Source organism: Paenibacillus sp. FSL R7-0333 (assembly GCF_038000365.1).
Classification (GTDB): Bacteria; Bacillota; Bacilli; order Paenibacillales; family Paenibacillaceae; genus Paenibacillus_AQ; species Paenibacillus_AQ silagei.
The window spans coordinates 5,188,986-5,304,328 of the sequence record NZ_JBBOBZ010000001.1; the positions used below are offsets into that span (position 1 = coordinate 5,188,986).

At 48.6% G+C, this 115,343-nt stretch carries 98 protein-coding genes, 5 tRNA genes and 2 pseudogenes (2 of these 105 cut by a window edge); 27 read left to right on the forward strand and 78 right to left on the reverse strand.

The features are described from left to right. The 23 genes from MKY86_RS21850 to MKY86_RS21960 form a co-directional block, all read right to left on the reverse strand. A protein-coding gene (locus MKY86_RS21850; protein WP_076076222.1) for a carbohydrate ABC transporter permease crosses the window boundary here: on the reverse strand, nt 1–113 show its 5' portion. The gene continues 715 nt to the left of window position 1, outside the view; the window shows 113 of its 828 coding nt (coding positions 1–113); the start codon lies at nt 111–113; its stop codon lies beyond the left edge, outside the window. After that, entirely contained in the window at nt 113–994 is an 882-nt protein-coding gene (locus MKY86_RS21855; RefSeq protein WP_036699404.1) for a carbohydrate ABC transporter permease, read from the reverse strand. Before MKY86_RS21855 ends, MKY86_RS21850 begins: the two co-directional genes overlap by 1 nt. An 84-nt stretch (nt 995–1,078) precedes the next feature. Then, nucleotides 1,079–2,443, reverse strand: coding sequence for an ABC transporter substrate-binding protein (locus MKY86_RS21860; RefSeq protein WP_340827480.1), 1,365 nt, complete (start codon nt 2,441–2,443; stop codon nt 1,079–1,081). Between the two features lie 180 nt (nt 2,444–2,623). Next, a complete protein-coding gene (locus MKY86_RS21865; protein ID WP_083684578.1) occupies nt 2,624–4,252 on the reverse strand; it encodes a response regulator in 1,629 nt (542 codons plus the stop codon). Beyond that, on the reverse strand, nt 4,206–5,918 hold the full coding sequence (locus MKY86_RS21870; protein WP_076076217.1) for a sensor histidine kinase: 1,713 nt from the start codon (nt 5,916–5,918) through the stop codon (nt 4,206–4,208). The genes MKY86_RS21865 and MKY86_RS21870 overlap by 47 nt, the downstream gene beginning before the upstream one ends. A 56-nt stretch (nt 5,919–5,974) precedes the next feature. Next, on the reverse strand, nt 5,975–7,681 hold the full coding sequence (locus tag MKY86_RS21875; protein ID WP_076076214.1) for an extracellular solute-binding protein: 1,707 nt from the start codon (nt 7,679–7,681) through the stop codon (nt 5,975–5,977). A gap of 103 nt (nt 7,682–7,784) precedes the next feature. Next, nucleotides 7,785–8,663 (reverse strand): carbohydrate ABC transporter permease, encoded by an 879-nt coding sequence (locus MKY86_RS21880; protein ID WP_036724075.1) that lies wholly within the window; start codon nt 8,661–8,663, stop codon nt 7,785–7,787. Between the two features lie 18 nt (nt 8,664–8,681). Further along, complete coding sequence (locus MKY86_RS21885) at nt 8,682–9,641, reverse strand: ABC transporter permease (RefSeq protein ID WP_076076378.1); 960 nt, start codon at nt 9,639–9,641, stop codon at nt 8,682–8,684. A 669-nt stretch (nt 9,642–10,310) separates the two neighbouring features. After that, nucleotides 10,311–14,642, reverse strand: a complete 4,332-nt coding sequence (locus tag MKY86_RS21890; protein ID WP_076076207.1) for an endo-1,4-beta-xylanase — start codon at nt 14,640–14,642, stop codon at nt 10,311–10,313. Nucleotides 14,643–15,036: 394 nt separating this feature from the next. Continuing rightward, nucleotides 15,037–17,406 carry a glycoside hydrolase family 95 protein gene (locus MKY86_RS21895; RefSeq protein WP_076076205.1) on the reverse strand — a complete coding sequence of 790 codons (2,370 nt, stop codon included), beginning with the start codon at nt 17,404–17,406 and terminating at the stop codon, nt 15,037–15,039. Between the two features lie 94 nt (nt 17,407–17,500). Beyond that, nucleotides 17,501–19,234 (reverse strand): hypothetical protein, encoded by a 1,734-nt coding sequence (locus MKY86_RS21900; protein WP_076076203.1) that lies wholly within the window; start codon nt 19,232–19,234, stop codon nt 17,501–17,503. 8 nt (nt 19,235–19,242) lie between these two features. After that, nucleotides 19,243–20,115 (reverse strand): carbohydrate ABC transporter permease, encoded by an 873-nt coding sequence (locus MKY86_RS21905; protein WP_076076200.1) that lies wholly within the window; start codon nt 20,113–20,115, stop codon nt 19,243–19,245. Between the two features lie 27 nt (nt 20,116–20,142). After that, nucleotides 20,143–21,009: an ABC transporter permease gene (locus MKY86_RS21910; protein ID WP_051493947.1), complete on the reverse strand. Its 867-nt coding sequence runs from the start codon at nt 21,007–21,009 to the stop codon at nt 20,143–20,145. Nucleotides 21,010–21,141: 132 nt separating this feature from the next. Beyond that, complete coding sequence (locus MKY86_RS21915; RefSeq protein ID WP_076076198.1) at nt 21,142–22,734, reverse strand: extracellular solute-binding protein; 1,593 nt, start codon at nt 22,732–22,734, stop codon at nt 21,142–21,144. Nucleotides 22,735–23,082: 348 nt separating this feature from the next. After that, the gene (locus MKY86_RS21920) at nt 23,083–25,329 is read right to left on the reverse strand and encodes a helix-turn-helix domain-containing protein (RefSeq protein ID WP_076076195.1); all 2,247 of its coding nucleotides are present in this window, start codon (nt 25,327–25,329) and stop codon (nt 23,083–23,085) included. 18 nt (nt 25,330–25,347) lie between these two features. Continuing rightward, nucleotides 25,348–26,529 carry an MFS transporter gene (locus MKY86_RS21925; protein WP_340827486.1) on the reverse strand — a complete coding sequence of 394 codons (1,182 nt, stop codon included), beginning with the start codon at nt 26,527–26,529 and terminating at the stop codon, nt 25,348–25,350. Nucleotides 26,530–26,560: 31 nt separating this feature from the next. Next, nucleotides 26,561–27,544 (reverse strand): ROK family protein, encoded by a 984-nt coding sequence (locus tag MKY86_RS21930; protein ID WP_076076174.1) that lies wholly within the window; start codon nt 27,542–27,544, stop codon nt 26,561–26,563. A gap of 42 nt (nt 27,545–27,586) precedes the next feature. After that, the gene (locus tag MKY86_RS21935; protein ID WP_076076171.1) at nt 27,587–28,765 is read right to left on the reverse strand and encodes an ROK family transcriptional regulator; all 1,179 of its coding nucleotides are present in this window, start codon (nt 28,763–28,765) and stop codon (nt 27,587–27,589) included. Between the two features lie 430 nt (nt 28,766–29,195). Beyond that, nucleotides 29,196–29,807: a GNAT family N-acetyltransferase gene (locus MKY86_RS21940; RefSeq protein ID WP_076076169.1), complete on the reverse strand. Its 612-nt coding sequence runs from the start codon at nt 29,805–29,807 to the stop codon at nt 29,196–29,198. A gap of 65 nt (nt 29,808–29,872) precedes the next feature. Beyond that, nucleotides 29,873–30,448, reverse strand: a complete 576-nt coding sequence (locus MKY86_RS21945) for a TetR/AcrR family transcriptional regulator (RefSeq protein WP_076076166.1) — start codon at nt 30,446–30,448, stop codon at nt 29,873–29,875. Nucleotides 30,449–30,671: 223 nt separating this feature from the next. Continuing rightward, nucleotides 30,672–31,097, reverse strand: coding sequence for a type II toxin-antitoxin system HicB family antitoxin (locus MKY86_RS21950; RefSeq protein WP_076076163.1), 426 nt, complete (start codon nt 31,095–31,097; stop codon nt 30,672–30,674). 149 nt (nt 31,098–31,246) lie between these two features. Next, nucleotides 31,247–33,193, reverse strand: a complete 1,947-nt coding sequence (locus MKY86_RS21955) for an alpha-L-arabinofuranosidase C-terminal domain-containing protein (RefSeq protein WP_076076161.1) — start codon at nt 33,191–33,193, stop codon at nt 31,247–31,249. A gap of 35 nt (nt 33,194–33,228) precedes the next feature. Then, nucleotides 33,229–34,242, reverse strand: coding sequence for a glycoside hydrolase family 5 protein (locus tag MKY86_RS21960; protein WP_076076376.1), 1,014 nt, complete (start codon nt 34,240–34,242; stop codon nt 33,229–33,231). 187 nt (nt 34,243–34,429) lie between these two features. Here MKY86_RS21960 and MKY86_RS21965 point away from each other — a divergent pair, with 187 nt between their 5' ends. Beyond that, complete coding sequence (locus MKY86_RS21965) at nt 34,430–35,224, forward strand: helix-turn-helix transcriptional regulator (protein WP_076076158.1); 795 nt, start codon at nt 34,430–34,432, stop codon at nt 35,222–35,224. A 62-nt stretch (nt 35,225–35,286) separates the two neighbouring features. On the opposite strand, the gene MKY86_RS21970 is transcribed toward MKY86_RS21965, so the two are convergent. From MKY86_RS21970 to MKY86_RS21985, 4 genes are read right to left on the reverse strand one after another with little or no spacing between them, the layout of a single operon-like run. Then, complete coding sequence (locus MKY86_RS21970) at nt 35,287–35,736, reverse strand: macro domain-containing protein (RefSeq protein WP_076076155.1); 450 nt, start codon at nt 35,734–35,736, stop codon at nt 35,287–35,289. Then, complete coding sequence (locus MKY86_RS21975; RefSeq protein WP_076076152.1) at nt 35,733–36,398, reverse strand: hypothetical protein; 666 nt, start codon at nt 36,396–36,398, stop codon at nt 35,733–35,735. Before MKY86_RS21975 ends, MKY86_RS21970 begins: the two co-directional genes overlap by 4 nt. A 48-nt stretch (nt 36,399–36,446) precedes the next feature. Beyond that, nucleotides 36,447–38,216, reverse strand: a complete 1,770-nt coding sequence (locus MKY86_RS21980) for an ABC transporter ATP-binding protein (protein WP_076076150.1) — start codon at nt 38,214–38,216, stop codon at nt 36,447–36,449. After that, nucleotides 38,209–40,020 (reverse strand): ATP-binding cassette domain-containing protein, encoded by a 1,812-nt coding sequence (locus tag MKY86_RS21985; protein ID WP_083684561.1) that lies wholly within the window; start codon nt 40,018–40,020, stop codon nt 38,209–38,211. Before MKY86_RS21985 ends, MKY86_RS21980 begins: the two co-directional genes overlap by 8 nt. A gap of 213 nt (nt 40,021–40,233) precedes the next feature. Here MKY86_RS21985 and MKY86_RS21990 point away from each other — a divergent pair, with 213 nt between their 5' ends. After that, nucleotides 40,234–40,515, forward strand: a complete 282-nt coding sequence (locus tag MKY86_RS21990; RefSeq protein WP_076076147.1) for a DUF6809 family protein — start codon at nt 40,234–40,236, stop codon at nt 40,513–40,515. Between the two features lie 652 nt (nt 40,516–41,167). Here MKY86_RS21990 and MKY86_RS21995 read toward each other — a convergent pair. After that, nucleotides 41,168–41,557 (reverse strand): hypothetical protein, encoded by a 390-nt coding sequence (locus MKY86_RS21995; RefSeq protein WP_076076141.1) that lies wholly within the window; start codon nt 41,555–41,557, stop codon nt 41,168–41,170. Nucleotides 41,558–41,709: 152 nt separating this feature from the next. On the opposite strand from MKY86_RS21995, the gene MKY86_RS22000 reads away from it, so the two are divergent. The 3 genes from MKY86_RS22000 (at nt 41,710) to MKY86_RS22010 (ending at nt 45,175) form a co-directional block, all read left to right on the forward strand. After that, nucleotides 41,710–42,471, forward strand: coding sequence for a hypothetical protein (locus MKY86_RS22000; RefSeq protein ID WP_076076139.1), 762 nt, complete (start codon nt 41,710–41,712; stop codon nt 42,469–42,471). A 338-nt stretch (nt 42,472–42,809) separates the two neighbouring features. Further along, nucleotides 42,810–44,129 carry a cohesin domain-containing protein gene (locus MKY86_RS22005; protein ID WP_143803591.1) on the forward strand — a complete coding sequence of 440 codons (1,320 nt, stop codon included), beginning with the start codon at nt 42,810–42,812 and terminating at the stop codon, nt 44,127–44,129. 149 nt (nt 44,130–44,278) lie between these two features. Further along, nucleotides 44,279–45,175 (forward strand): discoidin domain-containing protein, encoded by an 897-nt coding sequence (locus tag MKY86_RS22010; RefSeq protein WP_340827494.1) that lies wholly within the window; start codon nt 44,279–44,281, stop codon nt 45,173–45,175. 358 nt (nt 45,176–45,533) lie between these two features. Here MKY86_RS22010 and MKY86_RS22015 read toward each other — a convergent pair whose 3' ends face one another. Continuing rightward, nucleotides 45,534–45,809, reverse strand: a complete 276-nt coding sequence (locus MKY86_RS22015) for a hypothetical protein (protein WP_076076131.1) — start codon at nt 45,807–45,809, stop codon at nt 45,534–45,536. A gap of 118 nt (nt 45,810–45,927) precedes the next feature. Between MKY86_RS22015 and MKY86_RS22020 the strand changes: the two genes are divergently transcribed. After that, on the forward strand, nt 45,928–46,275 hold the full coding sequence (locus MKY86_RS22020) for a hypothetical protein (protein WP_076076128.1): 348 nt from the start codon (nt 45,928–45,930) through the stop codon (nt 46,273–46,275). Between the two features lie 183 nt (nt 46,276–46,458). Further along, complete coding sequence (locus MKY86_RS22025) at nt 46,459–47,001, forward strand: hypothetical protein (protein ID WP_076076126.1); 543 nt, start codon at nt 46,459–46,461, stop codon at nt 46,999–47,001. 103 nt (nt 47,002–47,104) lie between these two features. Here the strand turns inward: MKY86_RS22025 and MKY86_RS22030 are convergent, their stop codons facing one another. Genes MKY86_RS22030 through MKY86_RS22050 form a run of 5 tightly spaced genes read right to left on the reverse strand, consistent with a single transcriptional unit; the run spans nt 47,105 to nt 51,976 of the window. After that, entirely contained in the window at nt 47,105–49,516 is a 2,412-nt protein-coding gene (locus MKY86_RS22030) for an ABC transporter permease (RefSeq protein WP_076076123.1), read from the reverse strand. 3 nt (nt 49,517–49,519) lie between these two features. After that, on the reverse strand, nt 49,520–50,296 hold the full coding sequence (locus MKY86_RS22035; RefSeq protein WP_076076120.1) for an ABC transporter ATP-binding protein: 777 nt from the start codon (nt 50,294–50,296) through the stop codon (nt 49,520–49,522). Between the two features lie 57 nt (nt 50,297–50,353). Next, a complete protein-coding gene (locus MKY86_RS22040) occupies nt 50,354–51,112 on the reverse strand; it encodes a DUF4097 family beta strand repeat-containing protein (RefSeq protein WP_076076117.1) in 759 nt (252 codons plus the stop codon). Then, the gene (locus tag MKY86_RS22045) at nt 51,102–51,662 is read right to left on the reverse strand and encodes an HAAS signaling domain-containing protein (RefSeq protein WP_076076115.1); all 561 of its coding nucleotides are present in this window, start codon (nt 51,660–51,662) and stop codon (nt 51,102–51,104) included. Before MKY86_RS22045 ends, MKY86_RS22040 begins: the two co-directional genes overlap by 11 nt. After that, nucleotides 51,659–51,976 carry a PadR family transcriptional regulator gene (locus tag MKY86_RS22050; protein WP_076076112.1) on the reverse strand — a complete coding sequence of 106 codons (318 nt, stop codon included), beginning with the start codon at nt 51,974–51,976 and terminating at the stop codon, nt 51,659–51,661. The genes MKY86_RS22045 and MKY86_RS22050 overlap by 4 nt, the downstream gene beginning before the upstream one ends. A gap of 256 nt (nt 51,977–52,232) precedes the next feature. On the opposite strand from MKY86_RS22050, the gene MKY86_RS22055 reads away from it, so the two are divergent. From MKY86_RS22055 to MKY86_RS34195, 3 genes and pseudogenes are all read left to right on the forward strand, one after another. After that, nucleotides 52,233–52,526, forward strand: coding sequence for a phosphatidylinositol kinase (locus MKY86_RS22055; RefSeq protein WP_076076109.1), 294 nt, complete (start codon nt 52,233–52,235; stop codon nt 52,524–52,526). Nucleotides 52,527–52,622: 96 nt separating this feature from the next. Further along, complete coding sequence (locus MKY86_RS22060; protein ID WP_405115755.1) at nt 52,623–52,868, forward strand: YuzF family protein; 246 nt, start codon at nt 52,623–52,625, stop codon at nt 52,866–52,868. Between the two features lie 57 nt (nt 52,869–52,925). Continuing rightward, a pseudogene (locus MKY86_RS34195) lies at nt 52,926–53,057 on the forward strand (aldo/keto reductase); the annotation flags it as partial. Nucleotides 53,058–53,411: 354 nt separating this feature from the next. On the opposite strand, the gene MKY86_RS22070 reads toward MKY86_RS34195, so the two are convergent. The 5 genes from MKY86_RS22070 to MKY86_RS22090 are packed head-to-tail and all read right to left on the reverse strand — an operon-like array spanning nt 53,412 to nt 60,020. Further along, entirely contained in the window at nt 53,412–55,136 is a 1,725-nt protein-coding gene (locus MKY86_RS22070; RefSeq protein WP_076076103.1) for an ABC transporter ATP-binding protein, read from the reverse strand. After that, a complete protein-coding gene (locus tag MKY86_RS22075) occupies nt 55,133–55,990 on the reverse strand; it encodes an ABC transporter ATP-binding protein (RefSeq protein ID WP_076076100.1) in 858 nt (285 codons plus the stop codon). The genes MKY86_RS22070 and MKY86_RS22075 overlap by 4 nt, the downstream gene beginning before the upstream one ends. Before the next feature lie 9 nt (nt 55,991–55,999). Beyond that, complete coding sequence (locus MKY86_RS22080) at nt 56,000–57,013, reverse strand: FecCD family ABC transporter permease (RefSeq protein WP_076076098.1); 1,014 nt, start codon at nt 57,011–57,013, stop codon at nt 56,000–56,002. Next, complete coding sequence (locus MKY86_RS22085) at nt 57,010–58,035, reverse strand: FecCD family ABC transporter permease (protein ID WP_076076095.1); 1,026 nt, start codon at nt 58,033–58,035, stop codon at nt 57,010–57,012. Before MKY86_RS22085 ends, MKY86_RS22080 begins: the two co-directional genes overlap by 4 nt. 17 nt (nt 58,036–58,052) lie before the next feature. Then, a complete protein-coding gene (locus MKY86_RS22090) occupies nt 58,053–60,020 on the reverse strand; it encodes an AraC family transcriptional regulator (RefSeq protein WP_076076092.1) in 1,968 nt (655 codons plus the stop codon). 333 nt (nt 60,021–60,353) lie between these two features. On the opposite strand from MKY86_RS22090, the gene MKY86_RS22095 reads away from it, so the two are divergent. Further along, nucleotides 60,354–61,814, forward strand: coding sequence for an RICIN domain-containing protein (locus tag MKY86_RS22095; protein ID WP_076076090.1), 1,461 nt, complete (start codon nt 60,354–60,356; stop codon nt 61,812–61,814). A gap of 191 nt (nt 61,815–62,005) precedes the next feature. Here MKY86_RS22095 and MKY86_RS22100 read toward each other — a convergent pair whose 3' ends face one another. From MKY86_RS22100 to MKY86_RS22160, 12 genes are all read right to left on the reverse strand, one after another. Then, the gene (locus MKY86_RS22100; protein ID WP_076076368.1) at nt 62,006–63,160 is read right to left on the reverse strand and encodes a YbfB/YjiJ family MFS transporter; all 1,155 of its coding nucleotides are present in this window, start codon (nt 63,158–63,160) and stop codon (nt 62,006–62,008) included. Between the two features lie 350 nt (nt 63,161–63,510). Then, complete coding sequence (locus MKY86_RS22105; protein WP_076076087.1) at nt 63,511–64,479, reverse strand: helix-turn-helix transcriptional regulator; 969 nt, start codon at nt 64,477–64,479, stop codon at nt 63,511–63,513. A gap of 281 nt (nt 64,480–64,760) precedes the next feature. Further along, a complete protein-coding gene (locus MKY86_RS22110) occupies nt 64,761–67,043 on the reverse strand; it encodes a glycoside hydrolase family 3 C-terminal domain-containing protein (RefSeq protein ID WP_076076084.1) in 2,283 nt (760 codons plus the stop codon). A 26-nt stretch (nt 67,044–67,069) separates the two neighbouring features. Continuing rightward, nucleotides 67,070–68,998: a BglG family transcription antiterminator gene (locus MKY86_RS22115; protein WP_340827500.1), complete on the reverse strand. Its 1,929-nt coding sequence runs from the start codon at nt 68,996–68,998 to the stop codon at nt 67,070–67,072. Nucleotides 68,999–69,137: 139 nt separating this feature from the next. Continuing rightward, entirely contained in the window at nt 69,138–70,559 is a 1,422-nt protein-coding gene (locus MKY86_RS22120) for a 6-phospho-beta-glucosidase (protein ID WP_076076079.1), read from the reverse strand. Nucleotides 70,560–70,581: 22 nt separating this feature from the next. Next, nucleotides 70,582–70,899, reverse strand: coding sequence for a PTS sugar transporter subunit IIB (locus MKY86_RS22125; RefSeq protein ID WP_076076075.1), 318 nt, complete (start codon nt 70,897–70,899; stop codon nt 70,582–70,584). 11 nt (nt 70,900–70,910) lie between these two features. Beyond that, nucleotides 70,911–73,457, reverse strand: coding sequence for a glycoside hydrolase family 2 (locus MKY86_RS22130; RefSeq protein ID WP_076076072.1), 2,547 nt, complete (start codon nt 73,455–73,457; stop codon nt 70,911–70,913). A 41-nt stretch (nt 73,458–73,498) separates the two neighbouring features. Continuing rightward, nucleotides 73,499–74,797, reverse strand: a complete 1,299-nt coding sequence (locus MKY86_RS22135; RefSeq protein WP_076076069.1) for a PTS sugar transporter subunit IIC — start codon at nt 74,795–74,797, stop codon at nt 73,499–73,501. Between the two features lie 74 nt (nt 74,798–74,871). Beyond that, the gene (locus tag MKY86_RS22140; protein ID WP_036724220.1) at nt 74,872–75,180 is read right to left on the reverse strand and encodes a PTS lactose/cellobiose transporter subunit IIA; all 309 of its coding nucleotides are present in this window, start codon (nt 75,178–75,180) and stop codon (nt 74,872–74,874) included. 786 nt (nt 75,181–75,966) lie between these two features. After that, nucleotides 75,967–76,052: transfer RNA gene (locus MKY86_RS22150), tRNA-Leu, on the reverse strand. Nucleotides 76,053–76,243: 191 nt separating this feature from the next. Then, nucleotides 76,244–76,720 (reverse strand): WGxxGxxG family protein, encoded by a 477-nt coding sequence (locus MKY86_RS22155; RefSeq protein WP_051477936.1) that lies wholly within the window; start codon nt 76,718–76,720, stop codon nt 76,244–76,246. 75 nt (nt 76,721–76,795) lie between these two features. Beyond that, nucleotides 76,796–77,482, reverse strand: a complete 687-nt coding sequence (locus tag MKY86_RS22160) for a M15 family metallopeptidase (RefSeq protein ID WP_076076067.1) — start codon at nt 77,480–77,482, stop codon at nt 76,796–76,798. A 178-nt stretch (nt 77,483–77,660) separates the two neighbouring features. On the opposite strand from MKY86_RS22160, the gene MKY86_RS22165 reads away from it, so the two are divergent. Further along, nucleotides 77,661–77,822 (forward strand): hypothetical protein, encoded by a 162-nt coding sequence (locus tag MKY86_RS22165; protein ID WP_200869526.1) that lies wholly within the window; start codon nt 77,661–77,663, stop codon nt 77,820–77,822. Nucleotides 77,823–77,863: 41 nt separating this feature from the next. On the opposite strand, the gene MKY86_RS22170 is transcribed toward MKY86_RS22165, so the two are convergent. Then, on the reverse strand, nt 77,864–78,199 hold the full coding sequence (locus MKY86_RS22170) for a YolD-like family protein (protein WP_076076064.1): 336 nt from the start codon (nt 78,197–78,199) through the stop codon (nt 77,864–77,866). A gap of 275 nt (nt 78,200–78,474) precedes the next feature. Here MKY86_RS22170 and MKY86_RS22175 point away from each other — a divergent pair, with 275 nt between their 5' ends. Continuing rightward, nucleotides 78,475–78,900 carry a GNAT family N-acetyltransferase gene (locus MKY86_RS22175; RefSeq protein ID WP_076076061.1) on the forward strand — a complete coding sequence of 142 codons (426 nt, stop codon included), beginning with the start codon at nt 78,475–78,477 and terminating at the stop codon, nt 78,898–78,900. An 87-nt stretch (nt 78,901–78,987) separates the two neighbouring features. Here the strand turns inward: MKY86_RS22175 and MKY86_RS22180 are convergent, their stop codons facing one another. Beyond that, nucleotides 78,988–79,590 (reverse strand): hypothetical protein, encoded by a 603-nt coding sequence (locus tag MKY86_RS22180; protein WP_036724189.1) that lies wholly within the window; start codon nt 79,588–79,590, stop codon nt 78,988–78,990. Between the two features lie 201 nt (nt 79,591–79,791). On the opposite strand from MKY86_RS22180, the gene MKY86_RS22185 reads away from it, so the two are divergent. Beyond that, nucleotides 79,792–80,283, forward strand: a complete 492-nt coding sequence (locus MKY86_RS22185) for a PH domain-containing protein (RefSeq protein ID WP_076076059.1) — start codon at nt 79,792–79,794, stop codon at nt 80,281–80,283. Nucleotides 80,284–80,300: 17 nt separating this feature from the next. Here the strand turns inward: MKY86_RS22185 and MKY86_RS22190 are convergent, their stop codons facing one another. Further along, nucleotides 80,301–81,776 (reverse strand): glycosyl hydrolase, encoded by a 1,476-nt coding sequence (locus MKY86_RS22190; protein WP_076076365.1) that lies wholly within the window; start codon nt 81,774–81,776, stop codon nt 80,301–80,303. A gap of 162 nt (nt 81,777–81,938) precedes the next feature. Between MKY86_RS22190 and MKY86_RS22195 the strand changes: the two genes are divergently transcribed. Together MKY86_RS22195 and MKY86_RS22200 are read left to right on the forward strand one after the other, a co-directional pair. Further along, entirely contained in the window at nt 81,939–82,379 is a 441-nt protein-coding gene (locus MKY86_RS22195) for a NucA/NucB deoxyribonuclease domain-containing protein (protein ID WP_036724196.1), read from the forward strand. An 86-nt stretch (nt 82,380–82,465) separates the two neighbouring features. Continuing rightward, nucleotides 82,466–82,654: a hypothetical protein gene (locus tag MKY86_RS22200; protein ID WP_036724199.1), complete on the forward strand. Its 189-nt coding sequence runs from the start codon at nt 82,466–82,468 to the stop codon at nt 82,652–82,654. A 47-nt stretch (nt 82,655–82,701) separates the two neighbouring features. Here MKY86_RS22200 and MKY86_RS22205 read toward each other — a convergent pair whose 3' ends face one another. Then, nucleotides 82,702–82,857: a hypothetical protein gene (locus tag MKY86_RS22205; RefSeq protein ID WP_155991357.1), complete on the reverse strand. Its 156-nt coding sequence runs from the start codon at nt 82,855–82,857 to the stop codon at nt 82,702–82,704. Nucleotides 82,858–83,026: 169 nt separating this feature from the next. On the opposite strand from MKY86_RS22205, the gene MKY86_RS22210 reads away from it, so the two are divergent. From MKY86_RS22210 to MKY86_RS22220, 3 genes are all read left to right on the forward strand, one after another. Beyond that, a complete protein-coding gene (locus tag MKY86_RS22210; protein ID WP_076076056.1) occupies nt 83,027–83,203 on the forward strand; it encodes a YjfB family protein in 177 nt (58 codons plus the stop codon). A gap of 143 nt (nt 83,204–83,346) precedes the next feature. Next, on the forward strand, nt 83,347–83,889 hold the full coding sequence (locus MKY86_RS22215) for an ImmA/IrrE family metallo-endopeptidase (RefSeq protein ID WP_036724201.1): 543 nt from the start codon (nt 83,347–83,349) through the stop codon (nt 83,887–83,889). Nucleotides 83,890–83,981: 92 nt separating this feature from the next. Beyond that, entirely contained in the window at nt 83,982–84,146 is a 165-nt protein-coding gene (locus MKY86_RS22220) for a hypothetical protein (protein ID WP_155991360.1), read from the forward strand. Between the two features lie 10 nt (nt 84,147–84,156). On the opposite strand, the gene MKY86_RS22225 is transcribed toward MKY86_RS22220, so the two are convergent. Beyond that, nucleotides 84,157–84,960 carry an undecaprenyl-diphosphate phosphatase gene (locus MKY86_RS22225; RefSeq protein WP_076076054.1) on the reverse strand — a complete coding sequence of 268 codons (804 nt, stop codon included), beginning with the start codon at nt 84,958–84,960 and terminating at the stop codon, nt 84,157–84,159. 192 nt (nt 84,961–85,152) lie between these two features. Next, entirely contained in the window at nt 85,153–85,884 is a 732-nt protein-coding gene (locus tag MKY86_RS22230) for a collagen-like protein (protein WP_340827514.1), read from the reverse strand. Nucleotides 85,885–86,531: 647 nt separating this feature from the next. On the opposite strand from MKY86_RS22230, the gene MKY86_RS22235 reads away from it, so the two are divergent. Continuing rightward, on the forward strand, nt 86,532–86,732 hold the full coding sequence (locus tag MKY86_RS22235; RefSeq protein ID WP_076076047.1) for a DUF6199 family natural product biosynthesis protein: 201 nt from the start codon (nt 86,532–86,534) through the stop codon (nt 86,730–86,732). A 308-nt stretch (nt 86,733–87,040) separates the two neighbouring features. Then, nucleotides 87,041–87,565, forward strand: coding sequence for a hypothetical protein (locus MKY86_RS22240; RefSeq protein ID WP_076076044.1), 525 nt, complete (start codon nt 87,041–87,043; stop codon nt 87,563–87,565). 194 nt (nt 87,566–87,759) lie between these two features. Here the strand turns inward: MKY86_RS22240 and MKY86_RS22245 are convergent. The 5 genes from MKY86_RS22245 to MKY86_RS22265 form a co-directional block, all read right to left on the reverse strand. After that, a tRNA-Thr gene (locus MKY86_RS22245) sits at nt 87,760–87,836 on the reverse strand. Between the two features lie 345 nt (nt 87,837–88,181). Beyond that, nucleotides 88,182–88,247 (reverse strand) — tRNA-Met (locus MKY86_RS22250). A 565-nt stretch (nt 88,248–88,812) separates the two neighbouring features. Continuing rightward, a complete protein-coding gene (locus tag MKY86_RS22255; RefSeq protein ID WP_076076039.1) occupies nt 88,813–92,619 on the reverse strand; it encodes a S8 family serine peptidase in 3,807 nt (1,268 codons plus the stop codon). Nucleotides 92,620–92,677: 58 nt separating this feature from the next. After that, the gene (locus MKY86_RS22260; protein WP_076076036.1) at nt 92,678–93,610 is read right to left on the reverse strand and encodes a WG repeat-containing protein; all 933 of its coding nucleotides are present in this window, start codon (nt 93,608–93,610) and stop codon (nt 92,678–92,680) included. After that, nucleotides 93,607–94,512, reverse strand: a complete 906-nt coding sequence (locus MKY86_RS22265) for an HNH endonuclease signature motif containing protein (RefSeq protein ID WP_076076033.1) — start codon at nt 94,510–94,512, stop codon at nt 93,607–93,609. Before MKY86_RS22265 ends, MKY86_RS22260 begins: the two co-directional genes overlap by 4 nt. Nucleotides 94,513–94,865: 353 nt before the next feature. On the opposite strand from MKY86_RS22265, the pseudogene MKY86_RS34200 reads away from it, so the two are divergent. The 6 genes and pseudogenes from MKY86_RS34200 to MKY86_RS22290 form a co-directional block, all read left to right on the forward strand. Further along, a pseudogene (locus MKY86_RS34200) lies at nt 94,866–95,102 on the forward strand (IS1380 family transposase); the annotation flags it as partial. A gap of 782 nt (nt 95,103–95,884) precedes the next feature. Further along, nucleotides 95,885–96,022 carry a hypothetical protein gene (locus MKY86_RS22270; protein ID WP_340827518.1) on the forward strand — a complete coding sequence of 46 codons (138 nt, stop codon included), beginning with the start codon at nt 95,885–95,887 and terminating at the stop codon, nt 96,020–96,022. 282 nt (nt 96,023–96,304) lie between these two features. Continuing rightward, a complete protein-coding gene (locus tag MKY86_RS22275; protein ID WP_076076032.1) occupies nt 96,305–96,643 on the forward strand; it encodes a hypothetical protein in 339 nt (112 codons plus the stop codon). Continuing rightward, nucleotides 96,636–96,848 (forward strand): hypothetical protein, encoded by a 213-nt coding sequence (locus MKY86_RS22280; protein ID WP_076076029.1) that lies wholly within the window; start codon nt 96,636–96,638, stop codon nt 96,846–96,848. The genes MKY86_RS22275 and MKY86_RS22280 overlap by 8 nt, the downstream gene beginning before the upstream one ends. A 148-nt stretch (nt 96,849–96,996) precedes the next feature. Continuing rightward, nucleotides 96,997–97,290, forward strand: a complete 294-nt coding sequence (locus MKY86_RS22285; RefSeq protein ID WP_143803585.1) for a hypothetical protein — start codon at nt 96,997–96,999, stop codon at nt 97,288–97,290. A 65-nt stretch (nt 97,291–97,355) separates the two neighbouring features. Then, nucleotides 97,356–97,838, forward strand: coding sequence for a hypothetical protein (locus tag MKY86_RS22290; RefSeq protein ID WP_076076027.1), 483 nt, complete (start codon nt 97,356–97,358; stop codon nt 97,836–97,838). A 399-nt stretch (nt 97,839–98,237) separates the two neighbouring features. Here MKY86_RS22290 and MKY86_RS22295 read toward each other — a convergent pair. The 16 genes from MKY86_RS22295 to MKY86_RS22370 form a co-directional block, all read right to left on the reverse strand. Next, nucleotides 98,238–98,311: transfer RNA gene (locus MKY86_RS22295), tRNA-Ile, on the reverse strand. A 49-nt stretch (nt 98,312–98,360) separates the two neighbouring features. Next, nucleotides 98,361–98,434, reverse strand: a tRNA-Met gene (locus MKY86_RS22300). A gap of 85 nt (nt 98,435–98,519) precedes the next feature. Beyond that, entirely contained in the window at nt 98,520–98,684 is a 165-nt protein-coding gene (locus MKY86_RS22305; protein WP_019909365.1) for a hypothetical protein, read from the reverse strand. Nucleotides 98,685–99,348: 664 nt separating this feature from the next. After that, the gene (gene pyrE, locus MKY86_RS22310) at nt 99,349–99,990 is read right to left on the reverse strand and encodes an orotate phosphoribosyltransferase (RefSeq protein WP_076076025.1); all 642 of its coding nucleotides are present in this window, start codon (nt 99,988–99,990) and stop codon (nt 99,349–99,351) included. Continuing rightward, on the reverse strand, nt 99,987–100,703 hold the full coding sequence (pyrF, locus tag MKY86_RS22315; RefSeq protein WP_076076363.1) for an orotidine-5'-phosphate decarboxylase: 717 nt from the start codon (nt 100,701–100,703) through the stop codon (nt 99,987–99,989). Before pyrF ends, pyrE begins: the two co-directional genes overlap by 4 nt. Before the next feature lie 188 nt (nt 100,704–100,891). Then, entirely contained in the window at nt 100,892–104,113 is a 3,222-nt protein-coding gene (gene carB / locus MKY86_RS22320; protein WP_076076022.1) for a carbamoyl-phosphate synthase large subunit, read from the reverse strand. A 1-nt stretch (nt 104,114) separates the two neighbouring features. Next, nucleotides 104,115–105,296, reverse strand: a complete 1,182-nt coding sequence (gene carA, locus MKY86_RS22325; protein WP_051477942.1) for a glutamine-hydrolyzing carbamoyl-phosphate synthase small subunit — start codon at nt 105,294–105,296, stop codon at nt 104,115–104,117. A gap of 84 nt (nt 105,297–105,380) precedes the next feature. Further along, nucleotides 105,381–106,655, reverse strand: a complete 1,275-nt coding sequence (locus MKY86_RS22330) for a dihydroorotase (protein ID WP_076076019.1) — start codon at nt 106,653–106,655, stop codon at nt 105,381–105,383. A 115-nt stretch (nt 106,656–106,770) separates the two neighbouring features. Next, nucleotides 106,771–107,679 carry an aspartate carbamoyltransferase catalytic subunit gene (locus MKY86_RS22335; protein WP_076076017.1) on the reverse strand — a complete coding sequence of 303 codons (909 nt, stop codon included), beginning with the start codon at nt 107,677–107,679 and terminating at the stop codon, nt 106,771–106,773. 2 nt (nt 107,680–107,681) lie between these two features. Beyond that, the gene (gene pyrR / locus MKY86_RS22340) at nt 107,682–108,263 is read right to left on the reverse strand and encodes a bifunctional pyr operon transcriptional regulator/uracil phosphoribosyltransferase PyrR (protein ID WP_076076014.1); all 582 of its coding nucleotides are present in this window, start codon (nt 108,261–108,263) and stop codon (nt 107,682–107,684) included. A 290-nt stretch (nt 108,264–108,553) separates the two neighbouring features. Then, nucleotides 108,554–111,007, reverse strand: a complete 2,454-nt coding sequence (locus MKY86_RS22345; protein ID WP_076076011.1) for an FtsX-like permease family protein — start codon at nt 111,005–111,007, stop codon at nt 108,554–108,556. Continuing rightward, the gene (locus tag MKY86_RS22350; RefSeq protein WP_076076008.1) at nt 111,004–111,678 is read right to left on the reverse strand and encodes an ABC transporter ATP-binding protein; all 675 of its coding nucleotides are present in this window, start codon (nt 111,676–111,678) and stop codon (nt 111,004–111,006) included. The genes MKY86_RS22345 and MKY86_RS22350 overlap by 4 nt, the downstream gene beginning before the upstream one ends. Nucleotides 111,679–111,745: 67 nt before the next feature. After that, a complete protein-coding gene (locus tag MKY86_RS22355; RefSeq protein WP_076076005.1) occupies nt 111,746–113,491 on the reverse strand; it encodes an ABC transporter ATP-binding protein in 1,746 nt (581 codons plus the stop codon). Next, nucleotides 113,481–114,485 carry a S8 family serine peptidase gene (locus MKY86_RS22360; protein ID WP_076076003.1) on the reverse strand — a complete coding sequence of 335 codons (1,005 nt, stop codon included), beginning with the start codon at nt 114,483–114,485 and terminating at the stop codon, nt 113,481–113,483. Before MKY86_RS22360 ends, MKY86_RS22355 begins: the two co-directional genes overlap by 11 nt. A gap of 103 nt (nt 114,486–114,588) precedes the next feature. Next, nucleotides 114,589–114,747 (reverse strand): hypothetical protein, encoded by a 159-nt coding sequence (locus MKY86_RS22365; RefSeq protein ID WP_340827519.1) that lies wholly within the window; start codon nt 114,745–114,747, stop codon nt 114,589–114,591. Nucleotides 114,748–114,761: 14 nt separating this feature from the next. After that, nucleotides 114,762–115,343: the 3' portion of a radical SAM/SPASM domain-containing protein gene (locus MKY86_RS22370; protein ID WP_076076000.1), read on the reverse strand. 462 nt of this gene lie beyond the right edge of the window; only the last 582 of its 1,044 coding nucleotides appear in the window; the start codon falls outside the window, past its right edge; it ends in the stop codon at nt 114,762–114,764.

The window sequence follows — 115,343 nt, forward strand, 5'->3', positions numbered from 1 at the left end:
GTGGTCTTGAAGGAGTTCATAATAATCAGCAGGAACGGTGTTAAAAAGGCCAACAGCAGCAGGTACAGGAATCCTGTCCGCAGGCCCGGGAGGATACGCCGGTTAGCATTCATTAAGATTCCACCTCCAGCTTCTTCAGCAGATAGGATTGCGTCAAGGCGATAATCGCGACGACAGCGAACAGAACGACTGCCTCTGCCTGGCCGACACCGTATTGATTGGACAGGAAGGCTTTTTGCACGATATGGTAGGTGGCCAGCTCCGTTGAATTGAACGGTCCGCCCTTGGTTAACGCCAGGTTGATGTCATACGTTAAGAAGGATCGGGACAAGGAGATGAAAATACAGATGACGATCGCAGGAACCGTCAGCGGCAGGATGATTCTGCGGATCACTGAAGTCCTCCCCGCCCCGTCAATGCTCGCCGCCTCCAGCACATCATTCGGAACGCCTGTGAAGCCCGCGATATAAATGATCATCAGATACCCGACCAGCTGCCAGGCGGTCGCAATGATCAGCGCCCAGAATGCCGTCCCCGTATTCGTCAGCCATGAGGTCTGAAACAGCTCCCAGCCATATTTAGCGCCAAGGTAAGGCAGCACCTGTGAGAAAAGCGTCTGCCACAGGTATCCGAGTACAATCCCGCCGACCAGATTGGGTGTGAAGAAGCCTGTGCGCAGCCATTGCTCGCCTCTCCCGCCTCTCGTCAGGGCGAGTGCGATGAAGAAAGCGAACACATTGGCAATCACCACGGTGAAGAAGACATACTTCAGGGTGAACCACAGCTGTTGAAGGAACACCTTATCCCTGAACACCTCCAGATAATTCGTGAAGCCGATCAGGCTGCTGTCGCCTGTCCGGACATCCCAGTTCGTGAAGGTCAAATATAAGCCGACGATGAACGGTATGATCACAACGGCGGCAAAAGCGAAGATAGAGGGACCTCCGAAGACCAGAAACGTCCCCGCATTCTTCAGTGATAGCTTTTTGTTCATAGTGCTGCCCCCTTTCCTCTTAACAGGCTGAACTGGAGAATATCCCGGTTCAGCCTGTTCTTTTAGCACAAACGAAGAGATTCTCTATTTCCCTGCGTACGATTTCCAGTAATCCTGAACCTCCTGCGCCAGCCCCTGGCGGTCGATATTGCCTACCAGATACTTCTGCATCGCAGCTCCGGTCTTGGCCCAGTAATCCTGCGGCAGGTAATTGATGACACCGATGTTGATGATGTTCCCTTGCTTCACGTATTCGCTGACGGCATTGGACATGATGTTCGTGCTCTGTGCCTTGAGATCCTTATACGGCATGGACAGCCCCATATCGCTAATAATGGCCCTCTGCCCGTCCTCGCTGCTGACCATCCATTCGATGAACGATTTGGCGGCTTCCTGCTGCTCCGGCGTAGACTTTGAATCATCGATGGCGAACAGCTTAGGCTCGCTGTAGGCGACTTGCGCGTTGCCGAAATCCTCCGGGTTATTGCTCACCGGCAGCGGCAGAATACCGAAGTCGGCATCGCGGCCTTCCAGTGTTCCGATAACCGCCCAGCTCCAGTCTCCCATGAAGTAGAAGGCGGCAGCTCCCTTGGCGAAATCCGCGCTGTCGCGGTTATAATCGGCAACGAGCGGGTCACTCTTACGCGCGTTGTATTTTTTCAGCAGATCGAAGGTATCCATCAGTCCGGTGAACTGCGGATTCTCCGTCAGTTGAACCTGCCCGTTCTTCAGCTCCTCCACGAACTTCCGGTTGTCCTCCACTTTCTGCGACTGCAGGGAATAAGTCAGTCCCAGATAGTGGGCGCCAAGCGACCAGTCTGCTCCGTGAAGCATGACCGGTGCTTTGCCGGAGGCTTCGATCTTCTTGAAAATCGCTTCGAGATCATCACGGGTCTTCACCGATGCGGGATCAAAGGCACCGCCGATCCCCTCTTCTACCGCACGCTTGTTGTACAGCAGACCGTAGCCTTGGGCCGTCCAGGGAATACCCAGGAATTGTCCGTCCAGCAATGCGCCATCGATGGCTCCCGGATTGGTCAGCGCTTCATATTTCGCCTTCTCCGGCTCTAAATCCAGAAAATCATCCTTATATTGAAGTATGGTGCCTGCATCCAGATTCACGATGGTCGCCGGATTGCCGGAGGCCAGCAGGGATTGGAACTTCTCAAGCTGCGCGCCGCCGATCGGTGTAGGAATCAGTTCAATTGTCACCTGCGGATTCTGCTCATGATACTTCTTGAACAGCTCTTCGAACACGGTGTTCACTTCTGCGGAGGTATTGAAGAACGTAAGTTTGACGTCTTTGGAGGCCTGCCCTGCTTGTGTTCCCCCATTCCCCTTGTCTTCCTTGCCAGCATTGTTTGCTGAATTCCCCTTGGAGCAGCCTGCGAGTAACCCGGTGACCACCGTCAGAGCGATAGCGAAGCTTGCAGCTTTTCTCAATTTCAACTGAATTCCCCCCATACTTATAATTGTTTTGAATGCGCATACATTTCGGATGCAATTTTATGATAACCGGTTAACATATTTATGTCAATCGGTTATCATATTTAAATTTTAGCTAAAAAAAGGCCCCAGCCCAAATTGAGCCGAAGCCTGTGATATTACGGGACAAGACCACGCATCCCCCTACAATTTCCCCCGGTAATCCTGGGGCGTCATGCCGAATTGCTCCTTGAACACCTTAATGAAATACTGGCTATTTGCGTAGCCTAGCTGCTCAGAGATCTCATAGATCTTCAGCTCGGAGTTGCGGAGGCTTGCTACGGCCTGCTCCATCTTCCTATTCAGGATATACTCGCTGATGCTGATCCCGCTGACCTGCTTGAACAGTCTGGAGACATATGCCGGATGAAGCGAGACCGCGTCCGCAACGAATTGCTGGCTGGCCTCTGCCAGATTAGCAGCGATGCAGCTCTGCATATCTTTGACGATGCCCATCCGGTTATTCTGTGTATCCCGTTCGAGCTTGCCCTGCAGGTTATCCACCAGCGCCTCACCCCAGCTGACCAGTTGGGACACGGAACGGAAGAGGGTCTTATCCAGCAGCTCCCGCCCGACCAGATCGGACAGCAGGCTATGATTCTTATGGGCAATATAGTGAAAGGAGCCGAGAATCATAGTACGGATCTCCTCAATATATTCTTCGTTATACGACGGCAGGTTGTTGCTGAATTCTCTCAGCTGCTGCAGCCGTTCCTTATACCCCTGCCACTGGCCGGTCTCCAGCAGATGCATCAGTGTCGGGGAAGCATATAAGTCCTTGAGCGGCTGGACCGGCGAGCTCTTCTGCTTGTCCGTCAAGGAGATGAAATAGCCCTGGTCATTGCCCACTTGCTGTCTTAACGCCGACTGGGAATCCTCATACATGGCGCGGATATCCAGCGGGAATTCCCCCGGGTAGGACAGAATAACCGAGATTCCGCCATTCAGATATTCATTCACACTGCTGTGCAGCTGATGGGTATTATGGGTTAGCTGCTTGAGAATCTTGTCCGGGTCAACCGCCCCCGCTTCACTGCTCTTCACAATAAACACCAGGTTCTCGTAAGCATCCCGGCCATGCCACAGCTCGAAGCAAGGGCCCAGCAGCTCGCAGGCAATGTTCGTCACCGCGTATTCAAAGAGCAATTGGCTATCCAGCCCGAAGTTCGTGAAATGCTCCTCCAGACGGATCAGAATCAGGAAGACCCGGTCGTTCAGCTGAAAATCAATCTGATATCCGCTGAGCTTGTCCTTCAGCCGTTCCTGCGGATAGGATTTGCCCTGAATCAGCTCGGCCAGCAGCTTATCCTTCAGCGCCGGGAGATGCTCCCGGAAGGCCAGCATCGCCTGCTCATAAGATGCCGTCCGGTCGATTTCCTTCTTAATCGTCTTAATCGTGCTCTCCAGAGCAGCACGAAGCTTCTGGTGATCCAGCGGCTTAACAAGATACTCTGCCACCCCATACTGAAGGGCTTCCCTGGCATATTCGAACTCGGCGTAGCCGGTTAGCAGAATACACTTGATTCTCCGGTGGGTCTTCCGCACCTGCTTCACCAGCTCCAGCCCGCTCATCCCGGGCATGGCGATATCCGTAATGACTATATCAACCGGGTATTGCCCGATCATCTGTATGGCCTGGGCGCCGGAGTAGGCTTTATATACTTTTTCAATCCCGAAGTCCTGCCATGGAAAAGCAAGCTCCAGATCATCTACGACATATTGTTCATCATCTACCAGCAGAATTTGCAGAATGAGCTTCTCCCTCCTTTTCAATCCGAATCCGGTAACAGGTGCCTTCGGACAGCACGGAGTCTACGGATAACCCGGAGTCCTTGCCAAAATACAATCGCAGCCGCTGATTCACATTCCTTAGCCCCGTTCCGAGCTGTTCATTGCTGATAATATTATCCTCGATATGGCGGCGGACCGCGCCAAGCCGTTCTTCCGTCATGCCGATTCCGTTATCCTTCACGGTAATCAGAAGATACGAATCATCTTCCTCGGCGGCAACCGAGATGATGCCGGGCCTCAGGCCCGGTTCAATGCCATGCTTAATGCAGTTCTCCACGAGCGGCTGCAGAATCATCCTTGGCAACCGGTATCTGCCCGCCTCCGCCGTGACACCGAATTCGAAGGTTATCTCTCTTTTGCGCAGATGGACCATGTGTAGATAATGCTCGACGAAATCCAGTTCATCCTGGAGCGTAGAATCCAGCTGTTCAATCTTATGAATGTACCGGCAGTAGGAAGCCAGATGCAGCGTCATCGCGGTGACCGCATGATAATCTTCGATGCTTGCTTTGCTCTGAATGAAATTCAGGCAGTTATAGAGAAAATGCGGATTAATCTGCGCCTGATACTGCTTCAGCTTCGCCTCCTTCACTTCAAGCTCGCCCAGCAGAACCTGCTCGATCAGTGTCTGGGTATTCTCCGCCATCCGGTTAAAGGAATTGCCCAGCACCTTGAACTCATTGACCTGCAGATCGACGGCACGGCTGGAAAAGTCGCCCCGGTCGAACCGGTCGATCGCCTTGCGCAGCATAATCACCGGCTTCTGCACCTGACGGCGAAGAAGCAGCGTGTAGAACATAATACCCACCAGCACCACCAGTACCGCATAGAGGAACAGCCGGTTATTGCGGTTAATCGGTTCGATATACTGGCGCTTGGGATAGGCGTCTATGAAATACAAATCCAGCATGTCCGACTTCATATAGTTAATCAGATACTCTGCACGATTCTCTGTAGCGGAGATGGTCCCCCTGTTCCCGCTGATCTGGGGACTGATCGACTGTAACAGCTCCTGCGGAAATGCCGCCCTTGGCTGGATAAAGGCCCCCTCAGAGGCATCGTATAACAGCGGCATACCGGAGACATACTGCTCCATCATTTTCACCAGATTATCCAGTGAAATCCTGACTTCAATTAACAGCGAGCTGATATGACTGCGCATGATGTTGGAGTAATATCCCTTGCCTTCCTTATCCATGTGCAGCACCCAGCGGTTCCGCGCCTGCTCCGGGGGGCTGAAGGTACTGAAGGAGAAGGAGGAATCAGAGGATACCGTCTCTTTCTCATCCTCATAGTACAGAATCACTGTATTCTTCCAGGAGGTAGAGGCGGTGTTCAGGGCGAGCTTATCGATGATGGTCAGCTTCATCTCATATTTGGAATATTGATCCCCGAACTTCAGAATATAAGGATATCCACGCACAGACTGGTCCTGTGACAAAGTAATGGTATTTGTCAGCACCTGTTCAAATTGCGTGGATAGCTGGGAGGTCATGAATTCAACCTCGTACATTTTATTTTTTCTCAGCTCATTCTGAATGTCCTTCACGTTCAGCCGGTAGATGAGCCAAAACGCACCTACAATGATCAGCAGCATCAGCATCAGAACAAACGACAGCCACTGAAAGATAGACAGACGATATTTCACATTGCCCTCCTCCAAATGAAAGGACGGCCTGGGGGCCGCCCTGATTCTCCGTATCTTTACTTCGATAGAGATTGATACCATTCATTGACCTCTGTGGTCACTTTGTCGCCGCCTGTAGTTTTCCATTTCTCTACAAAGGTATCAAATTCGTCTACCGGCGCTTTGTCATAAATAATTTTGTTCAGAATTTCCTTCTCCAGCTTCTCCAGCATATCTCCACGGGAGAGCTGAGTTTCAGTAGGCGTACCTGTGAACATCTCAGGCATTACACTGTCCTTCTGATCGACGATGATTTTGGCTGCTAAGATCTGCTCAGGAATACGCTCGGACAGATTCTTCTCATACTGGTTAGCAGGCTCAGCGCCGCCAGCCAGCTTGGCCAGTGTATTCATCATCAGGTTAGGAATAATGGCTCCATCGTAAGTCAGGGTATAACGGATCGCATCCACCCAGCCGCCTGGAATCTTATCCGTATCCTGCTCTTTCAGGACGGTTCCGTCTTCAGCGATATCATAATCGTAGCCTTTGGCGAAGCCGTTCACGAAGGTTGTGCTGTCCGGGTTGGCCCAGTTATCAAACAGATAGTTCTGGTAGACGAAGAATGCGTCTTTATGCTCCATATCCTTGTTGATCAATACAGCACCGGAGGCGATCTTCGTGCCGTGTCTGCCTACCTTGCCATCCGGGCCTGCCGGAAGCGGATAAGCCTTATGCACTGCACCTGGAACGTTCTTCTGCAGATCCGGCAGCGGCCAGCCTGTCATCCAGTAAGGGCCGACAATGATACCCGATTTGCCTGCAGTGAAAGCTTCTGTTGCTTTGTTCTCATCATACAGACCGGATTCGGAGGAGATATAGCCTTCTTTCATCCATTTCTGCATCGTTGCCAGGCCTTCCTTCATCTCCGGCTGAACAGAGCCGTAAGCGAGCTGGTTGTCCGCCGTCTTGTTCCACTGGTTAGGCATGGCGCCGAACATCCCGAAGACCCATCCGGCTTCCGACATCCATGTGTTCAGGTTGTTTTTGAAGCCTACAGCCAGTCCCGTTGTATCCTTCTTGCCGTTGCCGTCAGGGTCCTGGTTCGTGAACGCATCGAGCACGGTTTCCAGCTCAGCCAGATTCGTCGGAGCCTTAAGGTTCAGCTTCTTCAGCCAATCCTCACGGATATACATAACCGGGTCATTATTATAAGCGTTTTCCAGAATCGGGATCCCCATCCGCTTGCCGTCTCTCATGTAGGGATTCCATACGGTTGGCTCTTCGGCCATCGCTTTTTTGTAGATATCGGAAGCATATTTGTCGAACAATTCGCCCGCATCGGTGAACTGGCCGCTGTCAATCAGATCAGAGATCAGGGAAGGGCTTCCACGGAAAGAGATGATGTCCGGCATTTTTTCACCTGAGGTCAGCATCAGGCGCAGCTTGGTTTCATAGGCGTTGTTCTGGTCACTTACGGTCCAGAGATACTTGATATCAATGCCCAGCGTATCCTTGGCCCATTTGGTGTGCACGTTATTCTCGATGTTCTCACCGTTCTTGAATTTCAGGCTGCTTGCGATGGGAAATACCGTTGAAATGGTTACAGGCTCTGTATATTTGCCATTCTCAAAGGGAGCCGAATACATTGCGTCTTCGCTTGCCGCCGGCTTGTTGTCCCCTTCTGCCTTCTTGTTGTCAGCATTTCCGCCGCATCCGGCCAGCAAGCTGCCCAGCATGACTGTGGATAACACTGCCGCCGCAGAGAATTTCATTTTCTTTATCATTTAATCTTGCACCCCTTTAATTAAAATTTAATCATATTAATTATATGAGTCAATCTTTTTCAGCTTCCAGCGCGTGCATCACCCCCTTTAATAGGAAGGACGGCTATTCCTTAACCGCCCCGAGGACAATTCCCTTCACGAAGAAACGCTGCAGGAATGGGTACACGATGAGGATCGGTGCCATCCCGATGAAGATCTGAGCGGCTTTGACCGTTCTTTGCGAGATATTCTCCAGATCCTCCGGCCGTACAGTCACCTTACTGAAGTCCTGCTGGACAATGACTGACTGCAGGAAGGTCGCCAGCGGATAGTTGCGGTGATCCGTCATATACAGCAGGCCGTCGAACCAGGAGTTCCAGTGACCGACAATCGTGAACAGCGACAGTGTAGCAATAGCCGGCATGGATACCGGGAGATACACGCTGAACAGTGTTCTGAAATGACCTGCGCCGTCGATGAAGGCGGCTTCTTCCATTTCTTTGGGCACGGCCCGGAAGAAGTTAAGCAGCAGAATGATATTCCATACCGAGACGGCTCCCGGCAGAATCAGCACCCATAAGGAGTTCATCAGGTGCAGCTTCTGAATCAGAATGTACATTGGCACCAGACCGCCGCTGAACAGCATGGTGAAGACCAGGAGCCAGATATACATGTTCCGGCGTCTGAACCGGGCGTTCTCTTTGGACAGCGCGTAGGCAGCCAGAATGACTACCCCCATGCTGAACAGCGTTCCCAGCACCGTGCGCTGCAGTGTCACCCAGATGGACCTGGTGAAATTCTCATTGGCTACGGTCTTGGTATAGGCATCCACTGTGAAATCTACCGGCCACAGACCCACCAGATTGGCATTGGCTGCCGATTTCCCGCTGAACGATACAGCAAGAACGTGAATCAGCGGAACAACACACATGATTGAAACTGCGATCATCAGGATATAGTTGAACACGGTGAAAATGCGGTAAGGTTTTGTTTTATGATACATGCCCTATTAGCCTCCATTCTAGAAAATACGGTAGTTAGCAAATTTATACGAAAGGCGGTAAGCTGTTACGATCAAGACAAAGCTGACAACGGATTTGAACAATCCGACCGCTGTGGAGAAGCTGAACTTACCGTCAACAATTCCTAGTCTGTAGACAAATGTATCGATGATGTCCCCTTTATCGAAGACAAGCGCGTTATACAGGTTGAAGATCTGGTCAAAACCTCCGTTAAGCACGTTCCCCAGCGCCAGTGTTCCAACAACGATGGTAATCGGCAGCATGGCCGGCATCGTAATAGACCATGTCTGCTGCCAGCGTCCTGCTCCGTCTACCTCAGCTGCTTCATAGAGTGCCGGGTTAATTCCCGCCAGGGAGGCCAGGAAGACGATAGTGTTGAAGCCGAACTCTTTCCAGACATCACTCACTACAACGACAAACCGGAACCAGTTCCCGTCACCCAGGAAGAAGATCGGCTGGATGCCGAATACACTGACCAGCACCTGGTTGATCAGGCCTCCGTCTCTGGCCAGCAGGTCGGAGAGGATACCGCCCAGGATCACCCATGAGAGGAAGTGGGGCATATAGACAATGGTTTGTACCATTTTTTTGAATGCCATCTTGCGGATCTCATTCAGCAGCAGTGCGAATAAGAAGGGAACGATCAGGTTGGCGATCATTTTCAGACCGGCAATAATCAGTGTGTTCCAGATGATCTGAACGTTCTCGGGAATACTGAACAGATATTCAAAATGCTCCAGCCCCACCCACTTGGAGGCGCTAAAGCCTAAGCCCGGCTTGTAATTCTTGAAGGCAATCGCAAGTCCTGTCATTGGAATATAGGCGAAGATCACGGTTAGGATCAAAGCCGGCAGAACCATCAGATCGAGGCTAAGGTTCTTGGTCCATTTCGATTTTTTCCGGGGCCTCCCCGCATTGACATCCAGTTTCTCGCCTTTTACGCTGGCTGGCGTAACCATGTTTTTCATGCTTCTGCTCCCCTTTGCTGGTCAACGTGTATCCGTTTACTTTGTTTATAAATTAATCATACCTAGCCGGACATGACAGATACATGATAAATACAAAGCATTGATAACAAAATGATAACTATGTTAAGAGTGGGGGCAAGGTACCGCCAAAGAAGAAACCATTACGATTAGTTGGAAAAACGTATCTTAATTTAGCCGATTTGGAGCATTTGAGGAAATTAGGTGGATTTATGCTATTTATTTTCGAGAAAATCTTCTTTTTGTTCCGGCCCTGGCGTAACAAGTGCCTTTTTTCCAACTGCTGTCCCGTTAGGTCCATTCCGCGCGCGAACAAGTGCCTAAAATCCAACTATTTCCTCATACAGTACTGGGGCAACGCGGACAATGCAGACATAACAGTCCCCTAAAGCAGACACCGCAGCCATATTACTCCCATCACAAACATCCACCCGTTCAGGCACTACTCTCCACTCATCAATGTCCAAACGCTCCAAGCGGCTCACTCTCCCTGTTGACATCCACTCGCTCCTAGCGACACCTCTATCCATCGATTGTCCTCCCACATGGTACGCTCCCTCCCATCACAAAAAGCAGCGGCCCCCCCTTACCTGGGAGAACCGCTGCTCGAATCAATGCTATAGACTTGCGGACACTACTCTACTAATTGAGACTGATTATCCGGTAGACTACCACGGCAGCCTGCTCCTTAGTCATCTGGGCCTTCGGCAGGAAGTTGCCGTTCTGCGCGCCTTGGATGACTCCGGCAGCCCGCAGCTTCTCTATTGCGCCTGAAGCTTCCGCGCTCAACTGGTTCAGATCTTTAAAGCTTTGAACAGCAGCGGAATCGTCCTTCAGTATGATCTGCTCTAGCTGGACGAGCCGGTTCAGCATGACCGCCATTTCCTGACGGCTTAGTGTAGCGTTAGGACTGTAGAGCCTATCTGCTCTACCTTTTACAATACCTAAGGCTCCTGCAATGTTAATAGCCTCGGCATATGGGGAATCCGTACTGACATCCTTGAAGCCTGGAGCGGCTGCTTCAGCCTGAAGGTCAAAAGCATCGACCAGCAGCTGGGCAAACTCCGCACGGTTCATCAATACCCCGCTCTCATAGGAAGCCTCTGCTCCCAGAGGAAGTATTCCTTTTGCAGCCAGAGCTTCAACACTCTCGGCTGCCCATTTGCTGCCCTTGTGATCGGTTAGCTTCACCGTGGCAACCGCATATTGTCCAAGCTCCTTGGTCTTGAAGGAGACATAGCCTGTAGCCGGATCATACTGACGATCCTTCACAACCACAAGCCGCCCATTCTCCAGCACCTGATATACCACAAGCTGGTGCGCCCGCTCGCCTGACTTAAGTTCATAAGGCAGCAGCAAGGTAAGCGCCGTTGCGTCAACTGCTGTAATCTTGGCTCCATGGATAGCGAGCGAGAAGTCCAGTACAGCGGCCCCATCCAGGCGGGCCTTCACCGTTGCCGGCCATCCGTCCTGCTTCGCCCGCCTCACCTGAAGCTGAAGCACATCTCCGGGCTGTACATCCTGCAATTTCAGCAGCTGCGTATTCAGGCTTAGAATCGCCCCGAAGCCGCTCTCTATTCGAATCTCCTTAATCTTAGGCTGCTCTGCCAGACTCTGAAGCGGAAGCCCCAGCAGCAGCGCTTCGGCTCCAGAGGCAGGCTTGACGGCAATCTTCAGAATGCCGCTGTCCAGTGACTGAAGCACGGCCTGACTTACTGCATCCGGCGTGAGATCCACATTCAGGATTCCCGCCTGATCCGGGGAAGTCTGAACGGTCAGCTTGCCGTCCGTGAAGTTCTCTGCCGCCGGAGCAGATGCCTTCACGGATGGTGTCGAGCTTGACGATGGATACGTAGAAGTCCCGTCTGTAGGGGTTGGCGGTGCCGCCTCAGGTGCCACAAAGGTCAAGATCCCGAAATTCGAGGTATCCCGCCACGTATCCTCTCCCCTGTCATTCCATTTACTTGTACTGCGGATGCCGTCGCCCCGGTCATCATTGATCTGTAGGTCAAGCCCGATGGAGCTTCCCACCGCCCCCTTGATCGTGCCGAAATTAATTTTGGCTTCCACACGATACCCGGTGTCCGTATGGACCACCGCGCTGGTCAATCTGTTGTCCGAGGCGCCTCCGCCAAAGGAAGCCACATTATTAATATTAATCCGGTATTGACCATCATCCCCCTCGTAATAAGGGGTTCTGTTGAAATTCTCATCAATGAAGATTTCCACGGAGTCCTGGTCCCATGGATTCGCGGCATCCGCCTTCAGTAAGGCGTCCTTCACATCAACGATCAGGTAGAGGCTGTCCTCCGTCCACATCGATCTGGCTTCTGCGGTGGTGCTGTAAGGCGCGGCAGATATTTTCACCTGAAAAGGCTTCGCCTTCTCCCACTCCGCATCCATCTGTCCGTCGATCTTCACCTGACCCTTCAGCGATTCCGCTGAATTAGGCATTGCAGAGAGTCGCAGGACTCCGTAATGGCTGGTATCAGTGTCTTGGGACCGGCTTCTGTCATTCCAGTAAGCAGGAACAGAATCCGGAACACCGGCGTCACTGACACGGATATCGAGACCCAGTTCAGCGCCAGCGGCACCCTTGACGGTTACGAGCGGAATTCTCGCTTCAATGATATAACCGCCCTCACGTTCTGTGCTGGTGAAGCTGATCCCTGCTGTCCCGGAGCCCAAACGCGGCAAGCTGATCTTGCGGTCATCCGGCTGATAAGCCGCAGTCTTGCCATTGTTCTCATCCAGGAAAAGCTCAACCTTGTCTTCCCCGTTCACACTTGCATCGGTTACGTCTGCCTGCACATACAGGTTATCGGTATCCCACAACGTATGAACCTTAGCAGTTACCGTACTGCCCTGTTCCAGTGGAATCCCTGCTGTTTTGCTCCACAGGGCTTTCCCGGCTGCGCCTGCCTGAGGCGTACCCTCAAGCGCCAAGGCTACATTGTGAATGGCCGGCAGCTTGGACGGGTCCGCCGCCCCCCAGAAAGCAGGCTTCGCCTTCAGCTGCTCATCGAACAACATGGCATGGTTGTTGTAGCTTTTCTCATCCTGCACTCCCCAGATAGAGACCGAGGAGATCGTGCCCTTGTACTTCTTGTAGAGCTCGAACAGATCATTATAGCGTTTGCCCTGCCGCGCAGCGATATCTGCAGGCAGCGGAGCAGAAGGGCTGATGCCCGAATCTACGTCCAGCTCAGTGATTTGAATGTCCAGATCAAGCTGAGAGAATTGCTGAATCGTCTTTTCAATCTCCGGTATGGATGGGGAGAACAGTCCGTGATGAGACTGGAGACCCACGCCGTCAATCAGATTCTTCGCCTTGAGCGTCTTCAGCAGCTTGTAGATATGCTCACGCTTTTCCGGTACCTCTGTGTAATAATCATTGTAATAGAGCTTCGCTTCCGGGTCCGCCGCACGGGCGAATTCAAATGCCTTCTCGATATAGTCCGGACCGATCAGGTTATACCAGGGGGACAGTCTCATCCCGTCCGGACCGCCGCCATTGTCGGCAATCGCTTCGTTCACAACATCCCAGGCATAGATTTTGCCCTTATAGCGGTGCATAACGGTCTCGATATAACTCTGTAGACGCGTAAGCAGCAGCTCTCTGCTGGCCGGCTGGCCGTCAGGACCCGTGAACATCCACTCGGCAGCATCCACATGCCACAGCAGCGCGTGTCCGCGAAGTCCCATACCGTTCGCTTCGGCAAAATTCACATATTTATCCGCCCCGTCGAACACATAAGTGCCCTCGGAAGGAGCAAGGAATTTGGGCTTCATTTCATAGGTAGCTGTAATGCTGTTGAAATGCTTCTTCAGCAGCTCCCCATAGACCCCTTCCATTTGCCAAGAATACGCAGCAGCACCAATAGCGAAATCGTTCGCATAGATGTCTTTTAGCGCAGGAATATCCTGTTCAATACTCATCTCAGGTGCAGGTTCAATCACCACATCATCTACATAAAAAGATAACGTATCCACAGTCTCCTCGGTAATATAAGGAGTCTCCACGAACAGGTTCACCTCAGACGGCTGGTCGCTGTACTGGAAATTCCCCTTCAGCAGATGCCACTGCTCCCACTGATCGGCCTTAATGCTAACCTTATCGATCGCATTCCAGCTCTCGGAGCCTGCCTTCTTATACACCGTCATTTGCAGGCTTGTGTCAACCTCCGGCTTCTCCTTCAGGCGGACATACAGCGAGAACTGATAGCTCTTACCCGGCCGCAGATGCTCCTTCACACTCAGACTCGGCCCATGGAAGCTGCGCTCTCTTCCTTCGACCAGCATACTGCGGGTTCCGGTATTAGCCGTATCCTGACTCACCGACAACGATTCCGGCCCAATCCGGTTCTTCCAGCCCTGAAGCGTTCCGTCTTCAAAATCCGTACGCAGCCCTTCCTCCCCCTCCGGGACTTCAGCCGCTGCGGCGGTAATCTTGATATCATCCACGTAGAATGCGGTTCCTGCTGCGGCTTCTGCATAAATCTCCGTGAAGCCTACCTTATCGCCTGTAATAAAAGTACCTTCCAGATACGTCCATTCATCCGACCACTGCGTTCCGTTAAATTCTGCTATAGGCTTCCAATCCTCGGCTTCACCGATTTTGGTATGTACCGTGAATTTGACCGGCGCCGGAGATTTCACCCAAGCTCCCACAGTGTAGGCTGTGTTCGGAGTCATGTGGTCCGTCAGAACCTGATTAGGCCCTTCCCAATCCTTGGTCCGTCCATCTACGTACAGACTGTAGGAGCCTCCATGATAGACCTCCTTCGTTACTGTAAGCTGTTCGTCGCCTTTCTTGGTCCAACCCTGTGCAGTGCCGTCTTCAAAGTCCGAAGCAAGAACAACTGCCGGGCCTTCCTCAGCCGCAGCATAGACTGGTGTCCGCATCGGCAGCACCGAAGCTGCCAGGACGACCAGCGCCAGCGTGAGGCTCATCATTCGTTTACGCTTGAGCATCTGTACCCTCCTAATTTCCATTTTAATTAAGCGCTTACAGAATGAATTATAGCCGATTGGAAATCGTTTACAAATAACAATTTGATAGGATTGATAACAAAATGATAAGCGGGGCGGGAAAAATTAGCCGCTACACCCGGCTCCCGCCCCCATGCGCAGCAGATGTTGCGCTGTAATCGGTTTTTCGATTACATTTGGCCCGCACGGCACCATCTGGCGCAATGTGATCGGTTTTTCGATTACATTTGGTCCGCACAGCACCATCTGGCGCAATGTATTCGGTTTTTCGCATACATCCGGCCCGCGCACCTACTCAAACAACGCAAAAACAGCACACTCCACAATCTGAAGCGTGCTGCAATTTGCATAACTATTATTCACTCCGCCTTATCTGCTAAGCATACCGTACACTAACGCGTTCCCCCGTCTGCATCTCAATACTCACCAGACCGTCCGAATCCGGCTCTACCCGTTGCCGTTCTTCTCCGCGCGTAATCTCCAGAGGGCGTTCTGCCAGCATCGAACAGATTCCCCCAAGATGAGCGGTCACCTCCGCTTGCCCGAGAACGCCAGCGCTCCAGGTCAGGTTCACCTCATAGCCGCCGCGCGCCCGCAGCCCCTTCACTGTTCCTTCGCTCCAGCTTGAAGGCAGGGCGGGCAGAAGCTCCAGAACTCCCTGGTGGGATTGCAGCAACATCTCGGCAATTCCGGCTGTAGCCGCGAAGTTCCCGTCAATCTGGAACGGCGGATGGGCGTCGAACAGGTTCGGATAGACACCGCCGCGTTCATTGTTAACGGCCTCCGGCTGAACCAGCGTCAGCAGGTTCGTGATCAGCTGCTTGGCCCGGTCACCTTGCTTGAATCTGGCCCATAGTCCGATTTTCCAGCCCAGGCTCCAGCCGGTTCCGCCGTCTCCGCGAATCTCAAGCGAGGTTCTGGCTGCTTCATACAGCTCGGGAACTAACTTCTCCGTGATCGATCTGCCCGGGTAGACCCCGACTAGATGGGAGACATGGCGGTGATGCACATCCTCATCCTCCATATCCGCTGACCATTCCTGAAGCCGGCCGCCTGCACCTACCTGCAACGGCAGCAGCCGCGCGCGGGCGGCCTCCAGCTCAGCCGCAAATTCGCCGTCCAGCTCAAGCAATCCGGCAGCAAGGCTGCAGTTCGTGAACAGCTCCGCGATCAGCGACAGATCCATGGTTGCCGCTTCGCTGACGGCATACTTCTTGCCGCCGTCTACGATTTTGTGCTCAGGAGAAGTGGACGGCGAGGTAATCAGGTACCCGTCCGGGTTCTCGATCAGCCAATCCAGGCAGAACAAGGCCGCTTCCTTCATTACCGGATACGCGGTCTCCCGCAGATAGGACAGATCGCCGCTGAAGGCATAATGCTCCCACAGATGCTGGGTGAGCCATACCCCACCCATCGCCCAGGATGCCCAGACCGGATCTCCGTCACCGTAGCCGCCAACCGGAGCCGATTGCGCCCAGAGATCGGCGTTATGATGGGCTACCCAGCCGCGTGCGCCATAGTTAATCCGGGCCGTCTCACTGCCGTTGACCGTCAGCCTCCGGGTATAGTCAATCAGCGGCTGATGCAGCTCGGACAGATTGCAGATCTCTGCCGGCCAATAATTCATCTCCGCATTGATATTCAGCGTGTAATTGCTGCTCCACGGTGCCCGGGTATCCTGATTCCAGATGCCCTGGAGGTTCGCCGGCTGTGTGCCCGGACGGGAGCTGGCAATCAGCAGATAACGGCCGTAATGGAACAGAAGCTCTACCAGCCCCGGATCATTGCTGCCGTAGGCAGCAATTCTCTGATCCGTCGGCATGCCCTCAGGGGCCAGGCTCTCTCCAAGATGCAGCTCTACCCGGTCAAACAGCTCCCGGTGGTCGTCAACATGACGGCCAAGCAGCCCGGCATAAGGCTCATTAATGATACGCTGTACCGTTTGCGCAGTCTGCTGCCGCACACCATAATCCGCCTTCACTGTGCCCGATTCCGCATCGAACGAGGTTGCCGCACTGAAGTATAGAACCGCTTCCGTTGCGCCGGTAACTTGTATGCCGTCAGCAGTAGCTTCCAGACGGCCTCCAGTCTGGACCGCAGCCAGACGGCCGTGGAACTCCAGACTCCGCGGGGACTCTCCACCGTAACGGACCGGCTGATCGACTTCGTAATAATTCGGTGCCACATATTCAGGAGCATGTCCGGTAATCGTGTAGTGCTCCCCGTCTGCTTCCGAACGGTGGCGGAGCGGACTGTCCAGCTTCGCCCGGAAGCTGAGCCGGTTCTCCTCGCTGGCCGTTAAGCGGACAATGATCACCTGGTCCGGGTGAGAGGCGAAGACCTCCCGGGTATAGCGGACACCGCCGATTACATAGGAGACGGTACCAACACCCGTGGACAAGTCCAGCTTCCGGCTATATTCCCCGTCTATGGTCTGCCCGTGCTCCATCGTAAGCAGCAGATCCCCGAACGGCAGGTAGGACTGTGCATAGGGGCCCATCATTTTTTTGCATAGCTGATCCGCTTCTTCATTCCTGCCTTCTGCAATCAGCGCCCTAACCTTAGGGAGAACCTCGCGGGCCCCCGGATTATTCCAGTCTGTCTTGTACCCGGACCACAGCGTGTCCTCATTCAGCGCCAGACGCTCCTTCTCAATGCCGCCAAAAATCATAGCCCCCAGCCGTCCGTTCCCGACTGGAAGCGCCTCCACCCAATAAGTAGCGGGGGTATTAAATGAAATATTCATTGCGCAGCTTACCTCCATACACCGTAATTTCTAATCTGGCTGAACCCTTAAGTCCTGATAAATCCTGATAACCCTTTCATTATATAGGCATCTGTCAGGAAAGACGAATCCGCAGGGTATAATCCAGCGGAGTGATGAGTGTTACGATGACTTTCTGGCAGCCTTCGGGATAGCTCATCCCCCGGATATCGGCCAGGTGATGCTCATGACAGCCCTGCTCAAGCTCCATCCAGTCCTCCCCTGCGCTATAGCGGAGTGTTCCGGCGGTCCAGAAGGAAGCCTCGCTCATCCCCGGCACCGGCGTCAGCGCGGAGCCTTCAAGTCTGCCCTCGCTGCCGAAGAGCAGGACGATCTGGGTCAGCACATCTGCCGGAGACGGCGCTGAGAAATGCAGATCCCAGCCAGCTTCCCACTCGCTTACCTTCACGCAAACACTGCTCGTCTGGTTATGGGTAAGCGGCCGCTCTCCATGAGGCAGCAGATACCACGGGCTGCAAGGCAAGCCGGTCCGGGATGGCAGCTTGTCCGCCGGAATGGTGCCGTAATACCCCTTTCCGGCTACAGACTCCAGACGATAGCCGCCCGAAATCTCCGTCAGCGTATCCATCGTAATCAGTCCAGGCTCGAAGCTTGAAGCCAGCTGAACCCCCAGCAGCCTTGCCCGGCCATGCCGCAGCGAGAACAGCGAGGAAGCCTCGGTCATCACGCTTACACTGGTCTCTCCGCTGCGCACACGGGCAACCGGAGCACCGAATTCCGTATGCTGCTTGCTGTGGCGGACAGGCCCGCCGTAGCCGTCCTGACCGATTCGGCCCATCAGCTCCTGACGATTAAACGTGCCATTGATCACCTTGCGGTAGCTGTCCGGCAATTCTCCCGGCGCGACTGAAGCCGCCTGCATCTGCGCATAGAGCAGGAACCCCAGCATAATCTGATTGGGCAGTGAACCCGGATGGATAACCGAGCGGCCTGCCAGCTCCGCGAGAGCTGCGAATTCCGGATCGCGGTCATGCTCTGCCATCAGCTGATAGCACAGATAATAGTCAGCCAGCGAGTAGACGCTGCCGAAATCCTGCCGCCCCGAATAATCAGTGACCACCTCACCATCCGGGTGTACCAGATATTTCATCATCCGCAGATTCTGGCGGACCGGCTCCAGAAGCTCTGGACGGTTCAGATCCTGCGCGGCGTAATAGAGCATAATGTCACTGACCGTATTGTAGATTCCGTTACTCCGCTCCGTCCATTCACCGTCCGGCGTAATGTCCATCCCCTCCTGAAGCCATTCCCCGGCTCTTGCCTGTAACTCCTCCAGGGCAAAAATCCGGTACAAAGACCCCAGCGCGGCAGTCAGCACCCAGCGGTGATTGGGGGTATGCACACCTCCGGTCAGCATCGCCGGAATCGTCCGCACAAGGAAGGCTCTAATCTGATCCGCCACCGGCCTCAGCGGCGGCCAGCTTTCCCGCTCGAGCAGCGTGAGGATATTGGCTAATCCGACCACCACGAACGCCGTATCCGGCGGTGAATGATAATTCGTCCAGCCCGGCGAGATCGTGCCGTCCTCATGCTGGAACCGCAGCATGAACGCCATCCCCTCATGCAGCTGCTCCAGCAGCACCGGATCCCGGTAATACCGGGACTGCGGATTCACCAGCGCAGCCGCCCATGCCGCCAGATACTGGGCCGTACCGGTGTGATTCGGCCAGGCTACGCCGCTCAGCGGATCACGCACGCCCCCGAAGTACCGGCTCTCCCGGTCACTGATCTGCAGCTCCATGGATTCCTCTGTCCATTTGTCATTAATGTCCGTTATCTTCTTGAACATCTGTCTGCTCACCCTTTCACCGCCCCGGTCATTACCCCCGAGACGAAGTATCTTTGCAGCCATGGATAGACGAGCAGAATAGGCACTGTGGCGAACATTACAGTAGCCGCCTTCAGACTCTCCGGCACAACCGTGCTGACCGCGTTCCCCTCCATTCTCATCAGATCGGATACCTGGCTGTTCTGGATCATATGATAGAGCTTCAGCTGGAGCGGATACAGCTCCGGCTTCGTGATATACATCAGCGTGTCCTGGAATCCGTTCCATCTGCCGACTGCATAGAACAGGCTTAAGGTAGCAAGCACGGGCGTGGATAACGGCAGAATGATACGGATCAGCGTCCCGAATTGGCTGCTGCCGTCGATCTCAGCGGATTCCTTGAGCGCATCAGGAATACCGGCCAGAAAAGAAATCAGGATAATCATATAGAATGGGCTGATCAGCCCGGGCAGCACCAGCGCCCAGATCGTATTCAGCAAATGCAGCTCACGTGTCAGAATATATTCTGGAATAATACCGCCGCTGAAGAACATGGTGACGACAATGAGGAACATGAAGATTTTACGGCCCTTCAGATCCTTCTTCGACAGGGCATAGCCCGCCGCAACCGTCATCATCATGCACAGCGCTGTGAACAGCACTGTCAGGAATATCGTGAAGCCCAGCGAGCGGATCATTGCGGCATCACTGAACACTTTTTTATACGCCTCAATATTGAAATCCATAGGGAACAGAGTGACTCTGCCCGAAGCAATCGGGACGGTTCCGCTGAAGGAGACCGCGAGAATATGCACGAACGGAATCAGACATGCCAGCACCGATAAGGTTAAGCAGATCACAATCCATGTATCAAACGCCTTGTTAGCTGCTCTTTCATTCATAATGTACACTCCCGATCCAAAGGTTGATTATAGGATGCTCTCGTCTGTAAGCTTCTTGGAGATATAGTTCGCCACCAGCAGGAATAGAAGTCCGACCACCGCCTGGAACAATCCAACCACCGTAGCCAGCGTATACTGCCCCGATTCCAGACCGATCCGGTACACAAAGGTACTCAGCACATCCGAGTATTCCATAACCGCAAGGTTACCGATCACGAACGGCCGCTCGAAGCCAATCGAGATCATGTTGCCCAGATTAATGATCAGCAGCGTAACAATCGTCGGCTTGATCCCCGGAATCGTAATATGCAGAATGCGCTTGATTCTTCCGGCCCCATCGACCTCCGCCGCTTCGAACAGCTCTTTATTAATGCCCGCGAGTGCCGCCAGATAGAGGATCGTCCCCCAGCCAGCACTCTGCCAGACACCGGTCAGCAGGTACGTGATCAGCCAATAATTTTTGTCAGAGAGAAAAGGAATAGCATCCAGCCCCAGGCTCGTTAACAGGTTGTTAATCATCCCGGACTGCTGGCCAAAGAGCTGATACACAATCCCGCCGATGATTACCCAGGAAATAAAATGCGGAATATACAGAATGGTTTGAGACAGCTTCTTGAACCAGACCACCTTCAGCTCAAATAGCATAATGGCAATAATCAAGGGGGCGGGAAAAGAAACGATCAAATCCAGAAAGTTCAGCATCAACGTGTTGCGTAAGGTTATATAAAAGTCCTGATTCGCAAATACCTCGCGGAATCCGTCAAGACCAATCCATTCACTGCCACCAATGCCTTTGAAGAAGTTGAAGTCCTTGAACGCAATCTGCACACCATACATTGGACCATATTTGAAAATAATAAAGAATAGGATGGGCAAGACCAGCAATGCGTACATCTGCCAATTTCTGCGGAAATAACGGGTGTATCCCACAACGATTCCTCCTCCACTGTGCCCCTGAGGCTGTAAGAGGAGCAGCCAAGACTGGCAGCCCTGCCGCTCCCCCTCCCTCACGGACCTCGAATTCAATTATTTCTGCTCGCTGTAGGCAGCCTTGCGTTCATCCAGAATGGCCTGTCCGCCGCTCGACATGTAGTCCTTCAGCATACTCTCATAGGTGACCTCGAATTCGCCAGGGGAGACCATTGTAGCTTTCACCATTAGCTGCTTGATTTTATCGCTAAGTGTCGTGCCGTATTTGCTCTCGGCCTCAATCGGACGGCTGGTGAACACCGGCTCAATCGGGTTAGTGGTGGAAATATTCAGTGATTTCGCGATGATATCCTGATACTGGGTGCGGAAGCTCTTCACAAAGGCCTCATTATTCTTCTCCTGGCTCTCAAAAATCCGTCCGTTCGCAATAATCCCGATATCCCCGCCGCCTGACAGCTTGTTCGAGGATTCGGCAGACAGATCCGGAATGGAGACCGGCACGCCGTCTTCCAGCTTGTAATGCTCGCCTTCAATCCCGTTCTGGATATATTGCAGATGACCATCTGCAGACATCCAGTCCAGATACTTCATAGCTTCCACCGCATGCTTGCTGGACTTCGGAATCATAATATACATCCCGTTCGGAGCAGATACCGGCTTGGCCGTCTTCCCCTCGCTGTTCGTGAATGGATCAATGGCGCTCAGCACAGCCTTCGGGTTATTCTTCGTCAGAACATCATAAGTACCGTCAGGGTAGAAGATCGCATCGTTATCATCGCTGAATGCGCCCACAAGCCCGTTCCCGATATTCTGTGTAAGGGTCTCTTTATTCTCATCCAGGGCAAAATCCTTGCTGATCAGCCCTTCGTTATACAGCTTGTTCATATATTGAATGGCATCCTTGAATCCGGGCAGCAGAATCGGATAGTCCCGGGAGCTCAGGTTCTGTGTAAGCTCGAAGCGCTCCTGCTCATTGACCGGCTTAATGAAGGACCAGACCAGCGAATCATACTGCGCCGCTGCAATCGTCATACCGAGAGGAATCACCTTGCCGCCGGTTTCACCCGGATCTTTGGTCTTGAAGGCGGTCAGTGTATTGTACAGCTCCTCTGAGGTAGCCGGAACAGGAAGCCCCAGCTTATCCAGCCAGTCTTGACGGATGAAGGAAGCATATTTACCTACCGTAGAGCGTTTGGCAGGAATGCTATACTGAACGCCATCGTATTGACCGTAGCGCAGAGTATCCTCGCCAAGGAACTTGGTCAGGTTCTGTCCGTGTTCTTGCAGCAGCGGAGTCAGATCCGTCAGCCCGCCTTGCTCAGCATATTTGTTGAAGGTCCCGGAGTCATAGGTGAAGACGATATCAGGAACATCGGTTCCGCTGGCCATCAGGACATTAAGCTTGGTCACTTCTTCCGAGCGGGGGATAGGGACGAATTCCACATTAATATTGTTAGCCTTTCCGAAATTCTCTTTAACATAATTGGTGAGGAAATTATCGGATGCCGTAACACCGGCCGGCGCATTGCCACGGTCAAAAATTTCGATCTTCAAGCTGCCGGCTGGTGCTGCACCGTTGCCGCTTGCCTCACTGGAATCTTTAGACGAGCATGCAGACAATACCATAGAGGACATAAGAACCGCTGAGAGACCGAGAGCCAACTTTCTTTTACCGTTATCATTTGTCATATTTCCTGTCACCTATCCCTTTCGAATTCTGATTTCAATCAGCCTGTCGTCTCTGTATGATGCTTACGGCTTGATCATGTGATGAATTATTACATCGTTTGCGGAATTCGACAATATACATGTTTCCTATTGAATTTTCATGAAAAAACCAATAAAATTGCAGCTTTTTTCATTCTGAATATACAATAATCGCAGGAATGCTTCACGAAAATTGTATCCATAAACCTAAATACCTAACTCATATATAACTAATTATGTTATGTATTTACTACCCATTACACCAAACCTCCCACAATAATCAAAAAAAGCGCAAACCCGGAATCAGCTGAAGCCGGATTTACGCAATGCTTATTCATCTTTATGGAGCTTCAATTTGCGGTAATCTCCCGGGGTCATACCCGTAATACGCTTGAAGACTCGTCCGAAGGTAATGGAATTAGCATATCCAATCTGCAGGGCAATATCCTGTATGCTCTCAGAAGTCGTCTCCAGCAGTTCCTTGGCCTTCATCAGCCGCAGCTCTGCGAGAAAGTCCACGAACTTCATATTGAATTCTTCCTTGAACAGGTAGCTGGCGTATTTCGCAGAGATCTGGAACCGTTCGCTCAGATGATTCAAGGACAGATCAGGATTAGCATAATGCTCTTCTATATAATGCTTAACCTCGGTAATCATCACCCGGTGGCTCTTCAGCTCATTGACCGACACATAGACATGGTAGGTTTCATTCAGCCAGCCGGTCAGCAGCTCCCGGATCTCTTCAAGATTGGTGCTGCCCCGGATGCGTTCCCGCAGACCGCCGCTCCATGCTGCCGCGAGCTGACGGTCCAGCGTCTCCGCTATCCCCTTAAGCTCCTGCTCCAGCGCCTGGAGCAGCACTTCCAGCAGCATATAGATCTCTTCGTCCTTCAGGCGGTCCTTGCGGAAGGAATCGAGGATTTCGTCCAGCCGGATTCGCCAGTTCTCGCCCGACATGCGGAATTCACGGACAAGCTGGGTGAAGCTTCCGAAGTATTTATAGCTCTGCAATCCGGAATCGTCCTGCTGATCCATTTGGACTGCAGCAATATCTGTTCCCAGAGCCAGCCTGTGACTCAGCACCTCAGCCGCAGCCGCGTAAGAATTCCGGATCTCCCGCCAGTCCCGGACGACCGTACCCACTCCGAAGGTCAGAGATACCCGCAGATTATCCATAATCCAGCGGTGGCAGTCTCTTGCCAGCTCCAGCATACTATCACTGTCATCCTTCACCGGCTGGAACCGGAGGCCAATAATAATCCCCAGCCGCTCCCCGCTGATCCATTCGGCCCAGGCCTGAAGCTGCTTATCTGCCATCAGATCCCCCAGTACATTGGTTAAGGCGAATTTCAGCAGGTTCTGATCCTGAGCAGGCAGCGTATGCCATTCCCTCTCCCGGTTCAGCTCGGCTGCAAATACAACGAAGGCTTCGAACTCCCTGGTGCCCTCAAAAGGGTCCAGCGTCTCCAGCCGCTCTTCCGCATCCTCCAACCGCTGCCCGCTGAGGAAATCCTGGAACAGCTCCCGGCGCTGAATGACCAGATTCTCATAACGTTCCCGCTCATAGTCGGTAGTGATCTGCACCAGCCGGTCCAGCGCATTATGCATCAGTGCCAGCTCATCGGAAGCTACGGCAGGCGCGGCATTCTGGGCCGCAGGCTGAAGTCCTTGAATCCGCACCATCAGTTGATGGATGGGCCGGTAATTCCGCCGGGTGATGTAGATGATGTACACTACGCCCAGCGCAATCGTCAGCAGCCCGAGAATGAACCAGACGTAGGAGATCACCGAGATCCAGTCGAATAAGCGCCCGGCCCGGAGTCCGCTCTCGAAGGTCCAGCCCAGATTCTTCGCCTCGACCTTCGAGAGCGTTCTGTTCTTCCCGCCGTCTGCGGCTGGAGCGGAATCATAGATCGCCGTCCCTGAGACATCCTTGATCCGCAGGAAGGACAGTTCTCCACTCGTCAAGCTGTCCACCAGACGTTCTATGCGGTACACACTCACATTAATAACAATATAGCCGTCGGAGCCCCAAGGAATCGGCAGCCTGCTGGCCAGGCTGATCACCGGCCGTAAGTCCTGAGAGTTCCTGGGTTGAACCATCCGTACAGCGCTCCACCCCTGCTGCTTATTCGCGGAGAGCTGCTGCAAATATTCCGCCTCCAGCCCCTGGCCCTGTCCCGGATTCACGTATCCGCTCTGGCCCAGTATCAGCTTGTCCTTGTTACGGTAGACATAGATCGAATCAATCAAGCTGAAGCGTTCAGATAGCCGGTTCATGCTCTGCACAATTTCATACGAGCTGCCCGCCGGTGAGTCTGTGCCGGATGGCGCATCCAGGAAGTCATTATAAGAATAGTTATTTCCGATCTCCTGCAGCACCCCCAGCTCAACATCATTCAAGGTCCGCTCCACCGTATCCGCCACATAGCTGGTGGATATGTAATTGGCCTTCTCCGTCTCGCTGCGGGACAGCTCCGTAATGACCATGAAGGCCAGGAAGATTAGAACAGTGACGACAAGCAGGAAGACAGGGAAGTATGAGAATAGCATCCGACTATACCAACTGCGCTTCATAGAGCTTCCCCCTTCTTCTTATTCGGACTGCTGCTTTTTATGTGAAATGGACTTGACTCTGTACAGCAGCAATGCGCCGAGCGCGGCGCTGACCGTACAGGAGAAATACATCAGTCCCGGGCCTCCGCTATCCAGCAGATACCCGTTCAGCAGATTCCCGGCAATGCCTCCAAGACCCACAAACACCATATTGAACAGGCTTTGTCCTGTGGCTTGCAGCTCTTTGCCCGTAATGGAGGCCACATATTCCACAGCTGCAATGTAAAAGAAACCAAAAGACATGCCATGCAGCGTCTGGACACCTATCATAACACCGGGAACAGGAATGAGCCATTGGATCGCCCAACGGAGCATGTAGACAACAGAGGCCAGCATGAGTGTTTTCTCATAGCCGTACTTCTTCAGGACTCTTGCGGCCACGAGCATTGCCGGAACACTGGTAATGGAAGCAATCATCAGGGCGATGCCTGACCACGCGAAGCTCCCGCCCGCCATCTGGAAGGTCAGGACAAAGAAGGAGTTGAAGGCCGTAAGCGTCTGGTTCACCAGAAAACAACCGGCGAGAAACAACAGAAAGACCCGGTTACCCAGCAGCTGCCTGATTCCGCTGGTGAAGGTTACATGCTGCGTCCGCCGCTCCACATTCACCGGGATGGTCATCACGAGCATAAGAGCAAGCAGGTTGAAGAGCAGGAAGGGAATCCACAGCTCGGTGACCCCCAGCCAGTTCAGATACAATCCGCCGAAGTACCCTCCCAGCGCCGTGCCGATACTGCCGAACAGCCGGATGGTCCCGAACGAGGTACCTGCGGCTGAAGCTGCATTCACTGCATAAGCGTCGGCAACCGGCGTCTGGGTGCTCTGAAAAATCGTATACAAGCTGTATACCAGCACAATTACGACAAGCCATTTTACATTGTAGAGATAGACTATGGTGCCAGGAACAATCAGGGTAAGCATCAGTACCAGTCTTGTTCGTTGATAGCGGTCCACCAGAATTCCCCATAACGGCTGAAACAGAATCGCCAGCAAGGTGCCGAAGGCCATCATAATTCCAATTCTCTGGCTCGTCATGCCCTGATGAACCAGAAGGGAGGTGACATACGGGTTGAAGCTGCCCCCGGCCAGACCTGTGAACAGATACAGCCCGCGCATCTTCAGCAGGACCTCGCTCTCTTTGCTGCCTACAGAGAATCTCATTATACTTGTTCCGCGTCTCATATTCATACCCTCAGTTCTGCCCGGTTCCTGCGTTCAGCCTGCTTCGGGCCGCCGCCGCAGCACCTATCGCTCCCGCCTGATTGCCGAGCACCGCCTGCCGGATCAATAAAGATTGCTCAGGAGTATACCGGCTGACCCGCGCTGCAACCTCCTGCACATAGCCCGGGTTCTTCTCCACGACACCGCCGCCCAGAATGACCAGCTCCAGATCCAGCGTAATCGCTATATTCTTGACCGCCGCCGCCATCTGTTCATACGCATGATCCAGCAGCGCAAGTGCTGTCTCATCCTGCCGCTGCGCCGCTGCAAATACATGCTCCGCCCGGACCGCATCGCCCTGCGCCAGCTCCCGGATCAATGAACTGCTGTTATTCCCGTGCAGCCTGGCCGCCGCCTTCGCCCCGATTCCCGTGCCGGATACCTCCATCTCAAACGGGCCGAACTCACTGTACTCCGGATCGGCAGCAGCATAAACCGCTCCCGGCTCAACGATGAGATAGCCGATCTCACCCGCCGCGAAGCTGGCACCCCGGTAGAGCTGGCCGTTCAGGAACAAGGCGCTGCCCACCCCAGTCCCGACCGTGATCATAATGAAATGCTCAGACCCCGCAGCAGAGCCCGCTGCATACTCGCCCATAGCCGCCATATTCACATCGTTATCCAGCACCACCAGTCCGGGATAGTAAGCCGCAATGACCGGACGGATATCCATAGTTGCAGGCCAATTGAGCGCCGGTGCGCTGGTCAGGGTGCCGGTGCGCTCATTCATGACTCCCGGGAACCCGATGCCCACTCCCTGCAAGGAGGAGAGCGCAGTGCCGTTACGCTTGCAGAGCTGCTCCAGTTCAGCGAATAACCAGCGGAAGAATACCTCCGGCTCCCGGCTCAGCTGCGTCTCCACCTTGTACTGTTCAAGCACCGTTCCTTCTTCATCTGTGAGGCATAGCAGTGTCTTGGTGCCGCCCACATCAATTCCGGCAGTTAACATATTCATCTAGGATTCCCCCGTCATTCTATAAAATATATGCTTACGCCCTTATGCCCGCATCTCACGAAAAGCCAATTGGACCGCGGTCTGGACCGCTCCAAGCACCACATCCTTGTCCCCGTGGCTGGAGGCAGCCAGCCGGGGCTTCCGGTGAAGCCCCCCGAGCCGGGATTCCAGCCTCTCCAGCAGGATATCCCCATGGCAGCCCAGTTCGCCTCCAAGGACCACAGTCGCTGGAGCCATCACTGTACAAATGCTGCCCACCGCCTCTGCCAGCAGATTGCAGTAGGCCTCGATAATAGTCAGTGCAAGGGGCTCGCCTCTGCGCGCTGCATCCCATATCTGCGCTGCCGTTCCTCCAGGTGTGGACAGCAAATGCGCTGTATCAGCTGCACCTGTGTATTCTTTTGCCATCCGATGGGCCAGTTGCCTTAATCCGTCTGTAGACAGTACATCCTCCAGCCTGCCTGCGCTCAGCATCAGATTGGCTAGTTCGCCCGCCCCGCCGCCAAGCCCCCGGTAGATCTCCCCGTGGATAATGAGGCCGCCCCCGGTTCCTGCACCGATGGAGAAGTATAGGAGAGAGCCGCTTGCCTCCATCCCCGAAGAGGCATACTCCGCCAGAGATGCGAGGTTGACATCATTCTCTGTCACAATGGGCACGGGGAACAGCCGGGCCAGATTAGCCCTTGCGAGCACCCCTTCACACCCGCGCAGCGGGGCAACCAGGTCAGACACGCTGCCATCTGCCGGGTCCACCACGCCTGGAATCCCGAAAGCCGCGGCCCGCAGCTTCTCCCGGGAGATCCCGGAATCCGCAAGCAGTCCCTCTATGCTCTGAACCAGGAAGTCTTGACACACCGCCTCTGTCATCCTGCCCTCCGGCATAGACAGCTGCTTGTAATAGCAGATCTCTCCGCTCATATCTGCGAGTGCTATCCGCAGGCCGCTTCCCCCCACCTCAGCCCCCAGGGTATAAAAGCATTTCGGGTTGAATTCCACCAGAGTCGCTTTGCGGCCCTGGGTATTCTCCGCTCTGCCGGTCTCTCTGACCAGTCCGCGTTCTATAAGATGAGCAATAGCCGAGGATACCGTAGGCTTGCTTAAGCCGGTATACCGGCTAAGATCCGCTCTGGATTGCGGCCCGCCGCCGATAATCCGGTCCAGAATCAGAAATTCATTCAGATTGCGCATGACCGTGGGGGTCCCGGCCGTTTGAATTCTCACGATTCATACTCCGTTCTATATATAGTTAATTAAGTTTACTAACTTAATGTATAGTCTAATATACAGTCTTTCGGGCGATTTATCCAGACCCTAATAAAACAGTAGTCCACAGATCAGCTCTGCGGATTCTTGGAATATTCGATTTTGCGACGAGCTTGGGGGGAGGAACTGATGTGTACGAGCCTCATGTTGGGGACTGAGATTCCGCTATTTTGCCGAAATTGTTACTTATTCGCTTGTTCGAGGACAGAGATTCCGCTATCCGCCCTAGAAGTCACCCAAACAGCCTGTTTGAGCAGCAATAGCGGATTGTCAGTCCGCCAAAAGTCACTATGGCGCTGTAAATCCACAATAGCGGAATCTCAGTCCGCCCCCCACCACTAACCGCAAAAGTCCCCGATCCTCCTGCGGACCGGGAATGAGTGCCGGGCTAATTCAGCATTTTCTCCATATGCAGCACTTTGTGGAAGCCGGCCTGAGCGGAGAACAAGCGGGTATCCTGTACCTTGAAGGTCCGGAAGCCCACCCGCTCATACAGCTTCTTCGCCAGCGGGTTGGTATCAACTACCTCCAGCATCACCTTACTGCGATCCGCCTCCCGGGACCACGCGAAGACGGCCTCCAGCAGCCGGGTTCCTACGCCCAGTCCTCTGGCCTGCTCGGACACTACAAGCGGATCGATATGCACTGCATTAGAGGGGGTATTGCCATTGAGCAGGCGGTAGAAGCCATAAGCTGCGTAACGCCAAGCGCCGCCGAGCAGCCCGAAGGTCTGTCTGAGCGAACGGTAGCTCAGCATCATGAAGAAGCCATCGCCTGTCTCCAGACCGGCAAAGCCTACGACCCTTCCCTCATACACCGCGTACAGGGCGTTGTCATAACGCAGGCAGCGGCTCAGAACGTCCACAATATCCTGCTCTTCACGGGAGAAGATCCATATTCCACTGAATTTCAAGGTAAAAGCCTGATAATATAGCCTGGCGACCTCACGTTTCTGTTCTTCATCCAGCCGGCTCACAATCTCTACTTGCAGCGTTGACATACAGGTTCCTCCTTATTGTTCCACTCCAGATTCTATCCGCCTTAGGGAACCAGCCCGCTTCACGGTTACCTGCTGTCCCCTTGCCCTGTTCTGCCGAAGCCTTGGAGGACTGTATTAACCAGCAGCTTCGGAGCGTCATTCTTCGCCAGATTCCCCTTCTGAATCTCCTGCCAGGCAACGAACAACAGATTATACATGACCGTGATGATCCAGTGGGCGGGCATTCCGGTATTCAGCAGACCGCGTGCCTGCCAGCCCTCAACCGCTTCACGCAGCGGCTGCTTGATCCGTGCTTCCTCGGCTACAATATGCGGATTCTCGTCCACTGAGGCTGCAGAGCTGAGAAAAGACACCTTGCCGCCCAAAGGAATCAGCACCTCGAACACTTCCGTCAGGAACGGGAGCATATCATGCTCCTCTGCGGTAACTCCCCCGAGCGCTTCTTCCACCAGCCCGATCGCATTCAACGCCAGCGCATCCAGCAGCAGCTCCCTGGTGGAGAAATAGCGGTGCAGCGTCGCAATGCCGATTCCTGCGTGATCCGCGATCTCCTGCAGCGTAGCTGTCGGCTTGAACGCCAGCAGCTCCGTCGACGCGTCCAGAATAGCCTTCCGTTTGTTATCTTTAACACTGGTTTTCATGAATATGGCCTGCCTCTGCTGTAGAATGAGTGATAGATTTATGAATTTAATGATACTTCAGTAATTATATTGATATATTTTTCTATCATTTAAGTTTATTTTATACCGGCAGGTGGGTGGTGTCAAATTGTTCAAGGCCAAAGCAAAAACCCCCTCAAGAAAAGCTGAACGCTTTGTAAGGGGGTGACTTTTTCCTCCACGGGGGAGGTTTGTTATCTATGGATTATCTTCTTTCATTCACACCGAGCTGTTCCTTCAATGCATCCTGCAGAATCCGTGAGTAATTCACATTATTTGTTGCTGCGAGGTCATCCAGCCATTTGGGAATAGTTAGTGTTTTTTTCACGGATCGTTCTGATATAGAACTCCGGTAGGGGGGCATGAACACTTCGATTAGAGCAGCAATTTTCCCTGTTCCTGCTGTGAGTGTATTGAGTGCATCAATACCAGAGGGAGCAGGAATCAAGTCTCCGTCTTCCTCCATCCCAAATAGGTGCAGCGCGAGACAATCTTTGGCCATATAGAACGCTTCGTCTATATTCTGACCGCAGGTTATTGCACCAGGAAGATCAGGGAATTCTACAGTAATTCCATCTTCGTCTTGTTCAAAGGTCGCAAAATAGCGGTAAAATTTCACTTTATCCTTCATTTGTATAGTCTCCTTTCGATGGAACTATTGAAGTCCTGCCTGCTTGAGGATACTTATGATGGTTTTCTTCGGCAGATCTTTGTTAAAAACCCCTTAAAAAGCTCTATTAAGCTTTTTAAGAGGTTTGATTGTATCACACAGATTACTGATTACTTCTTCCCGCACTCCATCCGCAGCACATGGAAAGACTTGGGCTCAAGCGTATAGACCATGGAGTTCGCGGTCTCAAGCGGCACACGCTTAGTCGCGATGTTGCGCGGAGCCTCAATAGAGTTCACGTCCGCCTCCTGTCCCTGCATGACATACGCCTCGCCGCGTCCGGTCAAGGACATCGCAGTCTCCAGCTCCACCTCAACCTTACGGTCCAGGGTGTTCACCAGCTTCACATAAAGGACTTGCTGCTCCTCATCATAAGAAACAGTGTAAGGAATCTCCTCCTGGTCATGCACCGTCTGCAGCACCTTCGTTCCCATCAGCGTACTGTACATCTGCTGCACATAGTAGCTTGGCGTGCCGTAGCTGTTCTCGCCATCGAACCAGATCATGTCCGGCGACCACTGGGCGTAGCCGAGTCTGGCGAACAATGGCGCATAGGAGGCCAGCACGACGATATCGGCATTGCGTTCAAGTCCCGTCAGGAATGCGGCTTCTGCCAGTGCAGCGCCCCAGCTGTTGAAGTGCGGCGAATTCATTCCGTTGCCATAGTGACCCGCATATTCCCCGGCGAACACCTTGATGTCTCTCGGATACTGATCATAGAAATGCACGTTCTCGCACAGCCATTCCGGCTTCACATAATAATGCTCATCGATAGCGTAGACGAAGTTCGGATTACCCTCGGCCCGCTTACGGTAATACTCCCACGCCCGGGTATAGTTGTCCGAGCTGACATCCGGCCCCGCAGACCCGATTAGCTGCACAGATGGATACTTGGCATGAATCGCCTGCTCGAACAGATCGTACCGGGTGAAAAAGTCCGCATGCTCCGTCTCCCACTGCTCATTGCCGATTCCAATCATCTCCAGACCGAACGGCTCTGAGTGACCCATCTCACTCCGCAAGCGGCCCCACAGTGAATCCACCGGTCCGTTGGCGAATTCCAGCAGGTCCAGCGCATCCTGGATATACTCCTGGAAACCTTCATCATGTACGCCCACATGCTCAGTAGACTGGAACTGACAGGCCAGCCCGACATTCAGCACCGGAATCGGCCGCGCCCCCAGGTATTCACACAGCAGAAAATACTCATAGAACCCGATCCCCAGACTCTGATTATAATGGCTGTACTCGCTGGTGAACTGATTCTCTTCATTATTGCCGTGCAGCGCCCAGCGGCTGCTGTTATTCTTGCGCTGCTCGGCGGCGCCCACACTCCGCTTCCATTGGTAACGATTCTCCAGGTTATAGCCCTCAACAATACACCCTCCGGGGAACCGCAAGAAGCCTGGCTTCATCTCCTCCAGAAGTTCAACCAGATCCCGGCGGAACAGACCCAGCACGGCATCGGAGGGAATCATGGAGATGAAGTCGAAGCAGACCGTGCCCGGCGCATCCAGCCGGATGACGAAATCTCCATACGACACAGGTTCATCGCAGCTAAGCTGTACCGTATAACGTGTCCATTCTCCGCTTACCGCTGAGGTCAGGACGGCATGCGCCATGACCGCACTATTTTGCTCAACCGAAACTTCAATACTACCTGCATACGCGTCCGCTCTGGCATACAAGGAGACCTGATACTGAATCTCCGGCTTGAGGGACACCCCATCATAGGCTTTATTGGTAAAAGCATTCTGCGTCTCCCCGGCGGTAAACGCCAGGTAATGGGGATTGACCTCATTCTGCGGATGCTCCGTCTCAATCTTCAGCGTGGCCCCGCTGGCCTCTGCGGGATAAGCTGTCCAGCCATAAAGACCGTCATGACTCTCGCTGTAGCTCCCCCTGTCGCCCTGCGCCTTCATGAACTCGAAGGAACGGTTCTCAATCATCTCGGCATGCAGCCCGCCGTCCAGCCCGTAGTTGATATCCTCGAAGAACAGCCCGATCATCCCCTTGGATATCGACACACCAGGTTTATCTGTAATTTGTAGTTTCATTTATAAGACCTCGCTTCAAAAGAGTATTCACCCGCTCACAGATAAGAAATAATCGCAGACGTAATGCTGCTGTCGTAGCGGTCGGAGATGCCGAAGTCCATCTTTTTATACGTCCACGCGGCCCTGCCGATCTTGTATTGCTCGAACACGCCATGCACATCCTTATACCAGTTCACCACGCCCTGCGAAGGAGCTTGCTCAATGACCCCATATTCGCCGCAGTACAGATATACATTCCGCTCCGCTGCAACGTCAATGGCGTTCTGGATCAGGCTGGTCATGTACACCGGGCCCATCTCGTGGATACCTTCTGCATGAAGCCCCGAGCCGAAAGCGCCAATGGCCGCCGAAGTGCTGCGGTAGTTCTCCAGGTCACCCGGATAGTCCATGCTGCTCTTAGGCATCTGCTCCACCCAAGCCGCACGCTGGTGCGTGAACAGGAACGGCTCATAGAAGTGGAAAGTGTATACGATATTCTCATCAAATGGCTGATCGAGCAGCTCCAGCGTATGCACGCTGTTCCACTGGATGCCGCCGATAACGATCTTGGTCTCCGGGGCGTGCTTGCGGATTTCAGTAATCGTCCGGTGGGCCAGCGCATTCCAGCGGCTACTGTCCTGCTCCACAATCTCATTCAACAATTCAAAAGCCACAGTATCCTTATAGCTGGCATACCGGCTGGAAATCGCCTTCCACAGATTCAGGAACCGCTCCTGGAGCGCCGGATCATCGAACAGGGAATTCTCGGCCACGCTGTTGAAGGAGAACCCAGGCGTTTTATGCAAATCAATAATGAGATTCAGCCCATGGGCAGCGCACCAGCGGATACAGTTATCGATATGCTTGAACCCGGCGTAAGTCTCAGCATTCCCCGAATCCTCTATCACTTCATAATCTACTGGCAGCCGGACATGGTCGAGCCCCCAGGATGCAATCGTCTCGATATCCTTCTCCGTAATGAAGCTCTCATAATGTGAATGCTGATACGGACACTGGGACAGCCAGCCTCCGAGATTCACCCCTCTGGTATAACCAATCCACTCTTTCATCTCAATCATCCTCTCCGGCCTCAGCCTTCATTGTATACTCATCTGGCTATCTGCATTAAGCATAGATAATCCCTGGCCGCAGAACAATTACACATCGTGCGTAAGTACTAACTTATTGTGCAATCGTCGTTTGCAAGGCAGCCTGTTTGCTTTTACAATAGATCTATCTGCTATGCGGGAGGCTCCTATGAACATACACAATATCGGTTACAATCACAGCCATGACGCGGACTTCATCATTAACAGGCCCCAAGGGTCGGGAGACTATATGCTGCTGCTGCTGAAGACGCCGGCCATCTTCACTTTGGAAGGAGAGAGCCGGGTGACAGGACCGGACTCCTTCATTCTGTACAGCGAGCATACACCTCAGCTCTACCGGGCGTACGGGCCGCAGTTCACCAATGACTGGTTCCATTTCCGGCTGGACAAGCCGGGGGATGAAGCGCTGCTGGAGCGGCTGGCGATCCCCAGGGATGAAGTCATCCCGATTGGCGACCTGAACGAGCTGTCGATCATCATTAACCATTTGTGCTATGAGGTGTATTCCGAGAACCCGCATAAGGACGAGACGATCGAGTTGTATCTGCGCCTATTCTTCATTAAGCTGAGCAACCGGATTCATTCTACCCAGAAGGAAGTCGGCAACACGCACTTCAACAAGATGTCCGTCATCCGCACCAAAATCTTCAACCAGCCCTTCCTGAACTGGACCATCGATGGGCTGTCCCACGAGTTGACCATGAGCCGCTCCTGCTTCCAGCACCTGTATAAAGATTACTTCGGCGTAAGCCCGATGGCGGACGTTATTGCCAGCCGGATCGAACATGCCAAATACCTGCTCACCACCACAGACATCTCCGTCAAAAAAATCGCCGAAATGAGCGGCTACGCCAGCGAGATCCACTTCATGCGCCAGTTCAAGCAGCAGACAGGGCAGACGCCGTCGCAGTATAGGGAGCACAAAATAAAGCCAGACCGCTGATAAGCAGTCTGGCTTTATTTTTAGTGATATTCCAAGAACTCAAGACGATTAGCAGCTATAGTTTAAATCTTATACAAAGTTACCTCATAGTCTGCAAAAACCTTCCCGATCATCTCCTCCACCACACTCCACTCCCCGTTCGCCAGCCCGCAGCCAATGTTGTACGGAAGCGCCACAGACAGACCCTTGGCTTGCGCTTCTATCTTCAGAGTGGTTAACGCTTGCTCCAGCGCAGCATAATCGGTATACCGGATTTTGCTTCTTCCATAGTTAAGCTGGCCGAACAGATTCGCCGTGTACTTCGCGCCCGTCTGCACCAGCTGGCAGTGTCCAAGCAGTTCGTCAGGCGTGTACTGGTCACAGTATTTTTTATACTCAGGATATAAGTTCGGATAGCGGTCCCGCAGAATCTTCGCAATCCCCGACCCCATCACGCCCTGACAATTCACCTGGTGCCCTAGAATATCTTCACTGGCCTCTAATAGATCGCCGTTTACGATTTGGATGGTCATGGTTCTCTCCTCTTATCAAATTCCATAATGTCCCGGAGCTTGTCCACTGTCTCCAGCACAAAGTTATCTACTTCCGCTTCCTTCATATAAACCGGTTCATATTCTATCGGCACTTCAGTGTTGCAATAAAAGTGAATGATATTCTGTATTTGTTTAAAGGTCTGGCCTTCAGGAAAGAACGGTAAGTATTCAGGATATCGCTGAATATGCTGCACATCGGTCCAAAACACATGATTGCCATGCAGCTTCAAATATTTGAAGTCCAGCCAATACCAGTCCCGCTTTACCAACTGATTGTATTCGGGAGTACCTTTTACGGATTGATGTACCGGCTCCTCCTGCTTAACTCTTGTTAACTTGATCCATTCTACATCCGTTATAAGATGACAGTAATACCCCCAATAATAGGAACCTGCGCTAGAAGTAGGCTCAACATCCTTCAATGCATACTTCTCCCGGAACAGCTCAGGCTGAATCCCCTGTCCATCCTTAAAGTGGGTAACACTCTTAGGTACATGCCGAAATGGAGCAAGACTCCCCTCCTCATGGGCGATCCCACAATCCGGGCCAATATTTCCTACCAGAAAATCGACCTTGGATACTGGCACCCCCGCCTTCATTAAGGCTTCAGCTATTCTAAAATGAGTAACCCACGTAGCCATGTAACATTCCTCCTGAGACTAACTATACTCCTGTAATACACACTTTACCTACACATACCACTTCCGCTGCGCCTCATACATCGTCCGATACTCGCCCGCCGTGCTCATTAGCTCCTCATGCGTACCATCCTGCACGATCCGTCCGTCCTTCATCACGATAATTCGATCCGCGAGCTTCACTGAGCCTAATCTATGGGAGACGAGGATTGCGGTTTTATCCCGGCACAGGGCAGCGAAGTCGTTATACAGGCGGGTCTCCTCCAGTGGGTCGATGGCCGCCGTGGGTTCATCCAGAATCATCAGGTCGCTGTCCCGGAACAATCCACGCGCAATCGCCACACGCTGCCATTGACCGCCGGACAGATCGGTGCCGCCGAACTCCCGTCCCAGCATCGTATCCAGCCCTTCCTTAACCCCTTCACCGGATAAAAGCACCCCGGCCTCCTCGCACACGGATACTACTGCGGAATCATCTGCTAGTTTAGAATATTGGCTGATCCGCACATTCTCCCGGAAGGTCTCATTATACTTGCGATAATGTTGAAAAACAGCCGACGTTCGCTCATAGCTAGTCCGCGAAGCCTCCACGTTCCCGTACCTCACTTCCCCTTCCGTAGGCGGATATAATCCCATAATGATGCGGCACAGCGTGGTCTTCCCGCTTCCATTCTCGCCTATAATCGCCAGCGTCTGCTTGTTCGGAATGATCAGGTCGATCTCCTCAACCGCATTTCGGGTTGCCAGCGGATAGCGGAACCGGACACCTTTTAGCTCAATATCACGGTCTGTCGGCCTTGGCAGGGTGTGGGTTCTCTGAATAGGCTCATCGATGAAATCCAGAAAATTCTCCGTAGACCCGATATTCTCCGTAGCCCAGGCGATTCTCTCGGTGATCAGCTTGTTCATGAACCGGTACAGACTGCCAATCGAAGCCAGCACCGCCGCAAAAGCTCCAATCGAAATCTCCTGCTTCATCACAGACACAAACAGCATATACACGATCAGGCCGTAGCCCATAACCGTCACTACATTCAGTATGAGCTGAACGAGATGCTTGCGTACCTGCGTCCGAAGTACAATAGTGTTCAACCGTTGCAGGGCAGACGTATACAAATTCTCGAAAAATGCAGCCGCCCCCAGCAGCCGGGTCTCCGAGAGATACGCTTTGTCCGTCAAGCACAGTTCATAGTAGTCACTTTCCCGCCGGATCGGAGCAGCTGCCGCCTCCAGATTCTTGAATGCTGACATCAGGACCCACTGGGAGAGCATCACCGGGATGAATACGACGACAATACTTAGCGCAAGCACTGGCTTGAGCGTGAACAGATACCACCCGATGAACACAAAATAAGTCGTATAGTAGAACAGAATATCCAGTAAGGTAGTCCCGATCCAGATCAGCTTGCCGCTCCCGTTCACAGCCTTGTGGATATAATCCAGCCGCTTCGTGTCCTCGAATTCAGAGACCTGTAACGAATCTACTCTCTTAAAAATCATCAGATTCAGGTGCTTGCCCACGCTTAGCCCGTAAATCTCCTCATAACAGTTCCCGAGTCCGTCCATGACATGATAGAACAGATACATAAGCGCCAGTGCGCCCAAGGAAAAGAGAACCATTTTGAAGTCTATTCGATCTGTAGCATAGGCAGCAGCCGCATCCAGAAATCTCTGCATAAATAACACCTGCAGCACCCAGGAGACCGCCTGGAACAAGGCAATTCCGATGTACGTATAAGACCTCCCGGGATTCACCTGGAATAAAAGCCGCAGGCATCTGACCCCGTTGCTCAGGAACCCCTGCCCCTGTATTCTATCCATGCTGCACCTTACTCTCTGCCTCATACCACGACTTCTGGCTGGCGAACATTTTCCGGTAGATCCCATCCGGGATTTCCAGCAATTGCTCATGGGAGCCCTGTTCCGCAATCCGCCCGCTTCGCACCACCAGGATCACATCCGAGATTCTCGCGGCGCCCAGCCTGTGGGTGATGTAAATAGTGAACCGGTCTGCGCGGATGCTGCTGAACATTTCATATAGCCGGCTCTCTTCGATGGGGTCCAGGGCAGCGGTAGGCTCGTCCATAATATGGATAGCTGAGCTGGAATACAACAGTCTGGCTATCGCCAACCTTTGCCACTGCCCGCCGGAAAGGTCCAGACTTTTCTCTTTGATTTTGCCGACGTAAGTATCGAGACCGTATTCCAGCCCCTGGACCATTCCGCTCAGATTCATCTTGCTTATGCTATGACGGATTCGCTCTTCATCCTTCCTCAGGATATTCCCCAGCCGGACATTATCTTGGATCGTCAGCGCGTACCTGGCGTAATTCTGGAAGACCACTGAGATGATGCTTTTCAGCTCCGGGTAGCTGTATTCCCGCAGATTCTTCTTATTAATGAAGATTTCGCCCTCATAGTTATCGTACATCCCGGTAAGCAGTTTGATCAGGGTGGACTTACCAGCCCCGTTCTCACCGACAATGGCATAGCTCTTCCCGCTAACCATGGTGAACGAGCATTGATTCAATATGTATCTCTCCGTATCCGGGTAGCGGAAGCTCACCTGCCTGAATTCCAGCGATTGAAAGACGAAGCCGCCCAACTCCACAGGTAGAGCAGCGGCATCCTTCTTCTCACTGAGTCCGGCAAAAGCAGAGAAGTCCTGTAGATACTCCTTCATCCGCGCATGCTCCTGCATCGTCTCGGCTAACTGCCAGGACATCCTCTGCACAAGGCTGAAGATCGCGGTCACCAGCGAGATGTACAGGCCAATGGATAGCTCGCCCAAGTGCAGCGCTGGTAACAGCAAGCCCACAATAATGATGCCGATCAGCAGGGCGATGATCGAGCCGCTTTTCAGATGAATGAAGCTTCGGATCTGTATCTTCTTCTCCACCGCGTACGTCTGATCATACAGCTTGTCGTACCGATCCCTGAGCGCCGGACTATACCCGAATAACGTGCGTTCCTCCGCATCCTCCCGGCTAGTCAAAATATTGGCTATATCCGCACTCCTCCTCCGTATCCGCTGCGCATCCATCCCCAGCACATAATTCGCCTTGCCCGTCTTAATGGCAATATAAAACAAAGGCACCGCAACCAGCACAATCACAATCCCTGTAATGAACGTGGACGACATCACAATCACAAGCAGCGAAGCGGTCCCAATCAGCAGATTCAGTCCACTCATCATATTGTTGAACCCGCTCATGAAATCACCCACCGGATCTCCGCACACCCTATGGATTAACTCCGAAGTCTCTTTATTCTCAATATGCTGATACGCGAGCCGCGCCCGCTTGAGCACCATCTCCCGCTTCAGCCGCACATTCAGCCGATTGCGCCCCGTCAGCTCCACCAACTGCATCAGGCTGGGGAGCAGATGAGTGACGATTACATAACCCATAATCAGCGCAAGCGGCTTATAGATTAACGAATACTCCGCCCGGCCATTCACAATATGGGTCGCCGTATTAATGAAATAAGCCATCACCAGCGTCTGATAAGCAGGCATCAGGGCATCCACCAACATATACGCTACCGCCGCCACCGTCTGCACCGGAATCACCCGAAGCGGAATCCCGATCAGATCGAATACTGTATATTTTCTTGAAGTAAGCATGTAGTCTCCTTGTTGGAATGATTATAGTAGGAACGCAATAGGAAAGACTCGCAAAGCGTGCCCTAATTCATAGTATCATTTCCATCCGAGAGGAATAACCTGTCAGATTATAGGGTTTGGGTTGTCATTCTGTAGAGTATACTACGTGGATTTAACAGTTTATATCTATTATTGTTGAACACAAAGTACTTTATCAATGAAGGAGATGAGCAAGTGGAAAGTATCCTAGAGAGCCTGTATCACGGCAACTTGCATCCCGATGAAAATATCATACCCGATGACCCGCAGTACACTATTCTAAGAAAAAGAGTATCCGACATCATAGAGCTTTGGAAGGAACGCCTCTCGGAGGAAGAATTCGACGAGTTAGAAGCGCTGTTAGACTTATACGGCCAAACTCACGGCATGGAGTTAGCGGCTAGTTTCAAGTATGGATTTCGCTTGGGAGCGGGTATTATGGTAGAGGTTTTGACCGGGGAGGAGGGGCTTCAATGACCTTCCCCTGTATTGCTTGCCCCGCCCATCTGATAAGCCCGCTTTAAGATACTGCTGGAGTGTTCCAGCTCCCGCAGGCTCTTGCGAACATAGTATCTATATGGGGCAACAAGATTGATCCCGTATCATGGTCCGCTCCTCAACAGTGAACATCTTGTTGCCATCCAATTTGCACATAATTCTGCCCCCTAATCGTATACAGTAATCAGAATTACCGCCCTGTGTGCCACCCTGCAGCCCCAAATCTAGTTGTACATTGCGCTCCCACATCTCAATGACTACGGCTGTCTCAATGGGCTTGCCTGCCTCTCTATATACTGTTCTAAAGCCAATAATTTAAAGCTCCTGATGATCTCGGTTGCCGTCCGTTTACTCTCCCATCTCCCGGACAGTGGGATATGCTTAAGGTGGTATTTAAACTGTGCGGTGATCCTCAGCAGCTTGCGCGGGATATCGTCAAGCATGGCGCAAATCCCCTTCGATGAATCGCCTCCGAAATAGGAACATTCGTTGGTGTTGTAACCCCAAAGATAATCTTTATTCAACGCAAAATACCGCCAGATAATCCTGACGGTAAAACGGATTAATATATGGTTGATTTGAAACTCATTTGATTAGACAATTGTAAATTAACAATCTCTAAAACGATATATCATTTTTTAGTTAAAAATAACTCTTCTGAGTCACCATCGAGTGTAATTGATATTTTAAATTGATTATTTTGATCAGGAATAAGTTCATAAGCATTAATTGTATTTTTTTCATATTTGTATCCATTTTCCCAGACACCATCTTCAGATCCAGAGAAATAATCGCGTGCCCCTTTTAATTTGTATTTAAAACTTTTTATTGTGTCCGTTCTACTCCCTATATATTCACATGAAAGAGTACTCTGATTTTCACCTTCAGTTGTCAAACTAACCCTCCAATTAGCAGACTCAGCACTGAAACTATTTTCTTTACTTAATCTATAAGTAAACAAACCCAACATAAAGATAACTATTAAAACTATTACTAATACAATTACTTTTTTTCCTTTCATATCTAAACCTCCCATATTTATCTTTACTTACATTCCATACAATGCTACCATAATCAAGAATGATTTATCCATTTTTTGAGAGAGGAGTAGTTTTTGTATTTGATGCTATATTCTAGTCTGATAAACAACACTACTAAAAGGAGAGATTTTATATGAATAAACTTTTATCAACTTTTTTTGTCGGAGTTCTTTCAATTGGCCTTTTTGGGAGTTCTATATCAGCCTCCTCTGCACTCGATCTAAAAGAAGATACTAATAGTATTCCTAACGGCTATGAGATTGTGAAGGTTTATAATCAAGATGAATCCAATACTATAAAAACACAAGCCTTGACTAAATTAGCATCTTCCACTATAGATTTATCTCCAGAAATAACTGATAATGTCACTGGTGAAACAAAACCTTTAGAGGTGGTTGAGAATCAAACTAGACCAGTCTATGACTTAAAGAACATAGAAACCGGTGAAATTGTTACTCAATACAAAACAGAGTTTAGTGTTCAAGCCACTGGTACTTATTCAGACAATGGGAGCGACTCAACTTCGAGTGTAACTGCCTATGGAACCTTATACTATACCTACAATACTGTTAATAGCGAGACATATGTAGGAATGGATAAGATAGATTGGCGTTATACTATTAATGATAATTTAACCACCATTAAGAGTAAATCACACGAGATTTACCAATACGGTGTCTCTCAAAATTCAGGGCCAGTAACTCAAAAGAAAAATTTGAATCCTACCGCTAACTCAGGGACTGATCTTGTTAGAAATTGGGGTTGGGCTAGTGTAATTAGTGTTGGTTCATTATATAAAACAGGAATAGAAATGAAAGCAACTTTAAGTAGAACAAATAATCCTTCTTATACCTGGACAATGACTGTTCCGGTCTTTCAAGTCGGAATTGTATGATCCTTCACTATTGTTGTAGTATGATCCATAAATAAGATACCTATACTAACTTAAATTATAAGTAAACTCACTCACCCCGTCGACCAATTAAGGTTGACGGGCTTTTTACTTTTCTTGAGGTAAATACTTTACCATAATAATGTACTTATAATGACATCGATCTATTTATCCCAAATATAAGAATTTTTGTTTAGACTTACTCCATATATTAACTTAGGATAATCAGGCGATATGAAAATACAAATTTTTCAACGAAAGGGGAATCAAACTAATAACTGCTTAGATACATATGATTTTAAATTTAAGAACTTCAGAGAAATATTATTATGAGGTGTAATATGAAGAAGGTACTATTAATTATCGTTTTACTATTTACTGCACTACCTGTACAGGGGGCGTTTGCAGAAGCAGCAGGCTTATTGAGAGGCGTAAAAGATTCCGCTGGCGTTACGACTATGACTGATGGAAATTCCGGAACATTATACGATGTTGCCGGAACCACCAGATGGTTTACGTTACCAACTGTATCAAACCTAAATAAATATTATGTAAGTGGTTCAGCTTCAAGTGGATATTCTATTTATTTTAGGGATGATGAAGGTAAAACGATTTACGCTTTAACGAATGTTTCAGGTCTTATTGAATTTCCAGTTGTTAATAACGTAAAAAGTGTTGGAGTTAACAGTTCTGGAAAGATTTTTGAATTTGATGTATATGGGTCGCCCGTTCTGACACCAACTGCTACACCAACACCAACCTCCCCAGTATCAGGATTGCTAAAGGGTAAACAAATGTTAGTTTCTACAGATATATTTGGGGCAACGTATACCACTACGAGTAATGTAACAGACGGTAATTCGTTAACTCTATTTACATTAGGTTACTCAGGGTCATCATATGACACACTTTATTATGATTTTCAGCGCTCGATTAACTTAACGAGTTATCGCTTAGCTTCCTCTAAGGATGATATTAGAGTATTGTTTTTCCACAGTGATAACACCCGTACGCTAATGGTGCCTACGTCTACAGACACAACAGTAAGTATAGATTTTACTGATATTGTAGCAGTTGGAGTTGTGAATATTGGATCGGGCAATCCAACGGTTAATGAATTTGACGTCTGGGGTACACCGACACCGACCGCTGCACCAACGGCTACAGCTACCATAACTCCTACTGTAACACCGACCTTAGCGCCAACTTCAACACCTACACCAACACCAGTGCCTACACCCAGCACAACACCAACTCCAACACCAACTCCAACACCGGCGTTGAAACCAACTCTCGATGTAAATATTGCTACTGAGAAAATAGGGCTAGGTAAGGAATTCACAGCAGATATTTCACTGAAAAACGTAAAAGATATTTATGCTGAAGACTTTGAAGTAAAGTACGATAAGGAACACTTGCAATACCTCGGATTTGAAGAGGTGACCGGTTATAAAGTATACAATAAACCCGTTGATAAGTCTGGTACGTACACCCTTGTTGACCTTGCGATTGATGCCAGGTACTTTAAGTATTTCGCTCCCGATGTTGATCCGGTGAAGTATAATGCTCAGCAAGCCGGCGATGAATATGTCAATGACGATGACTTGCTCTTTATAGTGGATCAGATTTTAAACAATCCAGATTATTTGCCTAATACTTAATTCTACAGAATTATACAAAATAAGCCCATCAAACTTTAAGGTCGATGGGTTGTTTTTCACGATTTTGTTAATCCCCAGTATAATCAATAACGTTTAGACATAGTTGAATTCTAAATTCATTTTATTCATTTAAAAAGGTGGTATTGAAAGTGTCAAAATCGTTTAAAATTATCTTTTCATCTTTAAGTGTTTTATTAATTATTGCTGCACTCTCCTCGTTTGTCTCACCATTATCAACATCCGCTGAAGAGAGTTCAGCGCCAAAAAATTTGATTCCTAGCATGACTTCAAATGATGCTCCACTTGGTCATGCAACTGCAAGTAGTATTTGGGCAAGTAGACATCAACCTTTTAACCTTTTCAATGGAATTAAGGACGATGCATATGGATGGGCGAGTAGTCAGACAAAGCCGTTTGGATGGATCGCATATGAATTTGACAGCCCTGTAGTTATTAATCAATTTGCCTTATGGCCTCGCTCCGATATTACTCAAGATGCTTATAAAAATGAAACTCCTAAAGACTTCACCTTTGACGCTTGGGATGGTGATACCTGGATTGTACTTCATTCAGAAATAAACGTTAGCGATTGGCAAGCAAACCTAGAGAAAGTTTTTTCTTTCAGTAATGAAAAAGCCTATACAAAGTACAGATTAAATATTATAAATAATAATGGTTTATCTGGCTTCACAGCATTAGGAGAAATGGAAATGTACCATACTGTCACTGCAACACCTGAACCGACTACACTTCCTACGTCATCCCCGACCCCTATCCCAACTAATGTACCAACACCTACTCCAGATGTGTCATCTGGTGATCGTGCATTGCTTACCATCGAGCTTTCAACTGGTGCAGAAAAGGAATACGATCTGTCCAGATCAGAAGTTAATGCTTTCTTAAACTGGTATGATTCTGCTTCAGGATCATCAAGCTTTGGAATCAACAAGCATAACAACAACAAAGGCCCCTTCAGTAAACGAACTGAATACGTAATACATGATAAGATCTTAACCTTTGAAGTAAGTGAGTATACAGCTCAGTAAAAAACAAACCCGTCAGGTATAAGCCCGGCGGGTTATTTTGTATACATTCTATTCCAGATGAATTGGGCAATTGTTTATTGATTATCTACTTTTAATCGCTGCGGATCTTTGAGGTCTAACTGTTTCCAATCAGATGCATCCCTGTCTGTGAGAATATATTTGGTGTCAGGATCATCAGAAAATATAAATTATACAGAAAAATTTGGAATAGTTCCAATTCTGATTTTAGAAAGCACCTCCTATTACCGGGGATTTACCTAATTCTTCGTTATAATAGCATAATCCGGATTTACAACCGTAATTAACCGTCGTTTCAAAGTCCTCAAAAAAAGTGTTTCTTGCAGTAAATATCCAAAGACTATTTTGATTCCTCTATTTTTTCCAACCTATTCTTTTGAAGAATATTAGATTTAAAAACCACTAAATAATAAGATGTTTTATTCAATTCGCTAGTGTCAAATTTAGAGGGGACTTTTATATTTATCTTTTCTCCCCATTCCATGGTTACAGTAATGTTTTGTTTTCCTATCTCTGCAATTTGAACAATAGCAGCAGTACTTTTCATACTACGAAAAAAAATAATGAATACTAAGATGATAAGTATCGATAACAGGAATTTTAAGTTTTTCGACATTACACTCTCCTTCTAATTGTTGTCCACACTATATACTAATGTTTATTTAATCCTATAGTAAATATTACCACATTCTGATAGAATGATTTTGATTAATTATACATATTTAGGGGGATCTATGAACAGTAAGAAATGGTGGGTACTACTTGTTGTGGTCTTGTTAATTGGTGGCAGCATTGGCGGAAAAATTCTGTATGATGCGAAAAAGGAACGTGATCGTCAAGACCTGCTCCATATTGGAGATCGATTAGAGAAGTCGTTGTCTGACTACGAAGATACTGTTAACCAAATAAACGAAGATAAGGAATTAGCAGAGGAATACACCAACCTAATGGAATCTATCATTGATGAGGATTTTGCAGCAAGCGAGTTAGACGAAATGATAGCTAAGGCCTGCAAGATGGAGAGCGAATTAATGGACATTTACCCTACCGTCTATACAGAGCCTAGTTCTGTTTGTGATTGAAAGGAGTTTATGATGGCAGTGACACCAGAACTAAAGTATGTTCATGTTTTTGCTGAAGGAGATGTGACGGGAGATTTCAGTTAGCACTTTATATTTAGTGTTCATTGTAAATACATAGTATTATCCCAATTATTCTGATAGACTATTTTTGCTAATTATTATCAGAATAAGGGGCTGTTCATCATGATGTTATTTATTTGGGGATTTATTGTAGTGCTCATTATCGGTATTATTTTTGGAGCAAAAAAAGGAATTAAACAAGGGAATGAGCTAAAAGAACAAACCCAAAGCATCGGAGCGTTACAGGGAGTATTCGCAAAACATGTGGAGGGACTTGGCATTGGAAGTGTCGAGTGCAAAATTTTTAGATTTTCTGATCGTGTGCTTATTGATTCAGGCAGACAAAGATTTGAAATATATCTGGCGCAATTCAGAGCCGCTGAAGTTAAAAGTGAGCAAGAATTGATCGATAAAAGCAAAAGCGTTGTGGGTCGTGCAATGATTGGAACGCTTCTTGTACCTGGGTTAGGAACAATTGTCGGTGGAATGTCCGGAATAGGAAATAAAAAGAAAACTAGTCACTATATGATTTTTAACTTTATAGATGCTCATGGTGAGTTGTCAGCTGTAACTTTTCAAGACACTTTTGCATTTGGTATGAAGGACTTCTGCCAAGGCTTAAATCATTCTCTGCCGACCGGCGAGTCCAGTGTCGTAAGACTGTAACCCATAGCCCGCCGACCAGTTAAGGTTGACGGGCTTCGGCCTAGCTTTCGGACTGAACGCCCGGCTCTTTTAAATCTTGCAATACTTCAATAACACACCCCCATCAATCCACCACCAAAACCCGCGGCGACGCACTCTGAACAGACTTAGATGCTGCCCAGCAACCCAAACCTGCGGCAATGACACTCAGCGGGATCACCGAGGCGATGCCTCCCCCGTTCATAATCAGCGGAACTTTAACAATCCCGTAGTCGGCCAGGATCACGTTAAGCAGCGGCGGGAGACCTAATAAACCTAGAGGTATCCCTACCAGCGCACCGATCCCCGATACGACCAGGATTCCGGTGGTTTCCGATAGACGGATCTGGCGGGAGGTCATGCCGATGGACTTGTAGATGCCGTAGGTGCGGCTCTCTTTCTTCATGTTAATCCGGCAGATGCTGTAGATGATCACGAACGTAATAACGATGAACAATAGCGCCATAACGGACACTGGCAGCACGATGATTTTGACCGCCTGGGAGAATACCTCATCCACAAGCGATGCCTGACTGGCGATCCCGAGTACACTGCCGTACCGCTCTTGCAATTCATTCACGAATGAATCGGTTGAAGTCCCCTCATGCAGATTCATGAAAGTGGTGTTCATCGCACTTCCATAGCCCGGATTACTAGTTCTGATGACGTCGGCGGTAATCCGCCCCGAATTGGACATGTTCGCGATTGCCTGGTAGATCCCGGTGACGGTCAGCGTATGTTTTTCCCCTTCAATATAAATATCCGTTGTATCGCCTGCTTGGATACCTAGCGTTCTGGCAACATTCACACCAACCGAGATTTCATTGGCAGACACAGGGTTCTGTCCCTCCACATTCACATAGCCTATTTCATCATAGCTCCCATCCGCCACCGTCAGTAAGATCCCCATCGTATCCTGCTTCATGGCAGCCCCATCCTTCTGGGGAACCGGCACAACCGCATTGGCATCCCCGTACCGCGAGTAATCCTTCACCCTTGGATCAGAGAGGACTTCTTCTTGCAGCTGTTTAAAAGTCATTTTAGCCGGATTATCGATTCTTATGGACAGATCGGCTGAATCATATCCCCACTTGGCAATGGTTCCATGGATGGAGGCAATGCTGTATACGAAAAGGAACCCGAAGACGAGTACAGCGGTGGACAACGCCGAGATTAGCACAATCAGCAGCGAACCCCGGATATTCTTGGTGACGCTTCTTAGCCCGATAATCATCGAGGTGGGAAGAGCGCCCAGCTGCAGAAGCTTTCTTTTCCATGTTCCATTGCCCACGGATTGGTGGGAGTACTCCTTCTCAGACATGCCGTAACGAACAGCTTGGGCCGGCTCCACATGACGCGCCTTATTCGCGAACAGCAGGGCCGAGAGAAGAATAACCACAACGACAGCCGCGCCAGTCCACAGACCTGTACCTGAGAATACATCGTTCATCCCTGCTGATCCTGTATTGAGATAAGCCATGGAACTGGCAACAATGGTACCGGAGAGAAGATTGCTGACCAGCATCCCCGGAATGACCGATACGAGCGCCAGGAAGGTATATTGTGCAACATAAGCCATAACGACTTTACGGGAAGATAATCCGACAGATTTGATAATCCCAATCGTTCGGTAGTTAGAGAGGATAGCATCGGCAATCGTGAATCCCAAGGTGTACAAGGCTACACAGATCATGACAGCAGCCAGAAAAATCATCACGAAGCTAATCACCTGATTCGCTATCATATAATAGGAAGACAAGCTCTCGAAGTCTTTAACAGACTCCAGGTAGGGGGTCCCGAGAGACTGCTCGAATCTATCCCAGTAGGTCCTATGTTGGCTGTAATCCTCAAATCTTAGTCCGGTCATATACTTATCGCCGCCTGGCAGCAGGGTCATATGCGTGTTATAATCCTCATGATTCAGCCAGATTCTCCCGCTTGTAGCAAAAGGCGAACAGTAGGAAATATCCACAACGACGGCCGCAACGTTCAACCGGATGGTCCCTTCATCTGTCTTGAACTCAACCGAATCGCCCACATGAATATCATTGGGATAAGCCAGCGAGGTGGGAATCCAGGCGGTCCCTGCTTCCGGTGTGCTATGTTCTTCGCCCTCCACGAACTGCAGCCTGTCCACGGGAAAAGGTCCTGTTGGCGCATCCATCATGAACAAGTCAACATTGGGGATCTCTTTCCCGGCGTGAGACATACTGGACAGATAGCGGTAGCGCATCAAATCCGAAGCCGTTACCCCTGACTGCTCCTCCCACCATGTATGTACCTGGACCGGATCGTGGATGCCATTCTCCAGCTGCAATATTTGATGCACGCCACGGGACTGGTCATGCATACTCCCATACATCCGGTTGGTGTTGTTGAGAACGGACACGGCGGTCGAGAGGAGCAGAGCTGCCAGCATGATGATGATCGCAATGAAGCTGTTTTGCACTTTTTTGTGCTTCAGATTCGTCCAGCATAGTTTCCATACCGCATACATCCGCTACCTCTCCTCCCCTGACATGAACATGAAAATTTGGTTTTCTCTCGCTTTCAACTGATCCGGTGCGTATTTGCCAAGCTCCAGAATCCCGTCGATCGTGCCATCTTTGACCAGGATTAACCGGTCCGCTCTGCACGCAGCCTGGATATCATGCGTCACCATAACGATCGATTGATCATTCTGGTTCATCTCCGTCAACAGATCCAGAATCACTGCGCCCTGCTCCTGGCTTAATGCCCCTGTAGGCTCATCCGCAAAAATCACCTCCGGCGAATTGATGAGCGCCCTGGCAATCGCCGCTCTCTGCTGTTGTCCTCCAGATACCTGGGACGGCAGGCGTCCGGCTTGTGCCCCGATCCCCATCTGGTGCAGCAGGCTTAATGCCTGCTCGTTCACCCCGCTTTTGCTGCGGCCAGCCACGTACCCCGGGAAAGCCACATTCTCCAGCAAAGTGAAATCAGGAACCAGATTGATCGATTGATACACATAGCCGATTTTGTTGGACCGGAAATCCGTAAGCTCTTTCTCTGTGTATGCATCGATTCGCTGTCCCTTGAACATCACTTCTCCGGAAGTAATCCCGTCCAGACCGCTGAGGAGGTAGAGCAGCGTAGACTTCCCCGAGCCCGAACTGCCCATAATCACCGTAAAGTCACCTTGGTATACTTCAAGATTAATGCTTTTGGCTGCGAGAAATTGTTCATTGCCTGAGGAGTATACTTTGCATAAATCAACAGTCTTGATTAGAACCTCTTTGCTAGGATTTTTGGTTATCACCCAAGGCCGCCTCCTAAAATCATCCTATTCTTCTTCCTGACCTTCGCCTTATTGCTGTTACTGTTCGATCTTAAGATTACCAGTGTCTGAAATCAGCTTGACGAGTGGCCCGCCCTCACCGATATAACCATCCTTATAACCCGGCAGCGTCACCTGTACGGTTCCAGAATCCGCAGAGAATTGAGTGCGGAGTGCCTTAGGCGCTTCAACTGTCTGGATGGTGATATCTCCAGTATCTGAGGTAGCATGGATATCTTGACGGATGCGCTCAAGCGAGGCCGTGATTTCACCAGTATCCGTCTCCGCATGAATGATCCCCTCCTCTATATCCAGCTTGATAGAACCCGTGTCGCTTATCGCCCGATATTCCTTTGCCAGGATGGGGCCTATGTCAATATTTCCGGTGTCTGTCACAACCTTCAGCTGCTCTAGTTGGATCTCAGGAATCCCTACCGTGAGCTTAAGGTCCGTATAGATGTCAAAAAAGCGGAACTGGTTATCCTGAACAACCTTAATGCTGGTTTGTCCCCCATCCTGAGTGATGTCCAGCTTGTAATCCTTCATTAATGCCTTTGTCGTCTTTCCACCCAAGGTAGCCTTGATTTCATCTCCCTGAATGGGAACCACATCAATTGTCCCCGTCTCTGTTTGAATAAGAACGCTGGTGGTCTGGTCCATCCGGACAGGTTGTTCAATCGATAGCTCATACACATTGAAGGGTGAATTGCCTAACAGATACAGTACTACATTCCCTATGACTCCGGCAGCAATCAGGAGCAGGGCAAGTCTGGTTAGGTTCCGGGATCTATGCTTCAAAAGAGGTCACATCCTTTTTGATGACTGTCAGATTATATTTCAGGTACCGGATCACAAGATGGTAATACAGCCGGGTGAGCTTGAATGTTCCAATGGCAACTAGCAGTCCCCCGCCAACCATGCCCAGCATCAGAAATATGCTATTGATAGACAGCGTAACTGACTGATACTGAAGAATTAAAAGAATCGGAGAAATAAGCAAGCAAATGGCAAAGACGAATACTCCGGCAATCACAGTTAGTGAGGTGACAAAGGGCAGCAGAACAATAAATAAGTTGAATAATCCTAAGCTTACCGTGCCCATAACCGCTTTCGTTACACTTAAGAGCGTTGGGAATTTGTCCGCTTTTTCAATCTGTGACTGGGTCAGTAATTCACGGGCGATCAACCGGGGATGGCCCAGCTTGGAGATCACCTCTGCTTCCGACCGCCCGCTTAATTGGGCACACTCGAAATGCTCCCTGAATTCCCCCATAAGTTCAGCACACTCCTCAGGAGGAAGCAGCTTCAGATACCGTGCCAACTCACCCAGATAGGCCTCTTTATTCACTCCGATCCACCCCCAATAATCTCCTGCACTCCTATGGCAAAAGCATTCCACTCCTCAATCATCCCGCTCATGACTCTCCTTCCCTCATCGGTAATCTTATAGTACTTCCGGGGCGGCCCCTCACCCGATTCAGATAAATAGGTGGAAAATAACCCTTCCGCAGCCAGTCTTCTTAATAACGGATAGATGGTGCCCTCGGCTATGGCGAATTTGTGCGAGATCTGTTCCACCAGCTCATATCCGTAACGGTCTTTCTGTGAGGTTAAAACAAGAACACAAAGCTCCAGCACACCCTTCTTGAACTGAACATTCATTACTCATCACCACGCTTTATTTAGTACTGTGCAATACACAGTAGTTACTAATACAAAGATTACCATCCACTACTGTTTAATGCAAGGTAGTTGGAGGTAATAGTTATGATTGCGTTCATATCTATTCTCATCGTTTATCTCTCGTTACAATGGGCTTAATTCATTATGAATTTTTTAAGCTATGGGCATATGCCGTGTTGGATATGGGTTATAGTCCATAGACTATTGACGAGATAGTATTTGAGGAGGTTACCCCATGGAAACGAATTATCAACAAGTTGCCTGGAATTGTATGAATAAATATGTTGGTATGACTACAAGCGATGGTCAGTCTCACGACGGGTTTGTTGCTCATATCGATCAGAACTATGTTACACTTGCCATTCCCACCAATGAAATGGTAGGCCAGATGAACGGAATGCCTGCTAACGCAACAACCTACAGACAATTCGGATACTATCCGGGTTTCTACCCGCGCCGCCGCTTTTATCCAAGACCGATCCCCTTTGGTGCCATTACAGCTTTGTACTTGCTTCCATTTTTTATTTAATAATGATTAGGGAATTCGTTATTGCATGGGCATCCGCCCAGTTCTTTATGTGGGCATTAGCATAGGATGATGTATAACCATTCGGGAGGTAACAAAGTGCTGAATAATCAAATGTATCCAATGCAGCAACAAATGCCGCAAGCAATCATGGTATATCCTATTGATCCCTACGTAGTCGAAACCTTAATGTCTGTAAAAGGTAAACAGGTAGTGCTCGAAACCACTCGCGGAGGGATTAGCGGCTGCTTAGTGGAAGTTAAGCCAGACCACGTTGTATTGGATACCAGGGGCCGGAAGTTTTTCGTACGAATCTGCGAGATTGTCTGGATTATGCCAGAATAGATTTTTGTGAAGGAGCTACGATAGTAGAGATCCCCTCAGTGTTACCCTAGCTGGGCGCTGGGCGAGGAAGGCAGCCGACTTGTGATCAGACATGCGCTTGAGGCAGGAATCAACTTCTTCGATACCGCTAATTTGTATTCGCACGGAACCAGCGAGGAAAGCGTCAGCAGGAGAACTTGGCAGTTCGCGGCCCTGCATCTCCAAAAAGCGAACGGTTGGGCCCGCTTCATCACCATGCAACACAACTACAACTTAATCGCCCGCGAAGAAGAAAACGAAATGATTAGCCCTCTCGATTAAGCTATCCGACGACGAAGCTGAACGGCTGGAAGCCGCCTACACCCCCCGCATCGACGTAAATGTGAGAAATTCCGACCCGAAATCGATTGCCCGCATGGCCGCAACCGTAGGGCATGAGGTTGCAATTCCGGGTGGGTTGAAGTGAATTGAACGGAGCAAGAGGCCCATGCGGCGTTGCATGGGCCTCTTGCTCCGTTCTCTTTAATTAGGGGTCCTGACCCTTGAAGACCGATCCGATTACATTCAAGAGGCTTGCGTCGCATACAATCGTGCATAAATGCCGCCGCTACGCAGCAGTTCCTCATGCGTACCCGTCTCGGCAATCTCTGTGCCCTCCAGCACGACGATCTGGTCGGCATGACGGACCGTGGATAGCCGATGGGCAATCACCAGTGTTGTGCGATCCTTCGATATTTCGTCCAGCGCCTGCTGGATCTCTTGCTCGGTCTTGGTATCCAGCGCCGATGTGGCTTCATCCAGAATGAGGATCGGCGCATTGCGCAGAATCGCCCGTGCGATCGAAATCCGCTGTTTCTGCCCTCCTGACAGCCGTACACCGCGTTCACCAATGACCGTATCGTAGCCTTGCTCCATCTGTGCTATGAAATCATGCGCTTTCGCCGCTTTCGCTGCGGCAATCACATCTTTCCCGGTCGCGTCCGCCCATCCATAAGCGATATTGTCATACACCGTGCCATCAAACAGGAAGGTATCCTGCAGCACCATTGAGATATTGTCACGCAGGCTGGAGAGGGTTACATCCCGAATGTCGATGCCATCCACTCGAATTGAACCGGTCTGCGGGTCGTAAAACCGGTTAACGAGACTGGCTAATGTCGTCTTTCCTACTCCGGTTGTACCTACAAGCGCCACCGTCTTTCCAGGCTCAATAGTCAGGTTCAGCCCTTCTAGTACAGGAGCACCATCCGGATATACGAATGTGACATTCTGAAAGGATATCTGTCCTTGTATACGCGGCAAATGGACTGCATTTCGCTTCTCCTGTATGTCTTCCTCCTCTTCCAGCACATCATATACCCGTTTAAGGCCAGCGGCAGCTCGCCCGGACATTTCCACTAAGCTGGAAAAGGACTTTACCGGCTGATAGAACATACCCAGGTAGGCGATGAATCCAATGATATCAGCAATACTTACCTCACCTGTTGCCATCAATCTGCCGCCTAGTATCACGACAAGCACAGTACCCAGCGCGGTCACAAATGCCAGCAACGGCACAGAGGTCTCATAGAACAGACTGGCGCGCAAATAGGTCTTCGTATGTTTCATAGCCAGACGGGAAACGTTGCCCCGCTCCTCCTCCTGCCGATTGAAAATTTGGATTTCCTTCATGCCCGACAGGTTCTCCTGCACCTTGCCAGCAATCTCTCCCCGCGCCTTGGAATTCTCTCCCCATAGCGGTGACAAGCGTTTGCTTTGCCATACCGTGATCGCAAGCAGCAACGGAATTGTGATCAGACTGATCAGTGCCAGCTTCACATTGATCGTCAAGAGAAGAATGCCTACTCCGATAAAGGTCAGTGCGTTGATGATAAAGTCAGGAATAGCATGGGCAATGAAAATTTCTGCCTCCATCGCATCATTCACAACGCGCCCGGTCAAGTCACCCGTCCGGCTTCGGTGGAAATAGCGCAAGCTCATCTGCTGATATTTGCTATACAATCTTGTTCTTAAATCTGCTACATAATGAAGTGCCGCATAATGGTTCATATAGCCGGCCAGTGATGTTCCGATGGCTTGCAGACAAGTGGCTCCAAGCAGCAACAGACCAATCTTCAGCGCTTCCGCGGCAAACCGGCTGCTACCTTCGGTCGCCAATTGTGTCAACGAGCGGAGCGCCCAGGGCAAATAAAACCCGGCAATCGTGGCCATCACGATACCGGCAAATCCAATGCCTAACTGCAGCCAGTATTTCCGTGCGCCCAGCAGGACACGCCATGCGGTTCTCATGTGGCAATCGACTCCTTCTGTTCCTCAGCTTGCAGGAATCCTTGATCTGCTGCTTGGTCTCTACGCTTATCACGCAATAGCTCGTACGTCACATACACCGGCCGCCCTGTTCGCGGTTCCAGCATAATCTCGGCATCAATGGCAAACACCTCACGCAGCGTCTGTACCGTCATTACACGCTCTGGCGAGCCATGCTCCACCACCTGGCCCTCACGAATCGCCACCATATAGTCGGAGAAACGCGCTGCCAGATTCAGGTCATGCAGCACCATCACAATCGTCACCTGCTGACTGCGATTCAGTTCATAGAGCAGTTCCAGCACTTCGAGCTGATGCGCCAGGTCCAGATAGGTGGTGGGTTCATCCAGCAGGATCAGATCGGTCTGCTGGGTGAGCGCCATCGCAATCCATACGCGCTGACGCTGACCGCCAGAGAGCGTATCCACCTCACGATGCTCAAACGCTGTAAGCTGTGTAACCGATAGCGCCCAGGTGACTACTTGCTTATCCTCTTTGGAGAGCTTGCCGAAACCCCGTTGATGAGGAAAACGCCCATAGGCGACTAATTGGCCGACCGTCAAGCCGCTCGGTGCGGTTGGCGTCTGCGGCAGAATCGCCATCTGCTTGGCGACTTCCTTGGTGGACAGTGTGCGGATATCGGCACCATTCAGATAGACCGTACCATTATTCGTCTTGAGCAGCCGGCCGACTGCCTTGAGTACGGTTGATTTGCCGCATCCATTGGGACCAATAATCGAGGTGATCTGTCCACGCGGAATCTGCAAATCCAGTTCTTTGACGATAAGCGTGTCATTATAGGCAATATCAATTTGCTCTGCTGTAATACTTTCCATGACGTCCTCCTAATTGGCCTTCGCTAGTAAATAAAGAAAGTACGGAACACTGATGACCGTAATGACGATTCCCGTCGGCACATCTCCCCCCAGGTTAACCGTACGCGTAATCGTGTCCGCCAGCACCACGACTAATCCGCCGGTCAGGCTGGCAGCTGGAATGAGCAATTTGTGGTCGGGCCCGACCAGTTTTCTTGCCATATGCGGAGCGATCAAGCCAACGAAGAAGAAGCTTCCGCCAACAGCCACACTGCCAGAGGATAAAGCAACAGCAGCGATCGACAACCCCAAAAACTGCCGCTTCACAGAAAGTCCCAGCCCTTCTGCCGTCTGATAGCCCAGATGGAGGGTGTTCAGCATCCGGGACTTGTAGAAAATATAGCCGATTAAAATCAAGACCCATGGTGCCAGTACGGCAATATAGCGCCAATCAGCGCCCCACAAGCTCCCCGCCAGCCAATTCAGCATGAAGTCCATCTGCGAATCATCCAGCTTGAGTGTCAGAAAGGTAGTCAGCGCCCCATACCCGCTTCCGAGTGCGACCCCGGTTAAGATCAGACCGATTGGCGAGAGGTTTCGCCCGCGGTGATACGATAATAAGAAGATCAATCCCGCCGCCAGCAGGCCGCCAACAAAGGCCAGCAGCGGCAGGGCAATGAAGGAACTTTTTCCTGCTGATGCGATGAATACTACGAAGAACAGGACAAACAAACCCGATCCTGAACTAATCCCCAGTGTCCCCGGACTAGCCATGTCATTGCGCAGCAAACTCTGCATCACGATCCCAGCCGCTCCCATTCCCAGACCTACCAAGATCGACAGTACGATTCGTGGCATTCGAAAATCGAACAGGATCAGATTTTGCTTACCGGTGCCGTTACCCAGGAGAACGTTCAGCACTTCCTGCGGTGAAAGATTCATCTTGCCGGAATTCATGCTAATGACAGCAAATATAAGGATGAGCACTAAAAGCACTACATTGACGAGGATCCCCCGTTGCACCGTATAACGCTGCTTGATCATTCGAATTCCCTCCTTTGCCTACGGGCCAGGAAGAGAAAGTACGGCACACCAATGATAGAAAAAATAATACCAATCGGTGTTTCGAACGGCCTATTGATTAAACGGCCAGCCAGATCGGCCGATACGGTCAGCAACGCACCATATAGCGCAGCAGCCGGAATAATGTACCTGTAGTCGACACCGACCATGTATCGTACAATATGCGGGGTAATCAGACCCACAAAACCGATTGGGCCAACCACGACAACAGCCAATCCAGTCAGCACGAGCACGATAATCGTCGATAGCCCCTTGACCAGTCCACTGCGAATACCGAGTCCACTTGCCACATCATCTCCCAGACTAAGCAGTGTAACAGAAGGAGCCAGCGCCAACGCCAGCAGTACACCACCAACAAATAGAGGGGAGATAATCAGTAATTCCTCCCACTTGGCCCCGGCTGTACTGCCTGCGGTCCAGAATGCCAAGGCCCGGCCCAGGTTGTAATTGATCGCCAAATACTGACTGAGTGCGCCAAACAGCATGGAGATGGACAGTCCTGCCAGCACCAGCCGCTGAGGTGTCATCCCGCGCTTGCCCAGTGACGCAATGAAGTATGTGATCCCGGTCGCAAGTGCTGCTCCCAGACAAGCAAACAGCATCATCTGCCCATACGAATACCCCGGTAGAAAGGCCAGGCACAGCGCAATCGCGAATGCTGCCCCGGAGCTGATCCCCATCAGCCCGGAGTCGGCCAGCGGATTACGCGTTGTCCCCTGCATGATCGCACCACAAACCGCAAGGCTACATCCGACGATCAGATCGGCTACGGTACGCGGAAGACGTAGGGTTTGAATAATTTGATGTTCAGTGAGCGTTGGATCAAATCGGAAAATAGCCTCCCATGCAGTCGCTAACCTCATGTCAGCGGCACCAAAGCTAATCGACGCCGCTGACATGAGAACCGTTAATCCAAGCCCTACCACCATGTACATGGTGAAGTTCACCGCCCCACGGCGATTTTGTTCAGGCTTGTTTTTCATCGTATTTCCAGATCCCCTTATTTAGCTAATGCCAGCAATTGATTAACAATATGATCAATCAACGCACTGGAAGTCATTATATCCGTGGACCAAGATAGCGATGAACCCACCGTTACAATCCGGTTATGTTGCACAGCAGGTAGTGATTTCCAAACCGCATGATCAGCAGGAACTTCCGTATCTCCTAAGGCGATCAAATAATCCCCCATGTAAGCGGGCAAGACCTCCATAGATATCTGTCCCCAATATTTATCTGCGTCAATAATATCAGATTGGACTTTTGACGGTGCCTTCATTTGAAGTTGATTATACACAAGCTCGCCAACCGCATGCTTGGCTCCAGCGATGGAGTTCGTTTTATCACCGAATTCTCCCATCGTAATCGTCACTTCTGCAAGGCCGGCATTCTTAAGGGATAGCTTCGCTTCTTCGATTTTATTAGCATAAGCACTCAAAACAGCCTCAGCCTCTTTCGGCTTATTCAGAACATTGCCAATAAAATGGATACGCTCTTCTGTAGTCATATCACCATAAGGGACATAAATGGTCGGGGCAATTTTGGATAAATCCTCATAATTCTCTTCGCCCCATGCTAATATGATCAGATCAGGCTCAAGAGCCATGACATCTTCCGGCTCCATCTTTATGTTAATTGAATCTTTAATCTCGTTAGAATACACCGCCTCTGTCTCGCCCTTTGTCGCTCTCGCCACACCAAGAGGAGTTACGCCCAAAGCTACCACATCACCAACCAGATAATCGACTACAACACGCTGAGGGTTGCCAGGCACCTCAACATCGCCCTTTACTGTAGATATCGTTCTGGTCTGCGAGACTGCTTCTGAAGCCTTCGTCCCCTGTACTTCCGGTTGTGTCGTCTGCCCGGTCTCCACAGGCGCATTCACCGTTCCCCTATTATTCGCTGGCGTCCCCGACGTACATGCCGTCAGCAACAGCATCAGGCTCATCGCCGCCACAAAGATCATTTCTTTACTTCGTACTTGTCCAAACATGCTTGATTCCCCATCTCTATAAGACTTGACTAGACTCGCCAGTTCCCTCTCATTGTAATGAAGATGAGAATCATTATCAATACCATCAACCTGCATGGATGGTGCGTTTATTTTCCGGTAATCACTCGGCGTCATCTTGTAATACTTCTTAAACATCCGAAACAGGTTCTTCTCATCAGCAAATCCAGATCCTGTTGCTATCTCTTTAATGGTTGCCTCTGTATACTTCAAGTCATGACAGGCAGCTTCAATCCTTCTCTGAATGAGGTACTCCTGTAAGCTCATCCCTTCCTTCTTTTTGAACAACCGCGTTAATTGCCCGCCACTGATCCCAAACATAGCGGCAATATCCTGGAACATAATCGGCTCCCGGTAATGTTTATCAAGATATATTTTGGCAGAACTGGCTGGAAAGGGCTGGAGATAGCGAATCTCGCCGCCCTCAAAATCTCTGTACACCCTATGAATCAATTGATATAGAAACCCCTTGGCCTGAAGCTGATCCATCGCCTTGCCGCGGTTCCAGTCATTCAACATTTGTTGAAACCAATCGAGCAGCAAAATGGGATTACTTGGTGTATAACCAAACTGTTGAACAAATGGATTGACTTGCTCCAGTAATTGCTGCAGGTGCTTCTTGTGGAAAAGAGGGGATTCCGCTTTATAAAAGACCATAAAGGTCTTCACACTCTCCCTTTTAGGCCAAATACTGAGCAGGCTCCCCTTCCCGCCATGAACTAGACCGAAGCGTTCCATTCCAAATGTGGTTTCATTCAGTTGAATTTGCGCTTCCCCTCCACAGGCATAGATAAACATGCTGCTAGGCATTTTATACTGCTCCAAAGGGTAGGCGTACGCTATATTCTGAAAGCGTACATCTATTAATGTAATGATCGAACGTGTCCAAATGCGGGCCATCGTATCGATCATCTCTGGTGTAAATACCTGGCTTGCTTCTGCTTCTTCTTGCATCAATCCGCGCTCCCTCATCTCACTTGTCCCAATTGATATACCGATCATAAAATGATTTTGATTATCATTATCACAATACTCAACGTAAGTATATCATCATTAAGTGACATTGGGGGAGCAGACAACGGACGTTATGCTTTGGATTCCAAAGCATCTCAGGTAGCTCTGGCGAATTGTTACAAAAGAAATATCCATTTTGTCTACAAATATCCAAATGTTTAAATTGATCGTAATTTGTATTACTGGTAATGTTTGGAGAGAAAGGAGGACATTCTGTTTGTTCTTTATAAGCGCTTAACTAAATAATGAATGAAATGAAGGAGGATTACTCGAATGCATGCGAATGAATGGAAAAGAGCTAAAACACCCTTTATTCTGTTTCTGTCCCTTCTGCTGATTGTTCTGTCCTATGGAGGATCTGCTTCCAAGAGCTATGCCGCTCCGCTCAGTCTCCTTAACGGGATTCAGTTCAAGGATACTTCAGGCAATCCGGTTAATGCGCATGGCGGTGGAATGATCAAGTCTGGCAGCTATTATTATTGGGTTGGGGAGAACCGGGATGGAACGAACTATGTATCACTTTACCGTTCAACAGACCTGAAGAACTGGGAATTCCGCGCGAATATACTATCCAAGAGCAGCGCTTCAGAGCTTGCAACCGCCAATATCGAACGCCCCAAGCTTCTTTATAATGCGGCAACCGGAAAATATGTGCTATGGGCGCATAAAGAAAACGGGGTAGATTACGGAGAAGCAAAAGTCGCTGTTGCTTCAGCCTCCAATATCGAAGGTCCGTATACGTATCAAGGCAGCTTCAGGCCTCTTGACTACGATTCCCGTGATATGACGGTATATAACGATAACGGCATCGCTTATCTGATATCAGCCACAAGGGTGAATGCCGATCTTAACATTTATCGTCTGACTCCGGATTTTCTGGGCGTGGAATCGCTGGTCCAGACCCTGTGGGCAGGCTCATACCGTGAAGCTCCTGCTATGTTCAAGCGGGGCTCCACCTACTTCCTGATCACTTCCGGCGCAACAGGCTGGACTCCTAACCAGCAGAAATACGCAACCGCTTCCAGCATAAGCGGAACCTGGAGTGCCCTCTCCAATTTCGGAGATTCACGTGCTTCAGAGTCACAAGCCGCCTATATCATTCCTGTTGAGGGAAGCTCATCCACGTCATATCTATATATGGGTGACCGCTGGGCCGGAGCCTGGGAGCGTCCCGCCAATGAATCCAAATACGTATGGCTGCCGTTGACATTCCCTACATCGACCACCCTCTCCATGTCATGGTATCCGCAGCTTAACATCGACAGTGCAGCAGGAACGATCGCAGGAACTCCTTTCACGGTAGACAGCAGCCTAACGTATGAGCTGATTAACCGCAAAAGCGAAAAGGCTTTGAACATTAGAGCGAGTGCAGCAGCAAATGGTGCAGATGCCGAACAATGGACCGATACTAACTTACCGAGTGAACGTTGGACGCTGATCGACGCTGGCGACGGGTACTATAAGCTTAAGAATACCAACAGCGGATTGATTCTTGGCCCTGAGAATGGCACTACGACCGATGGAACAGTCATCGAACAGTGGTCAGACGGGGGTTGGTCCAGCCAGCATTGGCAGCTGATTGATGCGGGCGGCGGCTTCTTCAAGCTGAAGAACCGCGCTACCGGCAAATTGATAGACGTCTCCTCCGGCGCACTCACCGACGGTGCCAATGTGATTCAATGGAGTGACAACAACGGCTTGAATCAACAATGGCAAATCGTCGTGGCCAACTAATAAATGGTGCTGCTTCCTTCTCCAAGCGTTGTGGTCACTATGATTGATCATGTGGTAGCGTTCACGGAGCGTCCATTCAAGTCCACACCTTGATCTTTCTCAAAAAAAGGAGGCGTCACAGAAGCCATTACATGACTTTTGGGACAGCCTCTTCTTTTGGAAAAGCCTTCTGTGGACTCGCTGTTACTGCTTTATCTTTTTGCTCTGCCCCAGAAATTTCTTGTTGTTCCCCTGAAGCCGGAGATCAGGCTGGCGGCTAACCCAAAGCCGTAGACTACCGCTCCGAATCCATAAGCCACTCCGTAGCCACCGAGATGATCAATCATCCACCCTGTCATTCCCGGACCCAGCATTTGACCTACCGCATAGAATATTGAGATAAATCCGATGGCAGTTGGAACGTACCGGGGATTGACTTGTTTCGCAGCCTTCAGCTGAATTAATGTAACCAGACCACCGATACTGGAGCCCCAAAGTACTGATGATAAGACGAACCCCGGAATACTGTGATTCAGAAGCGGGATGATATCCCCTGCCGCCGCGCAAGCCCAAACCAGTATAAACATCCGGTTTACACCAAATCGGTCGGACAGACTGCCCCAGACAGGGCCGCCTGCAATGCTGAAGATGCCAGCTATGGCGTACACCAGACCGGCAGCTCGGTCCGAAATCCCTTCAGCCAGCATATAACCAGATTGATATAGATTGGGGACAAGATATGCTATACCCACTAGAAAATAGAGTACAGCCACCTGCATCAATGCTTTATTTTTTAACCACTTCGGTTTGTCTGTCTCCTTCACGCTCCCTACAATCTCGGGGTTTCTCAGGATCAATAAAGCCGCGATCAGCACAACAAGTGAGATGATACCGAACCCTAACCAGACCGCACGCCAGCCTAGAACGGGGAATTGAGCGATTAGTAAGGGTACTAAAAATCCGCTTAACAGCATCCCGATACCTGCACCACTTAGCAACATCCCGAGGACGATTCCCTTCTTGTCCGGGAACTGGCCCAGCATGAGGGACATGAGCGGAGTGAATACCAGTGCACTGCCCCCTCCGGCCAGGAACATGAACAGAGCCACCCAAATGAACGAATATGATCCGGAAAGGCCAAACATGCTGATGACAACAGCACCGCCTCCTGCCATAAGAACAGCTTTGCTACCCCAGCGGACAGCGAGTATACCCGATAACCCGACCGAAGCCAGGTAGCCTAGAAACATGATCGTGCCAAGCATCCCTCCCTGTGAAATTGACAATCCGAGTCCGGCCTGCATATAAGGCAACACTAGCCCATAGGCCATTCGCGCAAACCCTGTCGTGGTCACAATCATCAACATCCCGGTCAGTACAAACGGCCAGAAGGATGGGAGAGGGGCTGAATTGAAATTGGAATCAGAACTGTATTTCGAGCGCACCTAGGCACTCTCCCTTCTATGATAAAATTAAAACAACTATTCCTTTATTATGTTTTTTTCTGACGGCACCCTCTACCCCAAGGTGGATTAAAATCCCCGTTTCACGGAGTCCATGAGATTCTCTGCAATTTAACCATCTGATTTCATGAAAAAGCCCTTCAGTGGATTCTGAAGGGCTTTTTCTATGCCTGGCAAGTTCAGTTGCTTGTGAAGAGAGAGAGTTAACCGGTAAGTTGACAGTCCGTTCTAAATAAAAGCCTGTCATTACCATGTTATATCCGGGAAGAATTTTCACGTAGTAATGCGCTGGGATTTACTCCGAATTTCTTGCGGAACGCCTCGGCAAAATGGCTTGGATTCGAGTAGCCCACTGCGCAAGACACTTCAATGACGTTGGACTTGCCGGCTTGCAGTAGCTTTAAAGCCTGCTCCATCCTCTTCTCTCGCAGGTATCCAAATATTGTGTTACCATATATTTCCTTGAAGCCCACCTTGAGCTTGTAATCATTCAAACCGACCATACGCGACAGCTGCAACAATGATGGAGGATTATCCATCTGCTCCAGGATTATTCGGCGCGCTTCGCCAACGCGCAACTGGGTCTCTTGGCTAAGCCCTATCCGTTCCTCTTTTCCTTCAAGAAAAGTGCGGAGCGCCAGTTCCAGGAGTTCTAACACCGTATACTCCAGCTCAATATTATTCATCGTTCCATCTTTTAGGCTTGCTGCAATGTGTTGAAGCGAAGCACTGGCGAAGGCTGGCGGCTTCTCCTGAAGCAACCGATACGACTTTCCTCCAAGAAGGCTGTTAAAGTCAGCCTTTTGCACTCCCCCGATGGAGGTCATAAAATGATGAAACACGCCGACAGACATCCCGATGCCCAACATTCGAAAAGATTGTGCTTGGCCTAGCTCCAATCTCGCTTCCGAGGTATTAATCAGTTGCAAACTCCAATTGGCAGGCATGAACTCCTCACGAGCGCCAGGTACACTTATCTCCCTGCTACCCTCATAACAATACCCAAACTCTACCATTGGCGCGAGTGAATCTAGGCGTATATCATGGTTATGGTTCAGCTTATAGTCTGACATAACCATCTCCAACTCAGAGCGTGGGTACAACCGAAGAACCTGTCCTATTCCAGTCGTAGGATGGAGCATATAGCTTGAACTTCCGGCTTGATAACCTCCTTCAAGCTTGTCAAAGAAATGATTGAAATTATATTGAATCGAATTGTTCATAATTAAGCACTCCGTGTGTTCTATATATGATAATCATTCTCATTGTAATGAATAATTATCTTTTTGTCGAACTCCTATTCAGAATCTCGAAGTGATGTACGAATCAACGGCATCTGCACTTGTTCCGGATTCCGTTCCAGAAACCTCTGAAATAAAAAATACCTAAACTCAAATAGGCAGAATTCAACTGCACTAAATGAATTTAGGTATCGCCCGTTTGTGACGGTTACAATCCCAATAATTCAGGAATCGAGTTAGCTCAACTTATCAATGTTGAATGCTTATTGACGTACTACTGCGTTAAGCTGCACAAGCAGCATGGACAATGCCTCTTCCGTAAGTTCTCCACCTGTAAACGGAATTAATGCCCTCAGAGGCACATACTTCATTGAGGCCTGTATCATCTCCCTAGAAATGGCGTCAGAGGATGCACTTTCGGCACTCTGTGGAGCCAATCCTTGAAGTTGGTCCAAGACTGCTAACGTCTTCGGATTCGAAAGCAATTCACCAAGGGCAGTATTCCGGTCATATGTCGGCACGATCTCCTCTGAAGTGGATACCACATGGAGCTTCGTCTGCAACGAGATGTCCCGCGAAGAGGAGCCTATTAGAATATCGAATTCTCCGCTCTCCACATGCCACGCTGTACGTTCAACACTGTAGTAGGCAAAACTGCGCTTGTCCAAGGTGAACGAAACGGTTGTTTCTTCTCCCGGTTCAAGAGCTACTTTGGCGAAGCCTTTAAGCTCTTTCTCAGGGCGACTAACCTCAGACTCACAGTCATGAACGTACAACTGCACCACTTCCTTGCCAAAGATAGAACCCGTGTTTTTCACATTTACGGTGACGGTGAGCGTTTCGGTATCCTTAATTTCCGTCTGGCTCACTGTTAAGCCGGAGTATGCAAACCGGGTATAGCTTAAGCCGTAACCGAAAGGAAATAAAGGTTCAATATCCTTCATGTCATAATAGCGATAACCGACATACACCCCTTCCCGGTATTCGACACGGTCTCCATCGCCAGGGAAGAATAAATAGGACGGATTATGCTTCAATGATTGCGGGAAGGTCTCCGCCAGTTTGCCGCTCGGGTTGACATCTCCAAACAGCAGGTCAGCGATGGCTCCACCAGCTCCCTGACCACCCAAATAACCTTCCAGAACAGCCTTCACCTCACCCAACCACGGCATGAGAATAGGTGCTCCGTTGCATAGAACCACCACCACGTTAGGCTGAACTGCAGCAATGGCAGAAATAATCTCCTGCTGATTGACCGGTATATCCAAATGCGAACGGTCATATCCCTCTGATTCATAGCGGTCTGGCAAACCTACTACTAGTACGGCCACATCTGCAGCTTCTGCAGCCTTCACTGCTTCATCCAGCATAGACGGGTTCGCATCATCTGAGCCCTGATCGTAACCCTGCTTAAAAGAGATCGAAGCTTCAGACCCTGCGGATATCGAAATTTGTTCATAAATACTGTCCAACTGTGTCGGTCTGATATGAGAGCTGCCGCCACCTTGATATCTCACCTTCGTAGCCAGATCACCGATAACCGCAATCCGGCCACTTTTTCTCAATGGGAGAACTTGATCCTCATTCTTGAGCAAGACCATTGATTCTCCCGCAACCCTTCTCGCCAGCTTATGATGGGCTGTCCGATCATAACTAGTACCCTCACGCCTGGAATCGGCTGCTTTAAAGATGACATTCAAGAGCCTTTCCACAGCCAGATCAAGCTTCTCTTCTGATAATTCTCCTTGATTTACAGCTTTTATAATTTGCTTAGGTCCTTCGCCGTTAGAAGAAGGCATCTCCAGCTCCATACCGGCTACAACACTTGGCACAATTTCACTAACCGCAGCCCAATCGGAGACCACGATGCCTTCATGTCCCCATTCTTCTTTCAGAATCGTGGTCAGCAAGGTTTCATTTTGGGAGGCATACGTTCCGTTGACCTTGTTATAAGAGGACATCACCGTCCAGGGCTGAGATTGCTTTACCGCCTTTTCAAAACCGGTCAGATAAATTTCTCTTAATGTACGATCGTCGACAATGGCATCTGTTGTCATCCGCCGATGCTCCTGATTATTGACGGCAAAATGCTTCAGGGATGTGCCTACTCCCTGGCCTTGCACTCCTGCAATGTGTGCTGCAGCCAGTTCTCCCGTCAGATAAGGGTCCTCCGAGAAATATTCGAAATTACGTCCGCAGAGTGGGGAACGCTTGATATTGACGGCAGGTCCAAGGACGACCGCTATATCTTCAGCCTGTGCTTCCTTGCCGATGGCTTCACCTACACTCTGTACCAGATCACGATTCCAGGAGCTCGCCAGACCAGCAGCGGAAGGGAAGCAGGTAGACGGCACACTCTCATTAAGTCCCAGATGATCCGGTTCTCCCGCCTGCTTGCGGAGACCATGCGGACCGTCGGTTAATGTAATAGATGGAATGCCCAATCGGTCTACGGCTTTTGTTGACCAGAAGTTGGACCCGGAGCACAGCTCCGCTTTTTCGGTTAAGGTCATGTTACTTACTATCTTTCGAATATCACGTTCCACTAGTCTCTTCACTCCTCAATAGTTAGTTAGGATTTTGTCCGGAATATATGATGGATTTGCTGATAATTTTGGCATTTAATTAATTTCTGAACCAGATTAGCATCATCCACTACTCGGACGAGAAGATCATACATAGTAGTCAAATCACCTGCCTCGCCATCTTTTGCGATACACAGCAAACAGATGAATTGTACAGGTTTTGATCCCCAGTTTACTGGCTTTTGCAGTGTACAGATTGCCCAAAAAGTATGTTCAGTTTGAGGTAAAATAGGATGTGGGATAGCTACGCTATTCCCAAATGAAGTTGGTGTCACCTCTTCTCTCTGCACAACAAGATCATAAAAATCCGGTCCAACCAGCCCCTTGTGCTGTAACTGATCACAAAGGAAATGTAAAACCTCTTCGCGGGAATTGAAATCACAGGATATAAATGTTAAATCTTCCTGTAGATACTCCATATCGTTGTCAGAAACACCTGTAATAGCCTGTTCAATCCTCATTAAATCACTATTTCCAAGCAGTGAATTAACAATAATGACCGGAACAGAGATATCAAGAGCTATGGGAACCGTACTGATAATCAAATCAATGTTATCCAGATCCGTGTGAGCCAGCTTATAATATCCGACCGTGTCGACAATATCCAGCCGAACTCCAAATTGAATACGCAATTTATGAAATAATAATCTGGCACTGCCCACACCAGAACTACACACGATGATACAGCGCTTCGGTGGATAAGATTCCCTCCTGCGTTCCATAGCCGCTCCAATGTGCAATGCCAGGTAACCGATCTCATTCTCAGAAACATGACGCCCCATCTTCTGTTGAATAACCATTCCAGCGATTACTCCACCTTGAAATGCTAATGGGTAGGTCGATTGGATGGATTCCAGCATTGGATTACGCAAGCTCATTCCATAGCGAATTCTATTAAGAGCAGGCCGAAGGTGTAGACACAGACTCTTCAGCAGTTCTGGATCACCGCTTATGCCAAGCTTAAGCTTGGACTCGATAGCCTTCATAATATCCATTGCGTATTGATAGGTATCTTTATCCACCCAACGAGTAATCTCCCGTTCATCCGTTCCCACTGCGGATAACAGTTTGGTACCAAGCAGATGCATTGTGATATACGTTATCTCAGTCTCTGGAAATTTTAGAGACAATAACTTTTCAATGTCAGTAACGATGGTTCTGGCAGCCTCGTATTCCTGCTTTTGTTCCATGAAATGATGCTCACCCGGTAATTCAATGATATTATGATCATTTTTAATCCGTTGACAAGCAATGGCAATATGAATAATCAGGTTGTTGAGTCCGGTGTCCGACAACTCTACACCGTAGTTCTGTACGTGCTTTGTGACCGAAGATCGAATGACGGTAAGATCGTGTTCTAGAAATGAGAACAAATTAACGTACATAGAATCGGAATGACTGTTCTCGCGGTCAAATAAAAGTTCAGACATTCCAAACCGTATTTTCATTTCATCACCGCGTATTCTTAGCCCGTGATGAGGTTTTGCTTCAACCGTAATATGATAAAGTTCAAGCTTCCTTTTAACCTCCTTGAGGTCGTTCTGCAAGGTGGATTTGCTAACATACATCATATCTGCCAATTCTTCCGAGCGAATGTACCCATTAGCAGTAAACATCAGATGTATAATTTTGTTAACTCTGTTATCTGGATTTGCATAATTAACGGGCTTCTCATCCCGAAGTTGACCTGCCAACCATTCGCGAAACAGCGAATCATCTTGAATTCGGAGCTGATACCCTATCCCGTGGACTGGCTCAACCTCTGCGCCATGTTGTTTCAAAATACGGTTTAGGGAATGGATATCGCTCCGGGTAGTCCTGGAAGTAACATTATTTCTTTCCGCTAAAAACTTACCATTAAGCGGAGCATCCGCAGCTAGCAGTAGTCGGAGGATCGTCGTTTGCCGTGCATCCATAACTATCCCTCCTTGCAACATATTATCTTGCCTCACTCTTCCCTTAGCCTACCCCGGTTTTACAATTATCGGGACTGGGCGGCATTGTAAAAAAGTAGTGGATCTCTCCTAACTAGAGGCCCACTACTTGATTAAACAATTAAAGTATTTCTCCATTGGATTCAATCACTTGTTTATACCACTCGAAGCTTTTCTTTTTAAATCTCGCCATTGTACCTTGTCCTTGATTATCTTTGTCCACATAGATAAATCCATAACGTTTCTTCATTTCACCCGATGAGGCACTTACAAGATCGATAGGTCCCCATGTCGTATATCCAAGCAGTTCAACTCCATCTGCGATGGCTTCTCTCATTTCCACAATATGCTTGCGTAAATAATCAATTCTATAATCGTCGTTGATTACATTACCTTCTTCTACTTCATCTACTGCACCCAAGCCATTTTCAACAATGAACAGCGGCTTTTGGTAACGGTCATATAAGGTGTTCATTAAAATTTTCAGGCCCTTTGGATCGACCTGCCATCCCCAATCCGAAGATTCCAAATAAGGGTTTTTAACAGCTTGGAGTACGAGATTACCATCAGCTCGATCCAAATCTTCCTTAGATGTGGTAATGACCAAGCTCATATAATAACTGAAGCCGATGAAGTCAACGGTTCCTTCCGACAGTATGCCTAAATCATCCGATTCCATTCTAAGGCTCACATTATTTTCTTTATACGTACGATTCATGTAACTCGGATAATATCCTCTGGCTTGAACGTCACTGTAGAACAGTGAAGCTCTATCGAATTTCATGGATTCAAAGACATCGTCGGGATTGCAGGTGTAGGGATAAGACACCATTCCTGCCAACATGCCTCCGATTTTAGCATCAGGAATAATTTCATGACAAGCCTTAACCGCAAGCGCACTGGCAACCAGCTGATGATGCGCGGCCTGTGCCTTAATCTGTTCCTTATGCTCCCCTTCTGCATAAATGATTCCTGCACCGGCAAAAGGAGCATGTGCTATTACATTGATTTCGTTGAAGGTGATCCAATACTTCACCTTTTTTCCATACCTTCTGAATAAGACTTTGGCATACTTTTCGTAGTAGCCTATAATTGCCCTGTCTCTCCAGCCTCCATATTTGTCAACCAAGCTGAGCGGCATCTCATAATGTGAAATGGTTACAATCGGTTCAATGTTGTACTTTAAGATTTCATCAAATACATCATCATAAAACTTCAGGCCTTCCTCATTAGGCTCGCTCTCATCACCGTTCGGGAAAATTCTTGACCAGGCTACTGACATTCGGAAGCACTTAAAGCCCATCTCAGCAAACAAGGCAATATCCTCTTTATATCGGTGATAGAAATCAATAGCTTCATGATAGGGATATATGTTTCCTTCAACAACAGACAGTTTTTCCGGAATTTTGCCCATAATACCATTCTCCAGTACATCTGCTGTCGACAAGCCTTTCCCGCCTATATTATAGGCACCTTCCGTCTGATTGGCCGATATTGCTCCTCCCCAGAGAAAGTGTTCAGGAAATTTGTTTTTTACGTTCATTGCAAACACCTCTAACTTCCATTTATTTCTTGTAATCTTCGATTAGCTTTAATGCAAAATCCAAAACCTTTTCACCGTTCATCATGCCATAATCCATAGTGGGGATTACCGCAACAGGTATTCCTACAGAATCACATAGCTTCTTAGAACTTGCTAATTTGAAGCCTATTTGCGGACCTAATAATGCTACGTCCATGTTCTCTAATTGTTTGGACATCTGGCCTTCCGACATCGCTTCAATATTAACTTCCAATCCTTTAGTCGCTGCCGCTGCTCTCATTTTGGTAACCAGCATGCTTGTTGACATCCCTGCCGAGCAAAATAACTTAATAGTTGTCATTAGAACTCTCCTTAATATTTGATAACAATATTGTCCAATAATCCCGAAGGCTGAATTTCTTCACCGTAAGAAAAGTAATCCCTAAGCTGCTTATCCAACGTATTCGTTACATCCACGCATATTGTATTCATTCCTGATTTAAGAATATTGTGGGCTTCAAAATGATAAGGTGGACAGATCCTGGTGCCAATAAATGTGCCGTTTATAGTGACATCAGCTACTTCAAACACTCTTCCCAAGTCCAGGATGGCTGCGTTAATATCTTGATCCAATTGGACTTCAGTTTCATATCTGAATGTTCCCGAGAATTTAGGCAAGTACTTGGTTAATGATAAATTCTCCAGCTGCTCCATGGTGAACGCTTCTCTAAAATCAGGATATTCCTGAACATTTGCAATACTTACCTTATAGGGTGAGTCAACTACCTTCACTTTATGACCAATTATAACTTCTGTACCTACAATACTTGCATCAATCTCTCCCAACACATAGACAAATGATTCGTATGGAGACAATACAAGCGGGAAGCTCTTGCCGTCATACTCCACTTTGGTGATCTTATTATTAAGAACATCAAATTTGTATATGGGCTTATCCGATTCAATCTGAATTGAGGTCTGAATCATATTCAACGGATCCTCATTAAAGAACATTAAATACTCTCCGTCCTCATGGGCAAAAGAAGCAAATCTCAAATAGGGTTCGGAAGTTGCCACCTCAATATGGTGTAACTGATTGGCTTTCATGTAATGAGACAGCTCATCCAGTTTTACTACTTCCACATGAGACATTTGATTGAGTAAATCTGTATTGCTGCTATTAAATAGTTTGCTAGGCAATGCATCTATGCAGATAATTCTCAGATGAGAATTTGCGGAAGCAATAATGAATTGAGCCAATTCCTCACTGATACATTCACAATAAGGGAGGATTAAGCACTGGTACTCATAGCCATTCACATGCAGATAGTTATCTAATACGGTAAGAAAGCTATCCTTGAATGTAAAGACATCATTAGGTAAAATATGAAAGTCAATCTGCTGCTGGGTCAGTACCCTTGCCGGTTTTTGCGTCAGCATGAAGTCTCCAGTCCATTCAGCCTCCGCATGATATAGAATGGCCGCAGTCGGTTTTCCTTTCGTTCCACTGAAGAGTGTGCTCATTTTATTGACATATTTCATTAAATCACCGAAATACCTGAATTGAGGATCATTTCCATTGGCATAGAAGTGTGGAGGGCAATCCATATCAGGAAATCCTTTCAGTGAGAAGGCATGTGGAACAAAATAACTCACTCCGCGGATTAAGAAATGATCCACGATCCACTTCATCATCTTCACGCCCTCGTACCAGCCGTAAGCGCCAAATACTTCTGCCATCGTTCTGCCTTTCTTCTTGGGATCAATTGCCCCTAGAGATGAGGCCATCTTCACTAAGGCATAATGGAAGAACTCGCTGTCCCACGTACCTCTGAATGTAGGATGTTCACCAGAATCCATTCCCGGAATCAGTTGATTCAGCACAACATCGACGCCCGCCATATCCTGCCCCGCCATCGCTCTGAACAGATGCCCGGCACCCACACCAAGTCTGGCATTGGAATCACGGTCTTCAATAACATGGCCCACATACTCAACATTGCGTTCCCTGCACCAATTCCCCAAGTTATCACTAAAGCACTCTTTGTACAGTGTGGTACAGATATCCATAAAGACATGTCTGATTTCAGGACTGCATGTTTCGTCATACCATAGAGAGGATAACTGTAGCAGGTAATCCTTACCCAATCTTAATTGCAACATTTCTTTAACCTGCCTGCTCCAGGGAAGCGGCATTAGTTTACCAATCCTGCTGTCATTCCGTACTCCTTTTTCATTCATAAATCCAGGCTCATCCGAGAAGAATCCCGCAATTGTTCTCCCGAATTCTTCTTTATACCGTTGGTAGTGTGGCTCATATACCGCTTCAATTAATACATCGCAGGATTCTTTGTCCACCATATTAATATAATCCGGATTATAATCCACTTTCCTGGACTCATAGAGTAGATATACTTTCCATGAACCTGCGGGAATATTAAAGTAAATTATCTCATCATCGATTTGATCCTTCAGATCAATGATTTTATCGTCTTGCTTGGCGTAAACAGCGATTAATCGGGCAGTGGGATCGAATATATTGGCTGTCATAACCCCGATGCTATCCTTGGGTCCAAAGACTTCGACAACCCGGTGTGTCAAGAGTGTTTTTAGCCTGTCGGGATACTTCTCCTTAACCAGACCATTCGCATAGCCTGTCGGGAAGTGTGAGTCATCCAGTATCCAAATCTTCATATTCAACCGTTTGGCTTCTCTAATGATAATATCCAGATCAGCCCACCATCTGTCACCCATAAAATCCGGATGAGGTCTTGATTCCAGACACACCGCACCAATATGGCTGTCATGAATTTTTTGCATGTAATCCACTAGTACTTCTTCTGACTCTCCATGCATCCAAAAAAATGGGAAAATAAAATTTTCGAATTTATTAGCATAAATATCGCCTATTTTATTCATTTCCCCACCTCCCTCCACTTATCATCACTCACATGTAGACCTTATTGAGCTGCCATCTCAGCAGCGGATTCTTCTTCAACAGCTTTTTTATCCATTATTCTAAAGAACGGATAGTATATGACCAATGACAGCAGGACTCCGAACACCTGGTACAACCCTAACCTCCAGCCTCCATTAAAGAAGCCTTGAAGCACTAATGGTGTGCCCATGGGCGCCCCGATTCCATTCGAAATTGGCAATATTCCGATCGTAACTAAAATGTATGCCAGCCCGATTAGCAATACAGGAGTAAATACAAATGGAATAAACAGTAACGGGTTCAACATTACAGGAAGCCCGAAGATTACTGGTTCATTTATATTAAAGAGAGAAGGAATAAGCGCCATTTTGCCAAATACTTTATATTGCTTTGATTTAGCTTTAAAGGTCAGCCAAATCACTAAACCAATAGTTGAACCGGCACCACCGATAGTAGCCACTGCACTTACCCAGTTAAGAGTTACAATATTGGGCAAATCCGCATTGGCCACGCCTGCAGCAACGCCAACCATATTCTCGGCATCAAGTGCTGCCCAGATTGGAATCACCACTGACATTACTGCCATGCCATGAACCCCGAAGAACCAGCACAACCCAATCAATACATACACCAGCAATGCAGCCCAGATACTGGATCCAAGACCTGTAAGAGGAATTTGAATCAGTTTATAAATGATTTGATGCATGTCCCCGAAGCTGGTTAAGGATAGCAGATAAGAAATAGCGGCAAAAAGGATGCCAATAACAATACCCGGAATAATGCTTACAAAGGATTTGGATACAAATTCCGGAACCCCTTCAGGCATTTTAATCGTTATATTCCGGTTAATAATCAATACATACAATTTGGAAACTACAATAGCAACGATCATTGCGGTGAATAAGCCCTTTGGCCCTATCCAATCCAACGGCAAATTCGTAACTGCCATGTAGCCCTCTCCTGCGACTGTCAATGGAGTAACGATAAAAAAGCACATGAGGCTGATTGCACCTGCTGAGAATCCATCTTTATCTTCATTTGAGACATAGGAATAAGCAATGGAAAATGCTGCGTATACCCCCAGCATATTTGTTGTAACGTTGAGCAGAGTGTTAAATACTCCTTTTAAATTAGAAGACACTAAAAAGTTCTGATAAGCATCGAATGGCAAACTGCTCAATATCGTTGAAAAAGCACCCATCATCATGATTACCATCAAACCCATAAGACCTTTAGAAACCGATTGCAAAGCTTTGTTCGAAGATAATTTCGCTGCAAGCGGAACGACCATTTTCTGTAATATCCCTAAAAATCCGTTCATACCTGACCCCCCATTAAAATGTTTAGGGAGCCTTTAGCTATCGCATAAGGCTAACCCCGAATGATCCTGACTATCTATTTCTTGTTAACCTCATACAATTCAATAAATTCTGCAGCCAGATCTTTGACAGTCATAGCATTCATCAGATGGTCCTGGGCATGTATCATTAGAATCGTGATCTCCTGCTTACTTCCTCCTGCTTCCTCCTGAATTAGACCCGTTTGAATTTTATGAGCCATTCGCAAAACATCCGAAGCTTCCTGCAGCATTTTTTTGGCCGCAATAAAATCATTAGTTTTCGCCACTTGAATCGCTTCCATCGCTTTACTTCTAGCTTCTCCAGAATTGGCAATCAGCGTCATAATCTTCTCCACGTATTCCATTCCATCACCTCTGCGTTTTTTCTCTCTTATCTGTCTTGCTGTCCTTGTTACAAGGTAAGTATAATTTGATATCGCTTTCAATTGAACCCATTCTTTTTCACCTACCTGGGGGAAAAAGAATGGCATTGCTTTGATTCCCCGTTTGCAACTATGCGTACCACAGCAAAGCCAGAGAAGGCATCATCTCCATTCCAATACTCATGGATATAATAGACTTTACCTGCTCTTACAGCAGGGTGCTCCTCCCAGCCAGGCAAGCCTTGAAGCTCCATCAATCTCCGCTGCCTCATACAGCGATGGATCAATCCCGGCCAAGGCTGCCAGAAAAATGATTGTCCACCCGTCGCGACAACCCCGGATATGAAATGCGGCAGGTAACTTACAGTCTGCACGAACCTTAAAAAATACATGCTTGACCTAGCTAAGCAACACACTCTATCAAATCCGCCATCAATGAAAACGTTATTCTTTATAGAGAATACAACGTGGATTTAGCCAGTATAAATAACTTATGGTTGAACACAAAGCACTTTATAAATGAAGGAGATGAGGAAGGAGCGATTTTCAGAGGAGGCATCTATATTCAAATATGGGTTTCGCTTGGGAGTAGGCATCGTGGTAGAGGTGTTAACCGGGGAAGAAGTGCTAGCCAATGAATTGAGTATCTTTCCTGACAAAACTCAGTAATTAACAGGATAAATCCTGTGCACTAAATAAGTGTTCTACATATACTTTTGAAAGTAATCCAAATAAAAAAACCTTGATTTCTCAAGGTTTTCATTCTAGTGCCGAGGACGGGGGTCGAACCCGTACGAAGGTCACCCTTCGCAGGATTTTAAGTCCTGTGCGTCTGCCTGTTCCGCCACCCCGGCATGTTATGATGCGCGAACTAACGCGACAAGAGATATAATATCATGTATCCGGGGGATACGCAATTCCTTTTTTTAATATTGCTGCAGACGCAGCAAACAGCCCGCTCAGCCGAGACTGACGCGGGCCTTTTGCTCGTCTTACCGAATCGGATCTGGTCAGATCCGTTCTGCCCTGCGCTGCGCTGTTCGGACTAGTGGCGGTCACGCTCACCAGTTCTGCTGCGCATGCCGGCCAGACCCAGGAGCCCTAGGAGACCAAGCCAGCCCCAATTGGAGCGGTTGTCGTTGTTGGTGCCTGTGGTGGTCGTGCTCTGTGCCCGGTAGCGGCCCGTTGTGTTATTGTTGGACAGCGGGGAGACGGAGCTGTTGTCGCCGGTACGGATTTTGTCCTTCATGATGGATTCGGTCTTGTGCATCGAATCTCTGGTCTCATTCATCATGGTGTTGCCCCGGCTGTCCATCATACGGTCATCCAGATTGCCCATATTCCCCATGTTGCCCATCCGGCCGTCAGTCGTTGTGCTGTGCATGCCCGGAGCGGTGGTGCTCATAACGCCAGGAGTCGTAGTTGTCATACCGCCCGGCGCTGCTGCGGAGATGTCACCTGCTCCGAGCAGACTCATGGACAGGACCGTACCGCAGGCAAGACTTGTGATCAGCTTGTTCAAAATGTTGTGCCCCCTTCATGGATGTGGTTAATCGCTGATAATTTCCCCATCCGGGACAGCATCTATGCAGAGAAGTTATTCCTTCACAATGTTCACGGTCTTGCTGGACGCATTATACGTGACCTTGGCTCCAAGTGCTTCCGCAATCGCACGTACAGGCGCATAGGTTACCGCATCGTCCATGACGCCGGTCGTCAGCTTCTTTCCATTGAGCGTAATATTTACCGGGATATTATTGTTCACCTCTGGCTCACCTCCGGTTATACGGCTTAGTGCGGCTGCACTCTGCTGGGCAGTCGGCCGTCTGCCTGCCTTCAGGTCCTGGATGCTAAGGCCGAAGCTCATCTGCAGATGAGCGTAATCCTTGAAGGAGGTCCAGTCCCCGCCCCATTCGAACCCCAGCTTCTTCCCCTCCTGCACCACCTCTTGCCAGTCTGCCACCTTGTCGCCATCCCCGTCACGTTTCATATCCCAGGACACATTCCTGCCATCCGGCAGAAGCAGCGCAAAGTCTATTGCCAGTCCGTAATTATGGTAGCTGTCGCCTCCCCGGGCATTGGTTACGATGTCGCCCTTCTTGGTTCTCCCTTGAGCATATAGCTCATTCTGCTGCGCTATCGTGCGCATGCCCTGCGTAATGAGGATCGGCACCCCCCGGTTATAACTCCGTCTAATCAGCTCGTTCGCCCCGGCCAGTACGGCCGGATGCAGCTTCGCCAGCCTTGCGGCCGACTTCTGCTTGACCTGCTCCAAAGTAAGCATCTACTCACCCCCTGGTATAGTAAATGCCCGCTTAGGCCGGATTGCTTGCACCAATGACCGTTTTTTTCACAAAATGAGCTGTGCAGCGTCCTATCTCCCCGGATGAACTGTGCATCTACAGGCCAAAATAAGAAGACAGACCGTAAGTCAAGTCATTCAAACGAAAAGGGGGATGAACATGGAGATACACAGCGACAGCTACAGAATAGCTCCGCTTAGCGACCAGGAGGATGTGGTGGAGGTAATCCGCCAGGCGGAATCGGAGATTGCCCGGATGACCGGGAACCCGGAAGTCACGCTGATTGCCTATGAGAAGACGGATGGACACCGCAGCAAGTAAATGAAGCGTGCCGTGCTGATCCCAGGCGAACAGGTACTCTTTTAGACAATATAAGCCTCCACAATGTCATCTACAAGCAGCCACTTCCATTCCTCCGCCCACTGCAGCTTGAATTCACGCGAGTGGGTGTGAATGGAGGTCACGAAGCCGCTCAGCTTCACCTGCTCCTGAGGACCATACAGCACCAGCGTTACCCGCACATGACTCCGCAGCGATAAGGCCAGCGTATGCTCAATCTCTTCCAGCTTCTGCTCATCCAGAACCGGCCTCAGGCTATGCCAGGTCTCCCGTTCGTCCCTCCTGATCCCGCCCTTATGCTCCGTCAACATGCTTCGGCTGCTCTCCCGCAGACCGCCCGCTTCAAGCTTCTTGCCCATTGCTATTCCCCCACTCTGATGTTTATAACCCGGACTACATCATCTTTCCGCTCACAAACCGAACGTATGTTTGTATTATATCCGCGATTCAGCTTGTTAAGCAAGCAGAAATTAATGTCAGGCCAAGGACGCAGAAGGAGGGCTTTAACTGATCATTACAAAGGATTGAGCTAGCACCACACCTGCATTGAAACAGCCATACTGTGGTTCTAGTAATTTCGCTAATCTGATGCCATCATTAGGGGAAAGGGGTAGAAAGGACGGAGATGATATTTATGATTAGAGCAGCAAATGTGGAGGATCGAGAGGGTATTTCCAGACTATTGACGCAGTTAGGTTATCCAGATACCGAGCTTTATATGAAAGAGAATATAGAAAGACTTCTTGCTGACCCCAATGAGGAGTTAATGGTTTATGAAGCGGAAGGAGGTGTTATCGCCTGTCTTTCCCTGCATTATATCCCGCAACTGGGCATGAGAGGAGATATCGCCTCCATTAGTTATCTGGTTGTGGACTCCTCAGCTAGAAGTAAGGGAATTGGACAGGAATTAGTGGAATCCGCTTCAGCTTCCGCCACCCGAAGAGGATGTGCCAGTATCCAGGTTCATTGCCATGCCAGAAGAATAGCGGCTCATACATTTTATGAAAGACAAGGTTTCAGGGAAGCCCCTAAGTACTTCTCAAAAAGATTGGACCAATAATTCAATCGGCAGCAAAAAGACGCCTACAGTAATGCTGTACAGCGTCTTCATCTGCATCCTTTGGCGTATAAGAAGTCTTGTCTCTGCTTATTTCACTGACGAAGTCCCTGCGCTTCCAGCACCCGGTTCCTGCTTGGCATCTGTGCCTGCATCTGATACGGTTCCCGGTACGGCTTGCTCCGGTTCAATCAGTCCGGCGGCTTCTCTGGCTTCATTCAGCTTGGAGATGCCGTAGAGCATCGCTATGTCCGCCTGCTCATTCATCGTGTTGAATTCCTCAGCGGTCACATCAGGCGATACTGCGCCCTTGGAAGCCTTCTCCTTGATCTGATAGGCACTCTGGAAAGCGATCACCGAATCTCTAAGCAGCTTCTCGATCGTATCCGGCAGGCCACCCGCAATCTTGATATCGTTCACATGATCTGCAAGCTGAGATGCGGTATCCTGGAAGCTGTCCACAGCCTTCTCGAATTCTTTGTCTGTCGCTTGTCCGGTGGAATAAGAGGTTAGCGTGGTGTTGAAGTTCTCTAGCGAGGATTTGCCCATTTCGTCGAATTTCGACATTTCATTGTAAAAGTTCTGTACCGTCTCCTGTACCTCTTCCGGGGACGCCGGTTCAGCACTGTTATTGCCGCAGGCACTGAGTATCATGACGGCCACTAGCAGTCCTGCAAGTAAAGCTTGTCTCATAGTTAATATCCCTCCACTTAACAGAATAATATCGATTTTTGTTAAGTGCAAATGAAATTAATGTAAAATTCGGCGTAATGAAACATATGTCAGCAGTTAAGCGTATTCATAGGGAGAAACGGCGGTCCATAACCCGTTGATGACTGGCAATTCCTGTTATACTATAATGAATTCATCTGTTCAAGGAGAGGAAGATCTATCATGGCTTATTGCACAGCATGTGGTGCGGAATACAACGAAGGTGCCAAATTCTGCGGGGAATGCGGGGCAGGTACAGAAGAGGCCGGTTCTCCGGCAGCAGCACGCCGTCCGGCGTCTGGCCATAGCTCCGGTCCCGAAAAAGAATTATGGCAGGGCAAGCCTGCCGGCATCTCCGACCGTCTCAAGGGGCTGATCGGACTGAATACCACCAAGTATACGATTACGTCCCAGCGGATTATGGTGAAGAGCGGACTGATCGGCAAGGATGTCGAAGAAATCGAGCTGCTGCGGGTGAATGATTTCTCTGTCACTCAGTCGGTTATGCAGCGTATGCTGGGTATCGGGACGCTGATCATTTTGTCGGATGATGCTTCATCTCCACAGCTCCCCTTCTATAGAATCCGTAAGGTTCAAGCTGTCAAGGATATCCTGCGCCAAGCCGTCCGTGACGAGAAAATCGCCAACAACATCAGCTACCGCGAGCATATCTGACGCTTCGTTACACTTGGTTATGGAAGGTAGAGGGCTCCTGCCGGAATTACGCCTTTGGCCTGGCTGGGGCTCTCCCACATCAGTACCGCCCGCGCATCCCCCTGGTTCTCATAGTACTCCACCTTCAGCTCATGCAGCTTCCCTGCAATCAGACTCACTGTGCCTTGCCGCTCCTGCCCGCTCTGCTTCATCCAGCTGTCAATAATCAGCTTCCCGTCGATCCATATCCGGATTCCGTCATCTGAATACGAGTAGATCGTATAGGTCTCACTGTAGGCAGCGCTTATTCGACCGCTCCAGCGTACGGAGAACAGATCTGCGTGAACGGCCGGATCAGGCGCCGCCTGCCTCCAGGCGAAGTTAATATTGGCATCTGTCCGGGTGAGGGCAGGCGTGCCGCTAAGCGTAATATTGTTATAATACTGCCCATAGAGGCCCGGCTTGGGGAGTACCCCTCCTGAAGAAGCATACGCCGCAGCCTTGGCCGAATAATCATCTCTGGAGAACACGGCACTATTCTTCATAAAAGCCTGAATTACTGCATCCTTATTGCGATCGTACAACATCTTGCCCCAGGTCATCTGGTAGCTCCATTTGTTCTGCGTGCCTGCCAGCACAGCTGGCGGAGGAAGCTCCCCGTTCTCGCCGATGGCGATCAGCTTGCCGCGCCCCAGGTCCCAGAGCGTATCATGATGGCTTACCTTGTAATCCCCCTCAAAAATATCCGCTGCCAGCACATCCACTCTGCCGCTGCCCGGATAATACTTCGCCGGCTCCTCACTATTCTTGTTCTTGGCATTCGGACTCCACACCCATAGCAGATTGTGCAGCTGATGATAGACGGTGTACCGCTGGAACATGATCTCCCAAAGGGTGACGAAGGAGGACTTTTGCCCCCACCAGAACCAGCCGCCGTTCATCTCGTGGTAGGGTCTCCAGAGTACGGGAACACCGGCGTCATTGAGCTTTTTCAGGAAAACAGCTACCTTATCCAGCTCAGCAATCATTGCCGTATACTCTGGCGTTCCCGGTGTGATGTACTTGCTGAAGTTAGCTTCGCTGAGGCTCATGGAGACATTCGTCCAGGCTGGAGCGCTGCCCGGCAGGTTGGCATGATAGGTCATCGCTACGATCCCCCCGGCCTTGTGCCAGCGGATCGCACTGTCGGTTACGCCCTGCCGCTGGCTGCTGATGAGCTTCTCCGTCTGGTTGCTGATCGGTCCCATCTCATAGCCGTGCAGTCCGGCATAGCTGCCAGCCGTATTCTTAAGCTTGTTGTTGATATCATCCGGGCTCTCCAGGTAATCATGCTGACCGCTGATCATTCCCTGGCCCTGCAGCCAGTACAGCGTCTCCAGTAGCTTCCGTGCGGGCGCCCCCAGCTCCGCGTCAGCGGGAGACATCTGTATTTTGCGAAAAGCCGCTTGCCACTGCACATCACCAATCAGCCGCGAGGCTGAATCCAGCAGGTCCCTGAGGTTGCGCTGTTCCACATTTTCCACCATCCTTTTCCTTGTGTTTGTACATATTATGACGAATTATGGAACTTCAGCACGGCAAATACACAGAATTAGGGCTGTCACAATCCGTTATTCTTACGCTATACTATTCAGGGCACAGGCATTATACCCATACCCACTTACAAAGGAGCAGATATGAAAGCCAAAAAGTCCATCATCAGTCTCATCATTATTGCCCTGCTCAGTCTTGCCGCCTACCTGCTGGAGGAGAACGGGCAATGGCTGCCGCAGACCCCTTCTGCGAATCCTTCGGAGATCGTGAAGCTGAAGTTCCCGGCAGACCGCTACCCGGAGACCGCGAGGCACATCCAGAAGGCCATCCGTAAGGGAGAGTCGGCCATCTGCACGATCAACCGCAAGGAGGCGGAGGAGAACCGTAAGGCGTCTCTGAAGGGAGTCCCCACGAAGAAAGGCTATGACCGGGACGAATGGCCGATGGCCATGTGTGATGAAGGCGGAGCCGGGGCGCATATTGAGTACATAACACCCAGTGATAACCGCGGAGCAGGAAGCTGGGTCGGCAATCAGCTGGAGGCGTTCGCAGACGGTACGCGTGTGGAGTTTATTTTCAAATAAGCCGGCCTGTGGGGGATGTTGTTCAATTTCACTGCGATAAAGCGTAGAATGAAATGGGATAATATAACTTAGATGGAGAGCCGGAAGTGTTCTATATCTGTTATCGGGGCAAACGGCTGTACGGCCCTATGTCCGAAGCTGAAGCCTTACAGGAATGGTTCGCGCTTGCAGGAACAGTCAAGGAGCTCTATATCATTGAAACCGATGCAGCTACAGGCAGAATCAAACGCCAGATCGGGCCAACGGTCCGTGCTCATAAGAAGAAAAAGAAATAGCCCTATCCGGCACAGGCCGGACAGGGCTACACTGGCTATAGGCGGTTCTAGAACAAACAGGCTTTAGTGATGATAACCAGCAGAATGAACAGAACCAGAATGGCACCTGTCGAAGTCCAAGGGCTTACTACCGGAACGATTGGAGGTCCCTGATTCACTCCACCTACGTTATTTCCACAACCGCAACCATACTCTGCTCCCATAATTAATTCCTCCTCTTGAATATTGAATACAGCACAGAATATGTGGAATTCCGCTCCGTTGCATGGGCCAATTGGCAAAGAAATGCCTTTCACCTAACGGACAGGCGTCCAGTAGTCGATATAGAGTATGAAGCAATAGCTTAACAACAAATGAAGGGAGGAATGCCGGATGGATATTGCTGCATTATCCGTAGTGATGAGCCAGTCATCCTTACAGCAGGCCGCAGGGCTGCAGGTGATGAGCCTTGCCAAGGAGCAGGCGCAGAGCAGCGCCCAGGATATGGTTCAGATGCTGAGTCAGGCCACGCACCCCACCTTGGGAAAAACACTTGATATTCGGGCGTAATTCCTTTATGCTTACATACACAGGAACACCCGTTCCATATTTCAGCCGTTGAAGAGTACGCGCTGAACTGCTGCTTAGCCCTTAAGGGCTTTTCTTTTGGCCAATAACACGAACATACGATCTTATATATGGGGTGATTGATTATGCAAGGCTATTATCAGATGACCGCTTTGGAGAAATGGACAGAGGATCTATACCAGCGCATTGGCGTCCGCAAGCCCGCCGATATCTCCATTGATTACATAGCGAAGCAACTCAATATCTGGGTACACTATCTGGATGTCAGAAGCAAGGCGATTGAGGCTGCAGCCGGAATGTACAGTATGTTCATCGACAACCGCCTCCCTCCCGAGCTGCAGCGGCTGGAATTCCTCCACGAGCTCTGTCATCTGCTGCGGCATGCCGGCAAGTCTACGCTTATGCCCGGAGTGTTCACGCAGGCGCAGAGAGATGAATCCGACCGGTTCATTCTGTATGCCTCCATGCCCTATAGTATGATCTCCGCGAATACGCTGCCCGAGCTTCGTGAGGATGCCGTTGCCGAGCTGGCTGTAGCGTTCCAGGTTCCCGTTCCCCTCGCGCTGCAGCGGATCGACCAGATCCAGAGACGGATTTTCCAGGGGCAATTAATGGCTGTTATGGAACGTAACGAAGACAGAAATATCATCCACAGACATATTCGCTAAGCGCTGCGGGGATAATACGCTATAGACCCGGAGGGCGGAGATTCCCCTCTATAACAGGGTTAGATTCTACTGTAAAGGGGATCAAGATCAACGTGGAAGCCTTGAAAGTCATTCAATTATTGCTGACTCACCCTGAATATAGCGTGGATGCCGTTCATCCTGAAATTCCGGATTTTGTGGGTATCGAGACGATTGAAGTGGACCACGTTACCCAGACCTTCTCCATCCTGCTGCAGGAGCCTAAGGAATACGGCTGAGAGCAGGATTTTACAGTATAACAATTACATAGAACAGCCCCGCTAACACGAACCGGTACAGCGCGAACCACTCCAGGCGGAGCCGCTTGATCAGCTTGATGAACGTGACTACTGCAATCATGGCTACGAGGAAGGACGTCACGAACCCGATTAGCATCAGGGTCAGCGTATCTGAATTGAGTAGATCCCTGCTGTCATACAGGTCCAGGAGGCTTGCTCCGAACATCACCGGCACGGAGATCAGGAAGGTGAAGTCCGCAGCGGCTTTCTGGCTGGTTCCCAGCAGCAGACCGCCTGAGATCGTCGAACCGGATCTAGAGAACCCGGGCCACAGTGCCAGACACTGGAACAGCCCGATGCCGAAGGCTTGCGTATAATTAAGACCGTCTACCGTCTCTGACGTTACGGATCTCCTGCTGCGTGCAGCGAAGATCATCAAGAGACCACCGGCAATCAGACCAATGAGGACCGGCTTGGGGCCGAATAGCTGGCTCTTGATCGTGTCTTTGAATAGTAGATAGATGATTAACGCTGGTACCATGGCCAGGATCATATGAATTGCATTCAATCCCTTACTCTTGGCGAAATCCATCTTAAGCATATTCACGCCAATGTTCAAATACTTCTTCCAATACAGCAGCAACACGGCCATTACCGCACCTAGCTGGATCACGATTTTGAAGGTAACCGCAGCCTCCCCCTCGAACTTCAGCAGATCCCCTGCCAGGATAAGGTGCCCGGTAGACGAGACCGGCAAAAATTCAGTCAACCCCTCAATAATCCCTAATATAATTGCTTTGATAGCTTCAGTCACTGGTGAATAGCCCCTTTCGGAAGTGAATCAATATATTTCCAGTATAAGAGGCTAAGATGGAATTCCCCATCGAATGAGCTAACAATATGGGAGTTGGTGTGACATAAATGTCATGTGGTTTATTGTGATCACAAAAAAGCCACCAAGCTACTGGTGGCAAAATTTCATTATGCTCTATTCGTAAAATAGCCGCTATGCTAATTGTGTAATAACAAGATGTGCTGAAACGGGTCTTGTTCCTCCCGCAAGAGGAGTAATCGTAAGTGCAGCGGCATTTCCGGCAGGATTGCGAACGGTTAGAATACTGTTAATGACCGTTGTTTGCACGATCGCCATTTCTACGATTTGCGAGGTACCTGTTGCCCGCCCAACTACGGTATAAGCGAGATCTGCACCATTTAAAGTCAAGATTAGTTGTCCGGCTTCGTCCACGCTAACCTGAAACAGCACCTGATACGTCCCAATAGCCGCTAAATTAAAAGAACTCGGTCCGGTACGGGCAATCGTTGTCCCGCTGGTAGGGCCATCTTGTGGAAAGCTTACATCTGTGCCCGGCGCTACCGTTGCTGCATTATCAGGAGGCATCAGCGCAAAGAAATCAGCAAATCCTAATACCCCTCCCGCCGTTCCTGTTGCCCCGGTTGCTCCTGTTGCCCCGGTCGCTCCTGCAGCTCCTACGGCTCCTGCGGCTCCGGCCGGCCCAGTGGCTCCTGTTGCTCCAGCCGGCCCTGCCGCTCCTGCCGCTCCTGCCGGACCAGTAGCCCCGGCAATGCCTTGTGGCCCAATCGCTCCCGCCGGACCAGGTTCACCCTGCGGGCCCTGGGGACCTATGAGGCCCTGTGCTCCCGGAAGTCCCTGCGCCCCTTGCGGGCCAACGGGCCCCGCTGCTCCCTGGGGGCCTATCGCTCCAGGTGGCCCGGGCACACCTTGGGGGCCTTGGGGCCCTGGAGGCCCGCCGGCAGGTCCCGAAGGACCTGCTGTTCCCTGGGGACCTCTTGCCCCCGGGATTCCCGGTATACCCGGGGAGCCCTGCGCTCCTTGGGGCCCTGTGGGACCAATGACGGTAGGAGTAGTGACATTGACTTCAGGCGGTGGACAGGTTACTTTAACCACCTTTTTAATCACTTTTTTAACAACTTTCCGATGTTCTTTTCTTTTTCTTTTTGAAGGAACGAGGGTGACGATTTTTTTAGGATGACATTTTTTATCGTCTGGACAACTCAATACGGACACCTCCCTAATAAGATAGTGTAGTGTACGCATCCCCTCCAGTTTGGAAATGGACGAACAACTAGTTTTTACTAGTCAGCAACCTAATTCCAAAAAAACGGGCGTTACCTATAGTAGTTACGCCCTTGAATACATCACAATGTCCCACACCAAATTTTATTATTTTTCGTATTTTAGGATTGGACAACTGATACTTCCCTGTCAGACCCGAATTTCTAATTCGGGTCTGTTTTTTTGTTATTCTCCTTCAAACTCATGCTGCATCAATTAAGCTGATGCTATAAATGCTGTGCAACTTCAGATGCTCAATTCACGTAAAACTGATAAAGGAGCTGGTAAAAATGGTTGTCTTTGCTATTCTATTTGTACTGATTGCAATCCTGAATATCTTTTTCCCGGCCATGGGCTGGCATATGCGCTACGGCTGGATGGTCAAGGGCGATTCTGAACCAAGTGAGGCTTATCTCATGATGAGCAGAATAAGCAGCGTTATTGTACTTATAATCTTTTTCTTGTTCTTTTTGCCTTCTATGTTTGGTTAGGGATGTAAGTTAACAATAAAACAGGAGCTGCTGGCGCTTCCCTGCCAACCACTCCTGAAGTCCTACAGAGATCATGAGTGTTGTTAGCCAGTCGGAGAGTTCCTTCAATAACTCGAACCGCAATTCAAATGACGGAGCAATTTTGGTCGGCGGGGGCCAAAATGTCTCTTCTGCTGACAATCATACATCTTTGTTTTTGCCTATCCTTCTATTCGGATTATCTCTTATCTTTGCTGTTCCTCTCATAGTCATAGCGACTCAAAGAAAAAGGGCCTCCGTCACATTACGATGAGAGCAGGCTGGAATTAATGAAACGAAAAAGATTGTTATTTCTTCTTCCATTCCTTGTGCTGTTAGCAATGGTTGGATGCAACAAGGAAGATTCTGCTGAGGAAAAGACCGACGAACAAATTGCCGCCGATTATCTTCAAGCTCTTGGTTACACGATTATTGTCCATGAAGGAGAGGCGGCAAAATATACCTTGGAGCAGGAAAGGCTTGAAACTCCGGATTATATGCAGCTCTGGGCAGTTCAGGAGGAAGAGCCTGATGCCTTCTTCGGGAAAGAAATCGTCTCTTATCAATTCACTGTAAGGGATCATCCACTGGAACAGTTGTATAGCCCAGATGATTACACTATTTCTGTAATAGTAATGCTTGTAGACAGTGAGGTCATAGGCGGAATTTCCGGTCCAGTAAGTAAAATTAAAAATCTCGTCATGGCAGGCGGAGAGTATTCAATAGATGGAAAGACGCTGAAGGAGATTAAGGGAATGGATTATTCACAATGGCTTGACTACTGGGCGAAAAAGTACGGAAAACGGACTGAGTAACCCTTCCAATCGATTCCTTAACGGATAATAGCCGAGCAGACAAGCTGATCAATGACTACACCTTGGTCAGCTTATCTGACGTTTTGGAGCAAGAACATCACTTTATCCGATTAAAGGTAAGAAGAATGGTAGACGTTCACTCTTTCCCATAAAAAAACCGGGAAGCCTTGCCACTATAGAGTTAGTACGGATGCTGGTGAAGGGAATTGAACCCCCGGCCCACGCATTACGAGTGCGACCCAGCATAGATTCAGTGTACCTTTACGGATACTATATTGACTGTAATTCTGACTTTAGCAAAAGCTTACGGATTAGTTAGTCAAATGTAATTCGAAATATCAAATTTTAAGGCAACTTGAGCCGCCGAGCGTCTTGGACCCAGCAGCGTCCAGATCTATCTGGATCGATACCCTCACCTGCTCCCTGGTATGCAGAGAGATGCTGCTGATCTGATCGATTCCAAAATGAAATTGAGCAAGAATTCCGGCGATGAAATAGCGCCGTGACCAAAATGTGACCATCTGCCTTTTTACCAGGTTACCGGGCTATTTATCATCCTCAATTAATCTGCCTACATACAGCAAAAAACCCTTACAAAGTAAGGGTTTGAGTGAAGTGGGCCCTACAGGACTCGAACCTGCGACCAATCGGTTATGAGCCGACCGCTCTAACCAACTGAGCTTGGGGAAAGGTTAAATTGTATGTAATTCAGTTAACAGTATCCTTATTCCATTTTTATTTGTAGTTATGAATTTAACTATGATTTGATTAGTTCGTTTACAAATTCGTTAGCAATTATAGCATGTGAAATTCCAAGTAAACACTACAATTTTCATAGCATTATTTTAGAATTTAATACAGTGACCTCTAGGTTATATTTTTTATTATCTCTTTTATCAAAGATACATACCAACTAGCAGCAAAAAGGACTAATATACACAGCCTCTACAAATCATTAAGATCAATGTCAATAAACAATTATAGCTTAAATATTAAAACCCAATCCTTTCTAGGATTGGGTTTTAAGTTTAATGCGTTTTTAACGTGGGATTTAACATCTTACTTTAGGCCAATATTATTAAATTATACTTCAGTTCTAAATCTATACTTCTAGACTATTTAATCCTTAGTTCTAGCCCCATTGATGCATTAATTATTAGATCCACTCGCTTGATGTTCATTCTGATCCAGCTTCAACCATTTCAGGGTTTAGATTAAACATACCCATTACGGAACCAGCAAGAATATTAGCTTAAAGAACCCTTACCATTTCCTCCAACATTAATAATAAATTGAACACGGTTTGATCTATTTCCTGCGGCATCAATTGCTGTTACATAAACATAAGTCTTAATTCCTTCAGCGGGCTTGCTCGCTGTATTTTTAAGGACAAATCTATTAGCAGATGTTTGTCTATAAGTACTCTTGTTTAAACCACTAAATGCACTAACCTCTATTTCATATTTAACTACCCCAACATTATCAGTAGCATATACTTCAAATGAAGACTCATTGAAATTCAACCAAGTAACGTTGAATATTTGCGGATTAGAGGGGGGTTCTCTATCTGGAAGAACTGTAGTCACTTCAGAAGTGTTCTCAGCAAAATCATGTGCTTCAACAACTACAGCAGATGCACTTACAGGAATCGTGACAGTGGCTGTAGTATTAGTTGTTGTAGCTAATAATTTTCTAACTCCGGATTCAACTTGATAAATCATATAATATGAAACCCCAATATTATCACTTCCACTCCATGTTAACGTTGCTTGAGTAGAACTTGCAAAATTAGTAGCTAAGTTAAAAGGTACACTAGGAGGTGTCTTATCGATTCGCACTAGCGCTTGAGCATAACTTGCCGAATCATAAACATTCAATGTTTTAGCATAAATATTATAACTTCCTTCACTACTGACTATTTTATTTCCTCCAGTATATAGTGTCCAGTTAGTCCCCTCACCAATTTTATAATAAAGTCGGTCATATTCTACTGCCTCGCCTTTCATAATTGTGAAGGTAACATCTTGCTTTGACCAACCGGAATCACTCAGAGTAATAATCGGTTCTTTGGGCACAGGAATAATAAAGCTTGTCATTACAGTAGATGTCGCGCTCTTACTGGAATAACTGGCATTTGTGTAGGCCTGAACAGAATAACTGTAGGTGTAGTTTTCCTTCAAATTTGTATCATAATAGCTTGTATAATTTGTGTTACCTACTTCTATTCCATCTCTGAATATTTTATAACCACTTACTTGATTAACTGGACTCGTCTTCCACTCAATAAAGATGTTATTCTCCTGTGCTTCAATTTTAGTAATTAATGGAGTGCTTAATGGCTTAGGACCAGTTACTACAGTTAAGCTATAACTTCCTCTTTCAAGACTTACGCTTCCGACAGTAAGATAATACGTTTGTCCTACTGTCAAATTATAATCAATATTAAAGCCTTGCGCCGATTCAAACACTTCATCATCATTACTAGCCAGTTCCACAAAACTAGAGTTATACAACACACCTTCAGTATCAAGCGTCCCGCCAGTAGAAAAACTATAAATCCCGCTTTTTGTTGGAGTGAATTTAAAAGTATCTGTATCTTCAGGATAATTAATTTCTCCTGAGATTGTTCCTACTGTAATAACATTATTATTTCCACTATAATCATCTGTTTGAGGTGATACACTTACACTATAGCTTCCAGTTGCACTTCCCACCGAGCTAACTTTTAGGTAGTAAGTTTGTTTTGCTACAAGTTCTACACCAAAGTAGAAATTCATATTAGATTCGCTTAAATCGGTACCTGAGCCGACAATTTCATAATTGGCATTGTAAAGCTCTGCATCTAAATCCAAGGTACTCGTACTTTCAAAATAATAGACTCCACTTATAGTGGGGATAAACTTGAAATAATCTACATCGACTGCTGAATCAATATTAGCACTTTTTGAGGATGTAATAGTTGTCGCAGTGTCAATGCTGTCATTTAGAAAGACAGAGCGAGATGCAATATTGCTTGCCCCTACTTCATTTCTGGCCGCTACACCTAGAACATAAGTCCGGTCAAGTTGCAGACTATTAAATGTGTAGGCATTAACATTTCTCACGTTCGTTTTAAAGACATTATCCAGGTAGATATCATAACTAATTGGTGTGTCTACAGAACTCCAGTCTAACTTTATGCTAGTACCTGAATTAGTTGCCCCAGTAATAACAGGTACGTTAGGTGTGACATTCTTCAAAGTCACAGCCTCAACTTTTCCAGATTCTCCATATAAGTTAGAAGAATTGTAAGCTTGTACACTAATTACATAGCTTGTATTGGCGTTTAGACCTGTAATTGTGTGCGAAGTTTTACTGGAGCTAACGACTTCTTCTTTATTGTAATAAGAAATCTTATAGCCAGAGGCATTGGCTACACTTGTCCATGATATAGCTGCACTGGTCGCTGTTACTGTTCCTTTAGTGACAGTAGGTGCACCAACAAAGGGGCTTACGTGTATTGCAAACAAGTCTTCTGGATCAGTATTATTATAGTAAAACTTAATTTTGTATGTTCCAATAGTACTGCTTTGAGAAGAAGACCAAGTAAATGTTACAGTTTCACCAGCTCTTTTGTTTGTAAAAGAACTAGATGCTACTTTAGTTACACCGTCTGGTGCGAATACGCCAACTGATATAGAAGCTTTGTCAGCGGAAAGCTGTGCAGATACGGAAACGGTTCCCCCGGCCATTATTTTCTGGCCGTCTCCCGTTTTTATTGATGAAATACTTACATCACCATAAGCACCAGTATGCGGGTCAGGGTCCCCAATTGGAACTTCCTGAATTGGAAATTCCGGGTAAATAGTCTCATTGGATATGCCCAGTGCCTTTCTTAGGTTAACTATCCCTGCTCCATATTCATCTGCATTTCCTAATGGGGTAGCAGTTGAAGTTAATATATTTCGCACTTCGCTTGCTGTATACCCCAGATTATTGGACCAAATTGCAGATGCAGCACCTGCAATATATGCGGAAGACAAGGAAGTTCCTGATTTATGGATTATTGTACTATACCTATCTATGGTCATAATATTGGTTCCAGGCGCAACTAAATCAAGTTCATTACCCGTACTAGAAAACTCTGCTCTGTAGAATTGTTCATTGACTGCACCTACACTTAAAACCTCTGGGAACAATGCAGGATAGGTCTCCGTTTCATCACCATAACCATTATTTCCTGCGGAAGCAATAACAAGTATTCCATGAGCTTCTGCTTTCTTAATTGCCTCATGTAACAATTCACTGTTCGCATTCCCGCTAAAACTCATCGAGATAATATTCATTCCATTATCAATTGCCCAATCAATTCCCTTAATTACATCACTATAGTAACCATTACCATTGGAATCTAGAACTTTGACTGCGTAGAGACTTGTTTCAGGAGCGAGTCCAATAACAACGCCATCATTATGGCTTGAGGCAATTATTGCACTGATTTGAGTCCCGTGACCATTATCATCATTCAAATTTACTGAATTATTAATGAAAGAAACTCCTCCTGCAACCGTAATCTTGTCGTTTGAAGTAATGCCTGTGTCTAGAACAGCTACCTTGACTGACTTTCCTGCAGCCGTATTTAAATTCGATACTTCCCCCATAACTGCCTTTAATCCCCAGTTTGTTTCTTCGTTAAATGCGTCTTCTGCTTCTGCCAACATCACAGTTGAATCTGGTTCAATAAGTTCAACATTTTGCTTATTTAATAAATCAAATAGCTCTTTATCGTTAAGCTCAACTACATAAGTATTATCAGCCACTTCTTCTCCCATTAAGGAAGAGTCTGCTTCACTATTTTCTAATAAAGAATTTAATGATTCTGGAAGTAAGAGTGTCCCCATCTTCATTGAATAAACAGAATCATTAACACTCAAAACATCATTTGTTATTGTAGTTTCTTCTTTATATTTAACTATGTATCGATTTTTTTCATTATCACTACCGAAAGCTGGGCTTACAGGTACAATGTTAAGTATTAGTACCATTGCAAGAAGAGTAGATATTATCTTCTTCATAAATTATCCTCCAATGAATATAATCGTTTATTATTATACGTTCAGTAGTCTAAATATATTATTTTGCAGTAACAGCTATTACACCTTTGTATGGATGGCTCATCCATACATATTCTGGATATGACTGAATTAAACCATTAACATCAATTAAACTCAATACACCATTCTTTCGAATTAAACTGTAGCCATTTCGAAAGGATCTAGCGCTATCCAACTGCGGTTCAACTAAATACTTGCCCTCATAGTTGATAATGCCCCATTTATTTTTTATTTTCACTGAAGCAAATCCATTTGAAAATTCAGTGGCTTCATCATATAATGCAGGAATAACAACCGTTCCCTCACTGTTAAGAAACCCGTATTTCCTACCTTTTTTAAAGCATATCCTTCCCTCTTTGTGAGTCCCTAAAAAAGAATAATTTGCTGGAATTACTACATGCCCTTTATGATCAATGCATCCCCATTGGTAATCCTCGTTTGCTACAGAAGCAAGCCCTTCACTAAAAAACATAGCCATGGTCCACTCCGGAGGTATACAAATGATCCCTTCTGTATTTATGTATCCGAGCTTTGAATTGATTTCAACAGCTGCTACGCCTTCTGAGAATCCATCTATTCGAGAAAACTGGGGTAAACCAATTATTTCTCCATTGGATTTTACGATACCGTATAGACCTTTTTGTGAGAATGTTGCTAACCCCTCGCCCGAAAACTGCGTGACTTGCTCATAATCCAAGTGAATATATTTGTCATGGCTCTGATTCACAAAACCTCCGATACCATTAAAGTCTTGAAATATAGCCCACCCATAGGAATAGTTTGACAACCATTTATATTTAGGATATGGGCATAAAAAATCAAAAGTAATATGTGTTAATCCGTTTGTTGTTACCACTACAGCCCTATCTTCTACGAAGCCATCAATAGATGAATAATCACCCTCGTGCATTAATTCTCCATCAAGATTGATGTATTTATTGGAACTAGTCATTTGTTCACCCCATCATATCCTGCAAACCAAGTTGTATATTGCTTATGTAACTGCTTTGGTAAAGGCACAAAATTACTATAAACATTCGTACCGCCAAACTCTATTGGCAAGATATGGTGTATTTCCCAACCTTCCCAATCATTCCCCCCATTTTTATAAGCCCCACCATAGAATGCTCCAGCTACATTCGGTGCTTCACCATTATTATAGTTAGCTGCCCAATTACTTCTATACTGACTTCTTACTGAATTGTCAAAGTTTTTTCTCACTGCTTCAGCAGCGGCAGTAGAGACTTTTGGAATGACAGTACTGTTAGGCATTGGAATCATTGCATTCGGATTTTGCGGGTATGCAATTTGGGGGTACTCCCTTCCCATTCGGTTAACTAATTTAAAATTATTAGAACTATTATTCTCAGTACGGCTATATCCACCTTTAAAACTATATTGAACTTCAATATCAAATTTCCAAAACCATGTTTTATCTAGCTTCATTTTCTTTGTATCTGCAACAGCTAACATTTTAGGTGGACTTAATTCAATTGTTTGCACGGGATTATACGGTCCATTAACCGTCGTGCTTCTTTTAGGAATAATTTTCACACGTAGGGTCTTTGGCACTGACGAGTAGGATGATATAGCCACTCCAACATTCATTGACTTCTTCCCTGGGTTGGGATGAGCTAATAATACTACTGTTACATATTCTTCTTCAATTTTAATTCCCTGTTCCGCAAATCCCTTTATCTTATTGTAATCTGTTGTATCTTTTAAAGTGAAAGTCGATATTATATCTCCATCAGATATAGTAGTTACATCATCCGCAAAGACGTAAGTATTACTTGACGATACTGAAATAACAAAAAACATAGTGAAAAAAAGCACATATAATTTCTTGAACAAGAATAGCACTTCCTTTATTATGTAAATTTTCAATCATTGCTTTATAGCTCTAACAATAAACCGCAACTATATTTCATGTCATTCTATATAATAATCACCTTCCCTCCTCCAATAGAGCTAATATTTTTATTGAATTATTCTGATATAATACGACAATTATATATTTTTGCATACGGTGTTATTTTGTTGTAATATGTCGATTTTTGTATAAAATGAAAATTATATTCTCATATATTCTTTTAACCTGAATTTAGAAGGTAATCTTCTATAAAACACAAAAAAGGCTCAAATCTTTGGTAGGTAGAATGGTGTCCGCGAAAACTAAATCACCCAAAGAGAGGAGCACCTTTTAGGTGAAATCTAACACACCCATCCATAAAATCAAGACTTAATTTTCCTCGGCTCAGTCGACAAGCATCGGAGGAAGCAAGATCCTCCTCGAATATCTCCATAAAAATCAAACTACGCCATGTCCTGCAAACCGTATCCCGAGGCAAAGCCCGCAATGCGCTGTTATGTTCTCCATGCACCACATATTGCTCTATCTCATTATCGGCTGGGTTCTTGGTTGTGAGCGGTTATTTCATTTTACAGATGGCATAAGTATTCTCTCCTTCAGATTGTTACCAGCTTTCATTGGCCCGAATTTACTCACTACTACGAAACGATCCGCCATCTCGCAATCCTTCGCATTGGCTTTCCCTTTCGGTTATACCGCCTCCGTGTTTACGTCAAGGAGACTACGAGACTTCCCTCAGTTATCTGCACCTTCTGTTCCATCAATCCTGACCTTAATCACGTCGATGAGTCTTGCAGGTCATTTCCCTTTGAATGTCTTCCTGTAAGATATACGATTTCGTATAGGTTTCCCCGTTTTTGCGGCGGGTCACCCAAGCAGCGCCGCCACCTCTGGTTCACTGCATTCCGGGCTGGACTTTGCCTGCAGGCCCCTTCAGATTCTTTCTCACGAAAGACACCCTGCCCATCCGGTGAACAACAGTTACCGGATGTCTGCTGCGGCTACGACACTTTAAAGGGGAAAGTTCCCGGGTGGATTTGAACCACCTAGATGATGCGACTGTGAGGCGACGAAAAAAAACCTTACAAAGGTAAGAGTTTAAGTGAAGTGGGCCCTACAGGGCTCAAACCTGACCAATCGGTTATGAGCCGACCGCTCTAACCAACTGATAGAGGAAAGGGTTAAACGCCTTAAACTGAATTAGTGAATCGTTGTTTTAATTGGGTTTCGAGACTATAAGATAAATTGGATTATAGAGAGTTCGTGACCAAATATGTGACCAATGTGACCTTTTAAATTATTTCATATGAACATAATTAGGGCTGATAATCTTTACTACTAGGGGGCAGTTAAATGAGGAAAGGAATTGTAGACCGTTTCGAAGGTAAGGATGCTGTTATTGAGTTTAATGGCCAAACTGAGGATATTCTTAGATCGATATTGCCGTTTAAAGATTTTGATAATTTGATGGATATACTTTTTGAAGACTAATCAGTCCCCAGGGTAAAATGAAGGCTGCAAATAAAAAATTAACCTCAGAGCAACATCCTGGGGTTTTGTTGATATGTAATTCATTTTATATTTTTAGATCTCATATTAATATATGGAGGATCTAGAAGTACTAAATAGAATATAATGGTATATGTTCTATAATAATGTATAAAGGAGCGATAATAGATGTATCACCGTCATTATGACATTTTTACTTATTATTGGTAACATTTGCGTGGAGGAGGCAAAGCAAAAAAACACAATTCGAAGGGAGATTTTATATTGAGAAAAATTATATACAAGGCCCTAACATTAACATTGACAAGCATTCTACTATTTTCTATTAGCATGGTTGCATCAGCAGATGAAGCTAGTATTTCTAAAACCGAAGGTAATACTGTCCTACTTAATTCCGGCTGGACACAAAAAGAAATAGATGATTTGCTAACGAAAGAAGAAGTTGAAAGGTATATAAATAGCGCATTAGTAGAACAAACCACGCACTATGTTAAGCAAACAGTAAACGTGGATGTACAAGAAAATGGTCAGACGTTGACTCAAGGATGGACTCCGACGATTACACCTATAGAAGGTACAGAAAAAGTAGTACATTTTGACTAAAGATGAATTTTACCAGGAAGTTGCAGAATATAATGTAGCACAAAATGAAAAACAAACTCTGCCAAAGTTAAGAATTATAGAACAACAAGAAGTCAGCATTCAAAATTCAAGCGTAGATTATGTTACTGACGATGGCTATATGAAATATACTATGCAAGCTTTTAAAGTGGGGACTAATGATTATCAACTTAACCTACGAATTTGAATAGGTAATAATTCCCTCTCAAAAAGGAGTTGATATCTTAGCACTAGGACATGGTCCGCAGTTAGTACAGTCTGGAAATCAGAGCAATGTTATATTCACAGCTGCTTATGATGCAGTTAGTAGCGGGCAAACGTTTACTGGGCTGTCTATGCCTCGTGAAAATACAGTTGCTGATCCTGGCGGCACAGCAATAACCTTTGAACTTCCCACCTCCTCTCTAAATTTTGCAGCATATAACTTTAGAGGCTATATGAGTTACCATGCACAAAAAGGGAATGCTAACGATACAGCAGTTGGGATAAATGGATACTATAAGCATAAAGTTTCATCACTTTCTGTAGCGCCTGCAATAGCTTGGCCATTAGGTGGAGCGTTAACTATTTCATCAGCGAGTACTTATGTAACTGAAAATCCATCTCCATACTTCTCTTTCGGTTTATAATTTATGCTAAGATTAGAACATACGAGTTTTTTGTATGTTCTAATCTTTTTTTGAGAGGAGATATAATGAAACATAAAAGAATAAGCTTACTTGTTCTGGTTGTAGGTATGCTCTTTGTAGGATTTCTGGCTGTACGTTATTTCTGGTGGACAAACAATCCTGAAGAAGCATCTATGCCTGAACCAAATATTGAAGTTCAAACGAAGATAGTGGAAGGCGTAACTTTTGCCTTACGAAATGCCAATTATGCTGAAAATGAAATTAAGGTTGGTTACGAAGTAAATGGAATTGCTATTATCAAGGATTATAATATAATCTGCAAGTTCTATAATGATGAGAAAAATATAACAGATTCAAATACATCTGGCGGGGGATTATTAAGTTTAGGCGATAAGCATTATTACCTGACAGGCATAGAGAACGTTAGCAATGATGCTCTGCCCGATCCGCTAAGCTTAACGGTCGAGATAACGGCGGTACCTTCTGATTCCCGCTTAAACCATATTACTGCATCATTTGACTTATCTTTAAATAAAGAAAAGAATTAAATTCACAGTGTATGAGTGTTCACACTGCCTTAAGGAGTAAATATTCTTAGAAATTAACTCCAGGAGATTATCCTGGGGTATTGTTATGTGGCTTTGTTCATTTGGATACTTTAGCTCTCTCTTTATTAATCCCTCAAGCGTCAGCTGCAGACCCTCTCAGTTCGCATCACTTCCCGCGTCATGGAAAACGCAGTTCCTTATCCTTGGGCTACAGTACAGAGAAATTGATTAGAAAGGCCGCAGCCGTTTACAGAAATTCTATGTTTTTTCACAATCATGTTTCACAAATCAGGATTTTGCAAACGCTATAAAATAAACCCGCCGGGTATTTGTTAACATGGAATACAGCAGCCTATGCATAGTAAAAACCCCCTTGCTAGGCAAGGGGATTAAGTGAAGTGGGCCCTACAGGACTCGAACCTGTGACCAATCGGTTATGAGCCGACCGCTCTAACCAACTGAGCTAAGGGCCCGGACTAGGATATCCGTATTATACAAGTGCTGTCCGGTGTAATAAGGTAATTGCGGGGGCAGGATTTGAACCTGCGGCCTTCGGGTTATGAGCCCGACGAGCTACCGGGCTGCTCCACCCCGCGTCAGTTAATAATTATTTAAACAGCGACAATAGATAATATACAATATAGCCATGGATAAAGTCAAGGATGATTTTGGATTTTATGGCTAAGGCAGAAAACGCACACCATAACGCCCCTTGCGCGAACGGTATATTTCGACAAAACGCGGATCATGATACCCATAGATCCAGCCGTCCTGCTCCAGTCTTTTGGCAAGGCAGCCCGCTTGAAATCTGGTCCTGAACAACTTGGCAAAATAGATCCAATTCATGATACCCTCTTCTCCTTCATCGCAATAATATATGTCCCGGTGCTATTTATCATGCCCAGTTTTGCAAGAAAATTAGAGGATTGGTTGGCGGAGTGGATGGCAATTTCTGCCCTTATGCTTAGGTGACTGTTTGAGAAACTCCGGCATGGAGCTGTGAGATAATGAGCTATTGAGGGAGAAACAGTTGGATTTTACACACTTGCTTGGGCGGAAATCGCCTCTTCAAAGGAAATAAGTGGATTTAGGTCATCTAATTCTGGCGGTATATGTGTTACTATCCAATTCGGGTTTAAACAAGTGCATTATTTCCAACTATAGTCTCCAGATGTGTGCTAAGCCATTGAATAGATGCTGTTTTTCCACTTCTTTCCTTAGAGGGGGAGCTTCCACTTGTTTGTTCAGTAGCCTACAAGTTAGCCAGCCTATAAGCTGGCTGGAGTATGAGCGCACGCTCTACGCCAAGCCCAAAACTAAATATAAGCAATAAAAAAAAGCCCAGCCCCCGGCAAAGGGGGACAAAGCTTCTTCTAGGCATTCTCTAGGCATTCTCTAGGCATTCTCTAGGCATTCTCTACGCATCCTCTAGGCATCCTCTAAGCTCTAAGCTCTGAGCTCAACGTATTCTCTACGTGCCCTCTCAATCCTCCGCGTCTTTTCCTAAGCTCTACACACCGAAAGCCGCAGGGTCCTGGCGCCAGGATTGCAGCAGCGCTACATCGCTCTCAGCAATCTTGCCTTGAGCCAGCGCAACATTGATGAGCGTGCTGTAGTTGGAGAGGCTCTGGAGCGGAAGCTCCGCAGCGGCGAAGGCTTCTACGGCACGGTCCAGCTCGTAGCTGAAGATGGCCAGCACGGCCAGCGGGAGGCCGCCTGCTTCTTGTACGGCTTGCGCGGCCTTGATGGAGCTGCCGCCGGTGGAGATCAGGTCCTCGATGACGATGACCTTCTGGCCGGGCGTGATCAGTCCTTCGATCTGGTTCTGCTTGCCGTGGCCCTTGGCCTTATCGCGGATATAAGCCATCGGCAGGCCGAGCTTATCGGCCACCCAGGCCGCGTGCGGGATACCGGCGGTTGCTGTCCCGGCAATCACCTCGGCGTCCGGATAGCTGGTTCTGATCAGCTCTGCGAAGGCCTCCGCAATGTAGTTGCGGACAGCCGGAAAGGCCATAGTCAGACGGTTATCGCAGTAGATCGGCGATTTGATGCCGGAGGTCCAGGTGAACGGCTCCTGCGGGCGCAGGGCTACCGCTCCGATCTCCAGCAGATGACTGGCGACCTGTTCACTTCGATTCTCTAATATGCTCATGCTTGGCTCATCTCCTCAATAATATTCAGTGCTGCAGCTCGCGGATCTGCCGCTGCTGTAATCGGCCGGCCTACTACCAGGTAGTGGCTGCCTTGGCGGATAGCCTGTCCGGGAGTCATGACCCGGGACTGGTCGTCCAGGGACGACCCGGCGGGCCGGATGCCCGGGGTAACCGTGCGGAACTCCGGTCCGCAGGCTTCGGCAATCACCAGGGATTCCTGCGGGGATGCTACGACTCCATGCAGGCCAGCTTCTGCGGCAAGCTTGGCATAACGCACCACCGCATCCGTCACTGATCCGGCTATGCCGATTTCGCGGTTCATCACTTCCTGACTGGTGCTGGTAAGCTGGGTTACTGCAATGATCAGCGGCATGTGCAACGAGGGCTTCAGGCTGACCGCCTGGGCCGCTCCTTCCACGGCAGCAGCCATCATGGCAGCTCCTCCGGCGGCATGTACGTTGAACATATCAACGCCAAGCAGAGTCAAGCTTTCTGCCCCGCCCTTTACGGTGTTGGGGATATCATGCATTTTAACATCGAGGAATACCGAATATCCGCGCTCCTTCAGTTCCCGGATGAAATCAGGTCCGGCTGCATAGAACAGCTGCATTCCCACCTTTATATAACAGGGAATACCTTCGAGCTGTTCGATCAGCGCCCGCGCCTGGTCTGCATTCGGATAATCCAAGGCGACCATCAGGCGTCCGGCCATTTCATTACGCTTCTCTACCTGTCCGATGTTCTCATGTTCATGCTGCTGTGCTGCTGAAGTCTGCTCCACAAAGTCAACCCTCTCTCATTGTTATCTGGCAACATTCCAGGTCCCGGGCATAGGTGAACGGTCTGCGCTAACGCAAACCGTTCCTGTAGCAGCCTCTTACAGCTGCCTCACCCTCTATCTTATTGTCCGACAAAAGCAGGCATCGACTGGGACGAGAAGTTAATCGTCTGCAGCATTCTCAGCAGCGCCGTTACCGTATCGAGCGAGGTCATACATACGACGCCGTTCTCTACCGCTTCACGGCGGATGCGGAATCCGTCACGCTCAGGCGTTTTGCCCTTGGTCAGTGTATTGAAGACGAAGTTCGCTTGACCGCCGCGGATCAGATCCAGGATGGTCGGCTCGCCTTCATCCAGCTTGTTAACGTTCATCACGTTCAGCCCGGCCTGCTCCAGCGCAGCTGCCGTACCGCCGGTGGCGATGATTTTGTAGCCCATGGCATGGAAGCCCTTCATCAGCTCAACCGCTTCAGCCTTGTCTTTGTCGGCTACAGTTACAATGATTGCCCCGGTAGCCGGGATCTTCATACCTGCGCCGATCAGACCCTTATAGAGCGCCTTGGCATACAGCTTATCGCGGCCCATGACCTCACCGGTGGATTTCATCTCCGGTCCGAGCGTAGGCTCGACTCTGCGCAGCTTGGCAAAAGAGAACACCGGCACTTTGACCGACACATAATCGCTCTCCGGCCACAGGCCTTCAGTGTACCCGTCTTCCTTCAGCTTGCCGCCGAGAATGATCTTGGTCGCCAGGTTCGCCATCGGAATACCGGTCACCTTGCTCAGGAACGGAACCGTACGCGAGGAGCGCGGGTTGACCTCAATGACATACACTTCATTTTGATAAATGACGAACTGGATGTTCACCAGCCCGATGGTCTTGAGCTCCTTGGCAATCTTGATGGTGATCTCGGCAATCTTCTGCTTCAGACCTTCATCCAGATATTGCGGCGGGTAGACAGCGATGGAGTCGCCGGAGTGAACCCCTGCGCGTTCCACATGCTCCATGATGCCCGGAATGACAACCGTCTCTCCGTCGCAGATGGCGTCCACTTCCACTTCCTTACCCAGCATATAGCGGTCGATCAGCACCGGATGCTCCGGATTCACTTTTACCGCTTCAACCATATAGCTTAGCAGTTCTGTGTCGTTGTAGACAATCTCCATGGCGCGTCCGCCCAGGACATACGATGGACGAACCAGCACCGGATAACCGAGGGATTGCGCGGTTTCGACAGCCTCATCAATATTGATTACGGTCTTGCCTTTAGGTTGTGCGATATCCAGACGGGCGAGCAGGGCTTCAAATTTCTTGCGGTTCTCGGCTTCATCGATGCTCTCAAGGCTGGTACCCAGAATGTTCACGCCCGCAGCAGCAAGCGGTGCAGCCAGGTTAATCGCGGTCTGTCCGCCGAACTGTACGATGACTCCGATCGGATTCTCCTGGGCAATCACGTTCATGACATCCTCGAAGAACAGCGGCTCAAAGTACAGGCGGTCCGAGGTATTGAAATCCGTCGATACGGTCTCTGGATTGTTATTGATAATTACAGCTTCGTAGCCAGCCTTCTGTATGGCCCATACCGCATGTACCGTGGAGTAGTCGAACTCAATTCCCTGGCCGATACGGATCGGACCGGAGCCGAGTACAATGACCTTCTGCTTATCGGAATGAATGACCTCATTCTCGGTCTCATAGGTAGAGTAATAGTATGGCGTTGAAGCCTCAAATTCTGCGGCGCAGGTATCGACCATTTTGAAGACCGGAACCAGTCCTTGCTGCAGACGCAGCACACGCACTTCCGCCTCCTTGGTGAATGCCCCACCTGGACGGCCTTCGGCACGGATCTCGGCAATCGCCCGGTCTGTGAAGCCTTTACGCTTGGCCTGATACAGTATGTCAGCAGACAATGTCTCTTCGGCACGGATCTCGTCCTCGAAGCTCACGAGCCCTTCGATCTTGGAGAGGAACCACCAGTCCACATTCGTAATATCCTGAATCTCCTGCAGCTCATAGCCGCGGCGGAAGGCTTCCGCGATCAGGAACAGGCGCTCATCATCCGGCTTGGCAAGTCTATAGCGCAGCACACTCTCTTCAAGCAGCTCCGCTCCCGGCAAGCGGAAACGGTGGACACCGATCTCCAGCGAGCGGATGGCCTTGTGAATCGACTCTTCAAAGGTACGGCCGATCGCCATCACTTCACCGGTCGCCTTCATCTGTGTACCCAGCTTGCGGTTCGCCGAGATGAACTTGTCGAACGGCCAGCGCGGGATTTTGCTGACGATATAGTCCAGTGTAGGCTCGAAGCAGGCGTAGGTCTGTCCGGTCACCGGATTGACGATTTCGTCCAGTGTGTAGCCGAGTGCGATCTTCGCGGCCATCTTGGCAATCGGATAGCCGGTCGCCTTCGACGCCAGCGCCGAGGAGCGGCTGACACGCGGATTCACTTCGATCACATAATACTGGTAGCTCTGCGGGTCCAGGGCGAACTGGACGTTACAGCCGCCTTCAATATTCAGCGCGCGGATAATCTTCAGGGAAGCACTCCGCAGCATCTGATATTCACGGTCAGACAGCGTCTGGCTCGGGGCCACTACGATACTGTCGCCCGTATGTACGCCCACCGGATCAAAGTTCTCCATGTTGCAGACCACGATACAGTTGTCGTTCGCATCACGCATAACCTCATATTCGACTTCCTTCATGCCGGCGATGCTCTTCTCGACCAGACACTGGCCGATCGGGCTGTAACGGATACCGGCCTTGACGGTCTCACGCAGCTCTTCTTCGTTGTCGCAGATTCCGCCCCCTGTTCCGCCCAGCGTGTAGGCAGGACGAACGATCAGCGGATAGCCGATTCCTGCGGCGAAGCCCAGAGCTTCTTCCACACTGGTAATAATCGCACTTTCCGGCACCGGCTGATCCAGCTCGCGCATCAGCTCGCGGAACAAATCGCGGTCCTCCGCTTTCTCGATGGATTCAAGCTGTGTACCCAGCAGCTTCACTTTCTCTTGCTCTAGGACTCCGGCACGGGCCAGCTCTACAGCCATGTTCAGGCCGGTCTGTCCGCCGAGTGTCGGCAGCAGTCCGTCCGGACGCTCCTGACGGATAATTCCAGTCACGAATTCCAGCGTAATCGGCTCGATGTATACTTTGTCAGCCATATTGGTATCGGTCATAATCGTCGCCGGGTTGCTGTTGATCAGCACGACCTCGACGCCCTCTTCTTTAAGGGCCTGGCAGGCCTGAGTGCCTGCATAGTCGAATTCGGCAGCTTGACCAATAACGATCGGGCCGGAGCCGATAACCAGAATTTTTTTGAGTTTGTTGTTCTTAGGCATGTTATAGAGCTCCTTTCACGGCTTCAAGCTGGGGTGCGGATGATTTCGGTGCCGTGATTCTGGCATTCGCTGCAAGCTGCGCCTGACGCGATCCGGCCGGCCGCTGTGCCTTGTGGTCTGCGATCAGCTGCAGGAAGCGGTCGAACAGATAACTGCTGTCAAGCGGTCCCGGCGCCGCTTCCGGATGGTACTGCACCGAAAAAGCGGGGTAACGGGTATGCTTCAGTCCTTCAACGGTCTTGTCATTGTTATTGATATGGGTAACTTCCAGGTCTGTGCTGGCAATGGATTCCTCATTCACTGTGTACCCATGATTCTGGGAGGTGATGAAGCAGCGTCCGCTCTCCAGCTCTTTCACCGGATGGTTCCCGCCGCGATGGCCGAACTTGAGCTTCTCAGTGTCGGCGCCGCAGGCCAGGGCGAACAGCTGGTGTCCCAGGCAAATGCCGAAGATCGGGTATTCGCCGAGCAGCTCGGAGATTGTCTGTACCGCATAAGGCACATCCTTCGGGTCTCCAGGGCCATTCGAGAGCTGAATGCCGTCAGGGTTCAGGCGGCGGATCTCGTCTGCGGTGACATCATGAGGGACAACCACCACATCACAGCCGCGGTTGTTCAGCTCGCGCAGAATACCGGTCTTTGCGCCGTAATCGACCAGCACGATGCGTTCTTTGGTGCCCGGGCTGCTGTAGGCTGCTGTAGTTGAGGTACGTGCAACCTGATTGCGCAGCTCTTCAATGGTCGTGTCACCCATCATCTCCATCAATTCTTCCACACGCTTGTTCGAAGTGGTGAGGATTGCCTTCATGGTGCCATAGTGGCGGATAATGCGGGTAAGCATACGGGTATCAATCTCGCTGATGCCGGGAATGTCATATTCCTTCAGCAGATCGTCTACACTGTATTCAGCACGCCAGTTGCTGGGTACGGATTCGTGACGCCGCACCACAAAGCCGTGTACAAAAGGGCGAACGGACTCGAAGTCATCACGGGTAATACCGTAATTCCCGATCAGCGGATACGTCATGGTGACGATCTGCCCACAGTACGAAGGGTCCGATAGTACCTCCTGATAGCCTGTAATTCCTGTGTTAAAAACAACCTCGCCCGTCTTCTCGCCTTCCGCGCCAAATGCGGTGCCTGTAAACAGTGTTCCGTCCTGAAGCAGCAATCTCGCCTGCATGCCTTCCACTCCTTCTTGTTTCTGTAGTCTGATTCTTATGTCACAGCCATGCAGCCGGGCTGCATGGGCTACTGCTTACTTCTGTTAAGCCTCACTCCATACGGCTCTGCCGTCTACCCAGGTCTTCACCGGCCAGCCCTTAAGCTTCCATCCGGTAAAAGGTGTATTGCGACCCTTGCTCGCAAACGTTGCAGGATCTACTTCCTTCTCTTGATTCAAGTCAATCAGGGTCAGATCGGCAGGCGCCCCAACGGCAAGGCTGCCTGTATTCAGTCTGAACACCCGGGCCGGATCAGCGGTCATCCGCCGCACCAGCAGTGACAGATCCCATTTGCCTGTGGCCACAAAAGCGGTATACAGCAGCGGGAAGGCCGTCTCAAAGCCGACGATGCCAAACGGTGCAAGCTGCATGCCTTTGGCTTTCTCTTCCTCGCTGTGCGGGGCATGGTCGGTCACGATGATATCCAGCGTGCCGTCCAGCAGCCCTTCAATGCAGGCCTCAACGTCACGGCGCGAGCGCAGCGGCGGATTCATTTTCCAATTGGCGTCCATGCCCGGAATATCCTCCTCCGAGAGCAGCAGATGATGCGGGCATACCTCGGCGGTCACCTTAATGCCAATTTGCTTCGCCTGGCGGATCAGCCGGACCGACTGCTCGGTGCTGACATGGCACACATGATAGTGAACACCCGTTGCTTCAGACAGCAGAATGTCACGGCCTACATGAATGGCTTCCGATTCGTTCGGAATTCCCTTCAGGCCATGCTTGTCGGCAAAAGTGCCTTCGGCTACCGGCGCTCCTTCCACCAGCGAGTTATCCTCACAGTGGGCAATCACCGGCATATCCAGTCCCTTCGCCAGCTTCATCGCATCCTTCATCATCTGCGCGCTCTGTACGCCTACACCGTCATCGGTGAAGCCGATCGCTCCCGCTTCCTTCAGTGCCGCAAAATCCGTCAGCTCGCGTCCCAGCTCATTCTTGGTAATGGCCGCGTAAGGCAGCACCTTCACAAGCCCCGCTTCACGTGCCTTGTCCTTCACGAGCTGTACGATCTCTGCACTGTCAGTTACCGGGCGTGTGTTCGGCATGCAGGCAATCGTTGTGAATCCGCCTTTGGCTGCCGAACGTGCACCGGTCTCAATCGTTTCCTTATGCTCGAACCCCGGTTCACGTAAGTGCACATGCATATCGATCAGTCCCGGAATCAGCAGCTTACCATCCGCTTCAACGGTCTCGCTGGCTTCCTCTACCGCCTCGGCGGCATCCTGAATCTTCGAGATAACTCCGTCCTGCACAACAATATGCTTGCGCTCCAGCACGCCTTCTTCGTTCAGTACACTGGCATTTTTGATGATCACGGTTAGGATTCTCCTTTGTGCCTTCCGGCCGCAGCCGTAAGCTCTGTAGTTATTATATAATAAAAATTCATCTTTGTGTATATTTATTAATGCGCTTATGTGAGGTTTTTTTCTGCTACTGCAGCGCCCGCTCCATGACAGCCATCCGTACCGGGACTCCGTTCGCCATCTGCGGGAAAATCCGGGACTGGCTGCTCTCCACCACCGCATCGTCGATCTCTACATTGCGGTTGACCGGCGCCGGGTGCATGATGATCGTTGCCGGATCCAGCCTGGACGCCCGTTCCTCAGTCAGCCCGAAGTGCTCCCGGTACTGCTCAGCCGATAAAATAATGCCCGAAGCATGCCGCTCCAGCTGCACTCTCAGCATCATGACCACATCCGCCTTCAGCGCTTCTTCCATGGACACGTATGGAGCGTAGGCCGCAAGCTCAGGAGCCTGCATATTCGCCGGGGCGCAGAACTGCACACTTGCCCCCATTTTGGTGAGTGCCCAGAGGTTGGACCTTGCTACCCGGCTGTGCATAATATCCCCGATAATCGATACCTTCAGGCCCTTCAATCCGCCAAAATGCTTGCGCATCGTGTACAGGTCCAGCAGCGCCTGCGTCGGATGCTCGTTGTTGCCGTCCCCGGCATTGATGAGCGGAACGCCTACCTTCTCGGCAAGCTGCTGCAGCACACCGGCAGGCTTCAGCCGGACCACTCCGGCATCGATGCCCATTGACTCCAGTGTGCGCACTGTATCGTAGATGGACTCACCCTTCTCGACACTGGAGGCCGCGGCCGTGAAGTTCAGCACTTGCACACCCAGGCGTTTCTCGGCCATCTCGAAGGAAAAGCGGGTTCTTGTACTATTCTCGAAGAACATATTGGCAACAAAATGTGCTCTCAGCACCGGCGTGAGCTTCTCGCTCTGATGATCCCAGTAGGCTGTTCTGTCTAGCAGTTGGGTAATCTCCGACCCCGCCAGCTCCTTCATCCCCAGCAGACTGCGTTCCTTCACTTTGGTTGCCGTCATCATTGTTATCGTTCCTCCCGGTTTGAAATAATGTACACTTCGTCCTTGCCGTCATATTCGCTCAGGGACACTTCAATCTGCTCATGCCTGGAGGTAGGTACGTTCTTGCCGATATAGTCGGGGCGGATCGGCAGCTCCCGGTGGCCGCGGTCAGCCAGTACAGCCAGCTGGATCATCCGGGGCCGTCCGCAATCCATCAGCGCATCCATTGCCGCGCGGATCGTTCTTCCTGTGTACAATACATCGTCGAACAGGATCACTTTCTTGTCCCGGGTGCCGCTGGTGCCCGGAGGCAGGATCAGGTTGCTGTTGACAACTGCCTTGTCCATCGCTTCCCGGTTGTCCCCGCCGCCTTCGCGGTCATCGCGGTAATGGGTAATGTCCAGCTCCCCGTAAGGGATGTCCACGCCCTCAATTTCCTTAATGCGCTCCGCGATCCGCTGAGCGAGGTAAATCCCCCGGGTGCGGATGCCGACCAGCAGGCAATTCTCGATACCCTTGTTTTTCTCCAAAATCTCATGTGCAATGCGTGACAGTGCCCGGCGAATCGCCGTTTCGTCCATAATGACATTTTTTTCAGTAACCATCCTCTTTGCCATCCCCCTGCTTGATCGCCTGTTCAAGTTCCCCGGATAACAAAAAACTCCTTGCCCAAAGCAGGCAAGGAGTGAAATCCGCAGATTCAAAAAGATGGCGTGTCCGCGCGCATAAAAAGACCCTCCGTACTCATACGGATTCCTTCTTTCATGACGCGAACCTCGATTCACGTTACCTTGCCAGCCTCACGGGACTGAATTAAAGGCGCTATTCATTTGTTAAAAGTATGACAGAATGATGGCAGGATGTCAACATGGTTCAGGCTAAACGAAAAATGCTCCTAATGTACAACCTCTATGCTCTCGACAATGTTCATTCTCTTCATACTGCTTAACGGAATGATCGTTGCAACAAGGCAGGTTACCCCTGCCAGTATTGTAGCCAGAAGTATAGGGATAATTGGAATATTGCTGAAATCCCATACATCCATCGTTGCCGATTGTATAAACACAGAGAGCAGATAACCCGCAATGGAACCCAAGAGAGAAGCAAAACCGGCATAATAGGCCCCTTCCCATAGGAAGATTTTGTACAGACTACTCTTATCCATTCCAATCGCCCGCTGAATACCGATTTCATTGATTCTTGTATTAATATTCGTATAGATAGTATTCATTATATTCAATATTCCAATAAAACTGATAAACAGGATCAGCCCCCACATGAGTATCTTGATTTGTTCAAAGGATTGCTGGAGTTGCTCATCGGCTTTTTGGTAAGAGAGCCAGCGAGAACCCTGATTTTTGTCTACGATCTGTTGAATCAACGACTCCACCTGTGAATGATCTGCGCTATCGTTCATAAAGATATTCATTTGATTCACCATGTGATGGCCTGTCAACTTATCATAAACCTTGTCATATACAATGATATCAACCCCGTTGACCCACCCTGTCCCTTGCAGTTGCAAAGCCCGGGGAGTGACTGCCTCCACTGTAAGCATGTTATTGTTAATCGTTATCGTATCTTGCGGTTGCAGTTGAGTGGTCTGGGATCCGGCGATTTCTATCGGATTTTTGACAATACACAGCGTGCCGTTCTGGAAATCCAGTTTCTTCTGATTATCCATAGATGGATATAATTGATTCAGTGTTTCCATATCTACCCCAATAATTTTTAGCATATCCCCGCTTAATCCAAAAGTGAGATCACTTTCAATCTCGCCCGGCATATATTTGGAGTATTTCATATAAGAGATGTCTTTCACCCCGGAATGGGCTTGCAGTTGGGCTATGGCACTCTCTGGTATTCCTACCGTTTCGCTCGTAATCGAATAATCCCCTTGTTTCAAATCGCTGATCTGACTCGTGGTGTCCAGCACATCTCCAAATGAATGCAGCGCTACAAAGATGGTAATACTCATAAACAATGACAGTATCGTGATTAAGGATCGGGACGGATTCCGCCTGAGATTGATAAGCGCAAAATAGCGGTTAAAGTTCTTGATCGATTTGCTATTTCTTCTTTTTCGATGAACGGTAGTCTGGTTCCCGGCTATGGCTGTCTTGGGGGAAACTCTGGCTGCATACGATGCGGATGGAAAAGAAGCTGCGCATGTAAATATGAACGATATGACCGTTCCAAACAGGATAGCGGTCACATTCTGGTTCGGATAATCGGAGAGAAGTTGCTGAAGCTCATTCTGATCCTTGACGATCAGAGTGTCCGGTTGAATGATGGTCAATGCCATCTCCGTGATGGCCCCTGACGTGAACAACCCGATAACAAGTCCCACTGGAATTGCAATCGCGCTATAGATTAATACTTGAAGGATCACAATCTTGTATAATTGTCCCGGTTCTGCTCCGATGGCCCTGAGATATCCGTAATTCTTCATTCTTTTAACAATAGAAATTTTGAGTACATTATAGATGACCAGACCGGAGGCAAGCAGCACCAGCAGACCGACCACATACGCGATGACAGTGATGGATGTGATATTGTCCGTCTGCTCAGATTCCCCTGTGTCAAAAGAGACACCTAGAGCATTCAAATAAAAGGCATTATACGAAACGAATGAAGCCTCAAGCTGCAAATCCTTGACGATCTGATCCACCGTTGATTGAAACGCATTTAACGATTTAACCTTGAATTCCGCCGAGGTCAGCAAATACTGCTCCGGTAAATAACGTTCTGCCGTACCTTCACCCACGAGAGCCAGCGACAACCCCGACACATAACCTGTGTAATCATCCTCCAGCACCCCGCTCAAAATAAAGGAAGCCGTATAATCAAAGGAACCCTCTTCTACGTTGTTAGATGCAACATTTAGCTTCATTGTGATGGGCATTCCGATTCTCGGTTCCAGCTTCATTAATTTCAAGATGTTATCGGTAAGGGCAATCTCATTGGGCCGCTGTGGCAGCTCGCCTTCTTTAATCTGAGTAACCCGGGAATGATTTCGCAAACCGTCTGTATTATATTCAAGAACACTGGCACTTATCCCTGAATCTTGAATGGTGCTGTTCCCCAGAGATTGATACAATCCGAGATTGGATATTCTGCTATCGGCCTGTAATTTGTGAACCTGATCTTGATTCAAATGGTTAAAGGTAACATGATAATCGCCATTGACGTAACGGGCTTGCTCTGCCCTTAAAGTCTGAAGGGTGGTGATGGATTGGGCCACTACTGTTGTCATTACAGTGGACATCACAATAGCGATGATGATCAACACCGAGGTCAGCGGGCTGCTCCGCAGCTCCTTGACAGCATAACCTAAATAATGTTTCATTGGCTCTCAACCTCCGATAGTACACCATCCGAGATGGTTAACCGTCGTTCAGAGAGCTGTGATATGGCAAGATCATGGGTTATCATAATTAAGGTGGCCCCAAATTGCTTGGATGCGCGGGTGAGCAGCTCAATAACTTCTTTACTGCTTTTGCTGTCCAGGTTACCCGTAGGCTCATCGGCAAATATAATTTGAGGTTTGGCAATCAGCGCTCTTGCTACCGCCACTCTCTGCTGCTGCCCCCCCGACAACTCATGCGGCAGATGGGAGAGACGGCCGGAAATCTCCAGGAAATCGGTTAATTCTCGCAAATACTCTTGATCGGGCTGTTTCCGGTCCAATAACACCGGCATACAAATATTCTCTTCCGCCGTTAAAATGGGAATCAGGTGAAATTGCTGAAACACAAATCCGAATTTCTGGCGGCGAAATGCCGACAATTCCTTCTCCCCCAGAGCATACATATCTTCATTATTAAATAAAACAGTCCCGCCAGTTGGCTTATCTATCCCGCTAAGCAGATGCAGAAGTGTGGATTTCCCACTCCCCGAAGGTCCAATGATCGATACGAACTGGCCATCCTCTATAGTAATAGATACATTGTTTAAAGCGGTTACTTTGTTCGACTCTGTTCCATAGATTTTGGAAAGAGCTTCGGCCTGTAACGGCATGAAATACACTCCCTTTCAAATTAATCCCAATAAATCCAATATACCATCTTATTGCATTAAAAGGAAATTACATAGATTTGACGGTATCAACTTCAGCACTGCTAGTATACAGCCGATAATAGACACTCTGTTGCGCCATAAGCTGGCGGTGTGTTCCGCACTCCACAACTCGCCCGTCTTGGATAGCATAGATGATATCCGCTTGTTCGATGGTAGAGAGTCTATGGGCAATGATAATGACGGTCTTGCCTGTAAATAACATCTGGAAAGCGCTTTGAACAGTTTGTTCCGACAAGGTATCCAACGATGACGTTGCTTCATCCAGGATGATAATCGGCGCATCTCTTAATATTGCGCGTGCAATGGAGATTTTTTGCTTTTGTCCGCCCGATAACATCACGCCGTTCTGACCGACCTTGCTGTCGAACCGGGCAGGCAAAGACATAATAAAATCATAAATATCAGCAGCTTGGGCGGCAGCTATAATCTCGTCCATGGACAGATCCGCGGCTAAGCGCAAGTTATTGAGAATCGTATCATTGAAGATAAAGGTATCCTGTGAGACGATACTTATGTTCTTGCGTAAATAGTGCAAATTGTATTCCCTAATGTCAATTCCATCTAACAATATATGTCCATGGTCAACATCCCATAACCTGTAAATGAGGCTCGTGACCGTCGTTTTGCCTGAGCCGCTGGTTCCCACAAGAGCAGACACAGTATTGGATGCAAAAGAAAGATTTATTTCCTTTAACGTCTCGACTTGATCGTTGTAGGAAAAATTCACATTATGAAACTCGATGTCCCCCTTGAGTACCATCGGTTTGATTCCGCCATTGTCATGCTGAATGTCAATCGGTTCGTCCAATACAGCCATTATTTTCTCCATTGCTACAATCGTCTGCTGAATATTCATTTTGAAATGAGCAATTCTAAATATCGGATTTAAAAGTTGTTGTGTATATGTATTAAAGGCAACCAACACCCCCACCGTCATGGCGCCAATCATTACTTTGTATCCTCCATAACTTAGAATAGAGATTGTAATGAAGCCGCTGATGATATTGGAACTTAACATACTGGCAGAGAGGTGGAATTGTAGCTTCACTCCTTCTTCGTAGAAACTTCTTGCTGATTGATAGTATTTTCTAAAAAATAATTTTTTGGCATTTTGAAGAGTAAAAGTTAACATGGATGACAAATATTCTTCAACTACAGATACATACAGGCCATGATGATTACGCAGACGGGTCACTATCGAATGGATCTTCTGGTTATATCTTCTTTGCAAGATGAACATAAGCGGCTGCAACGCTACAGAGACCAGCAACAAATCGAACTGCATAATCGATAAGAAGATCAGCATTACAACCGCCGTGATGATATCGGAGATAAGTGTAAAGATCATGCGGGTGGAGAAGTCTTCGACAGTAGCCACATCGCTGTTGATTGTTGTGAGTAGATCGCCCGAATTCGCATCCGAATAGTATCGGCCGGACATTTTGTTCAAATGATTCACAAGCTTCAAACGCAGATCATAGACCACTTTTTTGCCGATTACTGCATAATAATAATCAGAGATTAATTTACTTCCATTTTGCAGGACAATAATCGCTAGAAAAGCAACGACCACTTGCAGCAATAAAGTATAATCTTTATCGGGAATCACATCATCAATAATTCGAATGAGTATGTAGGGTGTCATGATCGACAGCAGTGAGTTTATCAGCATAAACACGCCGGCTAGAGCGTGCTGTTTTTTGTATTTGAATATAAGCGTAAACAGTGGTTTGAAATGAACATCAACTTTCATTGGCTTCGAGCCTGCTTTCGACAAATTCGGATAGCGACAAGGATGATTGAAATACATTCAGACTCAGCAAATTGTAATTGACTGTAATTGAAAAATGTCTTGTTATCTCTTCCATAAGCGGATAATAATCATCTTGCTTCAACCACTCGAATAAATTCTGCTGCGTCAACTTGTCAGTCTGATGGTCAAGGATAGAGAATGTTTGACGGATAATATGTATAATTTGTTGGTGTACCTCTTCATTCGTGGTTACAATTCCCTGCTTGCCGAGTTTAAAATCGGGGCATTTGCCATTCTCAATATCTTCAGCGTTCCAGTGATTTAGACAGGCTGTAGCTTCGAGTGCGGTGTTTAGTTGGTTAAAAGACCGGATGTCCTGCTCACGTGACAACAGGTTTGCAATGTAACCGGAAAAATAGGCAGTTGCTTTACTGTTACCTCCAAACATTCTGAATGAACCATTTAACGTAGGAACCATGACAGGAGTAATATCGGCCACACATTGGATACGTTCATGCCGGTTATACCAGAAAGAATTGGCATCGGTGAAGCGAATGCTGTCTACTCCAATGACAGAGGGTATCGCAGCGGGCATACTGTAACTGTGTCCATTGGCAAGTGATGACACGATAAATTTCCCTTCATGACTCAGCTTGTTGCAGATGGCTGTCAATGGTTCAGCGTACATATTGTTCATCGTAGCCAAGCTTAGATTGACTATTCGGGCATCCAGATCACAAATATACTCCAATGCCTCGATTAATCTTGACGAGCTGGTCTCCGCGTTGTGGTCGAGGATTTTGACGATATCCAATTCTGCGCCAGGATGCACGTTATTAATAATAGCCGCGCAATACGTGCCATGACCACTTGAGTCCTGAATCTCGTTCGGCCCTCCCCTGCTTGAGAAATTTATACCTGAATGAATGTTGAAATCAGCGTTTGCCATATCAATGCCACTGTCCACGATAACAATTCTCTGCTTCTGTCCCATACTGTATCCACCTTATAGTAGGAAAAAGCAAAGATATAGAGAGTCTACATCTTTGCCCATTCCTCATTTAAGTATTATTAATGCCTGTCATTCATATTTCTTCTTACCACCCACTCCAGCCTTTCGGGGAAATGGTAACGACGCAGCCGACTGGGTTAGATCCTTTGTTGCCTGACCAATCTGCGCAATCATCGGTACATCCTTGACCGTGAACATCAAGTTCTTCGATCTTGTCAGTGATTTTTTTGATTTCCAGATTCATTTTATCACCTCCTTTCAAGTGTAAATGGTATTGTTTTCCTTTAAAATCTGATATTTCGTGTTCTCCATTGCACAGACGACCGGAGATGGTGTCAGATCGTTGCCGGTTAATACTTTATTGATGATTTTACAACGGGAGCAAGTACATCCGGCATACAGTGAACAACCCTTGCAATCGGGATTGATTTCTTCCGCACTGCGAAGTATAGAGGCAAGTTTATCTGTGTCTAGTGGGGATGCGTCTTTCACATTGCCGATTCGAAATTCATTGTCACCGATGCCATAACTGCATGGGTACAGATCGCCATTGGGCAAAATATGAAAGCTGCCAGTCCCTCCCGTACAGACACCCATTTTGAAGTAAGGAACATTCAAGAGAATAATGTCCAGGTCCGGATGATTTTTTTGCGCTTCTCTAAGATAAATTTGTACTTGCCGGGCTTGTTCAAGAAGCAGTTTCATATGATTTTCATTCCAGCGGTTATCATAATAGTCCGGAATACAAGCCACTTTGCCAAAACCAAGCTTCACCAGATGGACCGCATTCTCATACAGCTCGGCCACTGTCTCTGAATTAAACGTTAACCGGGCTCTGAT

Excerpts from the sequence above, each read along its gene's own strand:
- MKY86_RS21950 (WP_076076163.1), bottom strand. The coding sequence starts at position 31,097 with ATGAAGGATAAAGTGAAATTTTACCGCTATTTTGCGACCTTTGAACAA.
- MKY86_RS22140 (WP_036724220.1), bottom strand. The coding sequence starts at position 75,180 with ATGGAATACGTGGAGAAGATTATGACGCTGATTGCCAATTCTGGAGAA.
- MKY86_RS22085 (WP_076076095.1), bottom strand. The coding sequence starts at position 58,035 with ATGAAAAACAAGCCTGAACAAAATCGCCGTGGGGCGGTGAACTTCACC.
- MKY86_RS22115 (WP_340827500.1), bottom strand. The coding sequence starts at position 68,998 with ATGGATGCACGGCAAACGACGATCCTCCGACTACTGCTAGCTGCGGAT.
- MKY86_RS22120 (WP_076076079.1), bottom strand. The coding sequence starts at position 70,559 with ATGAACGTAAAAAACAAATTTCCTGAACACTTTCTCTGGGGAGGAGCA.
- MKY86_RS22055 (WP_076076109.1), top strand. The coding sequence starts at position 52,233 with ATGGAAACGAATTATCAACAAGTTGCCTGGAATTGTATGAATAAATAT.
- MKY86_RS21965 (WP_076076158.1), top strand. The coding sequence starts at position 34,430 with ATGAACATACACAATATCGGTTACAATCACAGCCATGACGCGGACTTC.
- MKY86_RS22125 (WP_076076075.1), bottom strand. The coding sequence starts at position 70,899 with ATGACAACTATTAAGTTATTTTGCTCGGCAGGGATGTCAACAAGCATG.
- carB (WP_076076022.1), bottom strand. The coding sequence starts at position 104,113 with ATGCCTAAGAACAACAAACTCAAAAAAATTCTGGTTATCGGCTCCGGC.
- MKY86_RS22020 (WP_076076128.1), top strand. The coding sequence starts at position 45,928 with ATGAACAGTAAGAAATGGTGGGTACTACTTGTTGTGGTCTTGTTAATT.
- MKY86_RS21980 (WP_076076150.1), bottom strand. The coding sequence starts at position 38,216 with ATGGATAGAATACAGGGGCAGGGGTTCCTGAGCAACGGGGTCAGATGC.
- MKY86_RS22160 (WP_076076067.1), bottom strand. The coding sequence starts at position 77,482 with ATGCTTACTTTGGAGCAGGTCAAGCAGAAGTCGGCCGCAAGGCTGGCG.
- MKY86_RS22005 (WP_143803591.1), top strand. The coding sequence starts at position 42,810 with ATGAAGAAGGTACTATTAATTATCGTTTTACTATTTACTGCACTACCT.
- MKY86_RS22015 (WP_076076131.1), bottom strand. The coding sequence starts at position 45,809 with ATGTCGAAAAACTTAAAATTCCTGTTATCGATACTTATCATCTTAGTA.
- MKY86_RS22165 (WP_200869526.1), top strand. The coding sequence starts at position 77,661 with ATGGAGATACACAGCGACAGCTACAGAATAGCTCCGCTTAGCGACCAG.
- MKY86_RS22090 (WP_076076092.1), bottom strand. The coding sequence starts at position 60,020 with ATGCAAGAAGAAGCAGAAGCAAGCCAGGTATTTACACCAGAGATGATC.
- MKY86_RS22185 (WP_076076059.1), top strand. The coding sequence starts at position 79,792 with ATGGCTTATTGCACAGCATGTGGTGCGGAATACAACGAAGGTGCCAAA.
- MKY86_RS21970 (WP_076076155.1), bottom strand. The coding sequence starts at position 35,736 with ATGACCATCCAAATCGTAAACGGCGATCTATTAGAGGCCAGTGAAGAT.
- carA (WP_051477942.1), bottom strand. The coding sequence starts at position 105,296 with ATGCAGGCGAGATTGCTGCTTCAGGACGGAACACTGTTTACAGGCACC.
- MKY86_RS21885 (WP_076076378.1), bottom strand. The coding sequence starts at position 9,641 with ATGGTTACGCCAGCCAGCGTAAAAGGCGAGAAACTGGATGTCAATGCG.
- MKY86_RS22235 (WP_076076047.1), top strand. The coding sequence starts at position 86,532 with ATGGTTGTCTTTGCTATTCTATTTGTACTGATTGCAATCCTGAATATC.
- MKY86_RS22195 (WP_036724196.1), top strand. The coding sequence starts at position 81,939 with ATGAAAGCCAAAAAGTCCATCATCAGTCTCATCATTATTGCCCTGCTC.
- MKY86_RS22270 (WP_340827518.1), top strand. The coding sequence starts at position 95,885 with ATGAGGAAAGGAATTGTAGACCGTTTCGAAGGTAAGGATGCTGTTATT.
- MKY86_RS21910 (WP_051493947.1), bottom strand. The coding sequence starts at position 21,009 with ATGTACGCATTGCTGGTCTTGCCCATCCTATTCTTTATTATTTTCAAA.
- MKY86_RS22345 (WP_076076011.1), bottom strand. The coding sequence starts at position 111,007 with ATGAAACATTATTTAGGTTATGCTGTCAAGGAGCTGCGGAGCAGCCCG.
- pyrE (WP_076076025.1), bottom strand. The coding sequence starts at position 99,990 with ATGAGCATATTAGAGAATCGAAGTGAACAGGTCGCCAGTCATCTGCTG.
- MKY86_RS22240 (WP_076076044.1), top strand. The coding sequence starts at position 87,041 with ATGAAACGAAAAAGATTGTTATTTCTTCTTCCATTCCTTGTGCTGTTA.
- MKY86_RS21895 (WP_076076205.1), bottom strand. The coding sequence starts at position 17,406 with ATGAATATTTCATTTAATACCCCCGCTACTTATTGGGTGGAGGCGCTT.
- MKY86_RS22175 (WP_076076061.1), top strand. The coding sequence starts at position 78,475 with ATGATTAGAGCAGCAAATGTGGAGGATCGAGAGGGTATTTCCAGACTA.
- MKY86_RS22290 (WP_076076027.1), top strand. The coding sequence starts at position 97,356 with ATGAAACATAAAAGAATAAGCTTACTTGTTCTGGTTGTAGGTATGCTC.
- MKY86_RS21900 (WP_076076203.1), bottom strand. The coding sequence starts at position 19,234 with ATGTTCAAGAAGATAACGGACATTAATGACAAATGGACAGAGGAATCC.
- MKY86_RS22305 (WP_019909365.1), bottom strand. The coding sequence starts at position 98,684 with ATGAATTGGATCTATTTTGCCAAGTTGTTCAGGACCAGATTTCAAGCG.
- MKY86_RS22215 (WP_036724201.1), top strand. The coding sequence starts at position 83,347 with ATGCAAGGCTATTATCAGATGACCGCTTTGGAGAAATGGACAGAGGAT.
- MKY86_RS21960 (WP_076076376.1), bottom strand. The coding sequence starts at position 34,242 with ATGAAAGAGTGGATTGGTTATACCAGAGGGGTGAATCTCGGAGGCTGG.
- MKY86_RS22130 (WP_076076072.1), bottom strand. The coding sequence starts at position 73,457 with ATGAATAAAATAGGCGATATTTATGCTAATAAATTCGAAAATTTTATT.
- MKY86_RS22050 (WP_076076112.1), bottom strand. The coding sequence starts at position 51,976 with ATGAATGTTCAGTTCAAGAAGGGTGTGCTGGAGCTTTGTGTTCTTGTT.
- MKY86_RS22100 (WP_076076368.1), bottom strand. The coding sequence starts at position 63,160 with ATGTTGATGATTGTGACCACGACAGGGTTTGCGCGAATGGCCTATGGG.
- MKY86_RS22070 (WP_076076103.1), bottom strand. The coding sequence starts at position 55,136 with ATGAGAACCGCATGGCGTGTCCTGCTGGGCGCACGGAAATACTGGCTG.
- MKY86_RS21875 (WP_076076214.1), bottom strand. The coding sequence starts at position 7,681 with ATGATAAAGAAAATGAAATTCTCTGCGGCGGCAGTGTTATCCACAGTC.
- MKY86_RS21880 (WP_036724075.1), bottom strand. The coding sequence starts at position 8,663 with ATGTATCATAAAACAAAACCTTACCGCATTTTCACCGTGTTCAACTAT.
- MKY86_RS22205 (WP_155991357.1), bottom strand. The coding sequence starts at position 82,857 with ATGGGAGCAGAGTATGGTTGCGGTTGTGGAAATAACGTAGGTGGAGTG.
- MKY86_RS22075 (WP_076076100.1), bottom strand. The coding sequence starts at position 55,990 with ATGGAAAGTATTACAGCAGAGCAAATTGATATTGCCTATAATGACACG.
- MKY86_RS21995 (WP_076076141.1), bottom strand. The coding sequence starts at position 41,557 with ATGAAAGGAAAAAAAGTAATTGTATTAGTAATAGTTTTAATAGTTATC.
- MKY86_RS22350 (WP_076076008.1), bottom strand. The coding sequence starts at position 111,678 with ATGCCGTTACAGGCCGAAGCTCTTTCCAAAATCTATGGAACAGAGTCG.
- MKY86_RS22025 (WP_076076126.1), top strand. The coding sequence starts at position 46,459 with ATGATGTTATTTATTTGGGGATTTATTGTAGTGCTCATTATCGGTATT.
- MKY86_RS22360 (WP_076076003.1), bottom strand. The coding sequence starts at position 114,485 with ATGGGACAGAAGCAGAGAATTGTTATCGTGGACAGTGGCATTGATATG.
- MKY86_RS21975 (WP_076076152.1), bottom strand. The coding sequence starts at position 36,398 with ATGGCTACGTGGGTTACTCATTTTAGAATAGCTGAAGCCTTAATGAAG.
- MKY86_RS21945 (WP_076076166.1), bottom strand. The coding sequence starts at position 30,448 with ATGAAAACCAGTGTTAAAGATAACAAACGGAAGGCTATTCTGGACGCG.
- MKY86_RS22335 (WP_076076017.1), bottom strand. The coding sequence starts at position 107,679 with ATGATGACGGCAACCAAAGTGAAGGAACGCAGTCTGCTGGGGATGAAG.
- MKY86_RS21925 (WP_340827486.1), bottom strand. The coding sequence starts at position 26,529 with ATGAGATTCTCTGTAGGCAGCAAAGAGAGCGAGGTCCTGCTGAAGATG.
- MKY86_RS21855 (WP_036699404.1), bottom strand. The coding sequence starts at position 994 with ATGAACAAAAAGCTATCACTGAAGAATGCGGGGACGTTTCTGGTCTTC.
- pyrR (WP_076076014.1), bottom strand. The coding sequence starts at position 108,263 with ATGGTTACTGAAAAAAATGTCATTATGGACGAAACGGCGATTCGCCGG.
- MKY86_RS21955 (WP_076076161.1), bottom strand. The coding sequence starts at position 33,193 with ATGAAACTACAAATTACAGATAAACCTGGTGTGTCGATATCCAAGGGG.
- MKY86_RS22170 (WP_076076064.1), bottom strand. The coding sequence starts at position 78,199 with ATGGGCAAGAAGCTTGAAGCGGGCGGTCTGCGGGAGAGCAGCCGAAGC.
- MKY86_RS22210 (WP_076076056.1), top strand. The coding sequence starts at position 83,027 with ATGGATATTGCTGCATTATCCGTAGTGATGAGCCAGTCATCCTTACAG.
- MKY86_RS21890 (WP_076076207.1), bottom strand. The coding sequence starts at position 14,642 with ATGCTCAAGCGTAAACGAATGATGAGCCTCACGCTGGCGCTGGTCGTC.
- MKY86_RS21930 (WP_076076174.1), bottom strand. The coding sequence starts at position 27,544 with ATGAATATGTTAACTGCCGGAATTGATGTGGGCGGCACCAAGACACTG.
- MKY86_RS21920 (WP_076076195.1), bottom strand. The coding sequence starts at position 25,329 with ATGAAGCGCAGTTGGTATAGTCGGATGCTATTCTCATACTTCCCTGTC.
- MKY86_RS22355 (WP_076076005.1), bottom strand. The coding sequence starts at position 113,491 with ATGAAAGTTGATGTTCATTTCAAACCACTGTTTACGCTTATATTCAAA.
- MKY86_RS22255 (WP_076076039.1), bottom strand. The coding sequence starts at position 92,619 with ATGAAGAAGATAATATCTACTCTTCTTGCAATGGTACTAATACTTAAC.
- MKY86_RS22365 (WP_340827519.1), bottom strand. The coding sequence starts at position 114,747 with ATGAATCTGGAAATCAAAAAAATCACTGACAAGATCGAAGAACTTGAT.
- MKY86_RS22095 (WP_076076090.1), top strand. The coding sequence starts at position 60,354 with ATGCATGCGAATGAATGGAAAAGAGCTAAAACACCCTTTATTCTGTTT.
- MKY86_RS21915 (WP_076076198.1), bottom strand. The coding sequence starts at position 22,734 with ATGACAAATGATAACGGTAAAAGAAAGTTGGCTCTCGGTCTCTCAGCG.
- MKY86_RS21985 (WP_083684561.1), bottom strand. The coding sequence starts at position 40,020 with ATGCTTACTTCAAGAAAATATACAGTATTCGATCTGATCGGGATTCCG.
- MKY86_RS21905 (WP_076076200.1), bottom strand. The coding sequence starts at position 20,115 with ATGAATGAAAGAGCAGCTAACAAGGCGTTTGATACATGGATTGTGATC.
- MKY86_RS22260 (WP_076076036.1), bottom strand. The coding sequence starts at position 93,610 with ATGACTAGTTCCAATAAATACATCAATCTTGATGGAGAATTAATGCAC.
- MKY86_RS22030 (WP_076076123.1), bottom strand. The coding sequence starts at position 49,516 with ATGTATGCGGTATGGAAACTATGCTGGACGAATCTGAAGCACAAAAAA.
- MKY86_RS22105 (WP_076076087.1), bottom strand. The coding sequence starts at position 64,479 with ATGAACAATTCGATTCAATATAATTTCAATCATTTCTTTGACAAGCTT.
- MKY86_RS21940 (WP_076076169.1), bottom strand. The coding sequence starts at position 29,807 with ATGTCAACGCTGCAAGTAGAGATTGTGAGCCGGCTGGATGAAGAACAG.
- MKY86_RS22000 (WP_076076139.1), top strand. The coding sequence starts at position 41,710 with ATGAATAAACTTTTATCAACTTTTTTTGTCGGAGTTCTTTCAATTGGC.
- MKY86_RS22285 (WP_143803585.1), top strand. The coding sequence starts at position 96,997 with ATGCCTCGTGAAAATACAGTTGCTGATCCTGGCGGCACAGCAATAACC.
- MKY86_RS22135 (WP_076076069.1), bottom strand. The coding sequence starts at position 74,797 with ATGAACGGATTTTTAGGGATATTACAGAAAATGGTCGTTCCGCTTGCA.
- pyrF (WP_076076363.1), bottom strand. The coding sequence starts at position 100,703 with ATGGCCGGACGCCTGATGGTCGCCTTGGATTATCCGAATGCAGACCAG.
- MKY86_RS22080 (WP_076076098.1), bottom strand. The coding sequence starts at position 57,013 with ATGATCAAGCAGCGTTATACGGTGCAACGGGGGATCCTCGTCAATGTA.
- MKY86_RS22180 (WP_036724189.1), bottom strand. The coding sequence starts at position 79,590 with ATGAGACAAGCTTTACTTGCAGGACTGCTAGTGGCCGTCATGATACTC.